The following is a 115,343-nucleotide window of genomic DNA, read 5'->3' as shown; positions in this document are numbered from 1 at the left end:
GATGAAGAGAGTCGCCACGGAGGGCGGTCGGCTATCGATCAAGGTCTGTGTGTCGCTCACGACGTCCTCCGGGCCTGCGGCATTGCTACGACCGGCATGTGGGTGCTGCTGCTTGTACGTCCTGCTTCTCGTTCCCGCTCGGCCTGCTTGTTTAACTGGCGAGTAACTAACGGGTGGTGATCAGACTAGAGCGCGTGGGACCGTCGCGTAAGAGGCAACGGGCCGCCGCTTGATAACGAACCGGGCCCCTGCGCCGCGGATGTCCGCGGCACAGGGGCCCGTTGGGCTACTCCCAGGTACGCCCGACGGCGTACTCCCGGGTCGCCCCGGGCGGGTGCTACTTCTTGGCCTTGCCCTCGCCGGCCGACTCGTCGGTCGACAGGACGGAGATGAACGCGTCCTGCGGCACCTCCACGTTGCCGACCATCTTCATCCGCTTCTTGCCTTCCTTCTGCTTCTCCAGCAGCTTCCGCTTACGGGAGATGTCACCGCCGTAGCACTTGGCGAGGACGTCCTTGCGGATGGCGCGGACGGTCTCACGGGCGATGACCCGGGAGCCGATGGCGGCCTGGATCGGCACCTCGAAGTTCTGCCGCGGGATGAGCTTCTGCAGCTTGGCGACGAGCCGGACGCCGTACGCGTACGCCTTGTCCTTGTGCGTGACCGCGGAGAAGGCGTCGACCTTGTCGCCGTGCAGCAGGATGTCGACCTTGACGAGCTGGGCGGACTGCTCCCCCGTGGGCTCGTAGTCGAGCGAGGCGTAACCGCGGGTCTTGGACTTCAGCTGGTCGAAGAAGTCGAAGACGATCTCGGCGAGCGGAAGCGTGTAACGGATCTCCACCCGGTCCTCGGACAGGTAGTCCATGCCGAGCAGGGTGCCGCGCCGGTTCTGGCAGAGCTCCATGATCGCGCCGATGAACTCGCTGGGCGCCAGGACCGTGGCCCTCACGACCGGCTCGTGCACCTTGTCGATCTTGCCCTCGGGGAACTCGCTCGGGTTGGTGACGATGTGCTCCGAGCCGTCCTCCATCTCCACGCGGTAGACCACGTTGGGGGCGGTGGCGATGAGCTCCAGACCGAACTCGCGCTCCAGGCGCTCACGGACCACGTCGAGGTGCAGCAGACCGAGGAAGCCGACGCGGAAACCGAAGCCGAGCGCGGCCGAGGTCTCCGGCTCGTACACCAGGGCGGCGTCGTTGAGCTGGAGCTTGTCCAGGGCCTCGCGCAGGTCCGGGTAGTCGGATCCGTCCAGGGGATAGAGCCCCGAGAACACCATCGGCTTGGGGTCCTTGTAGCCGCCCAGCGCCTCGGTCGCCCCCTTGTTCAGGGAGGTGATGGTGTCACCGACCTTGGACTGCCGGACGTCCTTCACACCGGTGATGATGTAGCCGACCTCGCCCACACCGATGCCGTCGGCCGGAGTCATCTCCGGGGAGGAGACGCCGATCTCCAGGAGCTCGTGGGTGGCGCCCGTCGACATCATCTTGATGCGCTCGCGCTTGTTGAGCTGGCCGTCGACGACCCTGACGTAGGTGACGACACCGCGGTACGCGTCGTAGACGGAGTCGAAGATCATCGCGCGGGCGGGGGCGTCCGCCTGGCCGACGGGGGCCGGGACGTCCCGGACGACCCGGTCGAGCAGCGCGTCCACGCCGACACCGGTCTTCGCGGAGACCTTGAGCACGTCCTCCGGCTGGCAGCCGATGAGGTTGGCCAGCTCCTCGGAGAACTTCTCGGGCTGGGCGGCAGGCAGGTCGATCTTGTTGAGCACCGGGACGATGGTGAGGTCGTTCTCCATCGCCAGGTAGAGGTTGGCCAGCGTCTGCGCCTCGATGCCCTGGGCGGCGTCGACCAGGAGGACGGTGCCCTCGCACGCGGCCAGCGACCGGGAGACCTCGTAGGTGAAGTCCACGTGGCCCGGGGTGTCGATCATGTTGAGGATGTGGGTGGAGCCCTTGTCCGCACCCTCTGTGGGCGCCCACGGCAGGCGGACCGCCTGGGACTTGATGGTGATGCCGCGCTCGCGCTCGATGTCCATCCGGTCGAGGTACTGAGCGCGCATCTGCCGCTGGTCGACCACTCCCGTCAGCTGGAGCATCCGGTCGGCAAGGGTCGACTTGCCGTGGTCGATGTGCGCGATGATGCAGAAGTTGCGGATCAGCGCCGGGTCGGTACGGCTCGGCTCGGGCACGTTGATGGGAGTCGCGGGCACGCAGGGTCCTGATTCTTGAGACGCCGGACGCCGTGTCTCGGGTCGATGTCGGGTCGGACGGATCGATACGTAGCCTCCATGGTCCCACGCCTGCGGGGCCGGGACCGGTTTGGGCCGGTCCGAGGGTGGCTGCTAACGTGGGCAGCTGTGCCTCGTGGCCCTCAGAAGCGGCGTGGCGCACATAGAAGATCCAACGAACCTGAAAAGGCTCTTTCGTGGCGAACATCAAGTCCCAGATCAAGCGGAACAAGACGAACGAGAAGGCGCGCCTGCGCAACAAGGCCGTCAAGTCCTCGCTCAAGACCTCGATCCGCAAGGCCCGTGAGGCTGCCGCTGCCGGTGACGTCGAGAAGGCCACTGTGGCCGTCCGCGACGCCTCCCGCCAGCTCGACAAGGCTGTCTCGAAGGGTGTCATCCACAAGAACGCCGCCGCCAACAAGAAGTCGGCGCTGGCTCTCAAGGTTGCCGCCCTCCAGGGCTGAGCTACTGATGTGATCGCCGGAACGGACACAGCGGGCCCTCTCTCCCGCTCCTGACCGGCACCCCGCGCCGCACACCGAACCTGCGTTCGCCACGCGGGTGCGGCGCACCAAGAGTGAACCGAAGGCCCCGGCCGCGTCCTCCCCAGGACGACGGCCGGGGCCTTCGTGCTGGGCGCTCGACCGCGGGGTCCCTGCCTGCGACAGCAGTCGAATCGTGGCTGAGGAGGCGTGGGGGGGGGCGTGGGAGGCGTGGGGGCGTGGAGGCATCGGGGTGAAGGGCGGGTTTGAGGGGGCACGGGGCTGTGCGGGGGCTGTCGGGCCAGGCCACCGGAACGGGCGACGCGGGCGACGGCGACGGCGGCGACGACGGCGGGAACGCGCGGGCGCGGCTCAGCGGCCGCCGGAACGCGCCGCGCGGGCGACGGCGACCACGGCCTTCTCCAGGGCGTACTCGGGGTCGTCCCCACCCCCCTTGACACCGGCGTCGGCCGCCGCGACCGCCATCAGCGCCGTCGCCACTCCGTCCGGCGTCCATCCCCGCATCTGCTGGCGGACCCGGTCGATCTTCCAGGGCGGCATGCCGAGCTCGCGGGCCAGGTCCGCCGGGCGCCCGCCCCGGGCCGAAGAGAGCTTGCCGATCGCCCGGACACCCTGGGCGAGGGCACTGGTGATCAGGACGGGGGCGACGCCGGTGGACAGCGACCACCGCAGTGCCTCGAGCGCTTCCGCCGCCCGGCCCTCGACCGCGCGGTCGGCGACGGTGAAGGACGAGGCCTCGGCCCGGCCCGTGTAGTAGCGGCCGACGACCGCTTCGTCGATGGTGCCTTCGACATCCGCGACCAGCTGCGAGACGGCGCTCGCCAGCTCCCGCAGGTCGCTGCCGATGGAGTCCACCAGTGCCTGGCAGGCCTCGGGGGTCGCCGAGCGTCCGAGAGCCCTGAACTCCGACCGCACGAAGGACAGCCGCTCCGCAGGCTTGGTGGTCTTGGGGCACGCCACCTCACGCGCGCCCGCCTTCCGCACCGCGTCCAGCAGGCCCTTGCCCTTGGCCCCGCCTGCGTGCAGCAGCACGAGGGTGATCTCCTCGGCGGGGGCACCCAGGTAGGCCTTGACGTCCTTGACCGTGTCGGCGGACAGATCCTGCGCGTTGCGCACGATCACGACCTTGCGCTCGGAGAAGAGCGAGGGACTCGTGAGCTCCGCCAGTGTGCCCGGCTGCAGCTGGTCCGGGGTCAGGTCGCGGACGTCCGTGTCGGCGTCGGCGGCACGGGCCGCAGCCACCACGTGCTGCACCGCACGGTCCAGGAGCAGGTCCTCCTGGCCCACGGCGAGCGTGACGGGGGCGAGCGGATCGTCGGTGGAATTGCGTCTGGTGGCCATCGCGGTCCAGCATCCCACGCCCCTGTGACAACACCGCGGGGCGCCGCCCCGGCGTACCTCTCGACCTGGCCTGCCGGAGAATGACCGGGTGAGCGATGTGAGACATGTGCTGGTGCTGCCCGACCGTGACGCGGCCGAGGAAGTCGCCGGAGAACTGACCGACCGGTTCGGTGTGACCGAGGAGCCTCAGCTCGTGCGGGATGCGCTTGCCGGCGAGGACGACGCGGAGGACGCGCAGTGGCTGGTGGTGGTGGAGGACCCGACCGCCCGGCTGGACTCCGCGGCGCTCGACGCGTTCGCCGCGGAGCACGAGGGCTGGCTGGAGGCACCGTAGCGGCGAAGCCGTACGCCCGGCCGGCACGCCCTGTCGAACGCCCACCGAACCCCCTACGGAACGCCCTACGGGAGGCATCGGATACGCGGGCGTCGGCGCACGCACCGGATACGTGGGCATCGGCGCACGCACCGGACACGCGGGCATCGGCGCACGCACCGGACACGCGGGCATCGGCGCACGCACCGGATACGCGGGCGTCGGCAAGCACCGGACACGCGGGCGTCGGCACGCCGGTCCGGGAATGCCCGGGCCGGTGCGCTGTCCGGCCCGCGTGGCCGGGCCGGTATGCCTGGGCCCGCATGTCCAGACCGGTACGCCGGCGTACCGGTCGGCGGATCCTGTCAGCCCTTGGGGATGATCTGGATATCCATGTCGATCTTGATGCTCGGGCCCACCACGGCGATGCCGCGCGCCAGCATCGTCTGCCAGGTGAGTGTGAAGTCCTCGCGGTGCAGCTCGGTGGTCGCCCGGCAGGCGGCCCGGGTCTCGCCCTCCAGACCGCTGCCCAGACCGAGGTACTGGGTGTCCAGGGTGACGGTGCGGCTCACGCCGTGCAGCGTGAGCGCGCCGGTGACGCCCCAGCGGGCGCCGCCCCGGTGGACGAAGCGCTCGCTGTAGAACTCGAGGGTCGGATAGCGCTCGACGTCGAGGAAGTCGCCGGACCGCAGGTGGTCGTCGCGCATCCGGACGTTCGTGTCGATGGAGGAGGCGTCGATGACGACGTGCATGGCGGAGTCCTCCATGCGGTCGGCGATCCGCACGGCACCGGCGAACGTGTTGAACCTGCCGTGGATCCGGGCCATGCCGATATGACGTGCCGTGAAACCGATCTGGGTGTGGGAGGGCTCGATCTCCCAGTCACCCGGGTCAGGCAACTGCGGAGGCTGCGCCACCTGGAGGAAGACGTCTCCGAGGCTCGTGTGACCACCCTGGTCCAGGGTGACCGAGCTGTGGAAGGGAGTGAAGCCCTCGGCTGTGACACCCACCCGGTAGTCGCCGGCGGGAACGGTCGCGACCACGTTCCCGAAAGGGTCCGTCTCCCCGCTGACGACCTTGCGGCCCGCACTGTCGGAGACGACGAAGTCGGCCTGCCGCACGGGCTCGGAGACGGGGTCCAGCACCCGGCAGCTCAGCATCGCGGCGTCCTGTGGCACCGGGAACCCGGCGAGCACGTTGCTCTGTGCGGTGCCGGACTTCGCTCTGCTGCCTAGCCAACGGCCGAACATGTGCACGTACTCCCCAGGGTGGTTCTCACCTCGGACCCCTGACAGCCGGACGTCGTTGTCGGAGCAGCGGCCCGCCGACGAATACGCATTCGATCACCGTTGCGACGTTCGAGGCAAACGCAGCAGCTCAGAGTGGGTTGTGCCGAGCTGTGACCAGCTGTGCGTCACTGTCCGCAGGTGCCACCGAAGGTCCGTATTGCGTGCGGTGCCCGTGCCTGTCGTACAGCACACCTCACGTACTCAGGGGCGGACGTGTCACCGGCGCGTGGGTGAGCGCCATGCCGAAGTGGTCGCGGTAGGCGGCGAGTACCTCCGCGTCGTCCCGCAGCTCCGTCTCGTGGCGCTCGCCCCGCACGGTCGTGATCAGCGTGCGGCCGCGAAGGGTCACCCGGCCGTCATCCGTGCACCGGGAGCAGATCAACGACCGGGTGAAATGGGACTCCGGCGAAGTGCGGTGAAACCAGGCCCCGCCCCGGAACTCCGCCAGCCCGCGCGGCCGCAGATCGAGGCGGAACTGCCGTGAGCCGTCGCGAAGCAGGTCGAGGTCCCCCTGGGGCGCCTCCCGGAACCGGAACGTGCCGCTGGGATCGTCCTGTTCCGAGCGGACCTGCAGTTCGAGCGGGCGCAGTGCGTGGTCGCCGAACCCGACATCGGCGAGCCATGGACCCGTCCCGTCGTCGGTTTCCACGCGCAGGGCGACGTGGTCGTACGGGATGCCGAGGCGGCCGCCGTCGCCGAACACCCGCGCCTGGAGCAGGACGACACGGAAGCCCAGTTCGCGCAGCAGCGCGGCGAAGGCGCCGTTGAGCTCGTAACAGAAACCGCCCCGGCGCCCCGTCACGATCTTGTCGATGAGCTTGTCGTCCTCCAGGACGATCTCTTGGCCGAGGTGGATGGAGAGGTTCTCGAAGGGCACGGTCATCAGGTGGTGGAGCTGCAGTTCCCGCAGGGCCGCAGCGTCTGCCCTGGCCGGCCGGACCGCGCCGATCCGTGCCAGATAGGCGTCCGCCCAGACAGAGGCGGGCACGGGAGCAGACTGGCGCGCGTGCTCGTTCATGCCGGGAGTCTGCCGCGGTCCGCCGGGCGGCGCCATTGGCCTCTGGGCCTAGGACCGCCGACGGAGGCGGTGGCCACAGCCGGTGGCTAGCGTGTGCGGCATGACGGAACGAGAGTCGGCGCGCGGCCCGGATCAGCGCAAACAGGACGTACTCGATCATCTGGAGAAGGACGAAGACCTCTGGGTGTCGACTGCTTCGGCCGACGGTGTGCCGTGCATGGTGCCCTTGTCGTTCGTCCGGGACCGGGACACGCTGCTGCTGGCGACCCGGCGCACCAACCCGACAGCGGTCAACGTGACACCGTCCGGACAGGTCCGGGCCGCGCTCGGGCACACCCGCGACGTGGTGCTGATCGAGGGTACGGCCGAGATCGTCGAGGGCGCCGACCTTCCCACCGACTCGGGTGACGCCTTCGCCGAGAAGCTCGGCTGGGACCCTCGCGGGCGCCCCTCCTGGGTGTATCTGCGCATCACCCCGCACACCGTCAAGGCGTGGCGCGAGGTGAACGAACTGGCAGGGCGCGAGCTGATGCACGCGGGCACCTGGCTGGTCTGACAGCCTGGCCCGGCACGACCGCCGGGTCCCGCGTGACAGCAAGGTCCCGCAAGACAGCAAGGTCCCGCGTGACAGCAAGATCCCGCGTGACAGCAAGATCCCGGATGACCGTCGGTTCCGACGTGACCACTGGCTCGCTGACGACCGCCGGCTCCCGCGTGACAGCCGGGTCCGGCAAGACCGAGGGTCCGGCATGGCGGTGGAGTCCTGCCCGACCGGAGGACCTGACCGTAGGCCATCCCTCCTCCGGCCGCTGCGGCGCGAGCCCGGCAAGGCAGCGAGGGCACGGTGCCGGTCCTGCCTCGTGCTCATGACCGGCCCGCCGCACGCAGCTCCGGGCCGTGCCTCGTGCTCATGACCGGCCCGCCGCACGCAGCTCCGGGCCGGCGCCCGTCACCGCGATCGCACCGTGGATGTCGGTGCGCAGCACCTTCGCTCCTGTCGCTTCGAGCGTCTCGACCGTACGGGCCGCCGGGTGGCCGTACGGATTGTCCGTGCCGCAGCTGATCAACGCGAACCTCGGGCGTGCGCTGCGAAGGAGCGCGGTGTCCTGGTGCGCGGAGCCGTGATGCGCGACCTTGAGCACATCGACCCGCGGCAGAGCCGGGTGACTGCGCAGCACTCCTCTCTGAGCCGGTGGTTCGAGATCGCCGAGGAGCAGCAGGGTCAGTCCGCCGGACCGGACGAGGAGCGAGACGCTGGAATCATTGGGTTCCTCGGTGACGTAGGCGGCTGCCGCCCCCGGCGCAGCGGCCGCCGGCCAGAGGACCTGCCAGTCCAGGGGGCCCGTGCGTCGCCGCTCCCCCGGCACGGCCCGGGTCATCGGCACATGTGCCGCCGCCGCCGTCCTCCGTACGAAGGCTGCCTGCTCCGGCGGCTCCTCGAAACTGGTCGTCTGGATCGTGCCGACCTCGCGGCCCTTCAGCACACCGGGCAGGCCTCGCACGTGGTCGGCGTGGAAGTGGGTCAGCAGGAGGAGGGGCACACGGGTGACACCGAGATCGCGCAGGCACCGGTCGACGAGACGGGGTTCAGGGCCGGTGTCCACGACCACTCCCGTGCCGTCGCCGGCAGCGAGCACCATGGCGTCACCTTGGCCCACGTCACAGAGCGCGAAGGCCCAGCCGGGTGGCGGCCATCCCGTCATGAGTCGGGTGAGCGGCACCGGTCGCAGCACCGCGAGGACCAGAAGGAGCGCGGCGGCGGAACACACCCAGGGGTGGCGGGCCATGCGGCGGGCCGACAGGACCAAGAGGGTCGTGAGGACGGCGAGGAGCGCCGCTCCGCCCCAGCCGCCCGGCCAGGCGACCTCAGCCCCGGGTAGTTCGGCCCCCGTGCGCGCCACGGACGCGATCCAACCGACCGGCCAGCCGGCGACTTCGGCCAGCGCTTCCGCCACCGGTATGGAGACGGGGGCCACGCCGAGAGCGGCGAAACCCAGTACCGTCGCGGGCGCCACCGCGAATTCGGCCAGTAGGTTGCAGGGAATCGCCACCAGGCCGACCCTCGACGCGAGAACCACGACCACGGGCGCGCAGACCGCTTGAGCGGCTCCCGCAGCCGCCAGTACCTCAGCGAGCCGCGCCGGGACCCCGTGCCGCTGCAGAGCGCCGCTCCATCGCGGTGCGAGTGTCAGCAGCGCTCCGGTGGCGAGCACGGACAACAGGAACCCGTAACTGCGGGCCAGCCAAGGGTCGTACAGCACCAGCAGCAGAACGGCCGTGGCCAGTGCGGGAATCAGCGATCTGCGCCGGCCGGTCCCGATCGCGAGCAGTGTGATCATGCCGCAGGCGGCCGCGCGCAGCACGCTCGGCTCGGGACGGCAGACGATCACGAAGGCCAGCGCCACCCCGCCACCGGTCAGGGCCGTCATCCGCAGGGAGAAGCCCAGTCGGGGTGCCAGGCCTCGGCGTTCACTGCGCAGCGCCGTGCCCGGCGGGCCGATGAGGAGGAAGAGCAGAATCGACAGGTTGGCACCCGACACGGCGAGCAGGTGGGTGAGATCGGTGGCTTTGAAGGCGTCGTGCAGATCCGGCGGAACCCGTGAGGTGTCGCCGACCACCAGCCCCGGCAGGAGTGCCCTGGCGTCGGCGTCGAGCCCGTCGGTGGCCTCCCGCAGACCGGACCTCAGCCGCCCCGCAACGCGTTGGAGCGTGGAGGGCTCCCTGGTGACCTGCGGCAGGTCGTCCGCGTCGGTGCCGAGCACGGCTGCGATGCGCTCCCCCTCATGACGCGGGGGTGCCAGCCGTCCGTTGAGGCGGAGGCCTGTCGACGGCAGCAGCCGTTGCCACCGTCCTGCCGCAGGTCCCGGGGCGACCATGACCAGGACGGGGGTGCGAAGCCTGGTGACCGTGCCGTCGGGGGCGGTCAGCCGATCGATCTCGGCGTCCAGAAGCAGGGAGACGGGCGTGCTGTGATCGCCCCGCACACGCGGACGGGTCTGCTGGGGATCGGACGTGACGGTCACGTCCGCTTCCACTCGCGCGTACGACTCCGCGAGTGCGGGGACCGGACCGCGGCGGACATCCGCACCGTGGAGCCCGGCCACCGTCGCCCCCGCCGCAGCGCAGAGCAGGGCGGCGGCGACCGCCGTGACGCGCGTTCCCCTGCGACTGTGGTGTCCGGCGGGCCCCGGTGGCCCGCCGGAAGGGATCGCCGGTCCTGCCGTACGCTCCCCCGGGATCGCCGGGATCGCCGGGATCGCCGGCATCGCCGGTCTCACCGGTGCCTCCGGTGTTGCTGCTGCCGCCGGTGTTGCCGCTGCCGCCGGACGCGCCGGTGCCGCCGGACACACCCTGCCCGGTCGAACGGCAGGGGCCACACCCGGTGGGGGCGCCGCATCCACGCCCACCGGACTCGCTGCCACCCAACCAGGAGGCGCCGGCGTGCGCGCCCTGTGCCGAGGCGCCGTTCGTGCCAGGAGTCCGGATACGGCGAGGAGACCCAGGCCGGCGCACGCGCAGAGGATCGATCCGGCCACCACCCACTTGCCCGGCGCCCCCAGCGCAAATGCCGCTGCCGCCCAGGCCGCCAGGGCCGGGGGGATCAGCCGCAGATCGGCCGGCGTCTCCTGGCGCGGTTCGGCGGCGCCGAGCAGCGCCGGATCCGCACGGGCATCAGGACCGCTCACGGCCTGACCAGCGGTCGGAGATCCGCGAACCGACGGTCCCCGATGCCGTTCACCTCACGGAGTTCGTCGACGGAGCGATAACCCCCGTGCTCGGTGCGGTAGTCGACGATGTGCTGCGCGAGTACGGGTCCGACACCGGGCAGGGTTTCGAGCTGCTCGACGGTGGCCGTCCCGAGGCTCACCGTCGTGGCGGGGCCTGCCGGTCCCGCCACGGATCCACCGGTCCCTGTTCCGACGGCGGGTGGCAGCGCACCGGGCACGTCCACCGCCACCTGCTCGCCGTCCGTCAGGACACGTGCTCGGTTGAGCGAGGTGAGATCGGCCCCCGCACGGACGCCTCCCGCCGCGCGCAGGGCGTCCGCGACACGTGAACCGGACGGCAGATGCTGGATCCCCGGCCGTCGCACCTTCCCGCTCACATCCACGACGATCTGCCCGCGCGGCTCCGACTCCGTGCCGGTCCGCGGTCCCGTGTCCGGGCCGGGCGTGGGACCGGGGATCCGTGCGCTCGGAGCCCCCGTGCCGCCCGCTCGGACCGCAGCGGCCTCCGTGACCCGGTCGGGAGCGCGTACCGCCTCCGGGCGGGCCGACGAGAAGTGTGTCGCCGCGAGTACCGCGGCCCCGATCAGGACGACGGCCAACGCGGCCAGAGTGCGTGGCTCGAGGCCGCATCGCACCTGCACCCACAGAGGTAACCGGTCGCGCAGCGCGGGGCCCGCTTCTCGCCACCATCGGCGCCTCGTGCCTGATGCGTCGGGCACCCCGGGCCCCAGCGGCAGTGCCGGCCTGACCGGCGGGGCTGCCGTGGGGCTCGCCTCGGGTACCGGGCGCGGCGGCAGGACAGCTGCCCAGGACGGCACCGTGCGGATGCGTCCGGATTCGTCGGACGACGGCAGAGCCGCGGGCACCACGGAAGTTGTCGCAGCCGTTGCCGTCACACCCGGCACCGCCCTCGTCGCAGCCGCTGCCCCCGTACCCGGCACCGCCCTCGTCGCAGCCGCTGCCCCGGCACCCGGCAACGCCGCCGCAGCAGCCTCGGTGCCCGACGTCGTCACAGCCGCTGTCGCGGCAACCGGCCGGTCCGCCCCCAGGAGCGCATCCGCACGCAGCCGCGAAACCGCTGCGACCCCGGCGCCCGGGTCACGCATCGAGCGCCGTCGGCGCCCGTGCCGGGCCCGGGACGCGGTGCCCGGCGAGGTGCCGGCCGCTCCGGCGGGTCGGACGCCGGGCCTGAATCGGGCTCGCCCCGCCGGACCTGCTCCCCGGGGCACACGGTGCGCGGCCCGAGGCGCGGCCGCGTGCAGGATCGCGTGCCGGGGTGGGTCCATGGCCGCATGCGCGGGCAGATCCGGGAGCCGGTGCGAGACCGGGCCCACGGCGCCACCGCCGAGGCCTTGCAGGTCGGTGGTGCGACCGGGCGGGGAAAGTCGTCGGAAGGTCATGGCTCAGACGCTAGACACATCCGAGAAAATCCGTCGGGACGCACCAATTACGGTGGATAACTCACGAGTTGTGGATAACTGCGTCACCCGACGAGGTGAAGGTCAGCGGGGCGCGACGACCACTCCCAGCAGTCCGGGACCGGTGTGCGCCCCGATCACCGCACCGACTTCGCTCACATGCAGGTCGACGAGCCCAGGAATTCGTCCCCGCAGCCGTTCCGCCAGCCGCTCGGCGCCCTCCGGAGCGGCCAGGTGGTGGACGGCGATGTCCACGGCACCCGCGCCGGCCTTCGCGGCGACGATCTCCTCGAGTCGTGCGATCGCCTTGGACGCGGTCCGCACCTTCTCCAGCATCTCGATGCGGCCGTCCTCGAGGCGGAGCAGTGGCTTGACGGCCAGGGCCGATCCCAGCAACGCCTGCGCGGCGCCGATGCGCCCGCCTCTGCGCAGGTAGTCCAGCGTGTCCACGTAGAAGAAGGCCGACGTGCCGGCCGCCCGCTTGTCGGCCGCTGCGACCGCCTCGTCCAGACCGCCGCCCGCCTCGCCCGCTTCCGCGGCGGCAAGGGCGCAGAACCCCAGGGCCATGGCGACCATGCCGGTATCCACCACCCGCACCGGGATGGCCGCCTCCTTCGCCGCGAGCACGGCGGCGTCGTACGTGCCGGAGAGTTCTGAGGACAGGTGGAGGGAGACGATGCCTGTGGCCCCCGTCTCCGCCACGGCTCGGTACGTGGCGGCGAAGACGTCCGGGCTGGGCCGTGACGTGGTCACGGATCGGCGCTTCTGCAGGGCTAGCGCCAGCGACCGGGCCGAGATCTCGGTGCCTTCCTCCAGTGCCTGATCGCCCAGGACGACGGTGAGCGGCACCGCGGTGATGCCGTGCCGTTCCATCGTCTGGGGCGGCAGGTAGGCCGTTGAATCGGTGACGATCGCGACATGGCGGGACATGAGCCGGAGGTTACCTTCCGGAGCGCGAACACGGCAGCCCGGGACCGGCCTACTGATCATTTGCGGTCCGTCCGGCACCTGCCCGCGACCTGCCTCAGACGTTTCCAAGCTGTTCGGAACGCGTTCGCACACGTCTCGTCGCCGCCGCGCCGAGGGTTCGCGGACCGAGTCCCGTCGGCGTCAGTTCGTCGTCTCGGGCTTGGCGGACTTCTGCCACGGATAGCCCGTGCGCAGCCGGGGATCCGGAGGGGTGAGCGACGGTGGCGGCGTCCGTTCGTCCGCCGATGCGGTCCAGTCGTGCCCAGCCGCGTCATCCCGGGGCGTCGCCGGCTCCTCGGTCGTCCAGTGCCGCAGGGCCCCGGCCTCCAGGTCGATCTGCGCGCCGAGCGCGGCCAGATCGTCGTCGGCGAACCGCCTTGCCCGGTCACGGGCGGCCCAGCGCAGCGATTCCGCCGCGTGCGTGATGCGCTCCGTGCGCTCCTTGAGGCCCGGCAGCAGTGTGGCCACCGTCGCACGGTCCGGCTCGCGTTCCAGCCGTTTGAGGTCGTTGTCGAGCTCACGTCCGTGTGCGCTCAGACGCTGGAAGAGGCCCAGCGACTCCGAGAGGGAGGCATCCTCCGTCGCCCCGGCGTTCAGCGCGTCCTGCGTGGCCCGCATAGAGGTACGCAGTGCGAGCCTCAGCTGGGCGAGCTCCCCCGGCACACCCGGCTGGCCGTAGCTCTTGGCCCGCAACGTGGTGTCCTCCACCGAGCGGCGCGCCTGCGTGATGGTCCGGTCCACACCACGCTTGGCCGCGCGCACCGTCTTCACACCGGCGTACACACCGAGCGCCATGAACGCCACGAACAGCAGCGTCAGGATCAGGATCACGGCTTCCATGAACGCCCCTAGGTCGTCGAATCGGCTGCCCGCGTGCGGTCGCCCCTTCTACCGTAAACGGAACGGGCAGGCCGAGGGTTCCACCGGAACCCCCAACCTGCCCGTAGGGGAAAGCCCTGGCACGCTTGCCGGCCTGTCAGTCCGCCCGCGGCCCGTGACGCTCGGCCGGTCCCGGCAGGTGTGCGTGTCGGCACCGGCTGTCCGATGCCGTCACGCTTCGACGGCCGACCGTCGTGGCGCCGTCAGGCGGGGACGATGTTGACCAGCTTCGGCGCCCGCACGATCACCTTGCGGATCCCGGCCCCGCCCAGCGCGGCGACGACGTTCTCGTCGGCCAGGGCCAGTGTCTCCAGCTCCTCGTCCGTGATGGAAGGGGAGACCTCTAGGCGTGCTTTGACCTTGCCCTTGATCTGCACCACGCAGGTCACCGTCTCGTCCACGACGTAGGCCGGGTCGGCGACCGGGAAGTCCTGGTGCACGACGGACTCGCTGTGGCCCAGTCGGCGCCACAGCTCCTCCGCCACGTGCGGCGCCAGGGGCGCCGCCAGCAGCACCAGCCGCTCGGCGACCGAACGCGACAGCGGACCGCCCGCCTTCGTCAGGTGGTTGTTCAGCTCGGTGATCTTGGCGATGGCGGTGTTGAAGCGCATCCCCACCATGTCCTGGCCCACACCGTCGATGGCCTTGTGCAGCGCCCGCAGCGTGTCCTCACCGGGTTCCGTGTCCACGACGGTGACCTCACCGGTCTCCTCGTCGACGACATTGCGCCACAGCCGCTGCAGCAGCCGGAACTGGCCGACCACGGCCCGGGTGTCCCAAGGGCGCGAGACGTCCAGAGGGCCCATGGCCATCTCGTACAGCCGCAGGGTGTCCGCCCCGTACTCGCCGCAGATCTCGTCGGGTGTGACGGCGTTCTTCAGGGACTTGCCCATCTTGCCCAGGACGCGACTGACCTTCTCGCCCGCGTGGTAGTAGGCCCCGTCGCGCTCCTCGACCTCGGCCGCCGGGACTGCGATACCGCGGCTGTCGCGGTAGACGAAGGCCTGGATCATGCCCTGGTTGTACAGCTTGTGGAACGGCTCGGCCGACGAGATGTGCCCCAGGTCGTGCAGCACCTTGGACCAGAAACGCGCGTACAGCAGGTGCAGGACCGCGTGCTCCGCACCGCCGACGTACAGGTCGACGCCACCGGTGGGCTGTCCTTCGCGGGGCCCCATCCAGTACTGCTCGATCGCGGGGTCGACCAGTCGCTGGTCGTTGTGCGGGTCCAGGTAGCGCAGTTCGTACCAGCAGGAGCCCGCCCAGTTCGGCATGGTGTTGGTCTCGCGGCGGTAACTTCGCAGACCAGCGCCGTCACCCAGGTCCAGGGTGACGTTGACCCAGTCGGCGTTCCGGGACAGCGGGGTCTCGGGCTGGGTGTCGGCGTCCTCCGGGTCGAAGGTCCGCGGCGAGTAGTCCTCGACCTCGGGCAGCTCCAGCGGCAGCATCGACTCGGGCAGCGGGTGGGCGATGCCCTCCTCGTCGTAGACGATGGGGAAGGGCTCGCCCCAGTAGCGCTGGCGGCTGAACAGCCAGTCGCGCAGCCGGAAGTTGACGGTCCCCTCACCGACACCTTGCGCCTGCAGCCACTCCGTGATCTTCGCCTTGGCGTCGACGACACCCAGGCCGTCCAGCGAGATCCCGTCGTTGGTCGAGTTGACCAGCTTCGCCTCGTACGAGGCGAACGCGTCCTCCCACGTCGACGTGTCCAGACCGCGGTCGTCCGACGGCTCGACGACGCAGCGCATCGGCAGCTCGAAGGCGCGCGCGAAGGCGAAGTCGCGCGCGTCGTGCGCCGGTACGGCCATGATCGCGCCGGTGCCGTACCCCATCAGGACGTAGTCGGCGATGAAGACGGGGACCTTCTCGCCGCTGACCGGGTTGGTCGCGTAGGCACCGGTGAAGACGCCGGTCTTGTCCTTGGCCTCGGCCTGCCGCTCGACGTCGGACTTGGCGGCGGCCTGCTTGCGGTACGCGGTGACGGCCTCGGCCGGGTTCGCGTGGCCGCCGGTCCACACCGGGTGGGTGCCCTCGGGCCAGGCGGCGGGGATGATCCGCTCGACCAGCTCGTGTTCGGGCGCCAGCACCATGTAGGTCGCGCCGAACAGGGTGTCCTGACGGGTGGTGAAGACGGTGATGTCTCCCGCACCGTCGACGGGGAAGTCGACGCGCGCGCCCTCGGAACGACCGATCCAGTTGCGCTGCTGCAGCTTGATGGCCTCGGGCCAGTCCAGCCCGTCCAGGTCGTTCAGCAGCCGGTCGGCGTAGGCGGTGATGCGCATGTTCCACTGGCGCAGCTTGGCCTTGAAGACCGGGAAGTTGCCGCGCTCGGAGCGGCCGTCCGCCGTCACTTCCTCGTTGGCCAGCACGGTGCCCAGCCCGGGTGCCCAGTTGACGGGCGCGTCCGAGGCGTACGCCAGGCGGTACTGCCCCAGGATGTCGGCACGGTCGGCGGCGCTCAGCGCGCCCCACTCGCCGCCGCCCGGTACCGGGCGCTCACCGCTCTCGAACTGGGCGACCAGGTCGGCGATCGGGCGGGCCTTGTCGGCCTCGGTGTCGTACCAGGAGTTGAAGATCTGCAGGAAGATCCACTGGGTCCACTTGTAGTACTCCGCGTCGATGGTCGCGAAGGAGCGGCGCTTGTCGTGGCCCAGGCCCAGCCGGCGCAGCTGGACCTTCATGTTCTCCATGTTGGCCTCGGTGGAGGCGCGCGGGTGGGTGCCCGTCTGCACGGCGTACTGCTCCGCCGGCAGACCGAACGCGTCGAAGCCCAGGGTGTGCAGGACGTTGTGCCCGGTCATCCGCTGGTGGCGGGCGTAGACGTCGGTGGCGATGTAGCCCAGCGGGTGGCCGACGTGCAGACCGGCGCCCGAGGGGTACGGGAACATGTCCATGATGAAGCGCTTCGGCTTGGCGGCCAGCCCGGAACCGTCCGCCAGGTCACCGCTCGGGTTGGGCGCCTCGTACGTCCCCTCGGCGTCCCAGAAGTCCTGCCAGCGTGCCTCGATGTCGGCGGCCATCGCTGCCGTGTAGCGGTGCGGCGCGGCCACCTCGGCCGCGGAATTCGTCTCGCTCATGATCCTCAAAGCTCCATCGATCGTCATCTGCCGGCGCCCACGTCTACGGACACGCGTCTGCGGAAACGAAAAATCCCCTCGCACAGGAGGGGACGCCGCGCCAAGTCCGACCAGGCATTCTCACCGGTCGGGAGTGATCAGCGCGGCTCGCTGAGCAGAAGGCGTACGGCACGCATGGCGTCAGGGTACCGCACGGGCCCGGTGCGCGGCCCGGCACACATCCCGTCTCGAGGCCGTAGGAGTCGCGCCACGTGGGCGTCCGACAGGCACACGGTCGGCGCGAATCTTCCACACGACTCACACGCCCCGGCGGTTACTCCGCGTACTGCCTCCTGTCGGGGCAACCGCTCAGACCCGGTACCGGCCGGTAGAGGGCGACCTGGCATGCGGCAACGGGACCGCTTTGCCGAGCCGTTCGGACTCGCCCCCATGAAGCCTCATCGCAGGATCCGTTCCTCCCCCTCCCTGGGCTCAGTCCCGGGTATGAGCCGGGGGCCTGTTGGCCACCGACCGGGTGTTCCACTCGACCCGCCAGCGGCCCGTCTGCCAGGGCATCCATCGAGCAGCCGCCGTCACCTCGCTCGGCTTCCTCCTGCTGCACGGCACCGTGAAGGTCACGCTCGGGCACGTCGGTCCGCTCGGCGCCCTCGTACCGTTCGGCACGGGCGTGAGCGGCACCGCGGGTCTCATCTGCTTCGGCTCACTGGCCGGGCTGCTGATGACCGTCGCCGCGGCCACCGGGGCGATGCGCAGCGCGTTCGCCGCCCCCGGCAGGATCGCGGGCCGCCGGCACGCCCTGCACGCGCTGGCGTACTCCGCGTGGCGCGCCGCCCTGGTGCACGGCCTTCACGCCGGCCCACGACCTGGGTCGTGGTGACGTACATGCTCTGCCTGACCGCGGTGGCCGCCGTGCTCGCCCTGCGCCTGCTGCCCGGTCCGGCCGAACGCCTGCTCACGGAGCTCGTCACCGGTCTGACGGGCCCGGTCGCCCCCCGTCCGCGTCCGATCCGGTCATGCGCGCCTCCGTGCTCCCCGGTACGGAGTCCGTGGCTCCGCCGCCCGGCCGGGGTCTGCCGCCCGACGCGCCCGGCCGGGGCGACGAACCAGGCATACACGGCACCGCGGTCCGCTCTCGGACGCTCACGGCCCCGGGAACGCCCGGAGCCCTTGCGCACGGGACGACGGACCACGCGTCCCCGCCGTCCGGTCGAACGCCTCAGGTGCATCAGCAGTACTCGGCGCCTCCCTACAGGTCCCCGCCGCCGTACGAGCCCCCGCCGCGCGACTCCGAACGGCTCGCCCTTCCGATGCACCTGCGGGCCCGGGCACAGCGCGCAGTACGACGGCGCCCGCGGAACGGCCCGCGCTTGCCAGGTGCCCCGCGCAGGGCCCCTGGGCAGCGGACGCGCCTGACCCGTACACCGCCGAACACGTCGGAGGGTGAGGGACACAACAAGAAGCGGGTCATCCGATCCGGATGACCCGCTTCTTCACTGTGGAGCTAAGGAGAATTGAACTCCTGACCTCCTGCATGCCATGCAGGCGCTCTACCAACTGAGCTATAGCCCCGTACTGTTTGCCGCCCGGTTTCCCTGGCGACATCGAGAACATTACACGCTCCCACCGGCCCATCAAAAATCGTTTCCACTCCGTCCGGATATGACCGGTGCGCGCAGCTCTGACCAGCGGTTGCTCCGATCATGAACAAGCCGACCGGGGGCAGCTCGTCAAGCGGTCGCGAAGGAGTAGAACCGTTTGAGGGTGCAGTGCTCCTCGAGGAGTCGGCCGTAGATGGGCTCCCCTTCGAGCTCCCGGTACGTCTCGATGGGGTCGCCTTTTATGATCAGCGCCCGCGCGCACTCCTCGCACCAGTACTGGAACTCCGTGTTGACCGGATCCATGTCCCTGACGATGGGCGTACCGCTGCCGCACCAGTCACATTTCCGCCTGTGTGCACCCATCCGGTCAGCTCCGAGGGTGGCCGCAGGCCGTGCACGCGTAGGGGCCCTCGCGCGAGGCGCCGAGGAAAAGGGGCGAGAGGGAATCAAGGGTGACGGGACGGTGGGTCGCGATGTACGCGAGGGGCGGACCCGGGACCCGTACGCGGCTCGCAGGCATCGCGCTCCCTCCCGATCGGTCCGTCGCCCCCTCCGGCGCTCCGATTCTGCCATGGCGTCGCGAGGGGGTCAGCCCGACGACCGCCCCGCCGACCGCCTTTGTCGCGAAGGAGGCCCACGGAGTCGGCCCTCGCACCTGCGAAGACAGCGCCGGAACACCCCTACGGCCCTTGTCGTAGGCGGGCCAAGGGAGTTGAGGCGCGACCGGCGCACATGAACCGCCGCGTCGAGAATGGCCGCCAAAAAAAGATCCCGCCCCCTGTCGGGGACGGGATCTTGACTGTGGAGCTAAGGAGAATTGAACTCCTGACCTCCTGCATGCCATGCAGGCGCTCTACCAACTGAGCTATAGCCCCGCTGTCCGCTGTGTTTCCCTGCGTTTCCGCGCTGCGAACAAGAAGAACTTTAGCCTGCGACGAGCCGGAAAGTGAAATCCGGCCCCCGCCGCCCGGAGAGGACCTCCGGGCTCCCGCTAATCGTCGTCCCCGAGCACCGGTTCGGGGAGCGTCCCGGCATTGTGCTCGAGCAGGCGCCAGCCCCGCGCACCCTCGCCCAGCACCGACCAGCAGCAGTTGGAGAGCCCGCCGAGCCCCTCCCAGTGGTGGGACTCGAGCCCGAGCAGACGGCCGATGGTGGTCCGGATGGTGCCACCGTGACTCACGACGACGAGCGTACCGGCGTCGGGCAGTTTGCCGGCGTGCTCCAGCACCACAGGGGCGGCCCGGTCGGCGACCTCGGTCTCGAGCTCGCCACCACCCCTGCGGACGGGCTCACCACGCTTCCACGCGGCGTACTGCTCGCCGTACTGGCCGACGATCTCCTCGTGCGTGAGCCCCTGCCAGGCGCCCGCATACGTCTCACGCAATGCGGAGTCGTGGGCGACGTCGAGGCCGGTGACCGAGCTGAGCTCGGCGGCCGTGGCCGCGGCGCGCCGAAGGTCGGACGCCACGATGGCGTCCGGCTTCAGCGACGCGAGCAGCCGGGCGGCGCGGCGGGCCTGCCCGACGCCGGTCTCGGTCAGCTCGATGTCCGTGGACCCCTGGAAACGGCGCTCCAGATTCCACGCCGTCTGGCCGTGCCGCCAAAGGACGATCTTGCGGCCTCTGCCGCTCCTGCTGCCGTTCAGCTCTGGTCACCTTCCGTGCCGCCGTTGAGCTGGGCGTGCTCCTCGGCCTTGCCCCGGGTCTTGACCGCGTCCTCGGGGAGGGCGATCTCGGGGCAGTCCTTCCACAGGCGCTCGAGCGCGTAGAACACACGCTCCTCGCTGTGCTGGACATGGATCACGATGTCGACGTAGTCGAGAAGGATCCAGCGGGCGTCGCGGTCGCCCTCGCGGCGAACCGGCTTGGCGCCGAGCTCCTTCTGCAGCCGCTCCTCGATCTCGTCGACGATCGACTTGACCTGGCGGTCGTTGGGGGCCGAAGCCAGCAGGAAGGCGTCGGTGATCGACAGCACATCGCTGACGTCGTAGGCGATGATGTCGTGCGCGAGCCGGTCGGCGGCCGCCTGAGCGGCGGCGTTGATGAGCTCGATGGAGCGGTCCGTGGCGGTCACATGCAGGCTTTCGTCGGCGGTCAGATCGACCTCTAGGGTCTCACGGACCGCCGACAGCCCTTACGACGTCTGCCCGGGGATCTTGTAGTCCTGTCCGAGGGCGACGGACACGTCCGCGTTCGCGGCGGGCTCGCCCTTCTTCACCGAGCTCTCCGGCAGCCCCAGGGTCTTGGCGACCTCGACCGCCTTCGCCTTGTCCTCAGCGGCCCCATACACCACCTGGGACGACGTCGCGGTATCCGCCTTGCCACTGTCGACGAAGGCGTAGCCGCCGTTGACGAGCTGGACCCTCGCGGACTCGGTGCCCTTGGTGTTCCCCGTGGCGTTCTTGATGCCGACGCGTACCGCCGCACCCTGTTCCGGGGCCTTCACCTTGCCGCCCAGGACTTCCTTGACCACGCTCGCGGTGGCCTTCTCCGTGAGGGTCCCGTCGTCCTGGACCGGAAGAAGCTCCGTCTTGTAGTCACCCACCTTGGCGTGCCCGGCGAGCTTCGCCAGCGAGGCGCCCAGGTCCTGCTCGGGCAGGGACGGGTCGAGGATCTGGGCGAGCGTCTCGATGGTGACGGTCGCGGCCTTGGGGTCCTCGGACAGCTTGCGCAGCACACTGCGCATGACCTGGCCGAAGCGCATGAGCTGCTTGGCCTCGGGCTCGCCCTCGCCCTGGTAGGTCGCGTACGCGACGGCCATCGGGCCGCTCAGCGTCTGCCCCTCCCCCTTGTCGACGAGCGGCGAGGCGCCCTTCTTGGAGTCGGGCACAGTCGTGTCGGTGTCGACCTCGATGTTGCCGACGAGCTCGACGAGGTTCTCGAGGTACGGCGTGTCGAGACGCCAGGTGCCGCTGATGCTGGTCCCGAGCAGGGTGTCTATCGCCTCACGGGTACCCGTGGACCCGTCGTCGTCGACCGACTTGCCCAGCGTGGTGGTGGACCCGTCGTCCCCTGCCACGGCGAGCGAATTGGGGAGCAGGACCGTGGTGCCCTGCCCGGTGGTGACGTTGTCGACGAGCAGCGCCGTCGAGGTGCCGCCCTTCTTGGTGTTGTGCAGGTGGACGACGATGACGTCGCGCTTCTGCGGGCCCGTCGCCGTGGTGCTCTGCCCGTCGCCGCCCGAGACGCCCGGGATCTTCCCGGCGAACCAGAGGTAGCCCGCTCCACCGACGACCACCAGGGCCACGACGACTATCAGTGCGACCATCCGGTTGTGGCCGCGCCGTCGTGCCTCCTCGCGCCGCTCACTGCGGCTCTCGGTGAATTTCAGCCAGTCGATGACGTCTTCGGAGTCCTCGTCGGGCTCCTCGATGAAGGCGAACTGCTCGGTACCCGGCTCACCGTCGGCACGGCGCTGTCCGGGCACGACCGGCTCGGCCGGTGGCTCGGGTTCACGCCGCTGTTCCGGCACCGGCGGTGACGGCACGGCCGCGGCAGGGGCCTGGGTCGCGGTCCACTGCTGGGTGGAGTCGTCCACGGCGGGCTGCCGGCCGGTGTCGTAGCCGTACGCGCCGTAGTCGTCGCCGTAGCCGTATCCCTGCTGCGTGGGCTGCTGCGGCTGCTGCGTGGGCTGCTGGGTGTGCTGGGCGGCGTACGGGTCGTACTGCTGCTGCGCACCGGCATACGGGTCGTAGCCGTAGCCATAGCCCTGCTGCGACTGGCCGTCCTGTTGCTGGGGCTGTTGGGGCTGCTGCTGGGCGTACGGGTCGTACTGCTGCTGCCCCTGCTGCTGCCCCTGCCCCTGCTGCTGGTAGACCGGCTGCCCGTACTCGTCGTAGCCGATGATCTGCGGCTGCTGGTACGGGTCGTACGGGTTCTGTCGGTCGTTCACAGGTGCCCCTCTGCGTGGCTCATTCGCCGCGGTACAGCTGGCGCTTGTCGATGTAGCGGACGACGCCGTCCGGCACCAGGTACCAGACCGGCTCGCCCTGCGCGACCCTGGCGCGGCAGTCCGTGGACGAGATCGCCAGTGCGGGCACCTCCACGAGCGAGACCCCGCCCTTGGGGAGGCCGTCGTCGGTCAGGAGGTGACCCGGCCGGGTCACACCGATGAAGTGGGAGAGCGAGAACAGTTCCTCGGCGTCCCGCCAGGTCAGGATCTGTGACAGGGCGTCGGCGCCGGTGATGAAGAAGAGGTCCGCGTCGCCGTGGGCGGTGCGCAGGTCCCGCAGCGTGTCGATCGTGTACGTCGGTCCGCCTCGGTCGATGTCGCTGCGGCTGACCGAGAACTGCGGGTTGGACGCCGTCGCGATGACCGTCATCAGATAACGGTCCTCGGCCGGGGACACCTGCTTGTGACTCTTCTGCCAGGGCTGCCCGGTCGGGACGAAGACCACCTCGTCCAGGTGGAAGTGGGCGGCCACTTCACTGGCCGCCACCAGGTGTCCGTGATGGATCGGGTCAAAAGTCCCGCCCATCACGCCCAGGCGGCGCTTGCCGCGGCCGGTAGGCACTTCCTGCTCTCCCATGCGTGCAGACCCTACTGGTACAGCTGTTCGCCCCGGACTCAGCGGTCGCGGTTGAAGCGCGTGGTGATCCACAGCAGGAGCAGCAGGGCGACGAGCGCTCCGCCACCGGTGAGGTACGGGCTGAGGCTTTCGTGGTTACCACCCTGCTCGCCTTCGGAGGCGAGGGTGACCAGCTGGTGCGCGGTGCTCGAGAGGCTCATCTTCTGCAGGACCTATCCATCGGGAATCAGGAGGGAGACGTCGCGCACATCGTATGCGGGCGTCGCGGGCACGCTCACGCCGACTCAGTCGTTGTTGTCGTCGTTGCGGTATCCGCGCAGCAGGATCCAGGCGAGCAGGGCCGCTCCGACGAGTGCGACGAGCAGCACGACGCGAAGCGTGTTGCCCGGTCCCTGGTCCTCGGACACTGCGGCGAGCATGACGGCGGTGTGCGGCATTCCGGGCGCTCCTCAAAGTTATCCACAGCCCCCCGCACACCGTAGCGCCAGCACATACGCTGGCTTTTGTCAGGGGGACGAGCAACGTCTCGTACGAACAGGGGGCATCCATGACCGACACCAGTCACGAGAGCGTGCCGAGCAGGCACCGCAGGCGATTCCCGGACATCTCCTCGCGGGCCTACGAGCATCCGGCGGACCGCTCGGCCCTGGTGGCCCTGCGCAAGCTGAGCGGTTTCGACACCGTGTTCAAGGCGCTCAGCGGCCTGCTTCCCGAGCGCAGCCTGCGGCTGCTCTTCCTGTCGGACTCCGTCCGGGTGAGCGACGCCCAGTTCGCGCATCTCAACGACATGTTGCGGGACGCCTGTTACATCCTGGACCTCGAGAAGGTCCCTTCGATGTACGTGACGCAGAACCCGCAGCCGAACGCCATGTGCATCGGCCTCGACGAGCCGGTCATCGTCGTGACCACCGGGCTGGTGGAGCTGCTCGACGAGGAGGAGATGCGTGCCGTCGTAGGCCACGAGGTGGGCCACGCCCTGTCCGGTCACTCGGTGTACCGCACGATATTGCTGTTCCTCACCAACCTCGCGCTCAAGGTGGCATGGATCCCGCTCGGCAATGTCGCGATCATGGCCATCGTGACCGCGCTGCGCGAGTGGTTCCGCAAGTCCGAACTGTCCGCGGACCGGGCCGGTCTGCTGGTGGGGCAGGATCTGCGTGCATCGATGCGCGGGCTGATGAAGATCGCCGGCGGCAATCATCTCCATGAGATGAATGTGGACGCGTTCCTGGCCCAGGCCGACGAGTACGAGAAGAGCGGTGACCTCCGCGACTCCGTGCTCAAGATTCTCAATGTGCTCCCCCGGACGCATCCGTTCACCACGGTCCGGGCGGCCGAGCTGAAGAAGTGGTCGGAGAGCCGTGACTTCCAGCGCATCATGGACGGCCACTACCCCAAGCGCGACGAGGACAAGGACACCTCGGTGACGGATTCGTTCCGCGAGTCCGCCGCGCACTACGCGGACACGGTCCGCACCAGCAAGGACCCGCTGATGAAGCTCGTCGGCGACATCGCGGGCGGTGCGGGCGACCTCGGAGGCAAGCTCCGGGACAAGTTCACGGGCGCGGGCGGCGGAGCTGCTGGTGGCGGCGCGGGCAAGGGCGACAGGCGCGGCCCGGGCGCTACGGACGGTTCCGAGGGGACGTGGAGGCGTCCGGACCCTGAGGAGGGCCCTGAGTCGGGGACGTGACGGCCAGAGTGCCGCAGAGCGCCGCGGTCGGCACACCCGTGGCGTAGGGGTCGGTGCCCGCGGGGCCGCGGGTGTCCGCGCGTCGGCCCGCGAGCAGTGGGTGCAGGGCTCCCGTGGTCACGGCCGAGCACGACTGCGGGCCGGCCTGGACGTAGGCGCTGCGGACCTCCAGCCGGTGCAGCCGGATGTCCTCCCGGTCGAGCAGGAAACGCAGGACGCGACGCACGGTGAACAGAGAGGCTCCATCGGCCCGGTGGGGGCCGGACACGGCGGGCCGCAGCGCGTACGTGAAGGTGTGGTCGGACGCCACCTCCAGGGTGTCCGGCCCCACCTCCGCGTAGGCGAGGGTGCCGTGGACCCGGATGTCGGGGTCGGCCAGTTCCACTTCGGCCGGGTCGAAGCGCACCAGCCAGCCTGTCGCGCTGTGCTCGCCGTCGGCGGCCGGTGATTCCATGCTCCGGTCGAACTGCGCCGTCTGGTCCGGATCGAGGAGCCGTCCGACCGGCCGGACCACCCCGCCGGTGATCACGTCCGGGTCGAGGGAGGAGTTCACGAGGTAGTCCTTGACCGTGGTGAGGGCCATGGTCACCTGGCTGTCCGAGAAGTTCTCGGTCCGCCGGACCGACGGCAGGTTGATGCCTGAGGCGCCGGTGGCGTGGGCCGCTGCCGGACCGTCGGCAAGGAGCGACTCGGCTGTTCCTCCGGGCACGCGGTCCTCGGGAGCAAGTGGGACCACGGTCGTGCGCAGCGGCTCCGCGCGTCTGGTGACGGGTGTCGGGTAGGGGTTGCGGAAGTTGACGTACATCGCGGTGGCGAATGCGAGCGCGATCAGCACGACGAGAGCGACACCGGCCCGCGACCGGTGCCGGCGGGTGCCGCTGCCGGGGAGCGAGCGTACGGCGCGCGCTTGCCCGCCCATGCGTTCCTGCGCCGAGAACTCCTGGAGCCGGGCAGCGCGGACGAACGCGTCGTCGAAGACGAGGGAGCGGTACTCGTCCTCTCCGCCCGGGTTGTCGGGCGGACCTTCCGGCGGTTCCCCACGGCCTGTCATGGCTTCTCCCGATCTCCGCGCCACCGGCGGAGGCTGGCGCTGGGATCCGCCCTGGGCCGGTCGGCACCGGGCGGACCTGTCCGTCACGGGTTCGACAGCTGGACAAGTGGCTGGCCCTCTCCCCGGAGACGGGGACGGGGAGGAGACATCACAAGGTCGTACCTTCAGATTGGGTCGATCCTCATCAAGGTAAACGCCCCGCAGGTGAGAGCGCAGGTGGAGCGCGGCCGGGAGGGGAACCGGAGCGGAGGGAGGAAGGGGCTTGCCTGCACCCCAGGGACTGCCGGCACGACGGCCGGGGAGGGCAGGGTGGAAGGACGGCCTGGGAGGAGCCGTGCGGAAGCGGGGTCCTGGCTACGCGTTCACCTCAGGCCGGCCGGGCAGGAGCCCGACGGGCTCAAGGGCTCACCTCGCGCTCACGGGCTCCCGCGCTCACAAGCTGACGCGCTGACGGGCTGACGGGCTGACGGCCGTCACGCTCCCGCCCATCCCGGCCGCCCCGCGCACCCCGCCCGTCCCGCCCATCCCGGCCGCCCCGCGCACCCCGGCTGCTCACGGAGTGCGGGGAACGGCGGAAAGGGCGGGGCGTGAGTAGTCGGCCGAGGCGGAAGGAGCCGTGCCTGGCTCGCCGACGCCGCTGGTGGCCGGTGTAGGCACCTGGTCCTGCCGGTTGGCCGCCCCGCCCCGGTACACGGCGCTGAAGGCGAGAGCCACCATCCCGATCCCCATGAGAAGGGCGAGCAGCCAGGCGACCGGCCGGTGCCAGCGGGCCGAACCCCGGTAGGGGCGCAGGGAACCGCCATGACATCCGTACGGGCCGTCGTCGCCCTCGTAAGCGGCTTCCGGGTCATCGGGGTCGCAGGAGCCGCCGAAGCCGCTCTCGTGGCCGTACACGCCGCCGGAGCCGTAGCCGTCGTCGTGGAGATCGTCGTCCAGGGCGCCGCCGCCCGAACGTGCCCTTCGCGCCTCAGCCTCGGCGCGGGCTTGCGCGGCGGCCAGCAGACGCTCGACCGCGGTGGGTTCGTGGATCTCGGCGGACCGGACGAAGTCCTCGTCGAACACCACGGAGGCGAAGTCCTCGTCCGCGCCCCCGCGGTCGTCGTCGGGCTCCCAGCCATCAGGGAACGGCCTGCCCCCCACGTCGTCCGGCACAGCTTCAGCGTAGCCCCGGCGGGGCGATTTGGGCAGGGAGCCCGCAAAGTCGCCCGACCCGCGGATTCGTCCACCCCGCCGGAAAAGTCCCGTTAACGGATGTGGCCGTCGCCGGTGACGATGTACTTCGTGGATGTCAGCTCGGGCAGACCCATCGGCCCTCGGGCGTGCAGCTTCTGCGTGGAGATTCCGATCTCGGCACCGAACCCGAACTGACCTCCGTCCGTGAAGCGGGTGGACGCGTTCACAGCGACCGTCGTGGAATCCACCAACTGGGTGAACCGGCGGGCCGCAGCCTGGGATGTGGTGACGATCGCCTCGGTGTGGCCGGACGACCAGAGGCGGATGTGCGCCACGGCGGACTCCAGGGACTCCACGACCGCGGCGGCGATGTCGTACGAGAGGTACTCGGTCTCCCAGTCCTCGGGCGTCGCCGCCACGACGGTGGCCTTGGAACCCTCGGCGTACGCGAGTACCCGCTCGTCACCGTGCACGGTCACTCCGGCCTCGGCCAGTGCGTCCAGGGCCAGAGGAAGGAAGTCGGCGGCGACGTCCTTGTGGACCAGGAGGGTCTCGGCGGCATTGCACACGCTCGGGCGTTGCGCCTTGGAGTTGACCAGGATCTCGACGGCCATGGCGAGATCGGTCCGCGCGTCCACGTACACGTGGCAGTTGCCGGTACCCGTCTCGATCACGGGGACCGTCGACTCCTCCACCACGGTGCGGATCAGGGAGGCGCCGCCACGCGGGATGAGCACGTCGACGAGGCCGCGTGCCCGCATCAGCTCGCGCACCGAGTCGCGGTTCTCGCCCGGGACGAGCTGCACCGCGTCCGCCGGAAGCCCGGACCCGCCCACGGCGTCGCGGAGCACCCGCACGAGTGCGGTGTTTGAGGCGTACGCCGACGACGACCCACGCAGCAGCACCGCGTTGCCGGACTTGAGGCAGAGCGCGGCGGCGTCGACCGTCACGTTGGGCCGGGCCTCGTAGATGATGCCGACGACTCCGAGCGGCACCCGCACCTGACGCAGGTCGATGCCGTTGGGGAGGGTGGATCCACGGACCACTTCACCGACCGGGTCGGGCAGCGCGGCCACGTCGCGCGCGTCCGCGGCGATCGCGCGGATCCGCTCCGGCGTGAGGGTGAGCCGGTCGACGATCGACTCGCTGGTACCGGCTTCCCGGGCCTTCGCGACGTCCTCGGCATTCGCCTCGACGATCTCGCCGGTGCGCACCTCGAGGGCGTCCGCGATCGCCATCAGGGCGTCGTCCTTCGCCGCGCGCGGGAGTGGCGCGATGTCGTCGGCGGCGGCGCGTGCCCGGTAGGCGGCCTGGGCGACCGGGGACATGTTGTCGTACGGCGAAAGCGTGGTCATGCCCGCAGGGTAGTGCGCATGCTGCGGGCATCCGGCACGTATCCCGTGATGCGAGACAGCCGTACCGGTGCCCGCCCACCCGACTGCCCGCCCACCCCACCGCCCGTCCACCCGGCGAGTCCGGCCCGTCGGGACTGCGCCGTGAGGACGTTCGCGGCCCCGGGCCGGATCACGAACCGGTACCGGGCCGGATCACGAACCGGCCCCGTGCAGGATCAGGAACCGGTCCCCTGCCGGATCCCGGTCAGTACGGGTGCACTCCCACGGGGGCGGCCGGCGGCGGGCCGTAGCCCTCGGCGACACGCAGGTGGTAGGTCTCCCGGTCGATGACCTCCAGGCCGACGATCTCCCAGGGCGGGAGCTGCGCACTGGACCGGTGCTCCCCCCACAGCCGCAGAGCGACCGCCGCGGCGTCATGGAGGTCCCGGGCCTCTTCCCAGTAACGGATCTCAGCGTGGTCGTTGGCATACCGGCTGGTGAGCAGGAAGGGGTGGTCGTGCGCCAGCTGCTCCAGTCCGCGACGGACCTCCTTCAGGGGCGTCTCACCGCCGGAGACGCTGAGGGTGATGTGCCACAGCTTGGAGCGGGTCGGTTCCTCGTCCGTCACCACCGGTTCCTGTTCGATGGTCTGATCGGTGGGTGTACCGACGAAGTCGGATCCCGCCCCGACACTGGTCAGGGCACGGCTGCCCGTTCCGCGGGGCAACGCCCCCGGGCGCGCTCGTCTCACCGGTGGCCTCCTGTGAATGTGTAGCGGTCCCGACCCCTTTTGTGTCCCTGTGACAAAGTTGACCAGCCCGGGGCCGGGCGTGGGGCGGTTTTCGTGAAGGTCTCCGCCCGAAGGCTGGACTTTCAGCCGTTTCAGGGGGTCGTACGGGGCGTGAGGACGACGAGATCGTCCCTGTGTACGACTTCGCGCTCGTAGGCGGGACCGAGTTCACGCGCGAGGTCGCGGGTGGAGCGGCCGAGCAGCTGGGGGATCTCCTTGGCGTCGAAGTTGACCAGCCCGCGGGCGACGGCCCGGCCGGCGGGGTCCCTCAGTTCGACCGGATCCCCCGCGGAGAACTCGCCCTCGACCGCGGAGATCCCGGCCGGCAACAGGGAGGTGCGGCGCTCGACGACGGCGCGCACGGCTCCCTCGTCGAGCGTGAGGGCACCCTGCGGGGTCGAGGCGTGGGCCAGCCAGAGCAGCCGGTCGGCCGAACGGCGCCCGGTGGGGTGGAAGTACGTGCCGGTGTCGCGCCCCGCGAGGGCGTCGGCGACATGGCTCGCCGAGGTGAGGACGACGGGGATACCCGCGGCGGTGGCGATCCGGGCGGCCTCGACCTTGGTGACCATGCCCCCGGTGCCGACGCCCGCCTTCCCCGCACTCCCGATGGTGACGCCTTCCAGGTCCGCCGGTCCGCTCACCTCCGCGATGCGGGATGTGCCCGGCGTGGTCGGGTCCCCGTCGTAGAGACCGTCGACGTCGGACAGGAGTACGAGGAGGTCCGCGTGGACGAGATGTGCGACGAGCGCGGCGAGCCGGTCGTTGTCCCCGAAGCGGATCTCGTCCGTGGCGACGGTGTCGTTCTCGTTGACGACGGGGAACGCGCCCATCTCGAGGAGCTGGTCGAGCGTGCTGTACGCGTTGCGGTAGTGGGCGCGCCGGCTGGTGTCGTCCGAGGTCAGGAGCACCTGTCCGACCCGCACGCCGTAGCGGGCGAAGGACGCGGTGTAGCGGGCGACGAGGAGTCCCTGGCCGACGCTGGCGGCCGCCTGCTGCCGGGCCAGGTCCTTGGGCCGGCGGACGAGACCGAGGGGGGCGAGACCGGCCGCGATGGCGCCGCTGGAGACGAGGACCATCTCGCGCTCCCCGCCGCTCCTGACCTTGGCGAGCGCGTCGACGAGCGCGTCGACCCGGTCGGCGTCGAGACCGCCCGCCGCGGTGGTGAGCGAGGAGGAGCCGACCTTCACGACGATCCTGCGGGCACCGGTCACGCCCGGCCTGCGCTCGGCGCCGTCCCCGGCGGGGTCATGGAGCGCGCCTCCGGGTCCGCCTGCCACGCCTTCGGTTTCCCTTGCCCCTGACACGTACGCCCGTCCCCATCACGTCGAACTGCTCGGCCCTCCTCAATCTACGCGAGGGGCCTGGTGAGCACCGTGCCGTCTCAGCTGTTGTCACCTGACGGCTGCCCCCTGAGCAGACAAACCGAGCCAGGTCACCCTCCGACATGCCCCTGAATGGAGTCATTTACGTAATCTCCACCGGCCATTCATCGGGCTACCCTCTATTACGTGACAGATGAACCGACCCGCCAGAGGCGCATTCTTCTCAGATCGGGCAAAAGCCCCTTCGATGTGGCTTCGCTCGAACAGTCCCTCGACAGAGATGTCTTCGCGACCAACGCGGGCAACCTGATTTTCAGTGATGCCGCGCACAAGCTGCTGACGACTCCGCGGGCAGAGGTCTTCTCGAACGGCATCCGCACGGATCCGTCCGCGGCGGCGCGCATCAACGAGGAGTTCGACGTGTTCGTCGTGCCTCTGGCGAACGCGTTCCGTCCGACCTTCGAGCGGCCCCTGAAGCGTATGACGCAGCTGATCAAGAAGTTGCGCATCCCCGTCGTCGTGCTGGGTGTCGGCGCGCAGGCCGACCTCAAGTACGACGCGGCACGGCTGAAGCCGATGGAGCCGACGGTCAGGGAATTCGTCACGGAGGTGCTCAACCGCAGCGCGTCCATCGGGGTGCGGGGCGAGTTCACCGAGCAGTACCTCAAGAACATGGGATTCCGGGACGTCGAGGTCATCGGCTGCCCCTCGATGTTCATGAACGGCGAGACGTTCCAGCTCGAGAAGAAGTCCGAAGAACTCACCGCGGAATCCCTGATCTCGGTGAACGGTTCGCACAGCGCCGTACGTTCGCACGGCCTGGACGCGATCATCCGCCAGGCCCACGAGCGCTACCCGAATCTGCGGTTCGTCGGGCAGAACCTCCTCGAGGCCCAGCTGCTCCACTGGCGGGAGACCTCGAACCCGATCGGGGCGCAGACCTCGATGCCGACCCATCCGTCCCACCCGATGTACCGCGAGGGCAAGGTCAGGCTCTACGTCGACCCGCTCACGTGGATCGAGGAACTGCGCGCGTTCGACTTCTCGTTCGGCTCGCGCATCCACGGGAACATCGCCGCGCTCCTGGCCGGGGTGCCGAGCACCGTGCTCTGCAGTGACTCCCGGACCCTCGAGCTCTGCCGGTACTTCGGCATCCCCCACCGCAAGATCTCCGAGACGCCGAGCGACATCGACCCGGCGGAGCTGTACGAGGCCGCCGACTTCGGCGAGTTGGTGAACGGCCACAAGGAACGCTTCCTCCGCTTCACCGGCTTCATGGAGAAGAACGGTCTGGAGAACACCTTCCACCACGGCGACAGCGGCAGGGCGTTCGACGCACAGGTGTCCAAGCTCGCCCTTCCTCCCGCCGTCCGCCCGTGGACCGAGAGCGACCCCGACTCGCTGAGCAGCCGCTTCAGCTGGATGCAGAGCCGGATGGCGGAGCTGTCCGCGCAGAACGCCCAGTTGCGCAGCCAGCTCGAGAAGAAGACCGGTCCGGTCAGCATCAAGGTCCAGGCGAGCGACGGTGCGGCCGCGTGGCCGTCCGCCTACCGGCGCGCACGACGCGTGGTGGGGCGCCCGGTCCGTAGGCTGCTGCGCCCCGAGCAGTAGGGGCCGCGTTCGCCTACGCCAGCATGGGAGAACCCGGAGCAACAGGAGGCCCCGGGCGCAGCAGGCCGCCCGAAAGCAACCGGAAGCACCTCCACCGCCGCACCGTGCCCGCCTCGGACCTAGTGGGCGCGGCGCGGCATGCGCAGGCCGGCGGACCTGACCGTCCTGCGCACCTTGCCCGCCGCGCGGCGCAGGAAGGCGGACAGGGACTGGGGTCCTGGCACATCGATACGCTTGCGGCCGATCCACTCGGGCACGGTCAGCTCGTACGCCGACAGGGGCAGCGCCGCGCCCTCACCGAAGTGGGGGTAGACCAGGTACGGCCTGCCGCGAAGTCCCTTGCGGACGACACGGGGTTTCTTCTTGTCCTGCACGAACTGCAGGATGTCCAGGAGCAGGTCGAGCCTGCCCTTGGAGATACAGATCAGCCGGAGCCGCTCGTTGACCTTGAGCCGACGGGCCAGACCGGGTGACCAGTAGGCCTGCAGGATCGGCGCCGCCAGCTCCAGCTTCTTCTTCCGCACCTCGTCGGACTGCCGCAGCAGGGCCGGCCCGAACTGCGGGAGCAGGGTGATGACGAACGGGCGGACCATCAGGATGTCCCGCTTGGGCCCTGGCGGCACGTGCTCGGCGATCAGGGCGGTCAGGGCCCGGGCGGAGTCGAAGCGCAGCACGTAGCTGCCGCTCTTCGTCACGTGCTTGCCGTCGTCCCGGCCGACCAGGTAGTAGCAGGTGTAGTCGGCGACGACGGAGACGCCGTTGCCCCGCAGATACGCCTCCATGGTGAAGAGCGCGTCCTCACCCGTCTTGAGGCTCTCGTCGAAGGTCATCCCGAACCGGACCAGAAGGTCCCGGCGGAACAGCTTCTGGGCGCTCAGGGTGAATTTGATGTTGGAGGAGTAGAGGTCGGCCCGCTCCACCGTCTGCTTCCACATCGACTTCGCGGCACCGCGGTTGACGCCGACGACCTTGCCGAGCACCACATCGGTGCCCGCCCGGTCGCCCATGGAGACCATGCGCTCCAGCGCCTCCTCACCGAAGTAGTCGTCCGCGTCGAGGAAGAAGACGTACCTGCCGCGCGCGAGGCCGATACCGCGATTGCGCGGACCGCTGGGACCACCCGAGTTCTCCTGGCGGACGACACGCATCTCGATGGCGGTCCGCGCCGCGAACTCCTCCAGGTACTCCCCCGTACCGTCGGTCGACCCGTCGTCGATCGCCACGATCTCCATGCGCTCGGCCGGAAGCGTCTGCGCGTCGACAGATTCCAGACAGCGGATCAGATACGGCATCGCCTGGTAGGCGCCGATGATGACGGTCACGTCCGGTGTGCTGCTGCTCATCTCTCCCCGGTTCACGCATATACGTATCAATCAGGAGAAACGATAGAACGACGAGGCATCACGTGCTCTATGCACGGACACGCCGAACGGCCCGTACGTTCCCCTCCCGGAGGAAGAGACGGACGGGCCGTTGCATGGGTTGCGTCGCGAACCGGATGACTTTCGAACAACTGGATGACAGCCGGATTACACCCGGTTGTCAGCCCCGCACCACTGCCGGACCGGCATCCGGTTCCCGCCCCGCATCCGGCTGCCGGAGCCGGTCGGCGGCGCGACCTCGCGCCGCCGGCCGGCCGACGGTCAGCGGATCGCGGAGGGACCGGCGCCGATCCCCGCGTCGGCATCCGGGGACGGCCCGTCGGGATCGACCTCGGCGACGATCTCCTGCGCCCCGTCACCGACACCGCTGGACTCGGCCTCGGGGTCGGGCAGCGGGGCCGCGATCTGCTCGCCCACACGCTGCGCGACGCCCGCGTTGCGCGCCTCGGCCCGGGCCGCCAGAGCCTGGACCGCCGCGTTGAACTGCTCCATGGAGGTCGGCTCGTCCGGACCCAGCAGATAGGTCTTCAGCTCGTGGCGGGCTTCCGCGAGGGAGTCTGCCGACGGGTCGGCGACGGCGACCAGCAGTTCGTCGATCTCCTGAGCACCGTTGGAGAGGATGACCGCAGCCCGCACGGCGGTGTTCTGACGCTTGAACTCATCCCTGCCGAGCTCCGCCGAGTCCGTGACCGCGTACGGCTTGCCGCTGGCGATGAAGTCGGACACCACGCTGGAGATGTCCGAAACCATGGCGTCGGACTGGTTGAAGCAGTCGTAGAGCTTCGGCTGCGCGCCGGTGACCGTCTTGTGCTCCCACCAGCCGAAGGAACGCCAGTAGGCGTCGTTCCACTCGGCCCGCAGGGAGCTGATCTCCGTCTGGCGGGCCGGATCGGCCAGCGCGACCCGTGACTCCTCGGACTCGTCACCCCCGGCCCTGCCGGGCTTCGCCAGCTCGGCCAGCCGGGCCTCGATGCGCACCAGTTCCGCCTTGGCGGCGCTCTGGCCGGCGGCGGCGGCCGAGGCCTCCTTCACCCAGCGGGGGTCGGCGGCGCGCTCCTGCGCCGACTTGGCGACCAGGGCCTTGATCCGGGCGTTGACGGCCTTGGCCTTGGCGCTGCGGATACCGGTGAAAGGGTGCGGCTTGTAGATGACCCGGACCGGGTCGTCCGCCGTCAGCAGTCGGCGGACGATGTTCTCACCGGCCAGCAGCAGCGAGGTGTTGCCGGGATTGTCGTCCCAGCCCTCCCAGGTGGGGGCGTACAGCACCGTCGGGATCGGATTCCTGGTGGTGCCGGTCCAGCTCTCGATGGGCGCCAGCTGCGGCCGCCCGACCTCGACGATGTCCTCGTCGCGGATGCCGACGTCGGCCAGGGCGTAGCGGTCGCGGCCCGCACGGCCGGCCGTCCACACCTCGTCGTACACCTTGGAGTACGGGTTGACGCTGGCCAGCTTGTCGCTGTCGCCGTGGCCGATGAACACGTGCTTCATGGTCGGGACGCGCAGCATGTGGATGTTCTTGCCGACATTGGCCGGATACAGGCACACACGGACCGTGGAGAGGTCCATGTTCATCAGGTGGGTGCCGGCCGGCACGCAGACCACGGGTACGGAGGTGTCCGCGAGTTGCGACACGAGGTTCCGCTCACGCATGACGATCAGCGGACGGCCCTCCACGGCGGCCATCGTGTCGAGCCACATGTTGCCCTGGTACGCGGACTCGTTGGAGCCGGAGAAGTAGAGCACGACGGTCGGCTGGTACTCGCCCAGCCATGTGTCGAGGGCCTTCAGCACGGCGGAGGCGGAGGGCGCCCGCCTGCTCCGGCGCAGGTACGGGACGAGCAGGGCGTTGTAACCGACGGCCAGCAGCAGCGTCACCCCCGCCCCGATGTACCCGAGGTAGTCCTCACCCGTGCCGGCCGCGATCAGGACACCGGCCACCGCGGGCAGGTCCAGGTGGAGCATCTTCTCGCCGGCGCGGTGCAGCAGCGCGCGCGGCGGGGCGTCAGGGATGCGGACGGCGTGCAGGTCCACGTTGCGGGTGACGATCGGCAGGCTGCGGCGCAGCCGGATCAGCGTCGTCAGCGCGCCGTGCGGGGCCTGCAGACCGTAGAAGACGAGGAAGCACGCCACCGCCGCGTAGAAGAGCGGTTCCTCGGCGAGATCCAGCCGGGCCAGCAGCAGGATGACCATCAGCTGGCGAAGCAGGAAGCGGATGGGCAGCCCCGCCCGTACCTTGCTGAGCCGGTTGACCAGATAGCTGCCGCGCTGGTGCAGATACCAGTCCGCGACGTACGTGACAGCCGTGGCCGCCGCGAAGAACCAGATGTCGGGAAGGAGAGCGGCGACCATGACGCACGGGTATCCCAGCGTCATCAATATTGCTGCCAGCAGTTCCGACCGACTGCCCACACGGGCCAGGCGAATGGCTGTCGAAATCACGAAGAACCTGCTCCAGGGGGTGCCGGTTGATTCACGTATGGAGGGAATTGTGAAGATTCGGCTTCACGCACTCGGGCCTCCGCATTCACCCGAAAGGTGAATCCAGAGGCCCGTATAAGCACATTTGTCAAGAATTATTACACATCTTCCTGACGGTCCAGGACCGAGGCCAGCGCCTGCTCGAAGCCCGACGCCTCGGTGACGTCACGGGTCGGATCCTGCTGCCGTACGTCGATGACGTGGCCCGTCATCGCGGACAGGAGGACGTCCAGCGAGGTGCGCGCCACGGCCTCGGACGAGAGCAGCGATCCCTCCGGCTCCTGGCCGAACGCCTTGGTCCGCATGGGGGTGGCGGTGCGCTCCGGGTTCACGCAGTTGACCCTGATGCCCTCACCCGCCCACTCGTCGGCCAGCGCCTGGGTGAGGTTCACCATCGCGGCCTTGGTGGAGGAGTAGAGGCTGTACTCGGCACGCCCCCGGGTGTAGCTGCTGGAGGTGTACAGGAGCAGCTGCCCCTGGGTCTCGGCCAGGTACTTGTACGAGGCGCGGGCGATCTGCACGGGCGCCAGGTAGTTGACGTTCAGCGCTTCCTGGATCGTCGTGTTGTCCGTCTCGGCGAGCTTGCCGATGCGGAGCACACCCGCGGTGTTGATCACGTAGTCGATGCGACCGGTCTCGGCGTACGCCTTGGACAGCGCGTCGTCGATGTGCTCGGGGTTCTCGACGTGCGTACCGGTGGTGGAGCGGCCCAGGGCGTACACGCTGGCGCCGTACTGCTCGGCCAGCGTGGCGATGTCAGCGCCGATGCCGTACGAACCGCCGAAGACCACCAGGGTCTTGCCCGACAGCAGCTCACGGTAGGCGGCCTCGTCGGCCTGACGCGGTGCCGCCGTGGAGGCCAGCTGGAAGAGCTTGTCGGTGATGAAGACGTCGACCGGCTGGGTCACCTTCATGTTGTACTCGTCGCCCGCGACCACGTAGATCGGCACGTCGGGGAGGTAGCGCAGGACGACCGAGCAGTCGTCCGTCGCCTGGAAGTTCGGGTCACCGGCAGCGACCTCGTACGCCTTGCGGATCGTGGACAGCTTGAACGCCTGCGGGGTCTGGCCGCGGCGCAGCCGGGACCGGTCCGGGACGTCGGTGATGAACTCGCCGTCCTCGCCGTGGGTCCGGGTCACGATGATCGTGTCGGCGGACGGGATGGCGACGTCGACCGCCTGGTAGCGGTCGAGGGCGTCCACGCAGTCCTTGATGACGCGCTGTGACAGCAGTGGACGGACCGCGTCGTGGAAGAGGACGTTGCGGTCCTCGCCCTCCGCGAGCCCCTCACCGAGGGCCGCGATGGCACGCTCGGTGGTCTCGTTCCGGGTGTGGCCACCCTCGATGACCTTGACGACCTTGGTCAGCCCGGCCTTGGCGACGATCTTCTCGACGTCGGGCACGAAGCCCGGCGCCATCAGCACGATGACATCGTCGATGCCCTCGGCGTTCTGGAAGATGCTCAGCGTGTGCTCGATGACTGCCTTACCGGCGATCTTCAGCAGCTGCTTGGGGATCGACAGTCCCACACGCTGGCCGGTCCCACCGGCGAGCACGACCGCTGTGGTCCGGGGCTTGGCTTCATGAGGCACAGACACAGACGACCTACCTTGCGATGACAGGGGGGAACAGTGTGATGGTCGCACTCTCCGTGAGCGTCTCGCAAGGCGCACGTTTACCGGTGCTCGCCACTGGGAAACCCGCCGTTCACCGCCTGGCCAGGCAGATTGCCCCCTCCCGGGGAGACACCCGGAGTGACGGACTCCACAGACGTGTCACGCAATCCGCACATCCTCGGCTGCCGTACCGCCTGCCACCTGGCAGTTCTCTGTGAATCCGGGCACCCCCGCCGCGCGCGGGGGTGCCCGGGAACAGGTGCCTAGAAGGGGTCGAACTCGTCGTACTCGCGCTGCGAGTCGTCGCGCTCCGACTCCCGCTCGCGGCGTCGCTGCGCGGCGGGCCGGGGCGCCTCCATCCGGTGGTCCTCACCGCGACGGCCCAGCATCTCGGCGCCGGCTGCCATGGTCGGCTCCCAGTCGAAGACGACCGCGTTGTCCTCGGCACCGATGGCCACGCCGTCACCGGCCTGGGCGCCCGCCTTGCGGAGCGCGTCCTCGACACCGAGGCGGTTGAGACGGTCGGCGAGGTAACCGACGGCCTCGTCGTTGTTGAAGTCGGTCTGACGGATCCAGCGCTCCGGCTTCTCGCCGCGCACGCGGTAGATACCGTCCTCCTCGACCGTCACGGTGAAGCCGGCGTCGTCGACCGCCTTGGGGCGGATCACGATGCGCGTCGACTCCTCCTTCGGCTTGGTGGCCCGCGCCTCGGCGATGATGCCCGCCAGGGCGTAGCTGAGGTCGTTGAGGCCCTTGTGCGCGATGGCCGAGACCTCGAAGACGCGGTAGCCGCGCGCCTCCAGGTCGGGGCGGATCATGTCGGCGAGGTCCTGGCCGTCGGGGATGTCGACCTTGTTGAGGGCGACGATGCGCGGGCGGTCCTCGAGGCCGCCGTACAGCCGCAGCTCCTCCTCGATCATGTCGAGGTCGGAGAGCGGGTCGCGGTCGGACTCCAGCGTCGCGGTGTCCAGGACGTGCACCAGGACGGAGCAGCGCTCGACGTGCCGCAGGAACTCCAGGCCGAGGCCCTTGCCCTGGCTGGCACCGGGGATGAGCCCCGGGACGTCGGCGATGGTGTAGACGGTGGAGCCCGCGGTGACGACGCCCAGGTTCGGGACGAGGGTCGTGAACGGGTAGTCCGCGATCTTCGGCTTGGCCGCGGAGAGCACCGAGATCAGCGAGGACTTACCGGCGCTCGGGTAGCCGACGAGCGCGACGTCGGCGACGGTCTTGAGCTCGAGGACGATGTCCCGGCTCTCCCCCGGCTCGCCGAGCAGCGCGAAACCGGGTGCCTTGCGGCGGGCGGAGGCCAGCGCGGCGTTGCCGAGGCCGCCGCGGCCGCCCTGGCCCGCGACGAAGGTGGTTCCCTGACCGACGAGGTCGGCCAGTACGTTGCCGGCCTTGTCGAGGACGACGGTGCCGTCCGGGACGGGCAGCACGAGGTCCTGGCCGTCCTTGCCCGAACGGTTGTCACCCGCGCCGGGCTGGCCGTTCGTGGCCTTGCGGTGGGGGTGGTGGTGGTAGTCCAGCAGCGTGGTGACGGACTGCTCGACGACGAGGATCACGTCGCCGCCGCGCCCGCCGTTACCCCCGTCGGGGCCGCCCAGCGGCTTGAACTTCTCACGGTGCACGGAGGCCACGCCGTGGCCTCCGTTACCCGCGGCGGCATGCAGCTCGACGCGGTCCACGAAGGTGGTCATGGTGGGGCCTCCAGGTACTGCGGAAAATACGGAATTGTCTTTGACGTAACGCGCCGAGGGCGGACCCGCTTCCCCGGTTCACCGGGAAAGCTGAGATCCGCCCTCGGAAGGTGCTGTGACGTTCAGCCGTTGCCTGGATCAGGCAGCGACGGGAACGATGTTCACGACCTTGCGGCCACGGTGCGTACCGAACTCCACCGCACCGGCGGTCAGCGCGAACAGCGTGTCGTCGCCGCCACGGCCGACGCCCGTGCCCGGGTGGAAGTGGGTGCCGCGCTGGCGGACCAGGATCTCACCGGCGTTGACGGCCTGACCGCCGAAGCGCTTCACGCCGAGCCGCTGAGCATTGGAATCGCGCCCGTTCCGAGTGGACGATGCGCCCTTCTTGTGTGCCATGTCTCCTCAGTCCCTTACTTCGCAGCCGCGGGGATACCGGTGACCTTGATCGCCGTGTACTGCTGGCGGTGACCCTGGCGACGGCGGTAACCCGTCTTGTTCTTGTAGCGAAGGATGTCGATCTTCGCGCCCTTGTGGTGGTCCACGACCTCGGCCTGGACCTTGATGCCGTCCAGCACCCACGGGTCGCTGGTCACGGCGTCGCCGTCGACAACGAGCAGGGTCGAGAGCTCGACCGTGTCGCCAACCTTGGCGGTGGAAATCTTGTCAACCTCAACGATGTCGCCGACAGCAACCTTGTGCTGGCGACCACCGCTGCGCACGATGGCGTACACGCGGATCTCTCTCTCACTCGGAACGGATCCCCTGATGCCAGCCGCCCGCGCGGGCCGGGGCCCACGACAGTCCGGAAGGATGAACGGCCTCCCCCGGGGACGAATCACCGGGAGGGATGTGCTCAGGGGTTAGGCGCACATAAACACGCCGAGGGTCAAGATTACGGGGCGGGGTGCGGGGGGTCAAACCGGGTCCTGCCGATCAACCCAGGGAACGTTCCGTCCACTGCGCCGCACACCCCCCGCGTCGGCGGCGAGGCACGTCACCGCTCATCCTTCGGCTCTGCACCCGGGCACGTTCCCGCTCCCGGGCTCAGACGTGCGACGGCAGCCATCCCCGCTGAACCGCACGAGCCCCGGCTTCGAAGCGGCTGCGCGCCGACAACCGCTCCATCAGCTCGTTCGCCATCCTCCGCGCGGTCCTCGGGGAAACACCCAGACGCTTGGCGATGGCCTCGTCGGTATGCCCTTCTGCCAGCAGACGGATGATCGTCGCCTGCTGAGCGGTGAGACCGTCCGCACCGCAGGCCGGCGCATCGGCAAGGGGCTGGGCCGCGCCCCAGACGGACTCGAAGAGCGCGTGGAGAGCGGTCAGCATGCCTTCGCCGGTCAGGACTGCCGCCCCTACAGCGGTGTCGTCACTTCTGACCGGAATCAGGGCGGTGGACCGATCCACGATGAGCATGCGAATGGGAAGCAAGGCCGACGTGCGGACTTCACCCCCCATCCCGGCGAGCCAGTTCGCATGCTCGATCGTCGGACGGCTGTTCCGGACACTGTCGAGGTAGACGGTGCGCATGTGCACTCCCCGGCCCAGCAGCTCCTCGTTCAGAGGGCGCGAGGCGGCGATCGCGGCCTCGGTCAGCACGGAGTCGGGCGACAAGGACAGGACTTCGTCCTTCGTACCGTGCGTCAGGGACACCAGGCGATCACGTATCCGATCGAGCCCGACGAGTTGTTCGACTCCAGGCTGGCGTGTTTCCGGCGTCAGCTCGGCATACTCCGCGACTAGCTGGACCGCGGCCGCCCGCGACGCATCCAGCCGTTCCTGCTGAGCGGTCAGCTGCGCCTGTCTGCGAGCCATCAGGATCTCCATCCCGATGTCGGGCGAAACGGCCCACAGGCGCCCGGGGTCTTCGGCCGAAGGCCGCACGAGCGCCAATGCGCTGAGCTCGTCCAACGCGCACCTAACCGCGTCGGTGGACGCGCCGAGATCACGGGCCAGGGCGGCGACGTTCGCACTAGGCATGGACAGCATGGCCCGATAGACGGCTTCGGCTGCCACATCCAGCCCGAGCTCGGTCAACACGTGTGTTCCCCCCGGCGTCAGTTGACACAGTCCTGCAACCGAATCATCTCAGGATCTTCACGATTACTTCAATGGATCACTGCACAGCCGGCCGTTTCCAGTCGGCCTCCGGGCCTGATGCGGTCACTGCCGGAAACGTCCAGGCGCCGTGGTCAGGTCCTCCCACCACATCCGGCCATGGTGATGGGCATGTTCCTCGTCCATGCACATTTCGCCGCCCTCGGCCCGTTCGAACTTCCCAGCGGCACAGGTGAATTGATTCGCACCTCACTCTCCCCAACAGACCAGGTGGAGCACGTGTCGGTCCATTCGGTGCCGCCGGACAGCTTCGTGCTGGGCTTCTTTCTGTTGACGGGGTCACTGAACAAAGCGGAGAGGAGGACGGAGACGATCTGCCGTCGCCTGCTCGACGAAGAGCGCCTGCCTCCGGCAGTGCTGCGGAAGGTAGGTGCACCTCTGATCACCCTTTTGTTCCCCCCGTGAGCAAGAGGGCCCCGCCGCTGCCGGCCGGTGGCCGGCCAGCAGCCTGTGGCCCGAACCATCCATGGCCGTTTTGGGCCAGCCCAAAACTCTTCCTCCCCCTCTGAGCTGCGGCTTAGCTATGCATCACCGCTCGGAGCCGCACCACTGCGGTACGGCTCCGACTACCTGTCTGTCACTCGGGTCACCGTCCGACACATGAAGGGCCAGCCACAGCCATGCGCGTCATCCGTCATATCAAGGCCGTCCGAATCACCCTTCTCGCCCTGGCAATCGCAGTCCCTGTGATCGGCCTCACCGTGTCGGCGCCCGACGCCACCACCTCCGCCGCATCAGGCGCCGAGGCACCCGTGGTCATCGGCACGAACGACATGAGCTGGCAGTGACAACCAGAGCTTCGGGGAAACAAGCGTGAAAACTATGACCGAAAGCGCCGGCCGAATCATGGGCGTTCTGCTCGCAGGTGCCGTTTCGCTCAGTCTTCTGACCGCGAGTACCGGCACCGCCCAAGCCGCTGAGCAGGTGTGCACCGGCACCTCGTCGATCTACGGCATCCTCGACGACGGCCGCCTCACCTACTCCGCCATCACACCCGGCACCGGCAACCGCATCAGAACACGCGTCGGCCCCGACCTGGGCTTCGAACCCAAGGCCATGGCCACACTCAACTTCAACACCATCCTCGTCACCTCCACCGCCGGCGCCCTCTACCGCGTCGACGTCCAGACCAACGACGAGACACTCGCCGTCTCCGCCATCGACAAGATCATCGACAAGGGCTGGACCCACGACAAGCTCAGCTACGACGGCTACGGACACCTCTACGGCACCACCGCCGACGGCACACTGCTCCAGTACCTCGTCTCCCAGGCCAAGCCCAAGGGCGTCGAACACATCGGCCAACGCGCCGAGATCGGCACCGGCTTCGTCCTCAAGACCCTCACCACCGTCGGCCAGGACCGCCTCATCGCCACCACCGAAGCCGGAAAACTCTTCTCCTACAAGGTGAGTGCCGGGACTTGGAAGCGCGGGGACCTGAAGGAGTCGGGATGGTCTGGATTCGATCAGGTCGTCTCCTCCGGCAGCGGCTTCTACTACGGCCGCATCGCCACGACCGGCGCCATGTACTGGTACAAGGACGCCAACATCTCCGACGGCAACGGAGACGACATCGCCTACCACAACGACGACCCGGTCGACACCTCCGGCTGGACCCAGTCCCTTCTCTCCGCCGCACCCGGCCAGGTCACCTGCACGACGCCTGAGGACACGGTCGACCGCGATGACATCGGAGAGGTGAAGGCCGCCGGCCGCGACCTGATGAACAAGCACGACCGCGACTGGGCCACCACTGCGCAGTGGACCTGCCTCGACAGCCTCTGGACCCGTGAAAGCGGTTGGCGCTGGAACGCCCAGAACCCCACGTCTGCCGCCTACGGCATCCCCCAGGCCAACCCTGGATCGAAGATGGCCTCCGCCGGAGGTGACTGGCGGACCAACCCCCTCACCCAGATCCACTGGGGGCTCGACTACATCGACGACCGGTACGGCACGCCCTGCTCGGCCTGGAGCCACTCGCAGAGCACCGGCTGGTACTGAGGGCACTCGTGCCCCCGCGCCCGGCCGACTGGGCGCGCCGCGTCTTCGCAACACCCATCGAACCCGTCAGCCCGGTGTCAGGGCTGCCCGCAAACATGCCCAAGGCCAAGGAGCAGCACCGTGTTCACTTCCTCCAAGACGCTTCGCACCGCCGTCACCGCACTAGCCACAGGTGCCGTTTCGCTCAGTCTTCTGACCGCGAGTACCGGCACCGCCCAAGCCGCTGAGCAGGTGTGCACCGGCACCTCGTCGATCTACGGCATCCTCGACGACGGCCGCCTCACCTACTCCGCCATCACACCCGGCACCGGCAACCGCATCAGAACACGCGTCGGCCCCGACCTGGGCTTCGAACCCAAGGCCATGGCCACACTCAACTTCAACACCATCCTCGTCACCTCCACCGCCGGCGCCCTCTACCGCGTCGACGTCCAGACCAACGACGAGACACTCGCCGTCTCCGCCATCGACAAGATCATCGACAAGGGCTGGACCCACGACAAGCTCAGCTACGACGGCTACGGACACCTCTACGGCACCACCGCCGACGGCACACTGCTCCAGTACCTCGTCTCCCAGGCCAAGCCCAAGGGCGTCGAACACATCGGCCAACGCGCCGAGATCGGCACCGGCTTCGTCCTCAAGACCCTCACCACCGTCGGCCAGGACCGCCTCATCGCCACCACCGAAGCCGGAAAACTCTTCTCCTACAAGATCATCGGTGGGGCCTGGAAGCGTGACGACCTGAAGGAGTCGGGATGGTCTGGATTCGATCAGGTCGTCTCCTCCGGCAGCGGCTTCTACTACGGCCGCATCGCCACGACCGGCGCCATGTACTGGTACAAGGACGCCAACATCTCCGACGGCAACGGAGACGACATCGCCTACCACAACGACGACCCGGTCGACACCTCCGGCTGGACCCAGTCCCTTCTCTCCGCCGCACCCGGCCAGGTCACCTGCAAGTCGGTAAGCACGCTTGGGCAGGACATCGCCAAGGACGCCAAGACAGAAGTCGGCAACAACTTCAACGACTACGACTTCGACTTCAGCCGTGCCTGGTGCGCGGAGTTCGTCAAGTACATCTGGGCCGGCAACGACGTGACGGGTTCGTCGGAGCTGGACGCCAGGGCCATCAGCCTGCGCGAGTACGGCTTGAAGCACGGCACCTACCGGTCCGGCTCCCCCAAGGTCGGGGACGCGGTGCTCTACGACACCGACAAGAATCTGACCGACGGTGAAGCCGACCACGTGAACATCGTGGTGGCCGTCTCCTCGGACGGCAAGCAGATCGAGACGGTCGGCGGCAACGAGAGCCATCAGGTTCAGAAGACCGGCTGGTTCAACTGGGACACCGCTTCCAGCCCGATCGGCGCGGGCCCGGCGCTCGCCTTCATCTCGCCGAAGGGCTGACCTGCCGTGCACCGTCGGCGGCCTCTCCCCCTCGGAACGGGAGAGCGGCCGCCGTCTGCGTCACGGTGCCGCGTGCCCCGTGCATGGCGCGGGATCGTATGCTCGCCGGGCAAGTCCGCTCTCCGGAAGGCGCAACACGTGAACTACAGAGTCCAGCCCACTGCCCAGGTCGACGACAGTGCCGAGATCGGCGACGGCAGCAGCGTCTGGGAGCTCGCCCAGATCCGTGAGGGCGCCAGGCTCGGCGAGGGATGCGTGGTGGGCCGCGGCGCCTACGTGGGCACCGGCGTCCAGATCGGGAACAACGTCAAGCTGCAGAACTACGCCCTGGTGTACGAGCCGGCAGAGCTCGGAGACGGCGTCTTCGTCGGTCCCGCCGTGGTCCTCACCAATGACCACAACCCGCGCTCCGTGGACCCCGAGGGCAAGCAGAAGCGCGGCGGCGACTGGGAAGCCGTGGGCGTGAAGGTCGCCGAGGGTGCCTCGCTCGGCGCACGGTCCGTGTGCGTCGCGCCCGTACGGGTCGGGCGCTGGGCCATGGTGGCGGCGGGGGCCGTGGTCACGAAGGACGTGCCGGACTTCGGCCTGGTCGTGGGCGTTCCCGCCCGCCGGATCGGCTGGGTGGGCCGCAGCGGCGTCAAGCTCGTCGAGCGGGCGGACGAGCCGGGCGTCTGGGAGTGTCCGCAGACGGGTGCTCTGCACGACGAGGCTGAAGGCGCCCTCACCGAGCGAGCCGCCGGAACACGCTGAGCAGAAGGAGACACGCGAAACCGTTCGGCACCTTTGTCACGATGCCTGGGCACTTCGGGCAGAGGTGCGGGAGTACGGTACGCAACTCTCCGCGTCGGAGGGGTACAACTCTTCCGTTACCCCGGCCAAGCCCGTACGGTCCAAGTTCCTGACTCGACCGTGGAGCTTCGCTGTGCACACACTTCGCCTCTCAGACGAACACCTCATCGGCCTCGCACGCTGGGCCACCGACCGGATGGCACGAGTCAAGAGACCGGTTCTGGCCGAGAGGGTTCTGGGCGTGGCGGGTCACCGTATCCAAGATCCCTCGGCCAGGGCCGATGTGCTGACAGCGGCGGCGGAGGCAAGGCTGGGCCTCGGTTACCTTCCCCGCCACCTGACGCAGGCTTACGCAGCGGAACTGCTGTGTGCCGACGAGCACCACAAGGCCGGGCGTCGCAAGGCCTCCGCCGCGTCAGCTGCCAAGGCGCTGGTCCTCGCCTTCCACCGGGTCGCCCACATCGACGGACTCACCTCGCCGCTCGCCACCGAACCCGCCCAGTTCACGGGTCCCCTGAGGCGCAGTCGCGTCCTGCGGGCGCTGCGGGCGCCGCGCGGGCGGGTGACTGCATCCGCTGCTCCACCAGCGGACCGGCCGATGCGTCTGCTCTTAGTCCACAGCGCGAACGACAACTTCCTGCCGGTGATCCTCGACCACTACCGGAACCATCCGGGGGTCGAGGTACGTGTCCTGAACACCGCAGCCGACCCGGCGACGGCCCCGCTCGCCAAAGGCCTCGGCCGGATGATCGCCAGCGGCATCGGCATCCGGAGCGCTTACGCCGAACAGGTGGAGGAGGCTCTTCGTCCACACCTCGACTGGGCCGATGTGGTGTTCGTCGACTGGTGCACCGTTGCCGCCGCGTTTCTCACGCTCGTCGACCCCGGCACAACCCGGGTCGTGGTGCGCCTGCACAGCTTCGAGGTCTTCAGCTACTGGCCGCACCTGGTGGACTTCTCCCGCGTGGACGACTTGGTGTTCGTCAGCGAGCATCTGCGGGACCTTGCCGTCGCCACGCTGCCCAGGCTCCGCGAACCGGACGCCCCTGCCACCCACGTCCTCGACAACGCGGTCGACCTCACCCCGTTGCCCCTCCCGAAGAAATCCGAGGCGCGGTTCACTCTCGGCCTCGTCGGCCTCAGCCAGGTCGCCAAGGATCCCCGCTGGGCCCTCGAGGTGCTGCGCATCCTGCGCCGGCAGGACAAGCGCTACCGCCTGCGCCTGATCGGGGGCTCCATGGAGCCCGGCGTCAGCCCGGCTCTCGACCGTTACCGGACGGCGTTCGCCGCGGAACTGGCACCGCTCGTCGCTTCCGGCGCAGTGCACATGAGCGGCCATACGGACGACATTGCCGCCGAGCTGACGAACGTCGGAGTGATACTCAGCACGTCCGTTCGCGAGAGCTGGCATCTGGGCCTTGTGGAGGGCGCTGCAAGTGGCGCGGTCCCGGTGGTACGGGACTGGCCTTTCTTCGCTGAGAGACCGCACGGTGCCCATTCGCTGTTCCCCGAGGACTGGGTGGTATCCACACCCACCGAGGCCGCTGCGCGGATCCTCGCGGCCAACGAGTCCGAGGAAAGCTGGCTGCAGTCTGGGCACGAAGCATCCGAGAAAGCGATCTCCACCTGGGGCTGGGGCACGGTCGGCCCGCGCTTCGACGCGTTGCTCTGCGCACGGTTCGGTGAGATTCCAGCTCAGCGCAGGGTACGGACGAACGCTGAGTGAGAGGGTCCGTGGACCATACCCCGCTCACGGCCCACTCCTGCGGTCCCTAGGATGACCGGGCACGGCACCCTTTTGAGGTGCCCGGTAAGCCTGACGAGGCCGACATGTCCCGAAGCGAAGTCCTGGTGCCCAGCAATCAGCTCGTCACCGCTCAAGCCCCGCAGGAGGCCTTTCGGGCCCCCGCGCCACGGCTGCACGCTCTGGACGCGCTGCGGGTTCTCGCCGCGCTTGCCGTGCTCGCCTTCCACTTCACCGGGGTGGACGCGGCAACCAAGGCCAACTGGGGCGTAAATCCGAAGGAGTTGTTTCCGTGGCTCTTCCCGGTGACCTCCTACGGTTCCTACGGCGTCCAGCTCTTCTTCCTGATCAGCGGCTTCGTGATCTGCCTGTCCGCCTGGGGTCGCACGCCTGGGCAGTTCGTCCGGGCGCGATTCCTGCGGTTGTTCCCCGCCTACTGGTTCTCGGCAGCCGTCGCCTTCGTGGTGTGGCGTGCACTCCCGGACGGTTCGCGCACCGGCCCCAGTATCAGTGAGTCGCTCACGAACCTGACCATGCTCCAGGTGCCACTGTCCGCACAGCACCTGGTGGGCGCCTACTGGACGCTGTGGGCGGAGCTCACCTTTTACCTGATCTTCCTCCTGGTGATCTGGAAGGGCCTCGACTACCGGCGGGTCAGCGTTTTCTGCTGGCTGTGGCTGCTGGCGAGCGTGCTGGTCCAGCAGAAGGACAACCAGGTACCCGTACTCGGGATCTTCGCCCAGCCCCTCAACACCGCGCTGTTCGTCGGCGGCATCGCGATGTACCTGATGTACCGCTTCGGCCCGGACCTCAAGCTCTGGGGCCTGTTGGCCGCGAGCTGGCTCGTCATGCAGAGCGACCTGGTCCAGCATGCCGACGGTCTGCGCCATGACCGCGGAATGGACCGGCACCCCTACATGGCCCTCGCACTGGTGACCGTCTTCTACCTGCTCGTTCTGGCCGTCGCGCTGCACAAGCTCGACCGGATCCGCTGGAACGGATTCGTCGCCCTCGGCGCGCTCGTCTATCCCCTCTATCTGCTGCATGAAGAACTCGGATGGGCGCTGATCCGGAACCTGTACGGACCTCTCGGCGCCTGGCCCACGCTCCTGGTGGCCACCGCTGTCATTCTGATCGCGGCCTGGCTGCTGCACAGGCTGGTGGAGCGCCCGTCCCAGCGCTGGCTCCGCGCGCGGCTGGAGCAGGAGGCCAGCCGGGCAGCGGACCGGGACCGCACGGAGCGCCCTGCCGCTTGACCTCACGGCCGGACAGACGGCTGAGGCCCCACCCGGTGCCGCTTGGGTTCTAACGGTCCTCGCAACACCCGCGATCTGTGGGAGTTGCGAGGACCGGGGTCGTTGGACGCGATGATGTTGCGAGGCTGAGGGAGCGTTTTATTGCCCGGCTGGATGTTGTGGGGAACGTGACCCTGGTTGCCCGGGACCTGGGGATGAACCGGAACACCGCCTTCGGCTGGGCCCGGAAGGCCGGGCGGAGTTCGGTGCGTCTGCCGCGCCGGCATCCCGGGCGGGACGAGTACGAGCGGCTTCGGGCCGCCGGTGTCGCCCGCCGGGCAGCGGCCCGGCAGGCCGGCGTGAACGAGCGCACAGCCAAGGACTGGGACTGGGGCGTCAAGAAGAGCCGCACCACGCGCACCTATGCCGACGGGCGCCGTGTCGACTACGCCACCGGGACCGTCACGATGGGCGGCGTGACCACGCCACCGGTGGGCCTGACGGCCCTGGAGAAGCAGCTCCACCCGAGGTTCCTGACGCTCGCCGAGCGCGAGAAGATCCGCGATCTCCGCGCGGCGGGGCAGTCGCTGAGGGCGATCGGACGGGCCCTGGGGCGGTCGGCGAGCACGGTCAAGCGGGAGATCGACGCGAACTCCGGCGCATAGGGCTGCCAGCCCTACGCCACCCACCGGGCAGCCGCCCCGCGCAGGCCCGGCCCAAGGAGCGCAAGCTGCTGCGCACAGGCCTGCTGCGCCGCTTCGTCCAGGACCAACTGCGCAGGCGGTGGTCACCGGAGCAGATCTGCCACGCTCTGACTACTGAGTATCCCGACGACGAGAGCATGCGGGTGAGCGTGGAAACGATCTACCAGGCACTGTATTTCCAGGTTCGCGGCGGCCTGAAGCGGGAAGTGCAGGCAGCCGTCCGCTCCGGCCGCACCCGCCGCAAACCACGCCGGGACCCCCAGCGGCGCACTCCCCGGTTCACCGATCCGATGATCATGATCAGCGACCGCCCCTCCGACGTCGAGGAACGGGCCGTGCCCGGCCACTGGGAAGGCGACCTGATCATCGGTGCGGGTGGCCGTTCCGCGATCGCCACCCTGGTCGAACGCAGCACCCGCTACACCCTGCTGGTCCACCTGCCCGGCGGAGCCCACGACGCCGAAACCGGTCCGCGACGGCCTGGTCGCCACGATCCAGACCCTGCCCGCCCACCTGCACGACTCCCTCACCTGGGACCAGGGCAGCGAGATGGCACGCCACAAGCAGTTCAGCATGGCCACCGGCATGCCCGTCTACTTCTGCGACCCCGCCTCGCCCTGGCAGCGCGGCTCCAACGAGAACACCAACGGACTGCTGCGGCAGTACTTCCCCAAGGGCACCGACCTGAGCGTCCACAGCCCCCCGAAGACCTCGAGCACGTCGCCCAGGAACTCAACTGCCGCCCACGCAAGACGCTCGGCTGGGATACCCCAGCCGAGCGTCTACGTGATCTACTCACCACCTAGAACCAGGCGGTGTTGCAACGACCACTGGAACCCAAGCCGGGTGGGGCCTCAGCCGTCGGTACGAGTTCGGTCAGCCGCCGATGACGACGCGGCGTACGCCTTCCCACTTGGCCGGGTCCGTCGTGCGACGGCCGTCGACCAGGACGCGCACGTCCGGCAGGTCGGCGGCGGCCAGCTCACGGTACTCGGCGTGGTCGGCCTGGAGGATCGCGGCGGTGACCGTCTGACCCTCGTGCGGCACGAGACCGTGCGCGGTCAGCTCGTCGGGGGTGTACATCGGGTCCGAGACGAACGGAACCGCGCCGCGCGCCTTCAGCGCGTCGACGACACCGAAGACACCGGAGAAGGCGGTCTCCTTGACTCCACCGCGGTAGGCGGCGCCCAGCACGAGGACCCCGGCGCCGTCCAGGTCTCCGTAGGCGGCGGCCAGCAGGTCGACGGAGTACTCGGGCATCGCGGCGTTGGCCTCACGAGCCGAACGGACGACGGTAGCCTCCGGGTCGTTCCAGAGGTACATCCGCGGGTAGATCGGGATGCAGTGGCCGCCGACGGCGATACCCGGCTGGTGGATGTGGCTGTAGGGCTGGCTGTTGCAGGCCTCAATGACCTTCTTGACGTCGATGTCGTTCTTGTCGGCGAACCGGGCGAACTGGTTGGCCAGACCGATGTTGACGTCGCGGTACGTCGTCTCGGCGAGCTTGGCGAGCTCGGACGCCTCCGCCGTGCCGAGGTCCCAGACGCCGTTCGGGCGCGGCAGGTCCTCGCGGTCGTCGAAGTCGAGCACGGCCTCGTAGAACTCCACGCCGCGCTGCGAGGACGCCTCGTCGATGCCGCCGACGAGCTTGGGGTAGCGGCGCAGGTCGGCGAAGACGCGGCCGGTCAGCACGCGCTCCGGCGAGAAGACGAGGTGGAAGTCCACACCCGGGGTCAGGCCGGAGCCCTCCGCGAGCATCGGAGCCCAGCGGGTACGGGTGGTGCCGACGGGCAGCGTGGTCTCGTAGCTGACGAGGGTGCCCGGCTTGAGGCCTGCGGCGATGGCCTTGGTGGCCGAGTCCATCCAGCCGAAGTCAGGGGTGCCCTCGGCGTCCACGAAGAGCGGGACGACGACCACGACGGCGTCGGACGCGGCGACCGCCGCCGTGGTGTCCGTCGTCGCGGAGAGCAGGCCCGCTCCCACGGTCTCCTTGAGCTTGACGTCGAGGTCGTGCTCGCCGGGGAACGGCTCGGTGGCCGCGTTGACCAGCTCGACGACCTTCTCGTTGACGTCCGCGCCAATGACCTTGTGGCCCTTGGCCGCGAACTGCACGGCGAGCGGGAGGCCGATCTTGCCGAGCGCGACTACACAGATGTTCATCGGGTTACTTTCCTCTTCAGCCTGGACAGCATGTGGCGCAGCCGCTTGCCCGCACCGGGTTTGATCTCCCACAGGGGGGCGGTCGTGACCACGAGCCGGCCCTTGGAATTCTGGTTCGCCGACACCCTGTACGGAACGGCCTGCCGCCAGCGACGGGCCAGGGGAAGCGGCTGACCGCCGGTCTTCACCGGGATCTCGTAAGTCGAACCTGCCACGTCCACGTACACGCGGACACCGAGCTTCGCCTTGGCGGCATGGACCGGGATCCGGGCGCGCACTGTCGTCGCCCGGCCGTCATCGGCAGTCGACCGACTGAACTCTCCCTCGGGATGGGGGAGTTCCTGGCCGGCCGGCAGACGGCGCGCGCCGGGCTTGTCCGCGCTCTTGGGCATGGCCCCCTTCGCCAGGCGCACGGTCAGGGAACTGATGTCACCGATGACACCGGTCCGGGCCGTGAGCACGAGAGCCAGGTCGTCACCTTTCTGGTCCCATTCGGCGGTGACGAGCTCGGTGCCCTGTGCCAGCCGCCCGGGCACAGCCTCCCCGACCAGCTCGTAGACACGGTCGGGCAGGCCGAGGGCCTCGTCACGGAAACCGGGGTACAGCGCGAAGGCCCGGCCGTCCTCGAGACGGAAGGGCGGGGCGCCGTGCTCGGCCTCGTCCTCGATGGCCCGGACGAGCTCCTCCACAGCTCCGGCCTGCGCGAGGCAGATCCGCACCCGTCGCTTGACGTCCAGGGAATCCCGGAGTCCGTCGGTCAGGTACTCGTCCGCAAGGGCAGCGATCCCGTCGCAGACCTCCTGTCGGATTTCCGGGTCGAGGGCCGGGAAATCGCCCTGGATGAGTTTGGCGAGTTCCCAGGTGAAGTGCCGCTCGAACAGCGCGTCACGGTCGGGACCGGCTTCCACGAGTGTGGCGGCGTGCTTCATGATCGCGGCAGTACATCGCAGCCGGGACAGATGGTTGGCCCTGTAGGTGATGTTGCTGGCGTCACCGCGCTTCACCGCGTAGTAGAAGGTGTAGTCCGAGAGGACCGAGATCTTCCGGGCTCGGACGCATGCCTCGATGGTGAACGGCTGATCGCTGCCGACCGGCAGGTCTTCCGGAAAGCGCAGCCCGTGCTTCTCGACCAGCTCGCGGCGGAAGAGCTTGGTGTTCGCCAGTGTGTAAGGCAGGCTCGAGCGAAAGAGGCTGACGTCAGGGTCGTTCTTCTTGTACAGCTTCTGGTGCACGTACCGGCCGTTGGTTCCGACCATCTTGCCGATGACCACGTCGGAGTCGTGCTCGTCCGCGTAGCCCACCATGCGCTCAAGGGCTTCCACACCGAGATAGTCGTCGGACCCTATGAAGTACACGAACCGGCCGGTGGCCACCTCGAGCGCCCTGTTACTGGGCGCGGCGGGGCCACCGGAGTTCGCCTGGTGGACGACCTTGACCGTGCCGGGGTAGCGCTCGGCGAAACGGTCGAGCTCAGCACCGCTCTCGTCCGTCGAGCCGTCATCGACCGCGACGATCTCCAGCCGCTCCAAACCGATGCTCTGCCCGACAAGCGAGTTCAGGCATTCCGTGAGGTACGGCATCGTGTTGTAGACAGCGACAACCACACTGACGTCAGGAGCCGTCATAGTCTGTTTTCCACCTTCTCGCGGCCCGGGAGCAGGTCGGAGTAGAGCCCGTCGAGGACCTCGGCCTGCGCCTCCCAGGTCCACGTGTCCAGCAGCCCGGGCTTGTCGTACGCGGCACGGTAGCGCTCCGGGTCGGCCAGGACCTGCTTGATCGCGCGGGCCAGATCAGCGACGTCCTCAGCGGTGCAGACCTCACCCTGTCCCGTCGAACGGGTCACTTCGGACATGGTCTTCACGTCGCTCACGACCAAGGGCAGCCTGGCGTGGGAGTACTCGAAGAACTTCGTGATCAGCGCGATCTCATGGTTGGGCCAGTGGTGGATCGGGATACAACCGGCGTTCGCCGTGGACAGGAACGAGACAACCTGCCAGTGCGGTACGTAGGGCACCGCGTGCAGGCGGTCCCCCACCCCCAGCTCCGCGGCCCGGGTCAGCAAGCCCTTTATGTAGGAGGCAGCGGGATTCGGGACCACGAAGGCCATGTGTACGCCGTCAAGCTGCGGCAGCGCTTCCACCATGTCGCCGAGGCCCCGCTGCGGACCCGGCGAGCCGCTGTAGACCACCAGCGGAACCTCGGGGCCGATGCCGCACAGTTCACGTAGGTCCGGAGCCGGGCCGGTGTCCGGCCTCTCGACCGGCCGGTCGGGCGCGTTCAGCACGACCGTGGGCCTGGTGGCCAGGAAATGGCGCTCGCGCAGCAGGTCGCCGAGACCTTCGGACACGGTCACCACCGCGTCGGCGTAGGGGGCGTACTCGCTCTCGTGCGCCGTATTGCCGGGAATCCAGTGCGCGTTGTCCTCCCAGGGGCGGACCCCGGGAAGGAACTCGTGGGCGTCCCAGACGAGCTTGACCTGACGTCCCGCGGCCCTGGCCCGGACCGCGGCACGAGCCCCCACACCAAGCATCCGGAAGTCGTTGGCGTGGATCAGATCGGGCTTGAGCGCATCGATCTCCTTGCCGTAGGTCAGCTCGTAGTCCCACAACGCGGGTTCGAGCCTGCGCCAGGCTCTCCTGCCCTTGGCAGTCTTCCAGGCAGCGGTGAAGGCCCGGTCCATCGGCCCTTGAAGCCTTCGACCGGCCTCGTGCGCCTCAGTTGACTGACGGGAGCGGAGGGCGATCCAGCGCTGCAGCAGCTTCGACGCCGGTCCGGCCACCGTGAGACGCGCCTGCTCCACCTTGCGGAAGGCCGGCGACCCGACCGCCTGCGGCACCACCTTGAGCGCGGCGCGGCGCGACGCGACGTCGGCGCGCCAAGCCTTGGCCCACTGCCGTCTGTACGCACCGAGCGGGCCGGGCGGGTAGGCCAGAGGTCGGCGCAGCAGCGAGCGGTGCCGTTCGGCGTGCCGCTTCGCCAGTGGTGTCTTCAGCGGCAGCAGTCGCACATCGGCATCGCCGATTTTCCAGCTGCGGCCGCTGCCCGAGCGCACCAGGCCGAGCAACGTCACGTCCCAGCCCGCCGCAGCCATGGACTCGGCGGCCTTCTGGACCCGCGAATCCCCTTCGACCTTGTTGTCGACGAGCATGACGACCCGGCCCCTGCGGGGCAGCTCGATGCCGGCTTCCTGCGTCTCCATGAACAACCTTTCCCCCGGACGCGTCACTTGAGGAATCCGCTCAGTACCTGCGCGGTCCAGCGTCCGTCGTGGTACGTATGCGCGAATTCCACCGAGGCACGGCCGATGGCCGCGGCGCCCTCGCGATCTTCGATCAGGGAATCCAGCGCTTCCCGCAGCGTGGCGGGAGTGGCGCTGACGATGGGCAGCTCGCCGTTCGTCGTCGCCTTCACCGCATCGCTGATGTAGCCGATCACCGGCTTGCCCGCGGCCATCGCCTCGACTGCGAAAGTGCCGTAACTTCCGGTGGTGAACTGGTCCAGGACCAGGTCGCTCGCCTTGACCAGCGCCTGCATCTCGGCCCAGGGGATGTCCTCGGCAAGCCTGAAGTCGATGACTCCTCTGTCGTGCAGCTCGGTGAGGACGGGCATGATCCGGTCCGTACCCTTGGTCCAGCGCTTGGACGGGGCGTGCAGCACGATGGGCCGCTTGCGCTCCATGACCACGGTGTCGGCCGCCCATGAGGCGACGTCCACCACCAGGGGCGCCCACTTGGCAGCCGGCAGGTCGTCCAGCAGGTCGGGAGTCGTGACGAAGAGCGGCAGACCGGCCTCGTCGGCAATGCGCCGGTTGGCCTCCGCCTTACTTCTGAGTTTCTCGGCGATGCCCTCGGGAGCGTCACGGAACAAGGAGTACTCGTGCCGTTCCAGGTGCCTGTCGGGGTGGCGGATATCACTTCCGTGCGAAAGGAGCGCCACCTTCACCCGCGCCTTGCGGAGCGCGGCCAGGTCACCTGCGATGGTGTCACCGTTGAGCCGGCCGAAGACCGGCATGAAAGCATCGACGACGAGGTGGCTGTAGCGGCCGACGATTCTCTTCACCTGCTGCAGCTGGACATCCAACTCTCCGAGCCGAGCGGCGTCCACATACACATCGGCCGGATAGTCGAAGGTGTCGGCACGCTGATTCATGACGACTTCGACGGAAACATCTGAGTAGGCACGCGAGATCGCCTGCGCGAAAGCCGCGCCCTGACCCGCGTAGTTGGCGGGCCCGATCCCCAACTTGACCCGCGTGGAGCCGAGAGGGGTCCAGACGGGCATACCTGACTTACCGCTGCTCGAACCGACCCGCGGGGCCCCCGGAGTCTCCTGAACCGTCCAGGGCACCTCGGCCACCGGCACCGGCGGTGTCTTTTTCGAAAGGGTGCGGTACAGCTCCAGGAGCCCGGCGCTCTGCTGCTCCCAGGAGAGCTCCTTGCGCACGTCTTCGGTGATGGCCTGTGCCAGCTCATCGCGGCGCTTCAGTGCACGGGCCGCGGCGGCCGCGAAGGTAGCGGGGGCGTCCCAGGAGAAGACCTCGCCGAGCCCCTTCTCCTCCACGTACGCCTTGATCACCCGCACGTCGCTGGTGACCAGCGGTAGACCCGCCTGAAGGTACTCGGAGACCTTCGTCGGCAGGGAGACCTCACAGTTGGGCACCCGCCTGAACGGCGTCAGGCCGATGTCCGCCGAGGACAGGTAGTCGGCCACCTCGTGCTGTGCGACGTACGGAACCAGATGGATGCGGTCACGCACACCGAGCGTCTCCGCGGTGGACAGCAACTGCTCCAGGAGGGGCGTGACCCGGCTGCAGACCAGGGCCAGATGCACACCGGGCAGCTCGGGGAGACCGTCGATGACGGCGTCCACGCCGCGTTCGGGCCCCAGCCATCCCGAATACACCATGAGCGGTACTTCCGGCCCCAGCCCGCAGACCTCTCGGACGGACGACCGTACCGATCCGGAGCCGATCACCTCGCGGACCGGCGAGTTGCCTACCACCAGAGGAAGCTTCGAGAGCTTGTGATCATCCTTGAGAAGCTCGGCGAGCTGCGGGGACACGGTGACCACCGCGTCAGCCCGGCCGATGTACTCGGCTTCGGCTGCCGGAAGAGCGTAAGCCTGTCGCGGATTGGGCCACTCCACGCCGCGAACGTACTCGTGGGCGTCGTACAGCCAGGCACACCGGTGCCCACTCGCCCGGAGTCGCGCGGCACTGCGAGCTGCAGTCACGATCATGGTGGAGTCGTTGGCGTGGATGACATCCGGCTTGAGCTCTTCGATCACCGGGCCGAACGCCAGGTCCAGGTCCACCAGCTGGGGCCAGTCGAACCTCCAGTCACGTACCGGCTGCGGGTCCTTCGGTACCCTGCGCTGCTCCCACTTGAAGGCGCGCACCCGCAGCTTGTACATAGCACGGCGCGCGCGCAGCACGGCCTTCAGAGAAGCCCGTCGGGGTGCGCCCGACCAGGTGGTCTCGGCCGACGTCTGGCGCACCCACGCCCGGTAGGAGGCACGGTAGTGGTTCAGTGCAGCCTGATCCTGCATCCGGAACTGGGTCAACGCCCCACGCAGCGGGTGAGTCCGGCGCGCCTTCACCGAGCGCACGTACTCCGCCGTCACCGGGACGCGGACCACCTGGATCGGCCCCATCCTCGACCGCTGGACGTGCTTGGTCTCGCTTCTGCCGACCAGCGTGACGTCCCAGCCGTCGCGGGCTGCGGCCACCGCCGTCTTCTGGACCCGCGAGTCGCCCGTGATGCCGTTGGCAACAATCACGGCGAGCCGCGGTCGGCGGGCAGGGGATTTCATACTGCACTTCCTCCGGTGGAAGACGAACGAGCCGTCACCTGATTGCGCACTCCCCTGGAGCGCGCAATCAGGTCTGGCAGTGGAACGTTTATGCCCGACGCCAGGGACTCAGCCTGCCGCACGATCCTTGTCCAGTTGCACTGTGGTCCGGCTGACGGAGGACTCGAGAACCGCTGCCGCGACCTCAACCGTACGCAGCCCTTGCCGCAACGTGCAGATGTCGGCCGACTCGCCCCGCACGGCGTCCCTGAAGAGCTCGTGCTCGACGAGCAGCGGCTCACGCTTCGGGATGGCGTAGCGGATCATGTCGCCCTCGGAGACACCGCGGAACGCGCGCAGCGCCTCCCATTCGGTGGTCACCGCCGCGTTCGAGTGGAACGTGAGGTCGGCGGTGAGGGTGTCGGCGATGTAGCAGCCGCGCTCACCGGTGACCGAGGTGAAGCGCTCCTTGAGCGGGCTCAGCCAGTTGACCAGGTGGTTGACCATGGTGCCGTCGGAGAGTTGGCCCACGGCGGAGACCATGTCCTCGTGCGGGCGACCGGACTTGGAGACGGTGTGCGCCGCGATCGAGGTGTACGTCTGGCCGGTGACCCAGCCCGTCAGGTCGATGTCGTGCGTGGCCAGGTCCTTGACCACACCGACGTCCGCGATGCGGTGCGGGAAGGGACCCTGGCGGCGGGTGACGACCTGGAAGACGTCGCCCAGCTCGCCGGCCTCCAGACGGCTGCGCAGCGAGCGCAGTGCCGGGTTGCAGCGCTCGATGTGGCCGACGCCGGCCACCAGGCCGCGCGACTCGAAGGCCTCGACGAGGCGGCGGGCGCCCTCGACGGTGTCGGCGAGCGGCTTCTCGATCAGGGCGCAGACGCCCGCGTCGGCGAGCTGCAGGCCGACCTCTTCGTGCAGGGCGGTCGGGCAGGCCACGACCGCGTAGTCGATGCGGAGCGCGATGAGCTCCTCGACGGTCGACAGCACGGGGGCGCCCTGGGCCCAGCCGTTCTTGTCGCCCATCGGGTCGACGACGCCGACGAGTTCGACGCCTTCGAGGCCGGCGAGGACACGGGCGTGGTTACGCCCCATGGAACCGAGGCCGATCAGACCGGCCCTCAGTACGGCGGCGGTCACAGGCTCTCCCCCAGTGCGTTCACTGCGTTCACGATGCGCTCGAGGTCGCCCTCGCCGAGCGACGGGTGGACGGGGAGCGAGACGACCTCGGCGGCCGCCCGCTCGGTCTCGGGCAGGTCCCAGTTCCGCCCGGCCTTCTGGTCCGGCTCCCAGTACGGCTTCAGCCGGTGGATGGGGGTCGGGTAGTAGACGGCGTTGCCGATGCCCGCCTCGGTGAGCTTGGCCATGGCGGCCTCACGGTCGCCCTGCACCCGGATCGTGTACTGGTGGTAGACGTGGCGGGCGCCCTCGGCGACCGGCGGCTTCGTCACGTTCGGGGCGGTGATGTGCGCGTCGAGGTACGCGGCGTTGGCGCGGCGCTGCTCGGTCCAGCCGCCCACCTTGGTGAGCTGCACGCGGCCGACTGCGGCGGCCACGTCGGTCATGCGCATGTTGGCGCCGACGATCTCGTTGGCGTACCGCTGCTCCATGCCCTGGTTGCGCAGGAGGCGCAGAGTGCGGGCGAGTTCGGCGTCGGCCGTGGTGACCATGCCGCCCTCGAGGGCGTGCATGTTCTTCGTCGGGTAGAAGCTGAACGTCCCGCCCTCGCCGAACGCACCGACGGGGGTGCCGTTCAGCGCCGCGGCGTGCGCCTGGCAGGCGTCCTCCACGACGGCGAGTTTGTGCTTCCGCGCGATGGGCATGATCTTGTCCATCGCTGCCGGGTGACCGTAGAGGTGCACCGGCATGACGGCAGCCGTGCGCGGCGTGACGGCCGCTTCGACGGCCGCCGGGTCCAAGCCGTAGCTGCCGGGCTCGATGTCGGCGAACACCACGTCGGCGCCGACCAGTCGGACGGCGTTGGCGGAGGCCGCGAAGGAGAAGGAGGGGACGATCACCTCGTCGCCCGGGCCGATGCCCAGCGCGAGAAGGAGCATGTGCAGCGCGGAGGTACCGGAGTTGACGGCGACGCAGTGGCGGCCGTCGACCAGCTCGGAGAAGCCCTCCTCGAACGCAGCGACCTCCGGTCCCTGCACCACGCGGCCGCTGCGCAGCACGCGTACCGCGGCCTCGATCTCCTCTTCACCGATGACCGGGCGGGCAGCAGGAATCGGCTGCTCGTTGATGCTCGTCATGGACGTCCTCCTTGAACACCGCAAGAGCTCTTCACAGGGCAGAGACCTGGGGTGCGGGACGTCTCACGAGGCCGCGCATAACCCCGTCGGCACGATGCCGACACCCCACCGAGGAAACTGGGCCCGGTCGGTCTGGAACCGGGTCGGTCACCGACCGTAGTTCCTTTAGGGGAACTTCACAGGCAGCGACCGCCGTCACATTATCAGGGATTTCTCAGGCGATTTCGGGCCCGTTAACCGGCTACTGCATCAGTTCTGAAACAAAGCACGTGTCCCGCCCCGAAGGCTTCGGGGCGGGACACGGACAGATGAACAACCGGTTACGAATTACTCAGCCGGCGGCCGGACCCGAGTCGTCCGACGAAGCCGAAGCCGTCACGGAAGGCGACGACTGCTCGGCGGCGACGGTCTTCTTCGCCGCTGCCTTCTTCGTCGTCTTCTTCGCGGCGGTCTTCTTCGCGACCGTCTTGGTGGCGGTCTTCTTCGCGACCGCCTTCTTGGCCGTGGCCTTCTTCGCGGTCTTCCGCGCCGCGGTCTTCTTGACCGGGGCTTCCGATTCCGCTGCTTCGGCGCCGGATGCGTCGGGCGTGTCGGAACCGGCGTCCGCGACGACCACGGCCGCTGCCTCCTCGGCTCCGGCGGGCGACCCGGCCGGAGCGGTGACCTTGCGGGTCACCCGGCGGCGGGCACGCGGCGGGGCGGCGGGAGCGGACTCCTCGTCGGCCGCCGGGACCTCGGGCGCCTTCGTGTCCTCCGAGGGGGCGGGAGCCGGGGCCGCAGGGGCCTCGACGACCGGGTCCTCGGCCGCGACGGGCTCCGCCGCGGGCTCGGCCGGCTGTACCGGAGGCGTCACGTCGGCCTGCTTGGGCGAACCCGCCGGGGCGGTCGCCTTGCGGGTCGCCCTGCGACGCGTACGGGCCGGGGGCGCGGCCTCGGCCTCGGGGGCGGCAGGAGCCTCCACCGGCGCCTCGGCGACCGGTTCGGGCTGCGGTTCCTCCTCGGCTGCCGGGGCCGCGGGTGCGGTCTCGGCGGCAGGGGCGGGCGCGCCGGCCGGAGCCGTCGCCTTACGGGTCGCGCGCCGGCGGCCACGGCCGCGGGACGCGGCCGCCTCCGCCTCGGCAGGGCTGCTGTACAGCTCCTCGTCGGCCACGAACTCCGGCTCGGGCAGGGCCACCGGGGCGGCGACCTCGGCGGCCACCTCGGCCTCGGTCTCGACCTCGGCCGCCTGCTCGGCGTGCGTGTGCTCCTGGCCGTGCTCGTGCTCGTGTCCGGCGCCGCGGCCGCGCTTCTTGGACCGCTTCCCGCCACCACCGCCGCCCGCGGACGTGGGCTGCTCCATGTGGACGATCACGCCACGCCCGTTGCAGTGGACACAGGTCTCGGAGAAGGACTCCAGCAGACCCTGGCCCACCCGCTTGCGGGTCATCTGGACCAGGCCGAGTGACGTGACCTCGGCAACCTGGTGCTTCGTCCGGTCGCGTCCCAGGCACTCCAGCAGCCGCCGGAGGACCAGGTCCCGGTTGGACTCCAGCACCATGTCAATGAAGTCGACGACGACGATGCCGCCGAGGTCGCGCAGCCGCAGCTGGCGCACGATCTCCTCGGCCGCCTCCAGGTTGTTCTTGGTGACGGTCTCCTCGAGGTTTCCGCCCTGGCCGGTGAACTTGCCGGTGTTGACGTCGACGACGACCATCGCCTCGGTCTTGTCGATCACCAGCGAGCCACCGCTCGGCAGGTAGACCTTGCGGTCCAGCGCCTTCATCAGCTGCTCGTCGATGCGGTACGTCGCGAAGACGTCGACCTCGGACGTCCAGCGCGAGAGCCGGTCCGTCAGATCCGGCGCCACGTGCGAGACATAGCCGTGGATGGTCTCCCAGGCGTCGTCACCACTGACGATCACCTTCGAGAAGTCCTCGTTGAAGATGTCCCGGACGACCCGGACGGTCATGTCCGGCTCGCCGTAGAGCAGCGTCGGCGCGTTGGAGCTGCTGGTGCTCTTCGCCTTCTTCTGGATCTCTTCCCACTGCTGCTGCAGCCGCTCGACGTCACGGCGCAGCTCGTCCTCGCTCGCGCCCTCGGCGGCGGTGCGCACGATGACGCCCGCGTCCTCGGGAACGATCTTCTTGAGGATGGTCTTCAGCCGGGCGCGCTCGGTGTCGGGCAGCTTGCGGCTGATGCCGGTCATCGAGCCCTCGGGCACGTAGACCAGGTACCGGCCGGGCAGCGAGACCTGACTGGTCAGGCGGGCGCCCTTGTGACCGATCGGGTCCTTCGTCACCTGGACGAGGACCGACTGGCCGGACTTCAGCGCGGTCTCGATGCGGCGCGGCCCGTGGGCCATGCCGAGCGCCTCGAAGTTGACCTCGCCCGCGTACAGGACGGCGTTGCGGCCCTTGCCGATGTCGACGAACGCGGCCTCCATGGACGGCAGTACGTTCTGCACCTTGCCCAGGTAGACGTTGCCGACGTAGCTGGTGGCCTGCTCCTTGTTGACGTAGTGCTCGACGAGCACGTTGTCCTCGAGGACGCCGATCTGCGTGCGCTCGCCGCTCTGGCGGACGACCATGACCCGCTCGACGGCCTCGCGGCGGGCCAGGAACTCGGCCTCGGTGATGATCGGGACACGACGGCGGCCCTGCTCACGCCCCTCACGGCGGCGCTGCTTCTTGGCCTCCATGCGGGTCGAGCCCTTGATGGACTGGACCTCGTCGAAGCCGGTGCCGGGCTCGCGCTCGGCCTCCTTCTTGCGGGGCTCGCGGACCTTGACGACGGTGCGCTCCGGGTCGTCCGTGCCCGCGGCCGAGTCCTCGCCGGAGGCGTCCCCGCTGCGGCGGCGACGGCGACGGCGGCGACGGCTGCTGCTGGAACCCGAGGCGGACTCGTGTTCGTCGTCCTCCTCGTCGTCATGCGACTGCTGCGGCTCGTCCTCGGCGTGGTCCTCGGCGCTGTCGTCGTGCTGCTCAGCGTCGTCCGTGTCGTTGGCCTCACCGCGACGCCGGCGGCGGCCACCACGACGGCGACGGCGCGAGGGCCGGTCCCCGTACTCGTCCGTCTCGTCGCCCTCGTGCTCGGCGTCCGTCCCGGACTCCTGCTCGTCCTCGGCGGTGACGGCGGGCTGCTCCGCCGGAAGGGTGACCGGGGTGGCGGCCGGCTCGGTCTCGACGGCCTCGCCACGACGGCGACGGCGACGGCGCGAGCCGCCCTGGGGGCCGGACTCGGACTCGGCGGGGGCAGCCTCGGCGGTCGGCGCGGCCTCGGCCTCGCGCGGCGCGCGGTCGGCGGTCTTCCGCTCCTCGACCTCCTCGACCTCGTCGTACGCGGGGGCGGGGCCCGCGGCGGCGGCTGCGGCGGCCGCGGTCTCCGGGGTCTGGAACATCGGCTCGGCGAAGACCGGGGCCTGGAACACGGCCACGGCGGGGCGCGTCGCGCGACGGCCCTTGCGGGCCGGCTCCTCGGCCTTGCCGGTGAACTCGGGGCGGCCCGCGGCGGCGGTGGCCCGACGGCGCTGACGGCCGCGCGGCGCGGCCTCCTCGACCTGCTCGGTCTCGGTGGCCAGTTCCTCGGCGACGGCGGCGGGAAGGCTCTCGGCCTGCTCGGCGGCCGCCTCGGCGACCTCCTCCGCGGGCTGCGGGGAACCGGCCGGCGCGCTGGCCTTGCGAGAAGCGCGGCGACGCGTGCGGGCCGGCGGCGCGGCCTCGGCGGGTTCCTCGATCCGTGCGGCCTCTTCACGGGCGGGCTCGGCGGCGGGCTCGGCCACGATCTCGGCCGGGGCCTCCGCGGTCCGCGCGCCCTGCGGCGCACCGGCCGGAGCAGACGCACGGCGGCGGGCACGGCCTCGCGGGGCGGCCACGGGCTCGGCAGCGGCTTCGGCCGCGGGCTCGGGGGCGTTCACGGGCTCGGCCACGGCGGTGTCCTGTGTGACGGCCTCGGCGGGCTTGGCGGCACCCGCGGGGGAGGTGGCCTTACGCGTGGCGCGGCGACGGCCTCGGGGGGTCTCGACGACAGGGGCCTCGATCGTCTCTTCGGTCTCCTCCTCGGCCGGAGCGGTCTCGACGACCGGCTCCACGACCTCGGCGGCCTGCGGCGCACCCGCCGGAGCGGTCGCCTTGCGGACCGCACGACGACGGGCACGCGCCGGCGGCGCGGCCTCCACCGACTCGACGGTCTCTTCGGTCTCCTCCTCGGCCGGAGCGGTCTCGACGACCGGCTCCACGACCTCGGCGGCCTGCGGCGCACCCGCCGGAGCGGTCGCCTTGCGGACCGCACGACGACGCGGACGCGCCGGCGGCGCGGCCTCGGCGGCGGGCTCGGCCGTCTCGGCGGCAGCGGCCGGTATGGCCGGCGTGACGTCCTCGGGGGCGGCCGTACCCGGCGCGCCCGACGGCGGGCCGGCGGGGCGGGAGGCCGCGCGGCGCCTGCGGCGCGGCGGCAGCTTGTCCCCGGGGGCGCTGTTGTTTTCCGTGTTCGCGGGGTTTCCGGTGGTACCGGTTTCGTTCGGCTCGTGCATGCGGGCGGTTCTCCCGTCGCGCTCCCGGGCGCCACACCTGGTTCCGGTCCGACGCGATTCGCGTGATGTGCGCGATACCGCCGTCCGGGGCGCGGGCGCCGCACGGGAGCTGATGTCTGGCTCGCCGGTTCCGTACGCGTTACGCACGGCCTGGCGAAAGTCTTATGGGGCGGTGCGCGGCCCGACCCAGGTGGCTCCCGGGTCAAAGGGCTGCGCTACAACGACCGCCTTACGCGGTACCTGCACCTTCCGGCGCCGTCGCGGCGGCGGCCGGATCGGCCGTGTCAACGGCCGGGGCTGCCTCGCGGTCGGGCGCGAGCGGGTCGGTCACCGTGCCGGACTCCTCGTCGAAGAGCCCCTGCGCCAGCCTGGTCACCGCTGCGGGGACCGGCGGCGTTAGGTCGGCCACAGCTCGGAGACCGGACAGGACGTCGTCGGGTCGCACGGCAGGTGTCACGTGCCGTACTACCAGCCGCAGTATCGCACAGGGCCTGTCCCCGGACCTATCAGGCTGTGGATCAAGGGCCTGCAGATCGACGACGGCGGCGCGGGCGTCGAAGGTCCTCATGCCGTTCTTGGCACGGCGCTGGACCTCGACGGTCTCGGCGCCCATGAAGGCGACGACGGCCTTCTCCGCGTCCTCGGCCGCCACGCCGTCCAGCCGCATCTCCCACACGGAGGCGGTCAGCCGGTCGGCGAGGCCGGAGGTCCGGGCCTCCACGGCGTCGATGACGTCGAGGCCGTCGGGCATCGACGCGTCGAGCAGTTCGCGGAGGGTGCCGGGATCCCGCGCCTCGGTGAGGGCGATCTCCAGGAACTCGGCCTCGCTGCCCGTGCCCGTGGGAGCGGCGTTGGCGTACGACACCTTCGGGTGCGGGGTGAAGCCGGCCGAGTAGGCCATGGGCACCTCGGAGCGGCGCAGTGCCCGCTCGAAGGCACGCTGGAAGTCTCTGTGACTGGTGAACCGGAGGCGGCCCCGCTTGGTGTAGCGCAGTCGGATGCGCTGCACCGCCGGTGCGGGCGGCGGGCCTTCGGGCTGTCGCTTGCCCAGTGGTTCTTCTCCTCGGTGCGGGGCGGCCGCGTCGGCGTGCCGCCCACGAAGTACGGGGGTGCCCCTGGGGTGCCGCTCCGGCTCACCCCCGCTCGACGGTTTTGCCGACTAGCGGGGAGATCTCGGGCGCGGGCGCCGCGCTGGGGACAGTCGTTGTCCTACCCAGGGTACGCGCAGCGGACCCCTCGAGTTCCCGCGCGTCCGTGACCTGCGGTGCTCCGACCAGTGCGCGCCAGGCGTCCCGGCGCGCGGAGCGGAGCGTCTCCCGGGCCGAGGCCAGGGCGCCGCGGGCGGCGCGTGCCGCCTCCGCCGCGGCGCGCCGGGTCGGGGCCCAGACCGCGTCGCGCAGGAAGTGGCCCACCGGTGTGCACAGGGTGCGGTAGGCCCAGGCCACCGGCGCACCGACCAGGTGCCAGGCCAGCCATGCCAGTGCCCGCCCGACGGCGCGCGACACGAAGCCGGCCACCCGCCAGGCGACGCCGAAGGCCGCCAGGATCTCCCGCCCCACCGGGGCGAGGACCCGTCGTCGGAACCGTGCGAGGGGCCGTACGAGCAGCGTCATGACCAGCCACACCGCGCCGGCCCACGCCCCTCGCCCGACAGCCGCGAGGCCCCGCCCGATCGTCTCCGCCGCCCACGCGGCCCCGAGGCCCACCGGGGTCAGCACGTACCGGTACACCAAGGAGAGGGGCAGGAGGAACAGGTGGGTGACGAGCCGGTCCGCCGCGATGCCCAGAGGCCGCAGGAGGTACCGCCACACGCCGATGGCCGGCCACACCAGGAAGAAGGTGACGAGTCCGGACACCGCCGGCACGAGCAGCCTGGCGTACGTCCATCGCAAGCCGTGCCCGAGCGGGGTCAGCAGGTTCCCGTACAGCCACACCAGCGGGAGCGTGACCCCGTAGCGGCCGACCGGGACGACGACGTACCGCCACAGGCCCACCCAGGGCCACACGAGGAGAGCCACGGTCAGCCACGTGAGGGCCCTGCCGACCGGGGCGAACACCTGGTCGTACAGCCACGTGAGCGCCCGTCCCAGGGGGCGGAGCAGCACCCGCTCCAGGGCGCGGCCGCCCGCGGTGAGGAGGTCCCACAGCATGCGTACGGGCAGGACCAGGACCAGCACCACGATCCGCACCGGGATCCTGACCAGGACCGTCAGACAGCCCTCCCCGCCTTCGTACGGCGGCGGTGTGCGGTGCTGCTTCTCGAGGTCCATGCCGGGAATGACGCGAACGCCCGGCCCGGGGTTTCCCGGGCCGGGCGTTCGTCACCGGGCTGTCACCCGAAGGGGCCTACTTCACGACGGTCAGCGGCAGGAGCTTCTTGCCCGTGGGGCCGATCTGGATGTCCAGGTCGAGCTGCGGGCACACGCCGCAGTCGAAGCAGGGCGTCCAGCGGCAGTCCTCGACCTCGGTCTCGTCGAGCGAGTCCTGCCAGTCCTCCCAGAGCCAGTCCTTGTCGAGACCGGAGTCCAGGTGGTCCCAGGGCAGGACCTCCTCGTACGTCCGCTCCCGGGTGGTGTACCAGTCGACGTCCACGCCGAAGGCGGGCAGCGTCTTCTCGGCGCTCCTCATCCACAGGTCGTAGCTGAAGTGCTCGCGCCAGCCGTCGAAGCGGCCGCCGGACTCGTAGACCTCGCGGATGACGGAGCCGACGCGGCGGTCGCCGCGGGAGAGCAGTCCCTCCACGATGCCGGGCTTGCCGTCGTGGTAGCGGAAGCCGATGGAACGGCCGTACTTCTTGTCGTCGCGGATCTTGTCCCGGAGCTTCTTCAGCCGGGCGTCGGTGTCCTCGGCACTGAGCTGCGGCGCCCACTGGAACGGGGTGTGGGGCTTGGGCACGAAACCGCCGATGGAGACGGTGCAGCGGATGTCGTTCTGCCCGGAGACCTCACGGCCCTTGGCGATCACGTTGACCGCCATGTCGCCGATCTGGAGGACGTCCTCGTCGGTTTCGGTGGGCAGACCGCACATGAAGTACAGCTTCACCTGGCGCCAACCGTTGCCGTACGCGGTGGAGACCGTGCGGATCAGGTCCTCCTCCGAGACCATCTTGTTGATGACCTTGCGCATGCGCTCGGAGCCGCCCTCGGGGGCGAAGGTGAGGCCCGACCTGCGGCCGTTGCGGGTCAGCTCGTTGGCCAGGTCCACGTTGAACGCGTCGACGCGGGTGGAGGGCAGCGAGAGCCCGATCTTGTCGTCCGTGTAACGGTCGGCGAGGCCCTTGGCGATGTCGCCGATCTCGGTGTGGTCCGCGGAGGAGAGCGACAGGAGCCCGACCTCCTCGAAGCCGGTGGCCTTGAGGCCCTTCTCCACCATCTCGCCGATGCCGGTGATGCTTCGCTCCCGCACGGGGCGCGTGATCATGCCGGCCTGGCAGAAGCGGCAGCCGCGGGTGCAGCCGCGGAAGATCTCCACGGACATCCGCTCGTGGACCGTCTCGGCGAGGGGGACGAGCGGCTGCTTCGGGTACGGCCATTCGTCGAGGTCCATCACGGTGTGCTTGGACACACGCCACGGCACGCCGGACCTGTTGGGCACCACACGGCTGATGCGGCCGTCGGGCAGGTACTCGACGTCGTAGAAGCCGGGGACGTAGACGCCGCCCGTCCTCGCGAGGCGGAACAGCACCTCCTCCCGGCCGCCGGGGCGGCCCTCGGCCTTCCAGGCGCGGATGATCTCGGTGATCTCCAGGACGGCCTGCTCGCCGTCGCCGATGACCGCGCAGTCGATGAAGTCCGCGATCGGCTCGGGGTTGAACGCGGCGTGGCCGCCCGCCAGCACGATCGGGTGGTCGACGGTGCGGTCCTTGGACTCCAGCGGGATGCCCGCGAGGTCGAGGGCCGTGAACATGTTGGTGTAGCCCAGCTCGGTGGAGAAGCTGAGGCCGAACACGTCGAAGGCGCCGACGGGGCGGTGGCTGTCCACGGTGAACTGCGGCACCTTGTGCTCGCGCATCAGCTCCTCGAGGTCCGGCCACACGCTGTACGTGCGCTCGGCGAGGACGCCCTCGCGTTCGTTGAGCACCTCGTACAGGATCATGACGCCCTGGTTGGGGAGTCCGACCTCGTAGGCGTCCGGGTACATGAGTGCCCAGCGGACGTCGCACTCGTCCCACGGTTTGACGGTGGAGTTCAGCTCACCGCCGACGTACTGAATGGGCTTCTGCACATGCGGGAGCAGAGCTTCGAGCTGTGGGAAGACCGACTCGGCAGACATCTGAGGACCTTCGTAGCTGGCAGGGGTGACCACCAAGCGTAACCCGGTGCTCAGCGTTCCAGCGCCGCCCGCAGTCCTGGGCGCGACGCCCGGGCCCAGACCTCGGGCAGCTCGCGCTCCCGCGCCTCGGCCGCCGCTTCCTCCCGGCCGTACAGGAGTCCCCAGGTGAACGCGGACTCCCCGGCGCCGTGCGCCTGGACCCCGAGGGTGCGCAGGGCGTCCCGGGCCACGACGCTGTCCTGGTGGTCGCCGAGGACCGACTGCACGGCCTTCATACGCTTGGCGAACCTCTTGGCGGGCTTCCCCAGGGCGGGCCTGGCGGCCTCGGCGGCGTAGCGGACGCGTTTGGCGGCCTTGCGCGCCTCGTGCATGGCGACGTCGCGCTCCTCACCCGGGGGCCGGTCCAGTGCGTGCCCGACGCGCGTGGCGAGGCGTTCGTAGTCCTTGAGGACGGCACGGGGCAGCGTGTCACGCGGTGTCCGCGCGGCAGCGGGACGCAGGGGCGGATCGGCGAGGAGGGCGTCCAGTGCGTCCAGCAGGGTCAGGTAGCGCTCCGCGTCGAGCACGGAGGCGACCCGCCTGCGCGAACCGGTGCGCCGGGCCACGGAGGTGAGTCGCAGCCGGGCGTCGACGGGGCCCAGGACCAGGGTGTCCGGCAGGGCGGCGACGCGGGAGCTCAGCCGCGCGTCGAGGACTTCCTGGTCGCGGTCGACGCCGAGTTCGGCGGCGAGCCACTTCAACTCGTCGCGGAGCGGGTCGGTGACGGACCGGTCGAGCACCGTGCGGTACGTCCTGAAGGCACTGCGGAGCCGGCGGGTGGCGACCCGCATGCGGTGGACGCTGTCGGGCAGCTCGCGGCGCACAGCGGGGTCGAGTTCGACGAGGGCCGTGACCTGACGGCGTACATAGGCGAGGACATGATCACCGGCGGTGCGCGGGGCGGGGTTCCTCTTACGCCGCGGCTTGTCCGGAGCGGTCTCGGCCAGGGCCCTGGACAGCTTGGACGGCGCGGCCGAGGGCCGGACCCCGGCCTTGCGCAGCCGCCGCTCGACGGCGTCGAGGAGGGTTGGGTCGACGTCGTCGGCGAGTTCGACCTCCAGCTCGGTCCACGCCGAGGTGGCACCGTGCCCTTCCTCGGTCAGGCGCTCCGCGAGGACCTCGTCGACGCTCAGCTCGGCGAGCAGGGCGCCGTCCGCGTCGAGGAGGTGGTGGACGTCCCGGGCGGAGAGGATCCGTACGACGGGGTTCACCGGGGTGTGGCGCACGCGGGAGCGGAGCAGGTCACCGAGGGCGGGCGGCAGCGTGTCGGTGAGCGGAGCCCTGATCTCGTCGCGGACGTCGGCGGAGACGGGGATCTTGAGGTGCCAGCCCGCGTCGTCGCCGCCGGTCCTGCGCCGGAGCGTGAGGGAGTCCGCGGCCAGCCGGAGATCCTCGGTGTCGTAGTAGACGGCGTCGAGTTCGCTGGGGCCCCGGTGGACGACGGCGGAGACCCCGGCCGCCCGGGTCAGGTCCGGCAGCCGGGTCTCGGCAGTCGCCTCGTACTTCCGCTCGACCTCGCGCTTGGAGTCCGCCATATGGAGAATCTATCCGCGATGCCCTGGAACATGCAGGGCTGAGCGAACCTCTCAGGCCGACATCGGGCGTTGCACCTTGATCGACTGGAGCAGTCCGATGGCCACCCAGACGGCGAACATCGACGAGCCTCCGTAGGACACGAAGGGCAGGGGCAGTCCGGCCACCGGCATGATCCCGAGGGTCATCCCGATGTTCTCGAAGGACTGGAAGGCGAACCAGGCGATGATGCCGGCGGCGACGACCGTGCCGTAGAGCTCGGTCGTCCCGCGGGCGATACGGCAGGCGCGCCACAGGACGACGCCGAGCAGGACGATGATCAGTCCGGCTCCGAGGAAGCCGAGTTCCTCGCCCGCGACGGTGAAGACGAAGTCGGTCTGCTGTTCGGGGACGAACTGGCCCGTCGTCTGGGAGCCGTTGAAGAGTCCCGTGCCCGTGAGGCCGCCGGAACCGATGGCGATGCGGGCCTGGTTGGTGTTGTAGCCGACGCCCGCCGGGTCGAGTGCCGGGTTGGCGAACGCCGCGAAGCGGGCGATCTGGTAGTCGTCGAGCACGCCGAGCTGCCAGACGGCCACCGCGCCCGCCGCACCCGCGCCGAGGAGCCCGAAGACCCAGCGGTTGGACGCGCCGGAGGCGAGGAGGACGCCGAGCACGATGACGGCCATGACCATGACCGAGCCGAGGTCGGGCATCAGCATCACCACGGCCATCGGGACGAGTGCCAGGCCGAGTGCCTTGCCGACGGTCCGGTGGTCGGGGTGCAGCTGGTCGCCCGCGTCGACACGGGCGGCGAGCAGCATCGCCATGCCGAGGATGATCGTGATCTTGGTGAACTCGGAGGGCTGGAGGGAGAAACCGCCGGGAAGCAGGATCCAGGCGTGCGCGCCGTTGACGGTGGCGCCCAGCGGGGTGAGGACCGCCAGGACGAGCAGCACCGACAGCCCGTAGAGCACCGGCACCGCTCCCCGCAGAGTGCGGTGCCCGAGCCAGATGGTGCCGATCATCAGCGCGAGGCCGATGCCGGCGTTGAGCACGTGCCGGAAGAGGAAGAAGTACGGGTCGCCGTGGGTGAGGGAGTCCCGGCCGCGGGTCGCCGACCAGACCAGCAGCGCACCCACGAAGGACAGTGCGACGGACGATCCGAGCAGGGGCCAGTCCAGCCGCCGCACGACGGAGTCGCGGGCGGTGAGCCTGGCCCAGACGGAGCGGTCCTCGGGGCCGTAGCGGGAGACGGAGAAGCCTGCCATCAGTCACGCCTCCCGACGGTCGCCCGCAGCGCGCCCGCGAGGGCCTGTGTGCCGTCGTCGACGGGCGCGGGGGTGTACGGCTTGATCTTGGGCGACTCGATCTGGCCGTCGGGCTTGATCTTGGGCAGCGTCTTCTGGGGCTTGGGCAGCAGCGCCTTCTTGAGGTCCTGCTTGCCGCTCGCGTCGAGACCGTAGAGCGCGTTGTAGATGTTGCGCACCGCGGGGCCGGACGCTCCGGAGCCCGTACCACCCTGGGAGATCGTCATGACGATCGAGTAGTCCTTGGTGTACGTGGCGAACCACGAGGTCGTCTGCTTGCCGTAGACCTCGGCCGTGCCCGTCTTGGCGTGCATCGGGATCTTGTCCTGGGGCCATCCGCCGAATCGCCAGGCGGCGCTGCCCCGGGTCGCGACACCCGCGAGGGCTTCGTCTATCTGGTCGCGGGTCTCTCCCTTGAAGGGGAGCTTGCCGTGGGCCTGGGGCGCGATCTCCTGGACGGTCCTGCCGTCACCGCTGACGATCGCCTTGCCGACGGTCGGGTCGTACAGGGTGCCGCCGTTGGAGATCGCCGCGTAGATGGTCGCCATCTGGATCGGGGTGACGAGCGTGTCGCCCTGGCCGATCGAGTAGTTGACGGAGTCACCGGCGCGCATCTTGTTGCCCTCGAGGCACCCTTCGTACGCGATCTTCTCGACGTACGTGCCGTCCTTCTTGCCCTGCTTGCACCAGGACGCCTTGTTGGCGTCGTAGAAGTCCTGCTTCCACTGGCGGTCGGGGACGCGGCCGGGGACCTCGTTGGGGAGGTCGATGCCGGTCTCCTTGCCGAGCCCGAACTGGTGGGCCGTCTTGTAGAACCAGTCGGCGGGCTTCTTCTTCGGCTTGTTGCCGCCGTCCTTCGCCCATTCCTTGTGCGCCAGGCCGTAGTAGACGGTGTCGCAGGAGACCTCCAGGGCGCGCCCGATGCTGATGGCGCCGTAGCCCTGGGACTCGAAGTTCTTGAAGACCTGGCCGCCGATCGAGTACGAACTCGGGCACGGGTAGTTGCCGTCGAACTCGTACCCCGCGTTGACCGCGGCGGTCGAGGAGATGACCTTGAAGATCGACCCGGGGGCGGCGGTGCCCTGGATGGCCCGGTTCAGCAGCGGGAAGTTGGACTTCTTGCCGGTGAGCTTGGCGTAGTCCTTGGCGGAGATGCCGCCGATCCATGCGTTGGGGTCGTACGTCGGCAGGGACGCCATGGACACGATGCGTCCGGTCTTGGCCTCCATGACGACGACGGCACCGGAGTCGGCCTTGTACAGCTCGTTGGTGTTGCGGTCCATCTCCTTGCGGGCCGTCTCCATGGCGTTGTTCAGCTCGTACTCGGCGACGGCCTGGACCCGTGCGTCGATGGAGGTGACGACGCTGGAGCCGGCTTCGGCCTCGTCGTTCTGGGCCTGGCCGATGACGCGGCCGAGGTTGTCGACCTCGTAGCGGGTGACGCCGGCCTTGCCGCGCAGTTCCTTGTCGTACGTGCGCTCCAGTCCGGAGCGGCCCACCTGGTCGGAGCGGAGGTAGGGCGAGTCGCTGTCCTGTGCCTTGGTGACCTCTTCGTCGGTGACGGGCGAGAGGTAGCCGAGGACCTGCGCGGTGTTGGCCTTGCCGGGGGCCGCGTAGCGGCGCACGGCGGTGGGTTCGGCGGTGATGCCGGGGAAGTCCTCGGCACGCTCTCGGATCGTGAGGGCCTGCTGGGTGGTGGCCTCGTCGGTGACCGGGATCGGCTGGTACGGCGAGCCGTTCCAGCAGGGCTGCGGAGTCTTCGCGTCGCAGAGCCGGACCTTGTCCTGGACGTCCTTGGGCTTCATGTCCAGGACACCGGCCAGGCGGGTGAGGACGCCGACGCCGTCGTCCTTCATCTTCATCAGTTCGGTGCGGCTGGCGGAGACGACGAGGCGCGTCTCGTTGTCGGCGAGGGGCACGCCGCGCGCGTCGAGGATGGCACCACGGACGGCGGGCTGGACGACCTGCTGGACGTGGTTGTTCTTGGCCTCGTCGGTGTACTCCTGCCCGTTGCGGATCTGGAGGTACCAGAGCCGGCCGCCGAGCGTCAGGAGCAGGGAGAACACGAGGACCTGGATGACGATGAGACGGATCTGGACCCGCGGGGTCCGGCCCGTCTCCGGAATGTTGCTCACGGGGCGCCCCCGGTGGTGGTGGGTCGGCCGGGGGTACGGGGGTGGGCTCCCCCGGTGGTCGTCCGGTGCCGGTACGGGCTCACAGTCGCTTGACCCCCTTGATCCGTCCTGCGCGTGCTGCGCGGCCGCGGGCTGCCCTCAGGCGCATCCCGTTCCGCTGGTTCCCGATCCGCAGCCCGGTGCCCGAGGCGAGCCAGCCGGCGGCGACGTCGCCGCTGCCGGAACTGTCGGCGACCGGGTCGTTCTCGGTGCGTCTGGCGAGCGCCATGATCAGCGGAACGGTGAACGGCGCGAGGAGCAGGTCGTACACGACGGCGGTGAACAGCAGGCTGCCCAGGCCCACGTGGCGGGCGGCCGTGTCACCGACGAGGGATCCGACACCGGCGTACAGCAGGGTGGACCCGAGTGCCGCGACGAAGACGAAGGCCAGCGGGGTGAGGGCCGACTTGAGCCGGCCGTTCTCGGGGCGAGCCATGCCGGCGACGTACCCGATGACGCAGAGGACCAGGGCGTAGCGCCCGGCGGCATGGTCTGCGGGCGGTGCCAGGTCGGCGAGGAGGCCGGCGCCGAAGCCGATCAGGGCGCCGCTGACCGGCCCGTACACGAAGGCGAGTCCGAGGACGACGAGCAGCAGCAGGTCGGGGGTGGCACCGGGGAGCTGGAGACGGGCGAGGACGGACACCTGGATGACGAGGGCGACCACGACGAGGGCGACGGAGAGCAGCATCCTGTTGATACGCATGGGGATCAGCTCTATTCCTGCTCGTTCGCCGCGTCACCGGCGGCCGGGTCGGCGGCGCCGGAGGCGTTCGGGGAAGCACCCGGGGAGGCGGAGGCACCGGGCGTCTCGTTGACGTTCCCGACGACCTTCCCGCTGCCGTCGACGAGGTCGCCGTTCGGCTGGACGGTGACGGTGACCGTCGGGGTGGGCTTGGGCTTCGCCGGCTTCTTGGGCTGGGCCGGGAGGACCATGTCACGGGGGTTCTCGCGGGGCGCCTGGACGACGATGCCCACGATGTCGAGCTTGGTGAAGCCGACGAACGGGCGGACGTAGACCGTCCGGGTCAGGTCGCCGCCCGAGGGGTCGACGCGGACGACCTCGCCCACGGGCACCCCCGGCACGAAGGGCTTGTCGTTGCTGGACCCGAAGGTGACCAGCCGGTCGCCCTTCTTCACGTCGGCCTTGCCGTTGAGGAACTGGACCGAGAGGGGCCGGGCCCCCTGCCCCGTGGCGAAGCCGAGCTCGTCCGTCTTCTCCAGCCGGGTGCCCACGGTGAAGTCGGGGTCGTTGGCCAGCAGGACGGTCGCGGTGTTCGGCCCGACGGTCGTGATCCGGCCGACGAGCCCTTCGCCGTTCAGTACGGTCATGTCGCGCTGGAGACCGTCGTCGGCCCCGGCGTCGATGGTGACGGTCCATGAGAAGCCCTGGGCCGCTCCTATGGCGATGACCTGGGCGGCCTTGATGCCGTACTGGCCTGTCCCGGCGCTCTTCAGCATGGTGTCGAGCTGACGGACCTTGCTGGTGTTGCGGTCGTCGCTGCCGAGCTTCGTCTTCAGCGCGGCGTTCTCGTGCTCCAGGGCCGCGATCCGGTCGTGCCGGTCACCGGAGTCCCGGACGGCGCCGATGGCGTTGCCCACCGGGTCCACCGCCGCCGCGACGCCGTTCTCGACCGGTCCGAGGACCGTGGCCGCGGCCTGCCGGGCTCCGTCCACCGGTGACTCCTCGCCACCGCGGATATCCACCGTGATCAGGGCGAATGCGATGGCGATCAGCAGCACCAGGAGCAGCCGGCTCTCTCGTGTGTCCCTCACGTGCGGCGGCCGTGCCTTCCTCGTCGGAATGTTCGTGCCTGAATACCGATGTTCCGCCGTACGGGACGGCAGTGCCCGTACGGCGGAACATCGTGTCCTACCGTCGGGGCTGGGCGTCCAGCACCTGCTGGAGCGCCTCGAACTCCTCGACGCACTTACCGGATCCGAGGGCCACCGAGTCCAGCGGGTCCTCGGCGATGTGGATCGGCATGCCCGTCTCGTGGCGCAGCCGCTCGTCGAGTCCGCGCAGGAGCGCGCCGCCGCCGGTGAGGACGATGCCGCGGTCCATCACGTCGCCCGAGAGCTCCGGCGGGCACTTGTCGAGCGTCGTCTTCACGGCGTCGACGATCGCGTTGACCGGTTCCTCGATGGCCTTGCGGACCTCGGTCGCGGAGATGACGACGGTCTTGGGCAGGCCCGAGACCAGGTCGCGGCCACGGATCTCGGTGTGCTCGTCCTTCTCCATCTCGAACGCCGAGCCGATCGTGATCTTGATCTGTTCGGCGGTGCGCTCACCGAGGAGGAGGGAGTACTCCTTCTTGATGTGCTGGATGATCGCGTTGTCCAGTTCGTCACCGGCGACCCGGATGGACTGGGCGGTGACGATTCCGCCCAGCGAGATCACGGCGACCTCGGTGGTGCCGCCACCGATGTCGACGACCATGTTGCCGGTGGCCTCGTGGACGGGCAGACCGGAGCCGATGGCCGCGGCCATGGGCTCCTCGATGATGTGCACCTGGCGCGCGCCTGCCTGCGTCGACGCCTCGATGACGGCGCGTCGCTCGACTCCTGTGATGCCGGAGGGCACGCAGACGACGACCCTCGGGCGGGCCAGGTAGCGGCGCTTGTGGATCTTGAGGATGAAGTAGCGGAGCATGCGCTCCGTGATCTCGAAGTCGGCGATCACGCCGTCCTTCAGGGGCCGCACGGCAACGATGTTGCCCGGTGTGCGGCCGATCATCTTCTTGGCCTCGGAGCCGACCGCCAGGATTCCGCCGGTGTTGGTGTTGATGGCCACGACGGACGGCTCGTTCAGTACGATGCCGCGCCCCCTGACGTACACCAGCGTGTTGGCAGTCCCGAGGTCGATAGCCATGTCACGGCCGATGAACGACATTGAGTTCCCCTTGTTCCCCATGAGGATGCGTCGGGCCTTCCCAAGAAGCGAAGAATGGCTTGTTTTTGGTAGGCGAGGTTGGCGCTGCGGGCGTGGAAGCTTCCATCGTAGTGCCGTATGCACGGACACAGCGCGAGGGTCCTTCGCCGTGGCGGACGGAACGGCTGCCCGTTCCACCCATGGTGACGTTACGTCGGAGGGATGGGTTCCCGCGATACGTGACCCTATGCCGAAGGGCGACCGAATTACTTCGGTCGCCCCAGGTCATGAGCGCTGTTTGGCGGAGCCGAAGTCAGGAAAGTCCGGGAAAGAAAAGCTTGAGTTCTCGCTCTGCGGACTCCTCGGAGTCCGAGGCGTGGATGAGGTTCTCCCGGGTGATCGTGCCGAAGTCACCGCGGATCGAGCCGGGCGCGGCGGCGATCGGGTCCGTGGGGCCGGCCAGGGCACGGACGCCCTCGATCACCCGCTCGCCTTCGGCCACAAGAGCGACGACGGGCCCGGAGGCCATGAACTCGACGAGCGGCTCGTAGAACGGGCGGCCCTTGTGCTCGCCGTAGTGCTGCTCCAGGGTCTCCTGGTCGAGCGTGCGCAGCTCCAGCGCGGTGATCGTCCAGCCAGCCTTGCGTTCGATGCGGCCGACGATCTCGCCGATCAGCCCACGCCTGACGGCGTCGGGCTTGAGAAGGACGAGGGTGCGCTGAGTCATGTGCGGCTCCTTGGAGACTTTCGGGTGCGGGTGAGGGCGAGATTACAGGGGTGCGCCGACCGGTCTGCGACCGGGCTTACGCTGCGTCATCCTTGGGCCGGAGCCTCCGCACGCTCCTGCGCCTCGGCCTGGGCCGCCCACCGCGCCTTGGCCTCGTCGATCCTGCGGCCGTAGTGCACCGAGGCCCACCACAGGGCCGCGAAGATCACTCCGAGGATGAACATCATCGGGACGAAGAAGCCGCTCAGCACCAGCAGGATCTGGAGCCCCCAGCCGAGCTGGATGCCGCCGGGACGGGTGATCACACCGCAGAGCAGGACGGAGAGCAGCATGCCGATGCCGCAGACCGTCCAGACCGTGGCCATGGACAGGTCGTCGGACTTCATCGCCACGAGCCCGGCGAAGCCGATGACGAAGAACTCGCCGATCAGCGTCGAAGCACAGAGCGTACGCACAGGGTCAGCGCCTTCCAAGAAGCAGCCGGGCCTCGCCGACCGTGATCACGGATCCGGTCACCAGGACCCCGGCGCCCGCGTATTCGGCCTCTTCCTCGGCGAGGGTGATCGCCGCCTCCAGGGCGTCGTCCAGGCGTGGCTCGACCTGGACGCGTTCGTTGCCGAAGACCTCGACGGCGACGGCGGCGAGCGCGTCCGCGTCCATGGCGCGCGGGCTGGAGTTCTGGGTGACGACGATCTCGGCGAAGATCGGCTCGAAGGCTTCGAGGAGCCCCCGGACGTCCTTGTCACCGCTCGTGCCGACGACGCCGATCAGCCGGGAGAAGCTGAACGCCTCGGAGATCCCCTCGGAGGCGGCGAGTGCGCCTGCCGGGTTGTGCGCCGCGTCCAGGACGACGGTCGGGCTGGACCGGACGACCTCGAGGCGGCCCGGCGAGAGGACGGACAGGAAGGCCTTGCGCACCGCCTCCACGTCGAGGCTGCGGGCCTGCTCCGCGCCGATGCCGAAGAACGCCTCGACGGCGGCCAGGGCGACCACGGCGTTGTGCGCCTGGTGCGCCCCGTAGAGCGGCAGGAAGATGTTGTCGTACTCGCCGCCCAGGCCCCGCAGGGTCAGCAACTGGCCGCCGACCGCGATCTCGCGGGAGACGATGCCGAACTCCATGCCCTCGCGGGCGACCGTGGCGTCCACCTCGACGGCCTTCTTCAGCATGACCTGCGCGGCGTCGACCGGCTGCTGGGCCAGGATCACCGTCGCGTCCTGCTTGACGATGCCGGACTTCTCACCGGCGATCTCGGCGGGGGTGGAGCCGAGGCGGTCGGTGTGGTCCAGCGAGATGGGGGTGACGACGGCGACCGTGGCGTCGATGACGTTCGTCGCGTCCCAGGTGCCTCCCATACCGACCTCGACGACCGCGACGTCGACCGGCGCGTCGGCGAAGGCCGCGTACGCCATGCCCGTCAGCACCTCGAAGAACGAGAGCCGGTAGGGCTGCTGGGCGTCGACCATCTCGATGTACGGCTTGACGTCGTTGTACGTCTCGATGAAACGCTCGGCGTCGATCGGGGCGCCGTCCAGACTGATCCGCTCGGTGATCGACTGGACGTGCGGCGAGGTGTAGCGGCCGGTGCGCAGGTCGAGGGCGTTCAGCAGGGCCTCGATCATGCGGGCCGTGCTGGTCTTGCCGTTCGTCCCCGTGATGTGGATCGACGGGTAGGCACGCTGGGGCTCCCCCAGCACGTCCATCAGGGCAGCGATACGGGTCACCGACGGCTCGAGCTTGGTCTCGCCCCAGCGGCCGGCGAGCTCCTGCTCCACCTCGCGCAGCGCGCGGTCGGTCTCGGGGTCGGCGGGGCGGTCGGGGACCGCCTCACCCTGGGGCGGTCCCGACTGGGTGCGCAGCGTGCGGCTCCCGGCCTCGATCACCGCCAGGTCGGGATCGCGCTGGGTCTCCTCGTCGACGATCTCCGCGAAGGTGTCGTCGGAATCGGACGCGTCGTGCCGGTCTGAAGGGCGGGGCTCACTCACAGGGCCAGTCTACGGATGGCCGCGGACATCGCGCGCAGCGCCCGCCGCCGCACTCCCCCGGGCACGGCGGAGCCCCCGCGCTCCCGGTCGGTCGGGGGCACGGGGGCTCCGCTCTCAGGTCATCAGCCCTTCGGCAGGTTCGCCAGCTGGGTGCTGATCCGCTCGATGTCGGCGTCGGCCTTGGCGAGCCGTCCACGGATCTTGTCGACCACGTTGTCCGGGGCCTTCGCCAGGAAGGCCTCGTTGCCGAGCTTGCCGTTGGCCTGGACGATCTCCTTCTTGGCGGCCTCCAGGTCCTTGGTGAGGCGCTTGCGCTCGGCGGCGACGTCGATGGTGCCGGAGAGGTCGAGAGCGACCGTGGCACCGGCGACGGGGAGCGAGGCGGTGGCGTGGAAGCCGTCGCCGGCCGGCTGGAGGCGCAGCAGCTGCCGGATGGCGGCCTCGTGGGGCGCCAGGGCGGTGCCGTCCAGGGTGAGCGCGGCGGGGACCTTCTGGCCGGGCTGCAGGCCCTGGTCGGAGCGGAACCTGCGGACCTCGGTGACGACCTGCTGGACGAGCTCGATCTCTCGTTCGGCCCCCTGGTCGCGGAAACCCGAGTCGTTCGGCCAGTCGGCGACGACGAGGGACTCGCCGCCGGTGAGGGTCGTCCAGAGCGTCTCGGTGACGAAGGGGACGACCGGGTGCAGCAGGCGCAGGGTGACGTCGAGGACCTCGCCGAGGACACGCGCGGAGACCTTGGCCTGCTCGCCCTCGGCGAAGAACGTCGTCTTGGACAGCTCGACGTACCAGTCGAACACCTCGTCCCACGCGAAGTGGAAAAGGGCGTCGGACAGCTTGGCGAACTGGTAGTCGTCGTAGAGCGCGTCGACCTGGGCGACGACCGTGTTGAGCCGGGACAGGATCCAGCGGTCGGTGGCGGTCATCTGCTCGGGGGCCGGCAGTGCGCCCTCGATCGTCGCGCCGTTCATCAGCGCGAAGCGAGTGGCGTTCCAGATCTTGTTGGCGAAGTTGCGGGAGCCCTGGACCCAGTCCTCGCCGATCGGGACGTCGACGCCCGGGTTGGCACCGCGGGCCAGGGTGAAACGGACGGCGTCGGAGCCGTACTTGTCCATCCAGTCGAGCGGGTTGACGACGTTGCCCTTGGACTTCGACATCTTCTTGCCGGTCTCGTCGCGGACCATGCCGTGGAAGGCGATGGTGCGGAACGGGACGTCGCCCATGGCGTACAGGCCGAACATCATCATCCTGGCGACCCAGAAGAACATCAGGTCGTAGCCGGTGACCAGGACGGAGTTCGGATAGAACTTCTCCAGCGACTCGGTCTGCTCGGGCCAGCCCATGGTGGAGAACGGCCACAGTCCGGAGGAGAACCAGGTGTCGAGGACGTCGGTGTCCTGGTGCCAGCCCTCACCGGTGGGCGCCTCGTCGTTCGGGCCGACGCAGACCATCTCGCCGTTCGGGCCGTGCCAGACGGGGATGCGGTGGCCCCACCACAGCTGGCGCGAGATGCACCAGTCGTTGAGGTTGTCGACCCAGTCGAAGTAGCGCGGGGTCAGGTCGGCGGGGTGGATGTTGACGCGACCGTCGCGGACGGCGTCGCCCGCCGTCTTGGCGAGCGTCTCGACCTTGACCCACCACTGCATCGACAGGCGCGGCTCCAGCGTCGTCTTGCAGCGGGAGCAGTGGCCGACGGAGTGGACGTACGGGCGCTTCTCGGCGACGATCCGGCCGTCGGCGCGCAGGGCGGCGACGATCGCGGACCGGGCCTCGAAGCGGTCCAGGCCCTGGAAGGGGCCGGGGGTGATGATGATGCCGCGCTCGTCGAGGACCTGGATGGTCTCCAGGTCGTGGCGCCGGCCGATGGCGAAGTCGTTCGGGTCGTGCGCGGGGGTGACCTTGACGGCGCCGGTGCCGAACTCGGGGTCGACATGGGTGTCCGCGACGACCGGGATGGTGCGGTTCGTGAGCGGCAGCCTGATCTGCTTGCCGATGAGGCGGGCGTAGCGCTCGTCGTCGGGGTGGACGGCGACGGCGGTGTCGCCGAGCATGGTCTCCGCGCGGGTGGTGGCGACGACGATGGTGTCGTCACCGTCGCCGTACTTCATGGAGACGAGCTCGCCGTCGTCGTCCTGGTAGTCCACCTCGATGTCGGAGATGGCCGTCAGACAGCGCGGGCACCAGTTGATGATGCGCTCGGCGCGGTAGATCAGGCCGTCGTCGTACATCCGCTTGAAGATGGTCTGGACGGCCGTGGACAGACCCTCGTCCATGGTGAAGCGCTCGCGGTCCCAGGCGACGCCGTCGCCGAGGCGGCGCATCTGGCCGGAGATCTGACCGCCGGACTCTTCCTTCCACTGCCAGACGCGCTCGACGAACGCCTCGCGGCCCAGGTCGTGGCGGGACTTGCCGTCCTTGGCGAGTTCGCGCTCGACGACGTTCTGGGTGGCGATGCCGGCGTGGTCCATGCCGGGCTGCCACAGCGTCTCGAAACCCTGCATGCGCTTGCGGCGGGTGAGGGCGTCGATCAGCGTGTGTTCGAAGGCGTGGCCCAGGTGGAGGCTGCCGGTGACGTTCGGCGGGGGGATGACGACGGTGTACGCGGGCTTGTCGCTCTTCGCGTCGGCCGTGAAGTAACCACGTTCTACCCAGCGCTCGTACAGCGGCCCCTCTACATCGGCCGGCGCGTATTGGGTCGGCAGTTCGGGGGTGCTGGCTGGCTGCTGCGCTGCGTTCTCGGTCACGCAGACAGTTTAGGGGCGTCACAGTCGTGCGCCGAAACCGGTTTGTTCAGTAACGGTGTGCGCCCGGATGCCCTGTGCGGGCGCCGCTTCCGTCAGGATGTTCGGAACGCATAAGCATTCTGGAGGGGACAGCGCAATGAGCTACAACCAGCCGGGCCCGTACGGCGGGCAGCCGCCGCAGGGCCAGCCCGGACCGTACGGCCAGCAGCCGGGCCCGTACGGGCAGCAGCCCGGGCCGTACGGCGGTCAGCCGCCGCAGGGGCCCCCGCAGCCCGGCTACGGCTACCCGCAGCAGGCCCCCCAGGGCGTCCCGCCGCAGCAGCAGCCCCCGCAGGGCTACGGCTACCCGCAGGGCCAGCAGCCGGGCCCGTACGGCCAGCAGCCGCCCACTCCCCCGTACGGCGGCCAGCAGGCCTACCCGGGCATGCCGGGCCAGCCGGGCGCCCCGAAGAAGAAGACGGGCCTGATCATCGGCGCGGCCGTGGTCGCGCTGGCCGTGGTCGCGGGCGGGGTGTACTTCCTCACCTCGGGTGGGTCCAGCAACAGCGACGTGGCCGACTCCACCAAGGGGTACAAGCTGACGCCCGCCGCCTCGGTGGATACGTATAAGCAGGACCCCTCCAAGGCCACTCCCTCGAAACCGGTGACGGGCAAGGACAAGGCCGAGGCCGAGGCGATGGGGATCAAGAACCCCAACCAGGTGAACGCCCAGTATGTGAGCGGCGACGAGAAGAATCCGCTCACCATGAAGTCGCTCGTCTTCACCGGTTACTGGGGTGAGGTCAGCGACCCCGCGAAGGTGATCGACAGCGCCTTCAAGAACGCCGAGCTGGAGATGGGGAAGAGCGAGGACAGCGAGAACGTCTCGCTCGTCGGCGAACCCGAAGCCGTGAAGCCCGAAGGGTTCGACGGAGCGCTGATGAAGTGCCAGAGCCTCAAGGCGATCAACGAAGACGCCGACGGGACGGCGAAGAACGGCCCGAAGGAAATCGTCACGCCGGTGTGCGTGTGGACCGACTACAGCACGGTCGGCATCGTCGTGGGGGTCGATGTGGGAGCGATGATGACGGAGAAGGCCATGCCTCAGTCTGATGTCGCCGCCCTCGCGGCCAAGCTCTACAACACCTCCCGCACCAAGATCTGATCCCGCTCACGTCGAAGGGGCGCCCGGCCGTCGGCCGGGCGCCCCTTCGCGTGCGCGTCGTCGTTGGCGCCGCTACGCGGACTTCGCGTGGCGGCCGCCGTCGTTCTTGCCGATCGTGCGCGGCTCACGCGGGAACGGCTGCGCGGCGAATCAGAGCTTCACGGACAGGTTTCCGACCGTCGCCAGTATCGTCAGCTCGCCTCCGATTGCGTGCAGGTAGGCCGACATCGTCGATGTGTCCAGACGCACGCCACCACGCTCGATCTGACTGATCCGCCCCTGCGTCACGCCCATAGCCTTCGCCACCTGGACCTGGGTCAGCCCCTGCGCCTTCCGGAGGGAGGCCAGCTCGTGGCCCCGCTCCGCGTCGACCATCTCGCTCTTGATCGCATCGATGCGGGCGCGCTTCTCCGGTGTGATGTCAGCCGCGAGGTCGGCCATGCTGCCGAGGTTCATCCGTCCTCCTCCTCTAGAGCTTCAAGGTAAGCCATGTACTTGGCGTCGGCTTCTCTGATCGCCTTGGGGTACCAGGCTGCCCACTGCCGTCCGCTCGCCTTGTTCCCGGCGACGAGGAACACAGCTCGTCGTACCGGATCGAAAACGAAGAGCATCCGGATACTGACCGTGCTGCCGTTGCGTGGACGGAGCTCACGCATGTTGCGGTACCGGCTGTCCTCGATCGCACCGACCGTCGGTCGCCGTAACGCCGGACCAGCCTCCTGGAGGCGCTCCAAGGCCGCTATGACGTGATCGTGACTATCCGGATCCTCCTTGGCCAGCGCATAAATCCAGTCCAGGACATCTGCGAAGAATCTGAGTTCGTACGGACCGCCCACAGCAAGAAATATTAGCACTGACTAATACTGACGGGGCAAGAAAAGGGGCGCCCGGCCATCGGCCGGGCGCCCCTTCGCGTGTGTCGTTCGCCGCCGCTACGCGGACTTCTCGTGGCGGCCGCCGTCGTTCTTGCCGATCGTGCGCGGCTCGCGCGGGACCAGCGTCGGGTTGACGTTGTTGCGGACGACGTCCGGAGTGATGACGACACGGGCCACGTCCTTGCGGGACGGCACCTCGTACATCACGGACTGGAGGACCTCTTCCATGATGGCGCGCAGACCTCGCGCACCCGTCTGGCGGAGGATCGCCTGGTCGGCGATGGCTTCCAGGGCCTCACGCTCGAAGTCCAGCTCCACGCCGTCGAGTTCGAACAGACGCTGGTACTGCTTCACCAGCGCGTTGCGCGGCTCGATCAGGATCTGGAGCAGCGCCTCGCGGTCCAGGTTGTGGACCGAGGTCAGCACGGGCAGACGGCCGATGAACTCGGGGATCATCCCGAACTTCACCAGGTCCTCCGGCATGACCTCCTGGAACTGGTCGCTCGCCTGGATCTCCAGCTTGGAGCGGATCGTCGCGCCGAAGCCGATGCCCTTGGCGCCGGCCCGCGACTCGATGATCTTCTCCAGGCCCGAGAAGGCGCCGCCCACGATGAACAGGACGTTCGTCGTGTCGATCTGGATGAACTCCTGGTGCGGGTGCTTCCGTCCGCCCTGAGGCGGTACGGAGGCGGTGGTCCCCTCCAGGATCTTCAGCAGGGCCTGCTGGACGCCCTCGCCGGAGACGTCTCGGGTGATCGACGGGTTCTCGCTCTTGCGGGCGACCTTGTCGATCTCGTCGATGTAGATGATCCCCGTCTCGGCCTTCTTGACGTCGTAGTCGGCCGCCTGGATCAGCTTCAGCAGGATGTTCTCGACGTCCTCGCCGACATAGCCGGCCTCCGTCAGCGCCGTCGCGTCCGCGATGGCGAACGGGACGTTGAGCATGCGGGCCAGCGTCTGCGCGAGGAGCGTCTTGCCGGAGCCCGTGGGGCCCAGCAGCAGGATGTTCGACTTGGCGAGCTCGATGGCGTCGTCGCGATTCGAACCGCCGCCGTTCTCACCGGCCTGGACCCGCTTGTAGTGGTTGTACACAGCGACCGAGAGGGCCTTCTTCGCGGGCTCCTGCCCGACGACGTACCCCTCGAGGAACTCGTAGATCTCGCGCGGCTTGGGGAGCTCCTCCCACCGCACCTCGGAGGTCTCCGCGAGCTCCTCCTCGATGATCTCGTTGCAGAGATCGATGCACTCGTCGCAGATGTACACACCGGGTCCCGCGATGAGCTTCTTCACCTGCTTCTGGCTCTTTCCGCAGAACGAGCACTTGAGCAGGTCGCCGCCATCACCGATGCGTGCCACGAGGTGATTCCCCTTCGCCTGGGAGCAGCCTGGTTCAGCGGCTCCTGGTGCCTCTATCCGACGGTACCTTGCCTGGCCCCCTGTTCGGGCCCCCCTTGGCACGGTTCACACGGCCGTGGCCGTGCAAACGGAATGTGCCAAGGGGAAAGACCGACGTCAGACCGACGCGCCCGCGGTGGTCTTCCGGGTGGAGACGATCTGGTCCACCAGACCGTACGCGAGTGCGTCGTCGGCGGTAAGGATCTTGTCGCGCTCGATGTCCTCGCTGATCTTCTCCAGCGGGGTGGTGGAGTGCTTGGCCAGCATCTCCTCGAGCTGGGTCCGCATCCGCAGGATCTCGTTGGCCGCGATCTCCAGGTCGGAGAGCTGCTCGCGGCCGGTCTGCGAGGACGGCTGGTGGATGAGCACACGGGCGTGCGGGAGCGCCATGCGCTTGCCCGGGGTGCCCGCGGCCAGCAGGACGGCGGCGGCGGAGGCGGCCTGGCCCATGCAGACCGTCTGGATGTCCGGCTTCACGAACTGCATCGTGTCGTAGATCGCGGTGAGCGCGGTGAACGAGCCGCCGGGGCTGTTGATGTAGATCGAGATGTCACGGTCCGGGTCCATCGACTCCAGGCACAGCAGCTGTGCCATGACGTCGTTGGCCGAGGCGTCGTCGATCTGGACGCCGAGGAAGATCACGCGCTCCTCGAAGAGCTTCGCGTACGGGTCGTACTCACGCACACCCTGCGAGGTGCGCTCCACGAAGCGCGGGACGACGTAGCGGTTGTCCACCTGCGGGCCGGTGTAGAGGCCGCTCGCGGAGGCGCCGGAGAAGTTGTTCATGTGGGTCTTCACCATCCTGGTGGCGTATCTGTGGGCTGTGGGTCTCGGCGTACGAGAGGGTGCGGGGTGGTGCACGCCCGGATCAGGCGCCGGTGCCGCCGCCGCCCGGGATGCCCGACGCGACCGAGATGATCTCGTCGATGAGGCCGTAGTCCTTGGCCTCCTCGGCGGTGTACCAGCGGTCGCGGTCGCCGTCGCGGATGATCGTCTCCACGGTCTGGCCGGAGTGGTGGGCGGTGATCTCCGCCATCCGTGTCTTCGTGCGGAGCAGGTACTGCGCCTGGATCTTGATGTCCGACGCGGTACCGCCGATGCCGGCCGAACCCTGGTGCATCAGGATGTCGGTGTTGGGGAGCGCGAAGCGCTTGCCCGCCGTGCCACCGGTGAGCAGGAACTGGCCCATCGAGGCCGCCATTCCCATACCGATGGTGACCACGTCGTTCGGGATGTACTGCATGGTGTCGTAGACCGCCATGCCGGCCGTCACCGAGCCGCCGGGGCTGTTGATGTAGAGGTAGATGTCCTTGTCGGGTTCCGCGGCAAGGAGCAGAAGCTGTGCGGTGATCTTGTTGGCGATGTCATCGTCGACCTGCTGACCGAGGAAGATGATGCGCTCGCCGAGCAGTCGGCTGTAGACCTGGTCACCGAGGCCTCCACCGAGGGACGGCTCTCCGGCGGCGTAGGGCATCAGATTCGTCACGTATCCACCTGCTCGTCTCTGACGGCTCCGGCCGTCTCAGCGTCTTCGTACCGGGTGGGCCGGGACTACCCGACCCTTCCTCTTCATGGACCCTAACGCGCAGGTGGGACAACGCCATCCCGGTTCCCCAACTGTTCGCTGGGAGCGCAAGGTGAGCAGTCCGCACAAGGGTTCCCGGGTACTCCCCGGGCGCGCGGGCCGATACGACGGCGGGCCCCGGACGTCGTACGTCCGGGGCCCGCCGCGTGGATCAGGTCAGCGAGCGGAACGGGGCTCAGGCCTCGTTCTTCTCGTCCTTCTCCTCAGCCTTCTCGGTGCCCTCGGCGGCCTCGACCGTCTCGGCGGCCTCGTCCGCTGCCTCTTCCTCGTCCTCGAGCTCGACGATCTCACCGTTGGTGTCCGTGACCTTGGCGGCCTCGACGACGACGGCGAGCGCCTTGCCGCGGGCGACCTCGCCGACGAGCATCGGCACCTGGCCGCCCTCGACGACGGCCTGGGCGAACTGGTCGGGGCTCATGCCGGAGGAGGCCGCACGCCGCATGAGGTGCTCGGTGAGCTCCTCCTGGTTGACGTTCAGCTTCTCCTTGTTGACGAGCTCGTCAAGGATGAACTGGGTCTTGATGCCCTTGATCGCCTGCTCGGAGGTCTCGTTCTCGAACTCCTCCAGGGTCTTGCCCTGGATCTCGAGGTACTTCTCCAGGTCGAGGCCCATCTGGCCGAGCTGGTGGTGCTCGAGGTTGTGCTTGCGGGTCTGGACCTCGTCCGCGAGGAGCTTCTCGGGGATCGGGACCTCGGCCAGCTTCAGCAGCTCCTCGAGGACCCGCTCCTGGGCCTGGGTGGCCTGGTCGTACTGCTTGGTGTTCTCGAGGCGCTTGCGGCTGTCCTCGCGGAGCTCGGCGAGCGTGTCGAACTCGCTCGCCATCTGCGCGAAGTCGTCGTCCAGCTCGGGCAGTTCGCGGGCGGAGACGGCGGTGACCTTGACGGTGACCTCCGCTTCCTTGCCCTCGGCGGAGCCGCCCTTCAGCTCGGAGGTGAAGGTGGTCTCGCCACCGGCCTCCAGGCCGGTCACGGCCTCGTCGATGCCGTCGAGGAGCTCGCCGGAACCGATGGTGTACGAGACACCCGCGGCCACGCCGTCCTCGAGGACCTCTCCGTCGACCTTGGCCTCCAGGTCGATGGTCACGACGTCGCCCTCGGCGGCGGCGCGCTCGACCGGGTTGGTGGACGCGAAGCGCTCGCGGAGCTGCTCCACGGCCTTGTCGACGTCTTCTTCGGTGACTTCGAGTGCGTCCACGGTGACCTCGATGCCGGAGTAGTCCGGGATCTCGATCTCGGGACGGACGTCCACCTCGGCGGTGAAGGCCAGCAGCTCGCCGTCCTTGAGCTCGGTGATGTCGACCTCGGGCTGGCCCAGAACGTTGAGCTCACCCTCGTTGACAGCTTCGGTGTAGAACTTCGGAAGGGCGTCGTTGACGGCCTCCTCCAGCACAGCACCACGGCCGAACCGCTGGTCGATGACGCGGTTCGGGATCTTGCCCTTACGGAAGCCCTTCACCGTGACCTGCTGGTTGATCTTCTTGTACGCCGCGTCGAGGCTGTCCTTGAGCTCCTCGAAGGGCACCTCGATGCTGAGCCGAACCCGAGTCGGGTTCAGGGTCTCCACGGCGCTCTTCACGGTTCGGTCTCCTTGGTGGCTGACTTCTTGGGGTTCTGCTGGGCCGCCGAGAGGCGGCTTCGCGGATCGAGCCCGGTACATCAGACACACGGGCACGCAATTTGCATAGTAACGGCAAGGTGGAGGACTCCCACAATGCGATCTTGCCGGTGGTCGGGGTGGCCGGATTCGAACCGACGACCTTCCGCTCCCAAAGCGGACGCGCTACCAAGCTGCGCCACACCCCGTCGGTGCGACACGTAGGGTACATGCAGACGAGCGCTGCGTCGGCCGCTTTGCGCGGGCCGTCACCGGGGTCGTGACGGGGGGCACGCCGATACGGGTGTGCGGACACCTTCCCCGACCCGCTACGATGCTGTCCGTACCGAGATCCGCCGGGCCTGCCCGGACGGGTGAAGCGGTGCTTGCGGGCGTAGCTCAATGGTAGAGCCCTAGTCTTCCAAACTAGCTACGCGGGTTCGATTCCCGTCGCCCGCTCCAACGGCCCGGGGCCGGGCGGAGAATTTTCCTCCGCCCGGCCCCGGGTTTTCTGCGTGTGGCACAGGTCATGGACAGGTGTTCTCCGGCAGGCGCCGCGCCGGCCGCTACGCGGGAGGCAGCGCGTCCCGCATCGCCCTGGCGGAGTCGGCCGGGTCGTAGCCCGCGGGGACACCCTCGACCAGGATGATGTCGCCCTCGATGTGCCGGGAGCGCAACGGCGCGATCTCCTGGTACGCGGGAGAGTCCCACCAGGCCCGCGCCTCCTCGATTCCGGGGAAGACGAGCACCACGACACCGCCCGGCCAGCTCCCCTCCTTCACCTCGTGCGGCGTGAAGTGCACCAGGAAGCTGCCGCCGTACGGCTCGAACGTCGCGGGGATCCGCTCGATGTACTCGGCGATCTCCGGGTGCGGGGCGGCGTCCTGGAGGTGGGCTATCACATAGGCGGGCATGGCGTCCTTCCGGCCGGTGGGGCTCCGTCGACATGGAGCATGCCCCTTCCGCCTGCCGGGGTCGATTACCCGGCGGGTAAGGAGACCTGCCCACCCGTGGGGCACTCCGGTATCCGCGGCGGGTGCTCCGGGCGCGCATGGGGCACGCGCCCTCCGGTCCCGTTCCGCGACGCCGAACGCACGGACGAGCCAGGCGGGTTCGGGCCCCGCCTGGCTCGTCCGTGCGCATGAGCCGACGGCCGGTCACCTGCCGGGCCGGGCGCTTCCGCGGGGCTCCTCAGAAGCTGATCTGGTTGATCGTGTCGGCTATCGAGTTCATGAATCTGTTGATGGACGGCGCCATACCCGTCGACGCCAGGAAGAAGCCGAACAGCACGGCGACGACCGCCGGTCCGCCCTTGATCGATCCGCCGCGGATGAACACCACCAGGACGATCCCCAGCAGAAGTACCACAGACAGTGAAATGGCCACGACTGATCACACCCTTGGTCGGTCCGCCTTGCCGGCCCGGTGGCATGCGGGCGGCACACCTCCGTCGCGCCCATCGTGCCACCAACTCCCCTGCGCATGCTGCTGGGTGAAGGAGGGAAACGGCCGGATCCCGCCATCCTCGCGCCCGCGCGCGCCCGAGTGCGAACCGCAGCGCGCCGGGCCGCCGCAGGGCCCGCGCGGGCGCTGGCGAAAAAGCTGTGCGCCCGCTGTGTGCAGGGCAGTTCGAATAACGCCCGATGTGATCGTTTCCATATCCCCACACTTCATTCACAGCGGTTTGCCAGGAGTTCGTGCGACGAAATTCACTCTCGCCAAACACTCGCCGATATGCCCTGTTTAAGGTGGATGAATCAGCACGTACCGGGCATCTGTTGATGGTTTCACTTTTGAATGACAGGGAACACGCGTTGTTTCTCGAGGGTTTTACGCATGCCGATCGACGGGTCTAAGGTGCAGCAGATGTCCAAAGCTCCGAGCGAAATTCAGAGGGCCCCGTCCACCCCGGAGAGCCGGGAGTCGGAGCCGAGACACGAGCAGGTGCTGACGGCCGAACGCGCCCCCGCCGCCACCTCCAGGACCGCTCAGGACCGCACCGGTGCACCCGCTCCGGCCAAGCGCCGTGACGCGTACTTCGACAATGTGAAGTACCTCGCGATCGTGCTCGTCGCCGTGGCCCACGCCTGGGAACCGGTGATGGACGGCAGCCGGATCACCCGGGCGCTGTACATGGTCGTGTACACGTTCCACATGCCGGCGTTCATCCTCGTCTCCGGCTACTTCTCCCGGTCGTTCGACATGAGTTCGGCCAAGGTGAAGCGCCTCGTCACCGGGGTCGTGGTGCCCTATGTGCTGTTCGAGACGGCGTACTCGCTCTTCAAGCGCTATGCCGGCGGGGCGCCGGACACCTCGATCACCCTGCTCGACCCGCTGTTCCTCACCTGGTTCCTGATCGCCCTGTTCATCTGGCGGGTCACCACTCCGCTGTGGCAGTCCCTGCGCCACCCCCTGCCCGTCGCGCTCGGCATCGCCATGCTCGCCTCGGTGACACCGGAGATCGGCGACGATCTGGACCTGCAGCGCGTCTGCCAGCTCCTGCCGTTCTTCGTGCTCGGCCTGCTGATGAAGCCCGAGCACTTCCAGCTGATCCGCCGGCGCGAGGTACGGATGCTGGCCGTCCCTCTGGCCCTCGGGGCCCTGGTCTTCGCCTACTGGGCCGCTCCGCGCATGGGGCTGGGCTGGTTCTACCGCAGCAACAGCGCCCAGGAGATGGACTTCCAGTGGTGGGCGGGGCCCGTGATGACGCTGGCCATGTTCGGATGCGCGCTGCTGCTCACGGTCGCGTTCCTCGCCTGGGTGCCGCGCCGCCACATGTGGTTCACGGCGCTGGGCACCGGGACCATCTGTGGCTACCTGCTGCACGGCTTCCTGGTGAAGGGGGCGGGCTACTACGACCTGTTCGACCGCTACGAGTGGCTCTCCGGCCCCGTGGGGCTCGTCGTCGTCTCCCTCGTCGCAGCCGCCGCCGTGACCCTGCTCTGCACCCCGCCGGTCCGGCGCGCCATGCGCTTCGCGACCGAGCCGGAGATGAAGTGGGCGTTCCGCCGGAGCCCCGCCGATCGCTGACCCTGTCCGGATCGGCCCCCCGACACCGGGGCCGGTCCCTTCAGGGCATCACTCCGTGGCCGGGTTGGCTTGATCCCGCCGGTCGGTCGGCCCGGCACCCTCGCCGAGCCCCAGCAAGCCGCGTACCTGCGCATATTTCTCGGTCAGACGGGTACGGGTGGCCGGCTCGAGGATCGCGAGCCGGGCGGGGTCCGCGTTGTGCGCCAGATCCGACTCCTTGATCAGCAGCGCTCCGGGCGTGGCGAGAATCCGCCCGGTGTATGTGAAGAGGTCCTCGCCGTCCCGCTTGGTGACGGCGAGGACCATTTCTTTCACCTGTCCGGGCAGCGGGGCCTCGTCCAGCCAGCGCCGGGACAGCGCGTGGTCCTCGATCGCGTCGTGCAGCCAGGCGGCGGCGATCTGCTCCTCGCTGCCGCCCCTGCTCCGTACGCCCTCCGCCACCGCTGCCAGGTGCTCCGCGTACGGGCGCCCCGCCTTGTCGGTCTGCTCACGATGGGCCTCGCGGGCGATCGACTCCACCTGGGACAGGGTCAGATACGGCATCGGCATGGGCCGACTGTACGCCGGTCACCACCTGACTCCGCTGGTTCCGGGAGTGCAGTCCTGATCGTTCGGTAAACTAATTACTGACGATTCCTTGACGCGCTCTTGACCGAAAGAAGGAGACAGGCTCATCGGACACGCAGACACGCTCATCGCCATGGGGGGCGCGTTCCTCGCCGCCGCCGTCCTCGCCCGCGTCGGCGGCCGTATCGGACTGCCGACCATCCCCCTGTTCATCCTGGCCGGGATCCTGCTCGGCCCGCACACCCCCGGGGTCGTCCTCCTCGACGATCCGCACGACCTGGAGATGCTCTCCGCGCTCGGTCTGGTGCTGCTGCTCTTCTACCTCGGCCTCGAGTTCCATCTGGACGACCTGAAGAAGGGCGGGCGCAAGATGGCGCTCGCCGGAGGCACCTACCTCGCACTGAACGTCGGCGCCGGTCTCGGCTTCGGCTTCGCGCTGGGCTGGGGCACGTCCGAGGCGCTGGTGCTCGCCGGTGTGCTCGGCATCTCGTCGTCGGCCATCGTCACGAAGGTCCTCGTCGACCTCGGCCGGATCGGGAATCCGGAGACACGGCCGATCCTCGGCATCATCGTCGTCGAGGACGTCTTCCTCGCCCTCTATCTGGCCGCGCTGCAACCGATCCTGTCCGGCGCGGACAGCCTCGGGGCTGCGGTGATCGACGGTGGCAAGGCCTTCGGATTCCTGCTGCTGCTCGCCCTGATGGCCCGCTTCGGCACGAAGCTCGTCGGCAAGCTGATGAACACCAAGGACGACGAACTCCTCGTCATCTCCTTCCTCGGTGTCGCCGTCTTCGTGGCCGGCGTCTCGGAGTGGTTCGGGGTCGCAGACGCGATCGGCGCGTTCATGGTCGGCCTCATGCTGGGCAGCACCTCGTCGGGCACCCGCATCCTGAAGCTGGTCCATCCGCTGCGGGACGCGTTCGGGGCGATCTTCTTCTTCGGCTTCGGGCTCTCCATCAACCCCGGCGACCTGCCGAGCGTGCTGTGGCCGGTGCTGGCCGCCGTCGCGGTGACCGTGCTGATGAACGTCTTCGCCGGGATGGCCACGGCCAGGATCTACGCCTTCGGGCCGAAGGCCACGGCGAACGTCTCCACCACCCTGCTGGCGCGCGGTGAGTTCGCGCTGATCCTCGCCACGATGGCGGCGGGCGCGGGCCTGGACGAGCGGCTCTCGCCGTTCATCGCCGGGTACGTGCTCCTGCTCGCGGTCCTGTCGCCGCTGGCGGCCGGCCGCTCGCACTGGCTGGCCCGGATCCTCCCCGGAGGGCGCACGCGGGCCCAGGAGACCGAGAAAGAGGCGGTTCCGGTCTGAGGGGCGGCCGGCCCGGGTGCGGAGGCCCTGGCCGCGCACCCGGGGTGACGTCCTCCGGACTCCCTCCACCTTCGGGTGAATGCGGAACGCGAAGATTGACGCCTGTGCGGTTTCGACCGCTTCCGTACGGTTCAGCCGCGCCGGGACAGCAGGAGGAGCGCGCGGTCGTCGTTGACGTCCTTGGCGCAGGCCTCGATCAGATGCCAGGCCGCGCCCTCGAAGCCCGTCGCGACGTAGCGGTCGGCCTCTCCGGTCAGCCGGTCGATGCCTTCCGCGATGTCCCGGTCGGACGCCTCCACCAGTCCGTCGGTGAAGAGCATCAGGACGTCCCCGGGGGCCAGCGAACCCTTCACGGCGTCGAACTGCGCTCCGTCGTACACCCCGAGCAGGGGGCCTTCCGCCGCCATCTCCTCCCACAGGCCGCTGCCCGCGTGCAGCTGCAGCGCGGGGGGATGGCCGGCGGAGAGGATTTCGTAGTCGCCCGACTCCAGGTCCAGGACGAGGTGGATCGAGGTGGCGAAACCCTCGTCCCAGTCCTGGCGCAGCAGATAGCCGTTGGCCGCGGGGAGGAAGCCGTGCGGCGGGAGGGAGCCGAGGAGGCCGCCGAAGGCGCCGGACAGCAGCAGGGCACGGGAACCGGCGTCCATGCCCTTGCCGGAGACGTCGGTGAGGACGACCTCCAGGGTGCGCTCGCCGTTGGTGCGGGCGGCGACGACGAAGTCGCCGGAGAAGGACTGCCCGCCGGCGGGGCGGAGCGCCATCTCGCGGTGCCAGCCCTCGGGCAGCCGGGGCAGGGCGCTCTGGACCCGGATCCGCTCGCGCAGGTCGAAGAGCATCGTGCCGCCGCGACGCCACGGCACCCCGACCCTGGCCCGGAACTGGGCCAGGACGAGCCCGAAGAAACCGCAGGCCGCGACGACCAGGACGGTGCCCGGTGTGACCCGGGCGGGACCGTCCGCGTAGGGGCCGAGGGCGATGGACTCGACGATCAGGGCGGCGGCGGCGGTCGCGTAGAGACTGAGCAGGCTGGCCGGCCGCAGCAGGAGACCGCCCGCCACGATCGGCAGGGCCAGGGCGGTCGGGGAGCACCAGACGGGGTTGAGCAGCGTGGTGCAGGTGATCACCGGAATGATGATCAGCAGACCGGCCAGGGCTATCCAGTCGGACCCGTCACCGCGGAAGTAGTCGACCCCGGACCGGCGCAGCGCGATGCGCGCCCGGTGCGCCGATCTGCGCCACCGGGCGGTGTAGGTCTCTGCTCTTCTGCGACGGGCCATTGTCGGGACCTTATCCACCCGACGGCCTCCGGTGCAGGGGGACCCGGTGTCAATGTGTTCGAAACAGGTTCGCCAGGGCTTCGCGGGCCCTGGTAAGTAGAGGTCATGACTACGGAACTGCGGGTGCTGTCGGCTGCGGAATGGGATGCCTGGTTCGGCTGTCTCGAGTTGGCGTTCGGCGGCGTTCCCTTCGCGCCCGAGAGCCGCGAGATGTATGCCGCCCTGGCCGAGCCGCGGCGTGCGATCGCCCACTGGGACGGCGCGGACTGCGTGGGGACGGCGGGAGCGTACAGCTTCCGGCTGACCGTGCCCGGCGGTACCGCCGTGCCGGCTGCGGGAGTCACGGGGGTGAGCGTCTCCACGACGCACCGCAGGCAGGGGCTGCTGACGTCGATGATGCGGCGCCAGTTGGACGACGTCCGCTCCTGGGGCGAGCCGCTGGCGGTGCTGCTGGCGTCGGAGCCCGAGATCTACGGCCGGTTCGGCTACGGCGCGGCCACGGCCGAGATGAAGATGAGGATCGACACCTCCCGGGTCCGCCTCGCGCTGCCCCCGGGCACGGACGGGGTGCGGGTGCGCCGCTCGTCCCCGGCACAGGCGCTCGACGCCTGCGAGGCGGTGTACGGGCGGCTCGCGGCGGCCCGGCCCGGCACCCCCCTGCGCCGGCCCGGCTGGGAGCGGATGCCGGTGAACGACCCGGAGAGCGGCCGGCGGGGCGGGTCCCCGCTGCAGTGCGTCCTCGCGGAGCGGGACGGCGAGGTCACGGGGTACGTCACGTTCCACCTGAGGCCCGCGTGGGAGGACGCCGGCCCCCGGGGCACGGTGGCGGTGCGCGACCTGGCGGCGCTGGATCCCGCTTCGTACGCGGCGCTGTGGCGCTTCCTGTTCGGCATCGACCTGACGTCGGTGGTCGAGTGCGGCAACCGGCCCGTGGACGACCCGGTGCTCCGGCTGGTCTCGGACGTCCGGCGCTGCGAGATGCGGGTGCGCGACGGGCTGTACGTGCGGCTGGTCGAGGTGGGCGCGGCGCTGGAGGCCCGCGCCTACCGGGCCCCGGTCGACGTGGTGCTGGAGGTGGAGGACGCCTTCTGCCCGTGGAACGCGGGGCGTTGGCGGCTGACCGCCGACGCGAAGGGCGCGGCCACCTGCCGGAGGACGGAGGACGAACCCGAACTGGCCCTGTCGGTGCGGGACCTGGGTGCCGCCTACCTGGGCGGGGTGTCGCTGACGACCCTGGCGGCGGCCGGGATGGTGCGGGAGCTGCGGGCGGGCGCGCTGGCCGAGACGTCCCTGGCGTTCTCGACGGACGTGGAGCCGTGGTGCCCGCACGGTTTCTGATCCCGGCGTGACCCGGCGGCCTGCCTACCGGCCCGCCACGGAGGGCTGGCAGGACGGGCACCAGAAGAGGTTGCGGGCCGCCAGGTCCGCCGTGCGGACCTCGGTGCCGCAGATGTGACAGGCCTGCCGGGCGCGGCGGTAGACGTACACCTCGCCGCCGTGGTCGTCGACCCGCGGGGGCCGGCCCATGGCCTCCGGCAGGTGCTCGGGGCGGACGGTGTCGATGCGGTTGTTCCGCACGCCCTCGCGCATCAGGACGCCGAGGTCGGCCCAGATCGCGTCCCACTCGGCCCGGGTGACGTCCCTGCCCGCGCGGTACGGGTCGATGCCGTGCCGGAAGAGGACCTCGGCGCGGTAGACGTTCCCGACGCCCGCGACGACCTTCTGGTCCATCAGCAGGGCGGCGACGGTGACGCGGCTGCGGGAGATCCGCCGCCAGGCCCGGTCGCCGTCCTCGTCCGCGCGCAGCGGGTCGGGGCCGAGCCGGTCGTGTATCGCCCGTTTCTCGGGACCGGTGATCAGGGCGCAGGTGGTGGGGCCGCGCAGATCCGCGTGGTGGGCGTCGTTGAGCAGCCGCAGCCTGACGGTGTCGGTGGGCGGGAGCGCGGGGACCGTGCCGAACCCGAGTTTGCCGAAGAGGCCCAGGTGGATGTGGACCCATGCCGATCCCTCGAAGCCCAGGAAGAGGTGCTTGCCGTGGGCGTCGACGCCGGTGAAGGTCCGTCCGTCCAGCAGTGCCGCGCTGTCGGAGAACTTTCCCTGGGGGCTGCTCACCCGCACGGGGCGGCCCGTGAACCGCTCGTGGTGGTCGGCGGCGAGGCGGTGGATCGTATGCCCCTCGGGCACGGCGTTTCTCCTGGTGACGCGCTCGTGCCGCCGGGCGTGGGCCCGGCGGCACGGGGGAATCGGGTGCGGGCGGTTCAGCCCTGCTGCGGGTGGTGGGCCGGGATCGGGGGGAGCTCGCCGGTGGTCTCGTACGCCGAGAGCATCTCGATGCGGCGGGTGTGGCGCTCCTCACCCGAATACGGCGTGGCCAGGAAGATCTCGACGAACTTCGTGGACTCCTCCACCGTGTGCATCCGGCCGCCGATGGCCACCACGTTGGCGTCGTTGTGCTCGCGCCCGAGCGCGGCGGTCTGCTCGCTCCAGGCGAGCGCGGCGCGGACGCCCTTGACCTTGTTCGCGGCGATCTGTTCGCCGTTGCCGGAGCCGCCGATGACGATGCCGAGGCTGTCCTTGTCCGCGGCCGTCCGCTCGGCGGCACGGAGGCAGAACGGCGGGTAGTCGTCCTGGGCGTCGTAGATGTGGGGACCGCAGTCGACGGCCTCGTGGCCGTGGGCCGTGAGCCACTCGACGAGGTGGTTCTTCAGTTCGAAGCCGGCATGGTCGGAGCCGAGGTACACGCGCATGGTGCGAAGTGTGGCACGGACCGGGCGGGGTAATGGTCAGCGGGGTCGGCACCCACCGGGGTTTCCCGGGGGGCCCGTTCAGGTCCGGACTTGTGTGCCGTGCCACTCGGGCAACGATCGGGTCAAGGAAACGGATGAGGGGGTTCCGCTTCTGGTGCCGATCGGGCTTGAATGCGTGGCCTTGCCTTCGCACCACCCCCGCCGAGGCAAGTAATACCGACACACATGATCAGAAAACGTAAGGATTCGATCCATGACGTCGCAGACGACTGTGGCCGGACCGGGCCAACAGCCCGGCGAGCCGGGTAAGCCCGACTCCTCGGACGGTCTCCAGGCCGGTCTCAAGAACCGTCACCTCTCGATGATCGCCATCGGCGGCGTGATCGGAGCGGGCCTCTTCGTCGGCTCGGGCGCCGGTATCGCCGCGGCGGGACCGGCCATCCTCCTGTCGTACGCGCTGGTCGGCCTCATGGTCGTCTTCGTCATGCGAATGCTCGGTGAGATGGCGGTCGCCCGGCCGAGCTCGGGTTCCTTCTCCGCCTACGCCGACCAGGCCCTGGGCCGCTGGGCCGGTTTCTCCATCGGCTGGCTGTACTGGTTCTTCTGGGTCGTGGTGCTCGCCGTCGAGGCCACGGCGGGTGCCAAGATCCTGGAGAGCTGGGTGCCCGGCGTCCCGCAGTGGGCCTGGGCCCTGATCGTCATGGTGGTCCTGACGGCGACCAACCTGGTCTCCGTCGGCTCGTACGGTGAGTTCGAGTTCTGGTTCGCCGGGATCAAGGTCGTGGCGATCGGCGCGTTCGTCGTCGTCGGTCTGCTCGCCGTCTTCGGCGTCCTGCCGGGGTCGGACCACGCGGGGTCGGGCCTCGCCCACCTCACGGATACCGGCGGGTTCTTCCCGGAGGGGCCGGGGGCCATCCTGACGGGTGTGCTGATGGTCGTCTTCTCCTTCATGGGCAGCGAGATCGTGACGCTGGCGGCCGGTGAGTCCGAGGACCCGCGCCGTGCCGTCTCCAAGGCGACCAACAGCGTGATCTGGCGTATCGCGATCTTCTACCTGGGTTCGATCTTCGTCGTCCTCACCCTGCTCCCGTGGAACGACCCCTCGATCGTCGAGGACGGTTCGTACGTCGCCGCGCTCGACGTCATCGGCATCCCGCACGCCGGGCAGGTCATGGACGTCATCGTGCTGACGGCCGTGCTGTCCTGTCTCAACTCCGGCCTCTACACCGCCTCGCGCATGGCCTTCTCGCTCGGCCAGCGGGGCGACGCGCCGAAGGCGTTCTCCACGGTGAACAAGCGGGGTGTGCCGCAGGCGGCGATCCTCTCGTCCGTCGTGTTCGGCTTCGTGGCCGTGTTCTTCAACTACCAGTGGCCCGACACGGTGTTCGCGTTCCTGCTGAACTCCTCCGGTGCGGTCGCCCTGTTCGTGTGGCTGGTCATCTGCTTCACCCAGCTGCGGATGCGCGGCATCATCCTGCGCGAGTCGCCCGAGAAGCTCGTCGTGCGGATGTGGCTCTTCCCGTACCTGACCTGGGCGACGATCGCGATGATCTCCTTCGTCCTCGTCTACATGCTGACCGACGACGCCGGGCGCGAGCAGGTGCTCCTCTCGCTGCTGGTCGCCGCCCTGGTCGTGGTGATCTCGCTGGTACGGGACGCCCGCAGCCGGAAGGCGACGACACCGGCCGAGTGATCGGTACGCATACCTGACGGCGGATGTCAGGTGTACCCGGAAGGCTCTCCCTCGCCACGCGGTCCCGCGGGCGAACGGAGAGCCTTCGTCATGACGGGCTGTCGGGCCCGGTCGAGGGCTGGGTGCTGATCGGCAGCCGCACCGGGAGGCGGGCCTCCTGCTGCGGCTGCCGGCGATGACGGCCGGGGCCGACGTGGCCGCCGCACGGGAGCTGTTCGCGAAGGCCGCCGGGGAGGCGGCGCCCCGCGGCCTGGGCCGTGCGCTGGACTTCTCCTTCGGCGGCGGGGGCTCCACGGCCCCGGGACACGCGAGAGGCTCGCCGGTCTGGTGTCGCGCCACGACCCGGCGAGCCTCTTCTGTGGTGCCTACGGCGTCGGCGAGGACGCCGGGTGACCGGCGGCGGTGTCAGCCTCGGCGGCCGGCCAGCTTCCAGGAGGCGGGCAGCGCGCCCATGGCCAGCGCGGCCTTGAGGGCGTCGCCGACCAGGAACGGCACGAGGCCGGCCGCGACGGCGGCGCTCATCGACATGCCCGTGGAGAGCGCCAGGTACGGCACGCCGACCGCGTAGATGACGAGGGAGCCGACCGCCATGGTGCCGGCGGTGCGCAGGACGGACCGGTCACCGCCCCGGCGGGCGAGACCTCCGACGACCGTGGCGGCGAGCAGCATGCCGAGGACGTAGCCGAAGGACGCGCCGCCCGGGCCGGAGGTGCCCTCGGAGAACCACGGCATGCCCGCCATGCCGACGAGCGTGTACAGGGCGAGGGACAGGAATCCACGGCGGGCGCCGAGCGCCGTGCCGATGAGCAGCGCGGCGAAGGTCTGGCCGGTGACGGGGACCGGGGAGCCGGGGACGGGCACGGCGATCTGGGCCGCGATGCCGGTGAGCGCCGCGCCGCCGACGACCAGCGCCGTGTCCACGGCGTAGCGGTGCCGGGCTGCGGGCAGCAGGTCGGCGAGGACCGCTCCGGAACGGACGGGGGCGGCAGCAGTACTCATCGGGACTCCGCGGGTGAGGTCGGCAGGCGAGGCAGGGACGGACTGAAGGTGACGTTAGCCGACGCGACATGGCTCCATCACCATCAGCCGCCCACAAAGCGGCGGTTGAGGGCTTAGTCGGGTTCGCACAAAGAGCGTCGCGCAATGTTCCCTCGGCGTGATGCTGGTCACGGAGGCAGAGGTGTACGCGGCCCTCCGTCCGGGAAGGGGCGCCGGCCCGTGAGACTGTAGGTTCCCCATAAATGATCCGAGAGTGATCCGCAGCTCATGCACGACGTGCCCCCCACGCACTCCCCCGTTCCGTCCGAGCCCTTGGCCCCCGGTCTGAAGCAGCGCCATCTGACGATGCTCGGCCTGGGCGGGGTGATCGGTGCCGGTCTCTTCGTCGGCTCGGGCGCCGGGATCGCGGTCGCCGGGCCGGCCGTCGTCGTCTCGTATCTGATCGCGGGCGCGCTGGCGATGCTGGTGATGCGGATGCTCGGCGAGATGTCGGCGGCGATGCCCGCCTCCGGGTCGTTCTCCGTCCACGCGGAGCGGGCGCTGGGCCGCTGGGCCGGTTTCAGCGTGGGCTGGCTCTACTGGTTCCTGCTGGTGGTGGTCCTCGCCGTGGAGGCGACGGCCGCCGCACAGATCGCCCACGGCTGGGTGCCCGCGGTGGATCAGTGGCTGTGGGTGCTGCTCTTCATGGTGGTGTTCACGGTGGCCAACCTGACGGCCGTGAAGAACTTCGGCGAGTTCGAGTTCTGGTTCGCCGCGCTCAAGGTGGGCGCGATCGTGGTCTTCCTGGCGCTCGGCCTGCTGGCCGTCCTCGGTGTCCTGCCCGACACCGAGCCGGTGGGGCTGACCAACCTCACCGGCCAGGGCGGTTTCCTGCCCCACGGCTGGGACGGCGTGGTCTCCGGCGTGCTCACCGTGGTGTTCGCCTTCGGCGGGCTGGAGGTCGTGACGATCGCGGCGGCCGAGACCGACGACCCGGCCCGTGCCGTGGGCCGCGCGGTGCGCAGCGCGGTGGTGCGGATCCTCTTCTTCTACGTCGGCTCGATGCTGGTGATCGTGACCGTGCTGCCGTGGACCGCGCAGCGGGCGGGACTGAGCCCCTACGTGAAGGTCCTGGACTCGATCGGGGTGCCGTCGGCCGGGCAGATCATGAACATCGTGGTGTTCGTGGCGCTGCTCTCGGCGCTCAACGCCAATCTGTACGGGTCGTCCCGGATGGTCTTCTCGCTGGCCGAGCGCGGCGAGGCGCCGCGGGGGCTTCTGAAGGTGTCCGGCGGGCAGGGCGGCGGGAGCGGGGTGCCGCGGCGGGCGGTCCTGGCCTCGGTGGCCTTCGGGTTCGTCTCCGTACTGCTCAATCTGCGGTGGCCCGACACCGTGTTCCTCTACATGCTCAACTCGGTCGGGGCGGTCCTGCTGTTCGTCTGGGGTCTGATCGCCGCCTCCCAGCTGCGGCTGCGGCGCCGGCTGGAGCGGGAGGCGCCGGGCGCCCTGTCACTGCGGATGTGGTGTTTCCCCTATCTGACCTGGGTGACCCTGGCCGGTCTGCTGGCCGTCCTGGTGCTGATGCTCACCGACGACGCGGCCCGCCCGCAGGTGCTGTGGTCGGCGGGCGCCACCGGTCTCGTGGTGCTCGTCGCCGTCGTGCGGGAGCCGCGCGGGAAGTCGTAGGCACGTGCGCACCTTGTGTGAGCCTGGTGACCGTATGGCGGACGCCCGTTCCCCCTGGGCCGGGCCGGTGACCAGACTGTGGCCGACCCCTGTCCCGACCAGTGAACAGAGCCTGTCCATGTCCCGGACCTCCGCGCCGCCCCCCACGGACGCCACAGCCCCCGCCGCCGACTCCGCGCTCACCCACGGACTCAAGCAGCGCCACCTGTCGATGATCGCCCTGGGCGGTGTGATCGGAGCCGGGCTCTTCGTCGGCTCGGGTGCGGGTATCGCCGCGGCCGGTCCCTCGATCGTCGTCGCGTACGGCATCTCCGGACTGCTGGTCATGTTCGTGATGCGGATGCTCGGCGAGATGTCGGCGGCCAATCCCGCCTCCGGCTCCTTCTCGGTCCACGCGGAACGGGCGATCGGCCCCTGGGCGGGCTTCACCGCCGGGTGGTCGTTCTGGGTGCTGCTGTGCGTCGCGGTCGGTCTCGAGGGCATCGGCGCCGCGCAGATCGTCACCGGCTGGCTGCCCGGCACACCGGAGTGGGCCTGGGTCGCCCTGTTCATGGTGATCTTCCTCGGCACGAATCTCGCCGCCGTCAAGAACTTCGGCGAGTTCGAGTTCTGGTTCGCCGCGCTCAAGGTCATCGCGATCACGCTGTTCCTGGTGCTGGGCCTCCTCGCGATCCTGGGCGTACTGCCTGGCACGGACTCCCCCGGCACGTCGAACCTCACCGGGGGCGGCGGCTTCCTGCCGAACGGTTCCGAGGGGCTGATCATCGGCCTGCTGGCCTCCGTCTTCGCGTACGGCGGCCTGGAGACCGTCACCATCGCGGCGGCCGAGTCCGAGAACCCGGTGCAGGGCGTCGCGAAGGCGGTGCGTACGGCGATGTGGCGCATCGCGGTCTTCTACATCGGCTCGATGGCGGTCATCGTGACCCTCGTGCCGTGGGACGACCCCCAGGTCGCCGAGGTCGGACCGTTCTACGCGATGCTCGACCACCTCGGCATCGGCGGCGCCGCGGAGATCATGAACGTGGTCATCCTGGTCGCCCTGCTGTCCGCGATGAACGCCAACATCTACGGCTCCTCGCGCATGGCCTGCTCCCTGGTGGCCCGCGGCCAGGGTCCGAAGGTGCTCGGCAGGATCTCCTCCGGCGTCCCGCGCAACGCCGTGCTCGCCTCCTCCGTCTTCGGCTTCCTCTGCGTGCTGCTCAGCTACTGGCGCCCCGAGGACGTCTTCCCGTGGCTTCTCAACATGATCGGCGCGGTGATCCTGGTCGTCTGGATCTTCATCGCCGTCTCGCAGCTGATCCTGCGCAGGCGGACGGAGCGTGAGGCCCCGGAGCGCCTGGTCGTCCGGATGTGGCTCTTCCCGGTCCTGACGATCGTGGCTCTGGTGGCCATGGCCGGCATCTTCGCCCTGATGCTGCGGCAGCCCGACACCCGGGACCAGCTGCTGGCGACCGGGGTGCTGACCGCGGTGCTGACCGCGATCGGTGCGGTGCGGCAGAAGCGGGCGGGACGTGCCGCGCCGGCCGGGAGCTGAGCGCGGGGGACGGGTCGTCCGGCGGGCGGCCGGGGCCGGAACGCGGTCAGCCCGCCTGGGCGCGCGGGAGCACCTCGCCCGCGGGCGAACGTGATGCCGCCGGTGGGGGGTGGGGGTGAGGAAGTCCGCGTTCCAGTGGCCGCGAACCCGGTCCGTACGAGCTCCGCGGTGACCGGGTCCCCGGCCAGACGCTCCCGGTAGGCGGGCCGGTGGGCCTCGGACCACGCGTGTTCGGCCTCGGCCAGTTCCGGCACGACGAAGCGCCCGGCGGCCAGGGGATCCGCGCTGACCTGCCACCAGCAGCCCATGGTTTCGCCTCCGCGCAAAACAGTTACGGTCCTACGGGACCGCGGCCGAGGATTCCCGGCATGCCCACCTACCGAGACGTGTTCCGCGTGCCGCAGTTCGCGGGCTCCCTCGCGTCCGGGCTCCGGCGCGACGCCCGGCGCGGGGCGCGGGTGTCCGGCGCGGGCCCGGCCCTCACCCCGCCGGCCAGGCCCTGGCTAGTCGCCCCCGCCTCCTCCGTCGCCCCCGCCGTCACCACCGGAGTCCCCGCCGTCCGTGCCCCAGCCGTCGCCGCCTCCGGGTTCGTTGTCGTCGCCGCCGTTGCCGAGGTTGCTGAACCAGGGGCGGTCCCACGCCGTGTCGTCGGCCATCGGCTCGGCTCCGGACGCGTAGCCGTCCGGACGGAACCGGGCGATGCCGGTGGTGTCGCCCACGCCGAAGGCGACGGCGAAGGCGTGGGCCATCACCGCGTCCAGGGGGTCGTTGCTCTCGTGGTGGACCGGCGACAGCGGCAGCAGTACCCGGCCCGGCTCGCGAGCCGGGCGGCGCGGGGGGCGGCCCAGCAGGGCGACGCGCCGGTCGCCGCGCAGGAGCCAGGAGCTCGTCGCGTTCTCCCGCCGCAGCGCCCAGTGCGCTCCCGGCAGCCGTACCTCCACCGTGCTTCTGGACTTGCGCAGCTTCTTCCTGAGCGTGAGTTCGGCCCTGGTGTCCCCGACGGTCAGGCAGAGTCCCTGGGACGGGTCGGGGTGGTCGCGCCGGAAGCCGTGGGGCGCGCGGATCCGCACGGCGGGAGCGTCCGGCCCCCACACGTCCACGCGCACCAGCCGCCGGTCCACGGCCACCGCGACAGGCCCGACGGGGCCCTGCGCGATCCTCCGCGCGATCCACAGCGGTACGCCCTCGGCGTCGGCCCGGGCCGCCAGGGCGGCCACCTGCCCGGGCCCGCCGCACCTGCGTACGGCCAGCTCCCCGAGCGCGCGGGCGAACGAGGCAGCCTGACGCACCTTCACCGGAGAGGCCGTTCCCGTCACACGGGTCACGGGAACGGCCCCGGGACCGTCCGGCAGGCCGTCCAGCGGGCGCAGCGTCCCGCCGCCGCCCAGCCAGAGCCCGCGCCGGTACGCCTCGGCCATCGCGCCGAGGTTCAGCTCGTCCAGCGGCGTGGCCTTGCAGCCTCGCCGGTACTGCTCCTCGGTCAGTTCCACGGTCCGCCCCAGCGGATTCCACGACCGCTCGCCGTACAGCACCAGGCTCACGGCACCCCCCGTACGTCTGTGTGCCGGCAGAGATCACACCCTCACACACCCGTCCTCCGGACCGGGCGCCGGGCCCCGCTCAGCCGAGACCGATCTCCAGCAGCGGCAGTTCGCGTCCCGGGATCGAGCCGGACGGGGTGGCGCCGATCCGCTCCGCGCCCATCGCGGTGTAGAAGGGCTCGGCGTTCGGATCGGCGTCGATGGTGAGCCGAACGAAGCCGAGTCCGCGGGCATGCGCCAGGGTCTGTTCGAACAGGAGCCGGCCCGTACCCCGGCCGATGGCGTCCGGCTCGACGAACATCATGCCGAGCGATCCGGTGGGTGGCTCCCCGGCGAGGGTGGTGAAGCCCAGCACGCGGCCGTCGTCCTCCGCGACCAGCACGCGGCCGCCCGTCAGCTCACCGGGCCGGACCGTCAGTTCGTCACGGCAGGCGGCCATGAACGCCTCGTCGTAACCCCAGTGCGCCTTGGACCGCAGGGCCAGCGCGGTCAGTGCGGCCGCCTCCTCGGGGCGCCCCTGGCGTACGTGCGTCACCGGCCCCGCCCCGCTCCCACGGCGGCCGAGGTCACCACGTCGGCGAAGCGGTGGGCCACGGTGCGCCAGACGGCGGTGGCGGCCGGCTCGTCGCTCAGGGCTCGGGCGTGCAGCACCTCAGGGGCGGGGGCGCCGTGCCGGGAGAGCCGGGCGGGATCCCACCGGAGGACACCCGCTGCCGTCGCCTCCGGATGGAACTGCGTGCCCCACGCCGAGGGACCGACACGGAAGGCCTGGTAGGGGCAGTCGTCGCCGCGCACCAGCCAGTGGGCGCCGGGAGGCAGCGCGGTGACGGCGTCCACGTGGTTCTCGACGGCACGGGGGTGCGCGGGCAGCCTGTGGAACAGCGGGTCGTCGCCGGCCTCCGGGCGCAGACCGAGCCGGGTGCTGCCGAACTCGGGCGTTCCGTACTCCCCGCGCACCTCGCCGCCGGCGACCTGGGCGAGCATCTGGCCACCGAGGCAGATCCCGAAGAACGGGGTCCGCCCGGCGAGGGCCTGGCGCACGAGCGCGCGGGTCGCGGGAAGCCACGGCGCGCGGGCGTCGTCGTCGGGCAGGTAGCCGCCGCCGAGGACGACGAACGCCGGGTGTTCCAGCCGGTCCGGGAGCGGCGCGCCCTCGTGGGCCGGGACCACGCGGACCGCGACGCCGCGCTCCTCCAGCCAGCCCTTCCAGTGGCCGGGACCGTCTCCGGGGCCGTTCTGGATCACCAGTGCCGTGGCCGCTGCCGCCGTGCCGCCCATCCGTACCCCCACGCCGTCCTCCGCCCGCCGGTGTGCGGGCCAGCCTACGCACGGGCCGCGGATGCCGACGTCCGGCGGGGCGACCGGCGACCGGCGACCGGTCCAGGACCGTCGGCTGATCACTTCCGAGCACTCCTCCTGCTAGCCTGCAATTGCGCATTACTTGCAATAACAAACAGGCAGCAGCTGGAGGGTTCGAACCCATGGCCACGTACACGCTTCCGGAACTTCCGTACGACTACGCGGCGCTCGAACCGGTCATCGACCCGCAGATCATCGAGCTCCACCACGACAAGCACCACGCGGCGTACGTCAAGGGTGCGAACGACACCCTGGAGCAGCTGGAGGAGGCCCGCGAAAAGGCGGCCTGGGGTGCGGTCAACGGCCTGCAGAAGAACCTGGCGTTCCACCTCTCCGGCCACATCCTGCACTCGATCTACTGGCACAACATGACCGGTGACGGCGGCGGCGAGCCCCTCGCGGCGGACGGCGTCGGCGACCTGGCGGACGCGATCGCCGAGTCCTTCGGCTCGTACGCCGGTTTCAGGTCGCAGCTGACGAAGGCCGCCGCGACCACGCAGGGCTCCGGCTGGGGCGTCCTCGCCTACGAGCCGGTCAGCGGCAGGCTGATCGTCGAGCAGGTCTACGACCACCAGGGCAACGTCGGTCAGGGCTCGGTCCCGATCCTGGTCTTCGACGCCTGGGAGCACGCCTTCTACCTGCAGTACAAGAACCAGAAGGTGGACTTCGTCGAGGCGATGTGGCGCGTCGTCAACTGGCAGGACGTGGCCAGGCGCTACGCCGCCGCCAAGGAGCGCGCGGACGTACTGCTGCTGGCCCCCTGACGGACCTGAGGCGTCCTGCCTCGTGATCGTCTTCTCAGCCTTCACCCGGCAGGCGGATGGACGGAGAACCCCCGCGAGGACATGACTCGCGGGGGTTCTCCCATGGGCGGGCCGGGGCTCGGGTCAGGAGGACGGAGTCGGTGCGCCATGGTCCGTGACCGCAGCCGGCACGGACAGATCATGAACGACGCTTCGCACGGCGGGCCGTACCCGCGGTCCCCCGCGGCACGTGTCCGGCATGCCGCGGGCCGGCCTCCCGCGTCCTTGCGGCGCCGGTGCGAGAATGACGGGGTGACGGACAGCGGGCGGCAGACGGACCGGGGCCTGGAACGGGCCGTCCTGGAACTGCTGGATCAGCGCGGACCGGGCGCGACGATCTGCCCCTCCGACGCCGCGCGAGCGGTGTACGAGGGGGAGGGTGACGGCTGGCGTGCGCTCATGGATCCGGTCCGCCGCGCGGCCGGACGCCTCGTCGAGGCGGGCGAGGTGGAGATCACCCAGGGCGGCCGGCCCGTCGAGCCGGCGGAGGCCCGCGGTCCGATCCGCATCCGCCGGGTCCGCTGACGCCGGGACCCGGGGCGGTACGGCCCCGGGCCCGGGAGCCGCACCGCCCGATGGGGATCAGTCGAAGACGGGGCCCTGCGTGCGGGTCCGCTTGATCTCGTAGAAGCCGGGGATCGACGCCACGAGGAGCGTGCCGTCCCAGAGCTTCGCGGCCTCCTCGCCCTTGGGGGCGGGGGTGACGACCGGGCCGAAGAAGGCGATCTGCTCGCCGTCGGCGCCGGGCACGGCGATGACCGGGGTGCCGACGTCCTGGCCGACCTTGTCGATGCCCTCCTGGTGGGAGGCGCGCAGCTCCTTGTCGTACGCGTCGGAGTCGGCGTACTCCAGGAGCTCGGCCGGCAGCCCGACGTCCGCCAGCGCACCGGCGATCGCCTCGCGGGTGGGGCCCTCGCCATTGTTGTGGATGCGGGTGCCCAGGGCCGTGTACAGCGGGCCGACGATGTCGTCGCCGTGCTTCTGCTGGGCGGCGACGACGACCCTGACGGGCGCCCATGCCTGGGTGCGCATCATGTCCTGGTATTCCTCGGGCAGCTCGTCGAGCCTGGGCTCGTTGAGGACGGCCAGGCTCATCACGTGCCAGCGCACCTCCACGTCACGGACCTTCTCCACCTCCAGCATCCAGCGGGAGGTCATCCAGGCCCAGGGACAGAGCGGATCGAACCAGAAATCGGCCGGGACCTTGCCGCCGGCCGTGCTGTTCTCGGGCATGTCTCTCCTCATGAGGTCGGTCTGGCACCTGTCTGCCGGAACACCGGTGGGCCCTCCCGCCATTCCCGTGCACCGGCTCCGACGGCCTCGTGGGAGGATCAAAGGTCTTCGAATGAGACACATGAGACACGAAGGAGTGCTCCGTGCCCGGTGAGAACCTGTCCCGCGACGAGGCCCGCGAGAGGGCCGAGCTGCTGACCGTCGACGGTTACGAGGTCGCCCTCGACCTCCGCTCCGCCGTCGGCGAGCCCGACGGGGGCGACGATGCCGGCCCGCGCACCTTCCGCTCGCAGACCACGATCCGCTTCCGCTCCGCCCGTGCCGGGGCCTCGACCTTCGCGGATCTGCTGGCGCCGTCCGTGAACGCCGTGACGCTGAACGGCAGGGACCTGGACCCCGGAACCGTCTTCGACGGCACCCGCATCACGCTGGAGGACCTCGCCGGCGGTGAGAACGTCCTGGTGGTCGACGCGCAGTGCGCCTACAGCCGGACCGGCGAGGGCATGCACCGCTTCGTCGACCCGGAGGACGGCGAGGTCTACCTGTACACGCAGTACGAGCCGGCCGACGCACGGCGCGTGTTCGCCAACTTCGAGCAGCCCGACCTCAAGGCGCCCTACCGCTTCGAGGTGACGGCGCCCGAGGGCTGGCGGGTGTGGAGCAACGGCGCGGAGGAGGCGCGGGACGGCGAGGTCCACCGGTTCGCGGAGACCCTGCCTATCTCGACGTACATCACCGCGGTCGTCGCGGGCCCGTACCACTACGTGAGCGACCTCTACACCCGTACGTCCGACGACGGAGAGAAGCTGGAGATCCCCCTCGGCGCGATGTGCCGGAAGGGGCTCGCGCGCCACTTCGACGCGGACGACGTCTTCCTCGTCACGAAGCAGGGCCTGGACTTCTTCCACGACCACTTCGACTATCCCTACCCCTTCGGGAAGTACGACCAGGCGTTCGTGCCGGAGTACAACCTCGGGGCGATGGAGAATCCGGGCCTCGTCACCTTCCGCGAGGAGTACATCTACCGCGGCAAGGTCACCTCGGCGTCCTACGAGCGCCGCGCCAACGTGATCCTGCACGAGATGGCGCACATGTGGTTCGGCGACCTGGTCACCATGCAGTGGTGGGACGACCTGTGGCTGAAGGAGTCCTTCGCCGACTTCATGGGGACGTTCTCGATGGTGGAGGCGACCCGCTTCACCAACGGCTGGATCACCTTCGCCAACAACCGCAAGGCGTGGGCCTACCGCGCCGACCAGCTGCCGTCCACGCACCCGGTCACGGCCGACATCCGTGACCTGGAGGACGCCAAGCTGAACTTCGACGGCATCACGTACGCGAAGGGCGCCTCGGTCCTCAAGCAGCTCGTGGCGTACGTGGGCCGGGACGCGTTCCTGGAGGGGGCGCGCCGCTACTTCAAGCGGCACGCGTTCGGCAACACGCAGCTGGGAGACCTCCTCTCGGTGCTGGCCGAGACGTCCGGCCGCGACATGACGGCCTGGTCGCGCGCCTGGCTGCAGACGGCGGGGGTCAACGTCCTGACGCCGGTCGTGACGTACGACGGCCAGGGCCGGATCGCGGAGCTCGCCGTGACCCAGGAGGCAGCCGCCTCGCACCCGGAGCTGCGTCCGCACCGGGTCGCGGTGGGCCTGTACCGGCTCTCCCCGGAGGGCGGGCTGGTGCGGTTCGCCCGGGCCGAGACCGATGTCGCCGGGGAGCGGAGCGTGGTCGCGGAGCTGGCCGGGTCCGAGAAGCCGGACCTGGTCCTGGTCAACGACGACGACCTCACCTTCTGCAAGGTCCGCTTCGACGAGGGGTCCCTGGCCACCCTCCGTGAGCACCTCGGGGACATCACCGACCCGCTGGCACGGGCGCTGTGCTGGTCCGCGCTGTGGAACCTGACGCGGGACGCCCTGCTGCCGGCCCGGGACTTCGTGTCCCTGGTGCTGTCCTTCGCCGGCCGCGAGTCGGACATCGGTGTCCTGCAGATGCTGCACGCCTGGGCGCAGTCGGCCCTGGTGCACTACGCCGCGCCGGCCTGGCGCGAGGAGGGCGGCCGGGCGCTCGCCGAGGGCGCGCTGGCGGAGCTGCGGCGCGCCGAGCCCGGCAGTCAGCACCAGCTGACGTGGGCCAGGTTCTTCGCCGCCGTCGCGGCGTCGGACGCGGACTTCCAGCTGCTGGGCGGACTGCTCGACGGCTCCGCGGTGATCGAGGGCCTGGACGTCGACCAGGAGCTGCGGTGGGCGTTCCTGTCGCCGCTGGCCTCGCACGGCAGGGCCGACGAGGCCGCCCTGGACGCCGAACTCGCCCGTGACGACACGGCGTCGGGCAAGCGGCACCACGTGCGGTGCCTGGCGTCCCGCCCCTCGGAGGCGGTCAAGGCCCAGGCGTGGGCGGCGGTGGTGGAGTCCGACAAGCTGTCCAACGCGCTCGTCGGGGCGACGATCGCCGGCTTCGGGCAGCCGTCGCAGCGGGAGCTGCTGGCGCCGTACACGGCCTCGTACTTCGAGGCGATCGAGCGGGTGTGGGCGGAGCGGTCCATCCAGATCGGGATGGATGTGGTCAAGGGCCTGTTCCCCGGGCTGCAGGACGACCCCGCGACCCTGTCCGCGACGGACGCGTGGCTGACCTCGCACCCGGACGCGGCCCCGGCTCTGCGGCGACTGGTCCTGGAGGCCCGGGACGACCTGGCACGGGCGCTCCGGGGGCAGGAGCGCGACGCGACGGCGTGAGTGTCCGGCGCGCGCCCCGCACTCACGCGCAGGGCGCGCGCCCGCACAATCCGGCCCGCGACCACTCTTTTCGACAGTCGAACTTCCGTGCTTAAGTGCGATGTTGTCCTGGAATGTCGACAGGCTTGTAACACGGGTGATCAAGCCCGCGGGCTGCGGGAACCTCCCCGGCATGACCCAGAACACCCCGCTGTCCCCGCGCCCCGTCGGCGAAGCGACCCGACGCGTGCAGTCCGCCGCACAGTTGCGCGCCCGCGGCGTGACCGCCGCGCACACCGCCGCGCAGTGCCTGCCCGGCGGTCCCTGGCAGCAACTGCTCCCCAGCGTGTACCTCCTGCACCGGGGAGCGCCCACGAACGACGACCGGGTGCGCGGCGCCCTGCTGTACGCCGGACGTCCTCCAGGCGGCGCCCGCCGGGCCGTGCCCGCCCAGCACGGCCCTGGTTACGGCGAGTCGATGGTGACGGGCCTGGCGGCCCTCGCCCTGTACGGCTTCAGCTCCGCGCCCACCATGATCGCTCTGCACCGGATCGACGTCCTGGTGCCGCGCACCAGGCGGCTCCGCTCCACGCGGTTCGTCCAGGTGATCCGGTCCGCCGACCTGCCCCGGCCGCAGCGCCGGCTCGGGGTGCCTCTGGCCCCGGTCGAACGCGCCCTGGCCGACGCGGTGGCCTCGCTCACGGACGCCTCGACGGTGCGCCGGATCCTGACGGAGGCGGTGCGTGGCGGGCACTGCGAACCCGGTTCCGTCGTGCGGGAGTTGGACGACGCGAAGTTGCTGGGCCGCGCACACGTGGTGGACGCCGTCGACGCACTGCTGGTCGAGGGGCGGGCCGTGGCGGAGGGCCGGCTGTACGGGATGGTGCGGTCCCACGGCCTGCCCCAGCCACTGTGGAACGTGGAGCTGTCCCTGCCCGGCGGCGGTTTCCTGGGAGGGGTGGACGCGTACTGGCCGGAACAGGCGGTCGCCCTCGAGATCGGCACCCGCTCGCCCCGCGAGGAGCGCGTCCTCCACACCGCGGAGCGGGAGCGTCTGGAGCGGCTCGGAGTGGCGGTGGTGCGGGTGACGCCGAGGCAGCTGCGGGAGTCGGCGGCACAGCTCTCGGTGGTGTTGCGCACCGCGATGATGGCGGCCGAGGACCGCGAACCGGCCTCCTGTGTAGTGATCCTGCCACGCTGAATGGCGCGATGGCACCAGTGGCGGATCTACGCCATGTCCGTTTTCGATCCCCGTCAACTCTCCACAAAACCCTGTCTTCTGCGAAAGGCTGAGCGGTCATCGGGTACCGAATTCCGGACTCTCTCTTTCGTTCACACAACAGGGATGCTGATGACCAAGGAATCCCCCGGCTCCATACCCGGGGCGAGACGCGCGGCGCGCATAGCCGCCGCAGCCGGTCTGGCGGCCGCGCTGGCCGCCACCGGGGCGTCCCCCGTCCTCGCCGCCGACGACCCGGCCCCCTCCCCGGTGAAGCCCGCCGCCACGAGCGCGAAGGGCGACAAGCTGGGCGAGGCGGACGCCGCGGTGCTGGCGAAGGCCGAGGCCAAGGGCGAGAAGAACATCACGATGATGGTCGCCACCACCCCCGGCGCGACCGAGAAGGTCGCCGAACAGCTGGACTCCGTCAAGGGGTCCGTGCTGGGGCGGACGTACGACAAGCTCGGCTACGTCCGGGCGACCGTGCCGACCGCGACCGCCGAGGCCACCATCAAGGCGGCGCAGAAGCTCTCCTCCGTCCAGGGCATCGATCTCAAGCAGGAGATCAAGCTGGACGACCCGACGCCCGCGGGCGACCGGGTGGCCGGGGCGAAGCAGCCGAAGGCCACCGGGAGTTACGCGGCGCCGGGCAAGAACACGCCCGCGAAGAACCCGTACAACCCGTCCTTCGAGACGGGCGCGGTCGACTTCGTGAAGCAGCACCCGAAGGCAGACGGCCGCGGGATCACCATCGGCGTCCTGGACTCCGGTGTCGACCTCGGCCACCCCGCCCTCCAGAAGACCACCACCGGCGAGCGCAAGATCGTCGACTGGGTCACCGCGACCGACCCGGTCAACGACGGCGACGGCACCTGGCTGCGCATGACGGCCTCCGTGTCCGGCCCGACGTTCACCATCGGCGGCCGCACCTACTCCGCGCCGGAGGGGTCCTACAAGATCCAGCTGTTCTCCGAGGCCGCCACCAGGGGTGGCGACATGGCCGGGGACCTGAACCGGGACGGCGACACCACCGACGTCTGGGCCGTGCTGTACGACCCGGTCGCCGGCACCGCCCGCGTCGACCTGGACGACGACGCGGACTTCCGCAACGACGTCGCGATGAAGCCGTACAAGGAGAAGCAGCAGGTCGGCTACTTCGGTACGGACAACCCGGCGACGCAGATCGTCGAGCGCATCCCGTTCGTCGTGGAGACCCGCAAGGACGTCGTCTACGACGCGGCCGGCGCGAAGGCCGACTTCGTGAACATCGGCGTCATCGAGAGCGAGCACGGCACCCACGTCGCGGGCATCACCGCGGCCAACGGCCTGTTCGGCGGCAAGATGAACGGCGCGGCGCCCGGCGCCAAGGTCGTCTCCTCGCGCGCCTGCACCTGGTCCGGCGGCTGCACCAACATCGCGCTGACCGAGGGCATGATCGACCTCGTCGTGAACCGCGGTGTCGACGTCGTCAACATGTCGATCGGCGGCCTGCCGCCGCTCAACGACGGCAACAACGCGCGCGCGGAGCTCTACAAGCGCCTCATCGACATCTACGGCGTCCAGCTGGTCATCTCGGCCGGCAACGAGGGCCCGGGTGTGAACACCATCGGTGACCCCGGCCTCGCCGACCACGTCATCTCGGTGGGCGCGTCCGTCTCCAAGGAGACCTGGGCCGCCAACTACGGCTCGAACGTCACCAAGAAGTACGACATGCTGCCCTTCTCCTCGCGCGGTCCGCGTGAGGACGGCGGCTTCACACCGACCCTGACGGCTCCGGGTGCGTCGATCAACACGACGCAGACCTGGTTCCCGGGCGGTCCGGTCAAGGAGGCGGGTTACTCCCTCCCGGCCGGCTACTCCATGCTGCAGGGCACCTCGATGTCCTCGCCGCAGGCCGCCGGCGCCACGGCGCTGCTGCTGTCCGCCGCGAAGCAGAAGCACATCGAGCTGCCGCCCGCCGACCTGCGGACCGCGCTGACCAGCACCGCCACCCACATCGACGGTGTGCCCGCGCACGCCCAGGGTGCCGGTCTGATCGACATCGTCGGTGCCTGGAAGCAGATCGCGAAGCAGGGCGCCCCGGCGCACGAGTACTCGGTCAAGGCCCCGGTCGACACCGCGATCGACTTCGCGCTGAAGGACCCGGGCTTCGGCACCGGCCTGTACGACCGTGAGGGCGGCCTGAAGGCCGGTCAGAAGAAGTCGTACGACGTCACGGTCACCCGCACCACGGGTCCGGACAAGGCCGTGCAGCACAAGCTGTCGTGGAAGAACAACGACGGCACCTTCTCCCTGACGGGTTCGAGCACCGTCTCGCTGCCGCTCGGCAAGCCGGTGACCGTCAAGGTCCAGGCGAAGCCCCGCACGGCGGGCGTCCACAGCGCGATCCTGCAGGTGGACGACGCGCGGACCAGCGGCGTCGACCAGCAGATCCTCTCCACGGTGGTCGTCGCCAAGGACCTGGTGAAGCCGGGCTACTCGTTCTCGACGACCGGTTCGGTGCAGCGCAACGGCACCACGTCGTACTTCGTGAACGTGCCGGAGGGCGCCAAGACCCTCGAGGTCGCGATGAGCGCCCTGCGCTCGGGCAGCCAGACCCGGTTCATCTCCCTGCACCCCTACGGGGTCGCGGTGGAGGACAGCAGCACGATCTACTGCTACCCGAACTACGAGAACCCGGCCAACACCTGCCGCCCGGACACGCGCTCCTACACGGACCCGCAGCCGGGCGTCTGGGAGATCGAGGTCGAGTCCCGCCGTACGTCGCCGCTGCTGGACAACCCGTACAAGCTGGACGTCTCGCTGCTCGGCGCCACCTTCGACCCGGCGGTGCGGACCATCCCCGAGGCGAAGATCGGCGCTCCGGCCGCGGTGGACTGGACGGTCACCAACAACGCGGGCGACCTGGAGGGCAAGCTCAAGGGCGGTTCGCTGGGCTCGGCCGACGTCGAGCGTCCGTCGATCTCCACCGGCGTGAAGTACACCAAAACGGTCACCATCGGTGAGGGTGTCGAGAAGCTCGACGTCGCCATCGGCAACACGTCGGACGCCAACGCCGACATCGACCTGTACGTGTACAAGGGCGCCACCGAGGTCGGCACCTCGACCACGGCGGGCTCCGAGGAGTCCGTCAGCCTGGTGAAGCCGGCGGCCGGCACGTACACCGTCGTCATCGACGGCTACTCGGTCCCGGCCGGGACCACCGAGTACGACTACCGGGACGTGTACTACGCCCCGTCGCTCGGCGAGATCAAGGTCGACGAGTCGAAGGCCGTGAGCCTGGCCAACGGCGCGTCCGCCCAGGTCGGCGCCGAGGTCCTGGTCGCCGGAGCGGCTCCCGAGGGCCGTCAGTTCTTCGGCGAGGTCCAGCTGGTGAACGCCCGCGGCACCGCGGCGGGCACCGGCAGCGTCGTGATCGAGAAGGTCGCACCGTAGCCGTCACGACGGTGTGATCCGTACGACACCTCATGACTGTGGGGCGGGAGCTCTCAAGGGCGCCCGCCCCACAGCTCCGTGCGGGGCCCGTCCGCCTGCCGGACAATGGATTGGACAAGGGAGCCGGGGACATACGCATCATGGACCGGCAATCGTGCCCGTTCGCATCTGTGAGGGAGTCCCAGTGAAGGTCGGAATCGTCGGCGCCACCGGTCAGGTCGGCACAGTCATGCGCAGCATCCTG

At 69.8% G+C, this 115,343-nt stretch carries 92 protein-coding genes, 4 tRNA genes and 1 pseudogene (2 of these 97 only partly in view); 28 read left to right on the top strand and 69 right to left on the bottom strand.

Going from position 1 to position 115,343, the window contains the following annotated elements; all coding sequences use genetic code 11:
* Window positions 1–60 carry the 5' portion of an AMP-dependent synthetase/ligase gene (locus LWJ43_RS22615; protein WP_277334038.1) on the bottom strand. 1,830 nt of this gene lie to the left of the window's left edge, so the window shows 60 of its 1,890 coding nt (coding positions 1–60); the start codon lies at window positions 58–60; its stop codon lies beyond the left edge, outside the window.
* A gap of 277 nt (window positions 61–337) precedes the next feature.
* Complete coding sequence (lepA, locus tag LWJ43_RS22610) at window positions 338–2,212, bottom strand: translation elongation factor 4 (RefSeq protein WP_277334037.1); 1,875 nt, start codon at window positions 2,210–2,212, stop codon at window positions 338–340.
* A gap of 215 nt (window positions 2,213–2,427) precedes the next feature.
* On the opposite strand from lepA, the gene rpsT reads away from it, so the two are divergent.
* The gene (rpsT, locus tag LWJ43_RS22605) at window positions 2,428–2,694 is read left to right on the top strand and encodes a 30S ribosomal protein S20 (RefSeq protein WP_014156344.1); all 267 of its coding nucleotides are present in this window, start codon (window positions 2,428–2,430) and stop codon (window positions 2,692–2,694) included.
* A 390-nt stretch (window positions 2,695–3,084) separates the two neighbouring features.
* Here the strand turns inward: rpsT and holA are convergent, their stop codons facing one another.
* Complete coding sequence (gene holA, locus LWJ43_RS22600) at window positions 3,085–4,074, bottom strand: DNA polymerase III subunit delta (protein WP_277334036.1); 990 nt, start codon at window positions 4,072–4,074, stop codon at window positions 3,085–3,087.
* Window positions 4,075–4,162: 88 nt separating this feature from the next.
* On the opposite strand from holA, the gene LWJ43_RS22595 reads away from it, so the two are divergent.
* Window positions 4,163–4,408: a hypothetical protein gene (locus LWJ43_RS22595; RefSeq protein WP_277334035.1), complete on the top strand. Its 246-nt coding sequence runs from the start codon at window positions 4,163–4,165 to the stop codon at window positions 4,406–4,408.
* A gap of 344 nt (window positions 4,409–4,752) precedes the next feature.
* Here the strand turns inward: LWJ43_RS22595 and LWJ43_RS22590 are convergent, their stop codons facing one another.
* The gene (locus tag LWJ43_RS22590; RefSeq protein ID WP_277334034.1) at window positions 4,753–5,637 is read right to left on the bottom strand and encodes a YceI family protein; all 885 of its coding nucleotides are present in this window, start codon (window positions 5,635–5,637) and stop codon (window positions 4,753–4,755) included.
* Window positions 5,638–5,869: 232 nt separating this feature from the next.
* Entirely contained in the window at window positions 5,870–6,694 is an 825-nt protein-coding gene (locus LWJ43_RS22585) for an arylamine N-acetyltransferase family protein (RefSeq protein ID WP_277334033.1), read from the bottom strand.
* Between the two features lie 100 nt (window positions 6,695–6,794).
* On the opposite strand from LWJ43_RS22585, the gene LWJ43_RS22580 reads away from it, so the two are divergent.
* Window positions 6,795–7,250 carry a pyridoxamine 5'-phosphate oxidase family protein gene (locus tag LWJ43_RS22580; protein WP_277334032.1) on the top strand — a complete coding sequence of 152 codons (456 nt, stop codon included), beginning with the start codon at window positions 6,795–6,797 and terminating at the stop codon, window positions 7,248–7,250.
* A gap of 352 nt (window positions 7,251–7,602) precedes the next feature.
* Here the strand turns inward: LWJ43_RS22580 and LWJ43_RS22575 are convergent, their stop codons facing one another.
* The 5 genes from LWJ43_RS22575 to leuS all read right to left on the bottom strand — a co-directional run bounded on the left by LWJ43_RS22575 (window position 7,603) and on the right by leuS (window position 16,765).
* On the bottom strand, window positions 7,603–10,380 hold the full coding sequence (locus LWJ43_RS22575) for a ComEC/Rec2 family competence protein (protein ID WP_277334031.1): 2,778 nt from the start codon (window positions 10,378–10,380) through the stop codon (window positions 7,603–7,605).
* The gene (locus tag LWJ43_RS22570; protein ID WP_462100902.1) at window positions 10,377–11,021 is read right to left on the bottom strand and encodes a helix-hairpin-helix domain-containing protein; all 645 of its coding nucleotides are present in this window, start codon (window positions 11,019–11,021) and stop codon (window positions 10,377–10,379) included. Before LWJ43_RS22570 ends, LWJ43_RS22575 begins: the two co-directional genes overlap by 4 nt.
* A gap of 903 nt (window positions 11,022–11,924) precedes the next feature.
* Window positions 11,925–12,770 (bottom strand): DegV family protein, encoded by an 846-nt coding sequence (locus tag LWJ43_RS22565; protein WP_277334029.1) that lies wholly within the window; start codon window positions 12,768–12,770, stop codon window positions 11,925–11,927.
* A gap of 180 nt (window positions 12,771–12,950) precedes the next feature.
* Window positions 12,951–13,649 carry a hypothetical protein gene (locus tag LWJ43_RS22560; protein ID WP_277334028.1) on the bottom strand — a complete coding sequence of 233 codons (699 nt, stop codon included), beginning with the start codon at window positions 13,647–13,649 and terminating at the stop codon, window positions 12,951–12,953.
* Window positions 13,650–13,891: 242 nt separating this feature from the next.
* Window positions 13,892–16,765 carry a leucine--tRNA ligase gene (gene leuS / locus LWJ43_RS22555; RefSeq protein ID WP_277334027.1) on the bottom strand — a complete coding sequence of 958 codons (2,874 nt, stop codon included), beginning with the start codon at window positions 16,763–16,765 and terminating at the stop codon, window positions 13,892–13,894.
* Between the two features lie 499 nt (window positions 16,766–17,264).
* Between leuS and LWJ43_RS22550 the strand changes: the two genes are divergently transcribed.
* Window positions 17,265–17,642: a hypothetical protein gene (locus tag LWJ43_RS22550; RefSeq protein ID WP_277334026.1), complete on the top strand. Its 378-nt coding sequence runs from the start codon at window positions 17,265–17,267 to the stop codon at window positions 17,640–17,642.
* A gap of 619 nt (window positions 17,643–18,261) precedes the next feature.
* Here LWJ43_RS22550 and LWJ43_RS22545 read toward each other — a convergent pair.
* From LWJ43_RS22545 to LWJ43_RS22505, 9 genes are all read right to left on the bottom strand, one after another.
* Window positions 18,262–18,334: transfer RNA gene (locus LWJ43_RS22545), tRNA-Ala, on the bottom strand.
* Window positions 18,335–18,492: 158 nt separating this feature from the next.
* Window positions 18,493–18,726 (bottom strand): hypothetical protein, encoded by a 234-nt coding sequence (locus tag LWJ43_RS22540; protein WP_014156331.1) that lies wholly within the window; start codon window positions 18,724–18,726, stop codon window positions 18,493–18,495.
* 439 nt (window positions 18,727–19,165) lie between these two features.
* Window positions 19,166–19,238: transfer RNA gene (locus LWJ43_RS22535), tRNA-Ala, on the bottom strand.
* A 116-nt stretch (window positions 19,239–19,354) separates the two neighbouring features.
* Window positions 19,355–20,008 (bottom strand): histidine phosphatase family protein, encoded by a 654-nt coding sequence (locus LWJ43_RS22530; protein ID WP_277335965.1) that lies wholly within the window; start codon window positions 20,006–20,008, stop codon window positions 19,355–19,357.
* Entirely contained in the window at window positions 20,005–20,436 is a 432-nt protein-coding gene (rsfS, locus tag LWJ43_RS22525; protein ID WP_006124372.1) for a ribosome silencing factor, read from the bottom strand. The genes LWJ43_RS22530 and rsfS overlap by 4 nt, the downstream gene beginning before the upstream one ends.
* A 60-nt stretch (window positions 20,437–20,496) precedes the next feature.
* On the bottom strand, window positions 20,497–22,254 hold the full coding sequence (locus LWJ43_RS22520; RefSeq protein WP_277334025.1) for an LCP family protein: 1,758 nt from the start codon (window positions 22,252–22,254) through the stop codon (window positions 20,497–20,499).
* Window positions 22,255–22,273: 19 nt separating this feature from the next.
* Window positions 22,274–22,891 (bottom strand): nicotinate-nucleotide adenylyltransferase, encoded by a 618-nt coding sequence (gene nadD / locus LWJ43_RS22515; RefSeq protein ID WP_277334024.1) that lies wholly within the window; start codon window positions 22,889–22,891, stop codon window positions 22,274–22,276.
* 38 nt (window positions 22,892–22,929) lie between these two features.
* A complete protein-coding gene (locus tag LWJ43_RS22510) occupies window positions 22,930–23,091 on the bottom strand; it encodes a hypothetical protein (RefSeq protein ID WP_014156327.1) in 162 nt (53 codons plus the stop codon).
* An 84-nt stretch (window positions 23,092–23,175) separates the two neighbouring features.
* Window positions 23,176–23,328: a hypothetical protein gene (locus tag LWJ43_RS22505; RefSeq protein ID WP_277334023.1), complete on the bottom strand. Its 153-nt coding sequence runs from the start codon at window positions 23,326–23,328 to the stop codon at window positions 23,176–23,178.
* Window positions 23,329–23,438: 110 nt separating this feature from the next.
* On the opposite strand from LWJ43_RS22505, the gene LWJ43_RS22500 reads away from it, so the two are divergent.
* Window positions 23,439–24,581, top strand: coding sequence for a M48 family metallopeptidase (locus LWJ43_RS22500; protein ID WP_277334022.1), 1,143 nt, complete (start codon window positions 23,439–23,441; stop codon window positions 24,579–24,581).
* Here LWJ43_RS22500 and LWJ43_RS22495 read toward each other — a convergent pair.
* The 5 genes from LWJ43_RS22495 to proB all read right to left on the bottom strand — a co-directional run bounded on the left by LWJ43_RS22495 (window position 24,514) and on the right by proB (window position 30,140).
* Window positions 24,514–25,632: an SCO2583 family membrane protein gene (locus tag LWJ43_RS22495; protein ID WP_277334021.1), complete on the bottom strand. Its 1,119-nt coding sequence runs from the start codon at window positions 25,630–25,632 to the stop codon at window positions 24,514–24,516. The two genes, LWJ43_RS22500 and LWJ43_RS22495, sit on opposite strands and share 68 nt — an antisense overlap.
* A 552-nt stretch (window positions 25,633–26,184) precedes the next feature.
* Window positions 26,185–26,784, bottom strand: coding sequence for an SCO2584 family spore wall biosynthesis protein (locus LWJ43_RS22490; protein ID WP_277334020.1), 600 nt, complete (start codon window positions 26,782–26,784; stop codon window positions 26,185–26,187).
* A 92-nt stretch (window positions 26,785–26,876) separates the two neighbouring features.
* Window positions 26,877–28,160, bottom strand: coding sequence for a glutamate-5-semialdehyde dehydrogenase (locus tag LWJ43_RS22485; RefSeq protein WP_277334019.1), 1,284 nt, complete (start codon window positions 28,158–28,160; stop codon window positions 26,877–26,879).
* 244 nt (window positions 28,161–28,404) lie between these two features.
* Entirely contained in the window at window positions 28,405–28,890 is a 486-nt protein-coding gene (locus tag LWJ43_RS22480) for a hypothetical protein (RefSeq protein ID WP_277334018.1), read from the bottom strand.
* A 131-nt stretch (window positions 28,891–29,021) separates the two neighbouring features.
* Window positions 29,022–30,140, bottom strand: a complete 1,119-nt coding sequence (gene proB / locus LWJ43_RS22475; protein ID WP_277335964.1) for a glutamate 5-kinase — start codon at window positions 30,138–30,140, stop codon at window positions 29,022–29,024.
* A gap of 297 nt (window positions 30,141–30,437) precedes the next feature.
* On the opposite strand from proB, the gene LWJ43_RS22470 reads away from it, so the two are divergent.
* Window positions 30,438–31,862 (top strand): polysaccharide pyruvyl transferase family protein, encoded by a 1,425-nt coding sequence (locus LWJ43_RS22470; protein WP_277334017.1) that lies wholly within the window; start codon window positions 30,438–30,440, stop codon window positions 31,860–31,862.
* A gap of 119 nt (window positions 31,863–31,981) precedes the next feature.
* On the opposite strand, the gene LWJ43_RS22465 is transcribed toward LWJ43_RS22470, so the two are convergent.
* The 7 genes from LWJ43_RS22465 to LWJ43_RS22435 all read right to left on the bottom strand — a co-directional run bounded on the left by LWJ43_RS22465 (window position 31,982) and on the right by LWJ43_RS22435 (window position 41,078).
* Window positions 31,982–33,205: a glycosyltransferase family 2 protein gene (locus LWJ43_RS22465; RefSeq protein ID WP_277334016.1), complete on the bottom strand. Its 1,224-nt coding sequence runs from the start codon at window positions 33,203–33,205 to the stop codon at window positions 31,982–31,984.
* 300 nt (window positions 33,206–33,505) lie between these two features.
* Complete coding sequence (locus tag LWJ43_RS22460) at window positions 33,506–35,593, bottom strand: hypothetical protein (protein ID WP_277334015.1); 2,088 nt, start codon at window positions 35,591–35,593, stop codon at window positions 33,506–33,508.
* A 227-nt stretch (window positions 35,594–35,820) separates the two neighbouring features.
* Entirely contained in the window at window positions 35,821–37,320 is a 1,500-nt protein-coding gene (locus LWJ43_RS22455) for a bifunctional cytidylyltransferase/SDR family oxidoreductase (RefSeq protein ID WP_277334014.1), read from the bottom strand.
* A gap of 281 nt (window positions 37,321–37,601) precedes the next feature.
* Window positions 37,602–39,038, bottom strand: a complete 1,437-nt coding sequence (gene obgE / locus LWJ43_RS22450; RefSeq protein WP_277334013.1) for a GTPase ObgE — start codon at window positions 39,036–39,038, stop codon at window positions 37,602–37,604.
* Window positions 39,039–39,176: 138 nt separating this feature from the next.
* Complete coding sequence (rpmA, locus tag LWJ43_RS22445; RefSeq protein ID WP_014045902.1) at window positions 39,177–39,434, bottom strand: 50S ribosomal protein L27; 258 nt, start codon at window positions 39,432–39,434, stop codon at window positions 39,177–39,179.
* Window positions 39,435–39,448: 14 nt separating this feature from the next.
* Window positions 39,449–39,769, bottom strand: coding sequence for a 50S ribosomal protein L21 (gene rplU / locus LWJ43_RS22440; RefSeq protein ID WP_014045903.1), 321 nt, complete (start codon window positions 39,767–39,769; stop codon window positions 39,449–39,451).
* 313 nt (window positions 39,770–40,082) lie between these two features.
* Window positions 40,083–41,078, bottom strand: a complete 996-nt coding sequence (locus LWJ43_RS22435) for a helix-turn-helix domain-containing protein (RefSeq protein WP_277334012.1) — start codon at window positions 41,076–41,078, stop codon at window positions 40,083–40,085.
* A 177-nt stretch (window positions 41,079–41,255) separates the two neighbouring features.
* On the opposite strand from LWJ43_RS22435, the gene LWJ43_RS22430 reads away from it, so the two are divergent.
* From LWJ43_RS22430 to LWJ43_RS22395, 8 genes and pseudogenes are all read left to right on the top strand, one after another.
* Window positions 41,256–41,561: a hypothetical protein gene (locus LWJ43_RS22430; protein WP_277334011.1), complete on the top strand. Its 306-nt coding sequence runs from the start codon at window positions 41,256–41,258 to the stop codon at window positions 41,559–41,561.
* 215 nt (window positions 41,562–41,776) lie between these two features.
* The gene (locus LWJ43_RS22425) at window positions 41,777–41,944 is read left to right on the top strand and encodes a hypothetical protein (RefSeq protein WP_277334010.1); all 168 of its coding nucleotides are present in this window, start codon (window positions 41,777–41,779) and stop codon (window positions 41,942–41,944) included.
* 34 nt (window positions 41,945–41,978) lie between these two features.
* Window positions 41,979–43,157 (top strand): aggregation-promoting factor C-terminal-like domain-containing protein, encoded by a 1,179-nt coding sequence (locus tag LWJ43_RS22420; protein WP_277334009.1) that lies wholly within the window; start codon window positions 41,979–41,981, stop codon window positions 43,155–43,157.
* A 120-nt stretch (window positions 43,158–43,277) separates the two neighbouring features.
* A complete protein-coding gene (locus LWJ43_RS22415; protein WP_277334008.1) occupies window positions 43,278–44,570 on the top strand; it encodes a CHAP domain-containing protein in 1,293 nt (430 codons plus the stop codon).
* Window positions 44,571–44,708: 138 nt separating this feature from the next.
* Complete coding sequence (locus LWJ43_RS22410; RefSeq protein ID WP_277334007.1) at window positions 44,709–45,320, top strand: acyltransferase; 612 nt, start codon at window positions 44,709–44,711, stop codon at window positions 45,318–45,320.
* Window positions 45,262–47,085: a glycosyltransferase family protein gene (locus tag LWJ43_RS22405; protein ID WP_277334006.1), complete on the top strand. Its 1,824-nt coding sequence runs from the start codon at window positions 45,262–45,264 to the stop codon at window positions 47,083–47,085. The genes LWJ43_RS22410 and LWJ43_RS22405 overlap by 59 nt, the downstream gene beginning before the upstream one ends.
* 104 nt (window positions 47,086–47,189) lie before the next feature.
* A complete protein-coding gene (locus tag LWJ43_RS22400; RefSeq protein WP_277334005.1) occupies window positions 47,190–48,359 on the top strand; it encodes an acyltransferase family protein in 1,170 nt (389 codons plus the stop codon).
* A 194-nt stretch (window positions 48,360–48,553) separates the two neighbouring features.
* A pseudogene (locus LWJ43_RS22395) lies at window positions 48,554–49,848 on the top strand (IS30 family transposase).
* Window positions 49,849–49,918: 70 nt separating this feature from the next.
* Here the strand turns inward: LWJ43_RS22395 and LWJ43_RS22390 are convergent.
* From LWJ43_RS22390 to LWJ43_RS22295, 20 genes are all read right to left on the bottom strand, one after another.
* Window positions 49,919–51,202 (bottom strand): nucleotide sugar dehydrogenase, encoded by a 1,284-nt coding sequence (locus LWJ43_RS22390; RefSeq protein ID WP_277334004.1) that lies wholly within the window; start codon window positions 51,200–51,202, stop codon window positions 49,919–49,921.
* A complete protein-coding gene (locus tag LWJ43_RS22385; RefSeq protein ID WP_277334003.1) occupies window positions 51,199–52,827 on the bottom strand; it encodes a glycosyltransferase family 2 protein in 1,629 nt (542 codons plus the stop codon). The genes LWJ43_RS22390 and LWJ43_RS22385 overlap by 4 nt, the downstream gene beginning before the upstream one ends.
* Complete coding sequence (locus LWJ43_RS22380) at window positions 52,824–54,401, bottom strand: glycosyltransferase family 4 protein (protein ID WP_277334002.1); 1,578 nt, start codon at window positions 54,399–54,401, stop codon at window positions 52,824–52,826. The genes LWJ43_RS22385 and LWJ43_RS22380 overlap by 4 nt, the downstream gene beginning before the upstream one ends.
* Window positions 54,402–54,424: 23 nt before the next feature.
* Window positions 54,425–57,013, bottom strand: a complete 2,589-nt coding sequence (locus LWJ43_RS22375; RefSeq protein ID WP_277334001.1) for a glycosyltransferase — start codon at window positions 57,011–57,013, stop codon at window positions 54,425–54,427.
* Between the two features lie 108 nt (window positions 57,014–57,121).
* Window positions 57,122–58,135, bottom strand: a complete 1,014-nt coding sequence (locus tag LWJ43_RS22370; RefSeq protein WP_277334000.1) for a Gfo/Idh/MocA family protein — start codon at window positions 58,133–58,135, stop codon at window positions 57,122–57,124.
* Window positions 58,132–59,250, bottom strand: coding sequence for a DegT/DnrJ/EryC1/StrS family aminotransferase (locus tag LWJ43_RS22365; RefSeq protein ID WP_277333999.1), 1,119 nt, complete (start codon window positions 59,248–59,250; stop codon window positions 58,132–58,134). Before LWJ43_RS22365 ends, LWJ43_RS22370 begins: the two co-directional genes overlap by 4 nt.
* 331 nt (window positions 59,251–59,581) lie before the next feature.
* Complete coding sequence (locus LWJ43_RS22360) at window positions 59,582–63,757, bottom strand: Rne/Rng family ribonuclease (protein ID WP_277333998.1); 4,176 nt, start codon at window positions 63,755–63,757, stop codon at window positions 59,582–59,584.
* Between the two features lie 229 nt (window positions 63,758–63,986).
* Window positions 63,987–64,766 (bottom strand): TIGR03936 family radical SAM-associated protein, encoded by a 780-nt coding sequence (locus LWJ43_RS22355; protein WP_277333997.1) that lies wholly within the window; start codon window positions 64,764–64,766, stop codon window positions 63,987–63,989.
* A 124-nt stretch (window positions 64,767–64,890) separates the two neighbouring features.
* Entirely contained in the window at window positions 64,891–66,027 is a 1,137-nt protein-coding gene (locus tag LWJ43_RS22350; RefSeq protein WP_277333996.1) for a hypothetical protein, read from the bottom strand.
* A 76-nt stretch (window positions 66,028–66,103) separates the two neighbouring features.
* Window positions 66,104–68,029 (bottom strand): TIGR03960 family B12-binding radical SAM protein, encoded by a 1,926-nt coding sequence (locus tag LWJ43_RS22345; protein WP_277333995.1) that lies wholly within the window; start codon window positions 68,027–68,029, stop codon window positions 66,104–66,106.
* A gap of 50 nt (window positions 68,030–68,079) precedes the next feature.
* A complete protein-coding gene (locus LWJ43_RS22340; protein WP_277333994.1) occupies window positions 68,080–69,603 on the bottom strand; it encodes a CYTH and CHAD domain-containing protein in 1,524 nt (507 codons plus the stop codon).
* 51 nt (window positions 69,604–69,654) lie between these two features.
* Window positions 69,655–70,848 carry a rod shape-determining protein RodA gene (rodA, locus tag LWJ43_RS22335; protein ID WP_277333993.1) on the bottom strand — a complete coding sequence of 398 codons (1,194 nt, stop codon included), beginning with the start codon at window positions 70,846–70,848 and terminating at the stop codon, window positions 69,655–69,657.
* A complete protein-coding gene (gene mrdA, locus LWJ43_RS22330) occupies window positions 70,848–73,022 on the bottom strand; it encodes a penicillin-binding protein 2 (protein ID WP_277333992.1) in 2,175 nt (724 codons plus the stop codon). The genes rodA and mrdA overlap by 1 nt, the downstream gene beginning before the upstream one ends.
* Before the next feature lie 79 nt (window positions 73,023–73,101).
* Window positions 73,102–73,764, bottom strand: a complete 663-nt coding sequence (gene mreD / locus LWJ43_RS22325; RefSeq protein ID WP_277333991.1) for a rod shape-determining protein MreD — start codon at window positions 73,762–73,764, stop codon at window positions 73,102–73,104.
* Window positions 73,765–73,775: 11 nt separating this feature from the next.
* Window positions 73,776–74,834 (bottom strand): rod shape-determining protein MreC, encoded by a 1,059-nt coding sequence (gene mreC / locus LWJ43_RS22320; RefSeq protein WP_277333990.1) that lies wholly within the window; start codon window positions 74,832–74,834, stop codon window positions 73,776–73,778.
* 97 nt (window positions 74,835–74,931) lie between these two features.
* Window positions 74,932–75,951 (bottom strand): rod shape-determining protein, encoded by a 1,020-nt coding sequence (locus LWJ43_RS22315; RefSeq protein ID WP_031091955.1) that lies wholly within the window; start codon window positions 75,949–75,951, stop codon window positions 74,932–74,934.
* A 292-nt stretch (window positions 75,952–76,243) separates the two neighbouring features.
* On the bottom strand, window positions 76,244–76,657 hold the full coding sequence (gene ndk, locus LWJ43_RS22310; RefSeq protein WP_014156293.1) for a nucleoside-diphosphate kinase: 414 nt from the start codon (window positions 76,655–76,657) through the stop codon (window positions 76,244–76,246).
* 86 nt (window positions 76,658–76,743) lie between these two features.
* Window positions 76,744–77,112: a DUF4233 domain-containing protein gene (locus LWJ43_RS22305; RefSeq protein ID WP_277333989.1), complete on the bottom strand. Its 369-nt coding sequence runs from the start codon at window positions 77,110–77,112 to the stop codon at window positions 76,744–76,746.
* 4 nt (window positions 77,113–77,116) lie between these two features.
* Window positions 77,117–78,640, bottom strand: coding sequence for a bifunctional tetrahydrofolate synthase/dihydrofolate synthase (folC, locus tag LWJ43_RS22300; RefSeq protein ID WP_277333988.1), 1,524 nt, complete (start codon window positions 78,638–78,640; stop codon window positions 77,117–77,119).
* 122 nt (window positions 78,641–78,762) lie between these two features.
* Window positions 78,763–81,381, bottom strand: a complete 2,619-nt coding sequence (locus LWJ43_RS22295; RefSeq protein WP_277333987.1) for a valine--tRNA ligase — start codon at window positions 81,379–81,381, stop codon at window positions 78,763–78,765.
* A gap of 136 nt (window positions 81,382–81,517) precedes the next feature.
* Between LWJ43_RS22295 and LWJ43_RS22290 the strand changes: the two genes are divergently transcribed.
* Entirely contained in the window at window positions 81,518–82,525 is a 1,008-nt protein-coding gene (locus tag LWJ43_RS22290; protein ID WP_277333986.1) for a hypothetical protein, read from the top strand.
* A 150-nt stretch (window positions 82,526–82,675) separates the two neighbouring features.
* On the opposite strand, the gene LWJ43_RS22285 is transcribed toward LWJ43_RS22290, so the two are convergent.
* The 7 genes from LWJ43_RS22285 to LWJ43_RS22255 form a co-directional block, all read right to left on the bottom strand.
* The gene (locus LWJ43_RS22285; RefSeq protein WP_147963423.1) at window positions 82,676–82,981 is read right to left on the bottom strand and encodes a helix-turn-helix domain-containing protein; all 306 of its coding nucleotides are present in this window, start codon (window positions 82,979–82,981) and stop codon (window positions 82,676–82,678) included.
* Complete coding sequence (locus LWJ43_RS22280) at window positions 82,978–83,361, bottom strand: type II toxin-antitoxin system RelE/ParE family toxin (RefSeq protein ID WP_277333985.1); 384 nt, start codon at window positions 83,359–83,361, stop codon at window positions 82,978–82,980. Before LWJ43_RS22280 ends, LWJ43_RS22285 begins: the two co-directional genes overlap by 4 nt.
* Window positions 83,362–83,457: 96 nt before the next feature.
* The gene (gene clpX, locus LWJ43_RS22275) at window positions 83,458–84,756 is read right to left on the bottom strand and encodes an ATP-dependent Clp protease ATP-binding subunit ClpX (protein WP_014156286.1); all 1,299 of its coding nucleotides are present in this window, start codon (window positions 84,754–84,756) and stop codon (window positions 83,458–83,460) included.
* A 156-nt stretch (window positions 84,757–84,912) separates the two neighbouring features.
* On the bottom strand, window positions 84,913–85,596 hold the full coding sequence (locus tag LWJ43_RS22270) for an ATP-dependent Clp protease proteolytic subunit (RefSeq protein ID WP_030122564.1): 684 nt from the start codon (window positions 85,594–85,596) through the stop codon (window positions 84,913–84,915).
* Window positions 85,597–85,663: 67 nt separating this feature from the next.
* A complete protein-coding gene (locus LWJ43_RS22265) occupies window positions 85,664–86,269 on the bottom strand; it encodes an ATP-dependent Clp protease proteolytic subunit (RefSeq protein ID WP_031091967.1) in 606 nt (201 codons plus the stop codon).
* Between the two features lie 286 nt (window positions 86,270–86,555).
* Entirely contained in the window at window positions 86,556–87,956 is a 1,401-nt protein-coding gene (gene tig, locus LWJ43_RS22260; protein WP_277333984.1) for a trigger factor, read from the bottom strand.
* 150 nt (window positions 87,957–88,106) lie between these two features.
* Window positions 88,107–88,183: transfer RNA gene (locus LWJ43_RS22255), tRNA-Pro, on the bottom strand.
* A gap of 179 nt (window positions 88,184–88,362) precedes the next feature.
* On the opposite strand from LWJ43_RS22255, the gene LWJ43_RS22250 reads away from it, so the two are divergent.
* A tRNA-Gly gene (locus tag LWJ43_RS22250) sits at window positions 88,363–88,436 on the top strand.
* Between the two features lie 104 nt (window positions 88,437–88,540).
* Here LWJ43_RS22250 and LWJ43_RS22245 read toward each other — a convergent pair.
* On the bottom strand, window positions 88,541–88,888 hold the full coding sequence (locus LWJ43_RS22245; protein WP_277333983.1) for a DUF1330 domain-containing protein: 348 nt from the start codon (window positions 88,886–88,888) through the stop codon (window positions 88,541–88,543).
* A 277-nt stretch (window positions 88,889–89,165) separates the two neighbouring features.
* Window positions 89,166–89,360, bottom strand: coding sequence for a hypothetical protein (locus LWJ43_RS22240; RefSeq protein ID WP_277333982.1), 195 nt, complete (start codon window positions 89,358–89,360; stop codon window positions 89,166–89,168).
* 480 nt (window positions 89,361–89,840) lie between these two features.
* Between LWJ43_RS22240 and LWJ43_RS22235 the strand changes: the two genes are divergently transcribed.
* Window positions 89,841–91,004, top strand: a complete 1,164-nt coding sequence (locus tag LWJ43_RS22235; protein WP_277333981.1) for an acyltransferase family protein — start codon at window positions 89,841–89,843, stop codon at window positions 91,002–91,004.
* A gap of 48 nt (window positions 91,005–91,052) precedes the next feature.
* Here the strand turns inward: LWJ43_RS22235 and LWJ43_RS22230 are convergent, their stop codons facing one another.
* Complete coding sequence (locus tag LWJ43_RS22230; protein ID WP_277333980.1) at window positions 91,053–91,553, bottom strand: HD domain-containing protein; 501 nt, start codon at window positions 91,551–91,553, stop codon at window positions 91,053–91,055.
* A 151-nt stretch (window positions 91,554–91,704) separates the two neighbouring features.
* On the opposite strand from LWJ43_RS22230, the gene LWJ43_RS22225 reads away from it, so the two are divergent.
* On the top strand, window positions 91,705–92,883 hold the full coding sequence (locus tag LWJ43_RS22225; protein WP_277333979.1) for a cation:proton antiporter: 1,179 nt from the start codon (window positions 91,705–91,707) through the stop codon (window positions 92,881–92,883).
* 131 nt (window positions 92,884–93,014) lie between these two features.
* Here the strand turns inward: LWJ43_RS22225 and LWJ43_RS22220 are convergent, their stop codons facing one another.
* Entirely contained in the window at window positions 93,015–94,160 is a 1,146-nt protein-coding gene (locus LWJ43_RS22220) for a PP2C family protein-serine/threonine phosphatase (protein ID WP_277333978.1), read from the bottom strand.
* 105 nt (window positions 94,161–94,265) lie between these two features.
* Here LWJ43_RS22220 and LWJ43_RS22215 point away from each other — a divergent pair, with 105 nt between their 5' ends.
* Entirely contained in the window at window positions 94,266–95,498 is a 1,233-nt protein-coding gene (locus LWJ43_RS22215) for a GNAT family N-acetyltransferase (protein WP_277333977.1), read from the top strand.
* Between the two features lie 24 nt (window positions 95,499–95,522).
* Here the strand turns inward: LWJ43_RS22215 and LWJ43_RS22210 are convergent, their stop codons facing one another.
* A complete protein-coding gene (locus LWJ43_RS22210; RefSeq protein ID WP_277333976.1) occupies window positions 95,523–96,344 on the bottom strand; it encodes an Fpg/Nei family DNA glycosylase in 822 nt (273 codons plus the stop codon).
* A gap of 74 nt (window positions 96,345–96,418) precedes the next feature.
* Complete coding sequence (locus LWJ43_RS22205; RefSeq protein ID WP_277333975.1) at window positions 96,419–96,907, bottom strand: ribose-5-phosphate isomerase; 489 nt, start codon at window positions 96,905–96,907, stop codon at window positions 96,419–96,421.
* 253 nt (window positions 96,908–97,160) lie between these two features.
* Between LWJ43_RS22205 and LWJ43_RS22200 the strand changes: the two genes are divergently transcribed.
* On the top strand, window positions 97,161–98,600 hold the full coding sequence (locus LWJ43_RS22200) for an amino acid permease (RefSeq protein WP_277333974.1): 1,440 nt from the start codon (window positions 97,161–97,163) through the stop codon (window positions 98,598–98,600).
* 405 nt (window positions 98,601–99,005) lie between these two features.
* Here the strand turns inward: LWJ43_RS22200 and LWJ43_RS22195 are convergent, their stop codons facing one another.
* Complete coding sequence (locus tag LWJ43_RS22195; protein WP_277333973.1) at window positions 99,006–99,599, bottom strand: biotin transporter BioY; 594 nt, start codon at window positions 99,597–99,599, stop codon at window positions 99,006–99,008.
* A 267-nt stretch (window positions 99,600–99,866) separates the two neighbouring features.
* Here LWJ43_RS22195 and LWJ43_RS22190 point away from each other — a divergent pair, with 267 nt between their 5' ends.
* Entirely contained in the window at window positions 99,867–101,264 is a 1,398-nt protein-coding gene (locus LWJ43_RS22190; protein WP_277333972.1) for an amino acid permease, read from the top strand.
* A gap of 118 nt (window positions 101,265–101,382) precedes the next feature.
* A complete protein-coding gene (locus LWJ43_RS22185; protein WP_277333971.1) occupies window positions 101,383–102,798 on the top strand; it encodes an amino acid permease in 1,416 nt (471 codons plus the stop codon).
* A gap of 503 nt (window positions 102,799–103,301) precedes the next feature.
* On the opposite strand, the gene LWJ43_RS22175 is transcribed toward LWJ43_RS22185, so the two are convergent.
* From LWJ43_RS22175 to LWJ43_RS22165, 3 genes are all read right to left on the bottom strand, one after another.
* On the bottom strand, window positions 103,302–104,339 hold the full coding sequence (locus LWJ43_RS22175) for a hypothetical protein (RefSeq protein ID WP_277333970.1): 1,038 nt from the start codon (window positions 104,337–104,339) through the stop codon (window positions 103,302–103,304).
* Between the two features lie 79 nt (window positions 104,340–104,418).
* Window positions 104,419–104,874 (bottom strand): GNAT family N-acetyltransferase, encoded by a 456-nt coding sequence (locus LWJ43_RS22170; protein ID WP_277333969.1) that lies wholly within the window; start codon window positions 104,872–104,874, stop codon window positions 104,419–104,421.
* Window positions 104,871–105,617 carry a type 1 glutamine amidotransferase gene (locus LWJ43_RS22165; protein ID WP_277335963.1) on the bottom strand — a complete coding sequence of 249 codons (747 nt, stop codon included), beginning with the start codon at window positions 105,615–105,617 and terminating at the stop codon, window positions 104,871–104,873. The genes LWJ43_RS22170 and LWJ43_RS22165 overlap by 4 nt, the downstream gene beginning before the upstream one ends.
* A 203-nt stretch (window positions 105,618–105,820) precedes the next feature.
* On the opposite strand from LWJ43_RS22165, the gene LWJ43_RS22160 reads away from it, so the two are divergent.
* Together LWJ43_RS22160 and LWJ43_RS22155 are read left to right on the top strand one after the other, a co-directional pair.
* Window positions 105,821–106,462, top strand: a complete 642-nt coding sequence (locus LWJ43_RS22160) for a superoxide dismutase (protein WP_277333968.1) — start codon at window positions 105,821–105,823, stop codon at window positions 106,460–106,462.
* Window positions 106,463–106,753: 291 nt separating this feature from the next.
* Complete coding sequence (locus LWJ43_RS22155; protein ID WP_277333967.1) at window positions 106,754–107,026, top strand: DUF3253 domain-containing protein; 273 nt, start codon at window positions 106,754–106,756, stop codon at window positions 107,024–107,026.
* 57 nt (window positions 107,027–107,083) lie between these two features.
* On the opposite strand, the gene LWJ43_RS22150 is transcribed toward LWJ43_RS22155, so the two are convergent.
* Window positions 107,084–107,734, bottom strand: a complete 651-nt coding sequence (locus LWJ43_RS22150; RefSeq protein WP_277333966.1) for a mycothiol-dependent nitroreductase Rv2466c family protein — start codon at window positions 107,732–107,734, stop codon at window positions 107,084–107,086.
* 143 nt (window positions 107,735–107,877) lie between these two features.
* On the opposite strand from LWJ43_RS22150, the gene pepN reads away from it, so the two are divergent.
* From pepN to LWJ43_RS22130, 4 genes are all read left to right on the top strand, one after another.
* Window positions 107,878–110,466, top strand: a complete 2,589-nt coding sequence (gene pepN, locus LWJ43_RS22145) for an aminopeptidase N (RefSeq protein ID WP_277333965.1) — start codon at window positions 107,878–107,880, stop codon at window positions 110,464–110,466.
* Between the two features lie 172 nt (window positions 110,467–110,638).
* The gene (locus tag LWJ43_RS22140; protein ID WP_277333964.1) at window positions 110,639–111,646 is read left to right on the top strand and encodes a hypothetical protein; all 1,008 of its coding nucleotides are present in this window, start codon (window positions 110,639–110,641) and stop codon (window positions 111,644–111,646) included.
* Between the two features lie 144 nt (window positions 111,647–111,790).
* On the top strand, window positions 111,791–115,099 hold the full coding sequence (locus LWJ43_RS22135) for a S8 family serine peptidase (protein WP_277333963.1): 3,309 nt from the start codon (window positions 111,791–111,793) through the stop codon (window positions 115,097–115,099).
* A gap of 184 nt (window positions 115,100–115,283) precedes the next feature.
* A protein-coding gene (locus LWJ43_RS22130) for an aspartate-semialdehyde dehydrogenase (RefSeq protein ID WP_277333962.1) crosses the window boundary here: on the top strand, window positions 115,284–115,343 show its 5' end (the start). Its footprint extends 969 nt past the window's final position; only the first 60 of its 1,029 coding nucleotides appear in the window; the start codon lies at window positions 115,284–115,286; the stop codon falls past the right edge of the window.

This window comes from Streptomyces sp. JH34, from assembly GCF_029428875.1.
Classification (GTDB): domain Bacteria; phylum Actinomycetota; class Actinomycetes; order Streptomycetales; family Streptomycetaceae; genus Streptomyces.
The sequence above is the reverse complement of the archived record's forward strand: the minus strand, read 5'-3'. Positions and strand labels throughout refer to the sequence as shown.

Bases quoted from the DNA above. Each gene is read 5' to 3' on its own strand.
- LWJ43_RS22465 (WP_277334016.1), bottom strand. From the start codon at position 33,205: ATGAGCAGCAGCACACCGGACGTGACCGTCATCATCGGCGCCTACCAG.
- LWJ43_RS22495 (WP_277334021.1), bottom strand. From the start codon at position 25,632: ATGACAGGCCGTGGGGAACCGCCGGAAGGTCCGCCCGACAACCCGGGC.
- LWJ43_RS22265 (WP_031091967.1), bottom strand. From the start codon at position 86,269: ATGCCCTACGCCGCCGGAGAGCCGTCCCTCGGTGGAGGCCTCGGTGAC.
- LWJ43_RS22540 (WP_014156331.1), bottom strand. From the start codon at position 18,726: ATGGGTGCACACAGGCGGAAATGTGACTGGTGCGGCAGCGGTACGCCC.
- LWJ43_RS22195 (WP_277333973.1), bottom strand. From the start codon at position 99,599: ATGAGTACTGCTGCCGCCCCCGTCCGTTCCGGAGCGGTCCTCGCCGAC.
- LWJ43_RS22290 (WP_277333986.1), top strand. From the start codon at position 81,518: ATGAGCTACAACCAGCCGGGCCCGTACGGCGGGCAGCCGCCGCAGGGC.
- LWJ43_RS22165 (WP_277335963.1), bottom strand. From the start codon at position 105,617: ATGGGCGGCACGGCGGCAGCGGCCACGGCACTGGTGATCCAGAACGGC.
- LWJ43_RS22225 (WP_277333979.1), top strand. From the start codon at position 91,705: ATGGGGGGCGCGTTCCTCGCCGCCGCCGTCCTCGCCCGCGTCGGCGGC.
- LWJ43_RS22565 (WP_277334029.1), bottom strand. From the start codon at position 12,770: ATGTCCCGCCATGTCGCGATCGTCACCGATTCAACGGCCTACCTGCCG.
- rodA (WP_277333993.1), bottom strand. From the start codon at position 70,848: ATGGCAGGCTTCTCCGTCTCCCGCTACGGCCCCGAGGACCGCTCCGTC.
- holA (WP_277334036.1), bottom strand. From the start codon at position 4,074: ATGGCCACCAGACGCAATTCCACCGACGATCCGCTCGCCCCCGTCACG.
- LWJ43_RS22205 (WP_277333975.1), bottom strand. From the start codon at position 96,907: ATGCGCGTGTACCTCGGCTCCGACCATGCCGGCTTCGAACTGAAGAAC.
- LWJ43_RS22350 (WP_277333996.1), bottom strand. From the start codon at position 66,027: ATGGACCTCGAGAAGCAGCACCGCACACCGCCGCCGTACGAAGGCGGG.
- LWJ43_RS22360 (WP_277333998.1), bottom strand. From the start codon at position 63,757: ATGCACGAGCCGAACGAAACCGGTACCACCGGAAACCCCGCGAACACG.
- leuS (WP_277334027.1), bottom strand. From the start codon at position 16,765: ATGAGCGAGACGAATTCCGCGGCCGAGGTGGCCGCGCCGCACCGCTAC.
- LWJ43_RS22385 (WP_277334003.1), bottom strand. From the start codon at position 52,827: ATGACGGCTCCTGACGTCAGTGTGGTTGTCGCTGTCTACAACACGATG.
- LWJ43_RS22375 (WP_277334001.1), bottom strand. From the start codon at position 57,013: ATGAAATCCCCTGCCCGCCGACCGCGGCTCGCCGTGATTGTTGCCAAC.
- LWJ43_RS22235 (WP_277333981.1), top strand. From the start codon at position 89,841: ATGTCCAAAGCTCCGAGCGAAATTCAGAGGGCCCCGTCCACCCCGGAG.
- ndk (WP_014156293.1), bottom strand. From the start codon at position 76,657: ATGACTCAGCGCACCCTCGTCCTTCTCAAGCCCGACGCCGTCAGGCGT.
- LWJ43_RS22315 (WP_031091955.1), bottom strand. From the start codon at position 75,951: ATGTCGTTCATCGGCCGTGACATGGCTATCGACCTCGGGACTGCCAAC.
- LWJ43_RS22365 (WP_277333999.1), bottom strand. From the start codon at position 59,250: ATGACGAGCATCAACGAGCAGCCGATTCCTGCTGCCCGCCCGGTCATC.
- LWJ43_RS22245 (WP_277333983.1), bottom strand. From the start codon at position 88,888: ATGCCCGCCTATGTGATAGCCCACCTCCAGGACGCCGCCCCGCACCCG.
- LWJ43_RS22270 (WP_030122564.1), bottom strand. From the start codon at position 85,596: ATGGTGAAGACCCACATGAACAACTTCTCCGGCGCCTCCGCGAGCGGC.
- obgE (WP_277334013.1), bottom strand. From the start codon at position 39,038: ATGACCACCTTCGTGGACCGCGTCGAGCTGCATGCCGCCGCGGGTAAC.
- LWJ43_RS22425 (WP_277334010.1), top strand. From the start codon at position 41,777: ATGCGCGTCATCCGTCATATCAAGGCCGTCCGAATCACCCTTCTCGCC.
- LWJ43_RS22215 (WP_277333977.1), top strand. From the start codon at position 94,266: ATGACTACGGAACTGCGGGTGCTGTCGGCTGCGGAATGGGATGCCTGG.
- LWJ43_RS22460 (WP_277334015.1), bottom strand. From the start codon at position 35,593: ATGGTCGCCGCTCTCCTTCCCGACATCTGGTTCTTCGCGGCGGCCACG.
- LWJ43_RS22285 (WP_147963423.1), bottom strand. From the start codon at position 82,981: ATGAACCTCGGCAGCATGGCCGACCTCGCGGCTGACATCACACCGGAG.
- LWJ43_RS22500 (WP_277334022.1), top strand. From the start codon at position 23,439: ATGACCGACACCAGTCACGAGAGCGTGCCGAGCAGGCACCGCAGGCGA.
- LWJ43_RS22150 (WP_277333966.1), bottom strand. From the start codon at position 107,734: ATGCCCGAGAACAGCACGGCCGGCGGCAAGGTCCCGGCCGATTTCTGG.
- LWJ43_RS22510 (WP_014156327.1), bottom strand. From the start codon at position 23,091: ATGAGCCTCTCGAGCACCGCGCACCAGCTGGTCACCCTCGCCTCCGAA.
- rpmA (WP_014045902.1), bottom strand. From the start codon at position 39,434: ATGGCACACAAGAAGGGCGCATCGTCCACTCGGAACGGGCGCGATTCC.
- LWJ43_RS22420 (WP_277334009.1), top strand. From the start codon at position 41,979: ATGACCGAAAGCGCCGGCCGAATCATGGGCGTTCTGCTCGCAGGTGCC.
- LWJ43_RS22200 (WP_277333974.1), top strand. From the start codon at position 97,161: ATGACGTCGCAGACGACTGTGGCCGGACCGGGCCAACAGCCCGGCGAG.
- LWJ43_RS22590 (WP_277334034.1), bottom strand. From the start codon at position 5,637: ATGTTCGGCCGTTGGCTAGGCAGCAGAGCGAAGTCCGGCACCGCACAG.
- LWJ43_RS22190 (WP_277333972.1), top strand. From the start codon at position 99,867: ATGCACGACGTGCCCCCCACGCACTCCCCCGTTCCGTCCGAGCCCTTG.
- nadD (WP_277334024.1), bottom strand. From the start codon at position 22,891: ATGGGAGAGCAGGAAGTGCCTACCGGCCGCGGCAAGCGCCGCCTGGGC.
- LWJ43_RS22340 (WP_277333994.1), bottom strand. From the start codon at position 69,603: ATGGCGGACTCCAAGCGCGAGGTCGAGCGGAAGTACGAGGCGACTGCC.
- LWJ43_RS22560 (WP_277334028.1), bottom strand. From the start codon at position 13,649: ATGGAAGCCGTGATCCTGATCCTGACGCTGCTGTTCGTGGCGTTCATG.
- LWJ43_RS22580 (WP_277334032.1), top strand. From the start codon at position 6,795: ATGACGGAACGAGAGTCGGCGCGCGGCCCGGATCAGCGCAAACAGGAC.
- LWJ43_RS22485 (WP_277334019.1), bottom strand. From the start codon at position 28,160: ATGACCACGCTTTCGCCGTACGACAACATGTCCCCGGTCGCCCAGGCC.
- LWJ43_RS22345 (WP_277333995.1), bottom strand. From the start codon at position 68,029: ATGTCTGCCGAGTCGGTCTTCCCACAGCTCGAAGCTCTGCTCCCGCAT.
- LWJ43_RS22135 (WP_277333963.1), top strand. From the start codon at position 111,791: ATGCTGATGACCAAGGAATCCCCCGGCTCCATACCCGGGGCGAGACGC.
- LWJ43_RS22140 (WP_277333964.1), top strand. From the start codon at position 110,639: ATGACCCAGAACACCCCGCTGTCCCCGCGCCCCGTCGGCGAAGCGACC.
- LWJ43_RS22160 (WP_277333968.1), top strand. From the start codon at position 105,821: ATGGCCACGTACACGCTTCCGGAACTTCCGTACGACTACGCGGCGCTC.
- LWJ43_RS22185 (WP_277333971.1), top strand. From the start codon at position 101,383: ATGTCCCGGACCTCCGCGCCGCCCCCCACGGACGCCACAGCCCCCGCC.
- LWJ43_RS22390 (WP_277334004.1), bottom strand. From the start codon at position 51,202: ATGAACATCTGTGTAGTCGCGCTCGGCAAGATCGGCCTCCCGCTCGCC.
- LWJ43_RS22220 (WP_277333978.1), bottom strand. From the start codon at position 94,160: ATGGCCCGTCGCAGAAGAGCAGAGACCTACACCGCCCGGTGGCGCAGA.
- LWJ43_RS22585 (WP_277334033.1), bottom strand. From the start codon at position 6,694: ATGAACGAGCACGCGCGCCAGTCTGCTCCCGTGCCCGCCTCTGTCTGG.
- LWJ43_RS22400 (WP_277334005.1), top strand. From the start codon at position 47,190: ATGTCCCGAAGCGAAGTCCTGGTGCCCAGCAATCAGCTCGTCACCGCT.
- LWJ43_RS22380 (WP_277334002.1), bottom strand. From the start codon at position 54,401: ATGGAGACGCAGGAAGCCGGCATCGAGCTGCCCCGCAGGGGCCGGGTC.
- LWJ43_RS22505 (WP_277334023.1), bottom strand. From the start codon at position 23,328: ATGCCGCACACCGCCGTCATGCTCGCCGCAGTGTCCGAGGACCAGGGA.
- LWJ43_RS22230 (WP_277333980.1), bottom strand. From the start codon at position 91,553: ATGCCGATGCCGTATCTGACCCTGTCCCAGGTGGAGTCGATCGCCCGC.
- mreD (WP_277333991.1), bottom strand. From the start codon at position 73,764: ATGCGTATCAACAGGATGCTGCTCTCCGTCGCCCTCGTCGTGGTCGCC.
- LWJ43_RS22430 (WP_277334011.1), top strand. From the start codon at position 41,256: ATGGTGATGGGCATGTTCCTCGTCCATGCACATTTCGCCGCCCTCGGC.